The sequence below is a fragment of the Tropicimonas marinistellae genome (assembly GCF_001509585.1).
Taxonomy (GTDB): domain Bacteria; phylum Pseudomonadota; class Alphaproteobacteria; order Rhodobacterales; family Rhodobacteraceae; genus Tropicimonas; species Tropicimonas marinistellae.
On sequence record NZ_LNCI01000006.1, the window covers coordinates 111,895 to 226,502 of the forward strand.

Annotated in this window: 106 protein-coding genes, 1 tRNA gene and 1 riboswitch (2 of these 108 only partly in view); of the genes, 47 read left to right on the plus strand and 60 right to left on the minus strand. The window is 62.0% G+C overall.

The genetic code is table 11. The features are described 5' to 3' along the window. On the minus strand, positions 1-241 hold the beginning of the coding sequence (locus ARC39_RS13850) for a LysE/ArgO family amino acid transporter (protein WP_068115664.1). 362 nt of this gene lie to the left of the window's left edge; 241 of the gene's 603 nt are visible here — the first part of the coding sequence; it begins with the start codon at positions 239-241; its stop codon lies off the left edge, out of view. Positions 242-724: 483 nt separating this feature from the next. Between ARC39_RS13850 and ARC39_RS13855 the strand changes: the two genes are divergently transcribed. Beyond that, positions 725-1,564, plus strand: a complete 840-nt coding sequence (locus ARC39_RS13855) for an SDR family NAD(P)-dependent oxidoreductase (protein ID WP_068115415.1) — start codon at positions 725-727, stop codon at positions 1,562-1,564. 48 nt (positions 1,565-1,612) lie between these two features. Here the strand turns inward: ARC39_RS13855 and ARC39_RS13860 are convergent, their stop codons facing one another. From ARC39_RS13860 to ARC39_RS13870, 3 genes are read right to left on the minus strand one after another with little or no spacing between them, the layout of a single operon-like run. After that, on the minus strand, positions 1,613-2,491 hold the full coding sequence (locus ARC39_RS13860; protein WP_068115417.1) for an NAD-dependent epimerase/dehydratase family protein: 879 nt from the start codon (positions 2,489-2,491) through the stop codon (positions 1,613-1,615). After that, positions 2,488-3,333 (minus strand): glycosyl transferase, encoded by an 846-nt coding sequence (locus ARC39_RS13865; RefSeq protein ID WP_068115419.1) that lies wholly within the window; start codon positions 3,331-3,333, stop codon positions 2,488-2,490. Before ARC39_RS13865 ends, ARC39_RS13860 begins: the two co-directional genes overlap by 4 nt. A gap of 6 nt (positions 3,334-3,339) precedes the next feature. Beyond that, the gene (locus tag ARC39_RS13870; protein WP_068115420.1) at positions 3,340-4,557 is read right to left on the minus strand and encodes an NAD-dependent epimerase/dehydratase family protein; all 1,218 of its coding nucleotides are present in this window, start codon (positions 4,555-4,557) and stop codon (positions 3,340-3,342) included. A 214-nt stretch (positions 4,558-4,771) separates the two neighbouring features. Here ARC39_RS13870 and ARC39_RS13875 point away from each other — a divergent pair, with 214 nt between their 5' ends. Continuing rightward, positions 4,772-5,281, plus strand: coding sequence for a hypothetical protein (locus ARC39_RS13875; RefSeq protein ID WP_068115422.1), 510 nt, complete (start codon positions 4,772-4,774; stop codon positions 5,279-5,281). A 153-nt stretch (positions 5,282-5,434) separates the two neighbouring features. On the opposite strand, the gene ARC39_RS13880 is transcribed toward ARC39_RS13875, so the two are convergent. The 4 genes from ARC39_RS13880 to ARC39_RS13895 all read right to left on the minus strand — a co-directional run bounded on the left by ARC39_RS13880 (position 5,435) and on the right by ARC39_RS13895 (position 9,511). After that, positions 5,435-6,730, minus strand: coding sequence for a TRAP transporter large permease (locus ARC39_RS13880; RefSeq protein WP_068115424.1), 1,296 nt, complete (start codon positions 6,728-6,730; stop codon positions 5,435-5,437). Continuing rightward, positions 6,727-7,287 (minus strand): TRAP transporter small permease, encoded by a 561-nt coding sequence (locus ARC39_RS13885; protein ID WP_068115426.1) that lies wholly within the window; start codon positions 7,285-7,287, stop codon positions 6,727-6,729. Before ARC39_RS13885 ends, ARC39_RS13880 begins: the two co-directional genes overlap by 4 nt. 32 nt (positions 7,288-7,319) lie before the next feature. Then, positions 7,320-8,330 (minus strand): TRAP transporter substrate-binding protein DctP, encoded by a 1,011-nt coding sequence (gene dctP, locus ARC39_RS13890; RefSeq protein ID WP_068115427.1) that lies wholly within the window; start codon positions 8,328-8,330, stop codon positions 7,320-7,322. Positions 8,331-8,443: 113 nt separating this feature from the next. Next, positions 8,444-9,511 (minus strand): Gfo/Idh/MocA family protein, encoded by a 1,068-nt coding sequence (locus ARC39_RS13895; RefSeq protein WP_068115665.1) that lies wholly within the window; start codon positions 9,509-9,511, stop codon positions 8,444-8,446. Between the two features lie 301 nt (positions 9,512-9,812). Here ARC39_RS13895 and ARC39_RS13900 point away from each other — a divergent pair, with 301 nt between their 5' ends. After that, the gene (locus tag ARC39_RS13900; RefSeq protein WP_068115666.1) at positions 9,813-10,466 is read left to right on the plus strand and encodes a GntR family transcriptional regulator; all 654 of its coding nucleotides are present in this window, start codon (positions 9,813-9,815) and stop codon (positions 10,464-10,466) included. Between the two features lie 59 nt (positions 10,467-10,525). Here ARC39_RS13900 and ARC39_RS13905 read toward each other — a convergent pair whose 3' ends face one another. Both ARC39_RS13905 and ARC39_RS13910 read right to left on the minus strand, forming a co-directional pair. Beyond that, the gene (locus tag ARC39_RS13905) at positions 10,526-15,223 is read right to left on the minus strand and encodes an Ig-like domain-containing protein (RefSeq protein ID WP_068115428.1); all 4,698 of its coding nucleotides are present in this window, start codon (positions 15,221-15,223) and stop codon (positions 10,526-10,528) included. Between the two features lie 664 nt (positions 15,224-15,887). Continuing rightward, a complete protein-coding gene (locus ARC39_RS13910) occupies positions 15,888-16,517 on the minus strand; it encodes an MliC family protein (RefSeq protein WP_236545264.1) in 630 nt (209 codons plus the stop codon). Between the two features lie 155 nt (positions 16,518-16,672). Between ARC39_RS13910 and ARC39_RS13915 the strand changes: the two genes are divergently transcribed. Both ARC39_RS13915 and ARC39_RS13920 read left to right on the plus strand, forming a co-directional pair. Beyond that, positions 16,673-16,969 (plus strand): antibiotic biosynthesis monooxygenase family protein, encoded by a 297-nt coding sequence (locus tag ARC39_RS13915; RefSeq protein ID WP_068115429.1) that lies wholly within the window; start codon positions 16,673-16,675, stop codon positions 16,967-16,969. 163 nt (positions 16,970-17,132) lie between these two features. Beyond that, positions 17,133-18,266 (plus strand): porin, encoded by a 1,134-nt coding sequence (locus ARC39_RS13920; RefSeq protein WP_068115430.1) that lies wholly within the window; start codon positions 17,133-17,135, stop codon positions 18,264-18,266. Between the two features lie 86 nt (positions 18,267-18,352). Here the strand turns inward: ARC39_RS13920 and ARC39_RS13925 are convergent, their stop codons facing one another. Next, complete coding sequence (locus tag ARC39_RS13925) at positions 18,353-19,501, minus strand: DUF6456 domain-containing protein (protein WP_068115431.1); 1,149 nt, start codon at positions 19,499-19,501, stop codon at positions 18,353-18,355. Between the two features lie 206 nt (positions 19,502-19,707). Here ARC39_RS13925 and ARC39_RS13930 point away from each other — a divergent pair, with 206 nt between their 5' ends. Then, entirely contained in the window at positions 19,708-20,001 is a 294-nt protein-coding gene (locus tag ARC39_RS13930) for a DUF6477 family protein (RefSeq protein ID WP_068115432.1), read from the plus strand. A 114-nt stretch (positions 20,002-20,115) separates the two neighbouring features. On the opposite strand, the gene ARC39_RS25335 is transcribed toward ARC39_RS13930, so the two are convergent. After that, positions 20,116-20,289, minus strand: coding sequence for a DUF1059 domain-containing protein (locus ARC39_RS25335; protein WP_161470973.1), 174 nt, complete (start codon positions 20,287-20,289; stop codon positions 20,116-20,118). A 250-nt stretch (positions 20,290-20,539) separates the two neighbouring features. Between ARC39_RS25335 and ARC39_RS13935 the strand changes: the two genes are divergently transcribed. Continuing rightward, positions 20,540-21,415: a hypothetical protein gene (locus ARC39_RS13935; RefSeq protein WP_149866434.1), complete on the plus strand. Its 876-nt coding sequence runs from the start codon at positions 20,540-20,542 to the stop codon at positions 21,413-21,415. On the opposite strand, the gene ARC39_RS13940 is transcribed toward ARC39_RS13935, so the two are convergent. Further along, on the minus strand, positions 21,412-22,191 hold the full coding sequence (locus tag ARC39_RS13940) for a heme-dependent oxidative N-demethylase family protein (protein ID WP_068115434.1): 780 nt from the start codon (positions 22,189-22,191) through the stop codon (positions 21,412-21,414). The two genes, ARC39_RS13935 and ARC39_RS13940, sit on opposite strands and share 4 nt — an antisense overlap. A gap of 236 nt (positions 22,192-22,427) precedes the next feature. Between ARC39_RS13940 and dddP the strand changes: the two genes are divergently transcribed. After that, a complete protein-coding gene (gene dddP / locus ARC39_RS13945) occupies positions 22,428-23,756 on the plus strand; it encodes a dimethylsulfonioproprionate lyase DddP (protein ID WP_068115435.1) in 1,329 nt (442 codons plus the stop codon). Between the two features lie 109 nt (positions 23,757-23,865). Here dddP and ARC39_RS13950 read toward each other — a convergent pair whose 3' ends face one another. Then, the gene (locus ARC39_RS13950) at positions 23,866-24,762 is read right to left on the minus strand and encodes an endonuclease/exonuclease/phosphatase family protein (protein WP_068115436.1); all 897 of its coding nucleotides are present in this window, start codon (positions 24,760-24,762) and stop codon (positions 23,866-23,868) included. A 117-nt stretch (positions 24,763-24,879) separates the two neighbouring features. On the opposite strand from ARC39_RS13950, the gene ARC39_RS13955 reads away from it, so the two are divergent. The 5 genes from ARC39_RS13955 (at position 24,880) to ARC39_RS13975 (ending at position 29,795) form a co-directional block, all read left to right on the plus strand. Beyond that, a complete protein-coding gene (locus ARC39_RS13955; RefSeq protein ID WP_068115437.1) occupies positions 24,880-26,085 on the plus strand; it encodes a bifunctional alpha/beta hydrolase/OsmC family protein in 1,206 nt (401 codons plus the stop codon). 187 nt (positions 26,086-26,272) lie between these two features. Beyond that, complete coding sequence (locus tag ARC39_RS13960; RefSeq protein ID WP_068115438.1) at positions 26,273-27,214, plus strand: nucleoside hydrolase; 942 nt, start codon at positions 26,273-26,275, stop codon at positions 27,212-27,214. Then, positions 27,211-27,726 carry a GrpB family protein gene (locus tag ARC39_RS13965; protein ID WP_068115439.1) on the plus strand — a complete coding sequence of 172 codons (516 nt, stop codon included), beginning with the start codon at positions 27,211-27,213 and terminating at the stop codon, positions 27,724-27,726. Before ARC39_RS13960 ends, ARC39_RS13965 begins: the two co-directional genes overlap by 4 nt. Then, complete coding sequence (locus ARC39_RS13970; RefSeq protein ID WP_068115440.1) at positions 27,723-28,184, plus strand: GNAT family N-acetyltransferase; 462 nt, start codon at positions 27,723-27,725, stop codon at positions 28,182-28,184. The genes ARC39_RS13965 and ARC39_RS13970 overlap by 4 nt, the downstream gene beginning before the upstream one ends. A 162-nt stretch (positions 28,185-28,346) precedes the next feature. Then, a complete protein-coding gene (locus tag ARC39_RS13975; protein ID WP_068115441.1) occupies positions 28,347-29,795 on the plus strand; it encodes a protein adenylyltransferase SelO in 1,449 nt (482 codons plus the stop codon). Here the strand turns inward: ARC39_RS13975 and ARC39_RS13980 are convergent. Then, positions 29,771-30,697 (minus strand): DMT family transporter, encoded by a 927-nt coding sequence (locus ARC39_RS13980; protein ID WP_068115442.1) that lies wholly within the window; start codon positions 30,695-30,697, stop codon positions 29,771-29,773. The two genes, ARC39_RS13975 and ARC39_RS13980, sit on opposite strands and share 25 nt — an antisense overlap. 35 nt (positions 30,698-30,732) lie before the next feature. On the opposite strand from ARC39_RS13980, the gene ARC39_RS13985 reads away from it, so the two are divergent. The 5 genes from ARC39_RS13985 (at position 30,733) to ARC39_RS14005 (ending at position 35,259) form a co-directional block, all read left to right on the plus strand. Beyond that, positions 30,733-31,350, plus strand: coding sequence for a GNAT family N-acetyltransferase (locus ARC39_RS13985; RefSeq protein WP_368085975.1), 618 nt, complete (start codon positions 30,733-30,735; stop codon positions 31,348-31,350). Positions 31,351-31,373: 23 nt separating this feature from the next. Continuing rightward, a complete protein-coding gene (locus tag ARC39_RS13990) occupies positions 31,374-32,720 on the plus strand; it encodes a DUF2927 domain-containing protein (RefSeq protein ID WP_068115444.1) in 1,347 nt (448 codons plus the stop codon). A 30-nt stretch (positions 32,721-32,750) separates the two neighbouring features. Next, positions 32,751-32,927, plus strand: a complete 177-nt coding sequence (locus ARC39_RS26005) for an acyltransferase (RefSeq protein WP_068115445.1) — start codon at positions 32,751-32,753, stop codon at positions 32,925-32,927. 185 nt (positions 32,928-33,112) lie between these two features. Next, entirely contained in the window at positions 33,113-34,294 is a 1,182-nt protein-coding gene (locus ARC39_RS14000) for a vWA domain-containing protein (protein ID WP_068115446.1), read from the plus strand. 89 nt (positions 34,295-34,383) lie between these two features. Next, a complete protein-coding gene (locus tag ARC39_RS14005) occupies positions 34,384-35,259 on the plus strand; it encodes a DMT family transporter (RefSeq protein WP_068115447.1) in 876 nt (291 codons plus the stop codon). Between the two features lie 9 nt (positions 35,260-35,268). Here the strand turns inward: ARC39_RS14005 and ARC39_RS14010 are convergent, their stop codons facing one another. Further along, positions 35,269-35,823, minus strand: a complete 555-nt coding sequence (locus ARC39_RS14010) for a hypothetical protein (protein WP_068115448.1) — start codon at positions 35,821-35,823, stop codon at positions 35,269-35,271. Positions 35,824-35,952: 129 nt separating this feature from the next. Here ARC39_RS14010 and ARC39_RS14015 point away from each other — a divergent pair, with 129 nt between their 5' ends. Together ARC39_RS14015 and ARC39_RS14020 are read left to right on the plus strand one after the other, a co-directional pair. Beyond that, positions 35,953-36,645 carry a M48 family metallopeptidase gene (locus tag ARC39_RS14015; protein ID WP_068115449.1) on the plus strand — a complete coding sequence of 231 codons (693 nt, stop codon included), beginning with the start codon at positions 35,953-35,955 and terminating at the stop codon, positions 36,643-36,645. Positions 36,646-36,774: 129 nt separating this feature from the next. Next, positions 36,775-37,905 carry an AI-2E family transporter gene (locus ARC39_RS14020; protein WP_068115450.1) on the plus strand — a complete coding sequence of 377 codons (1,131 nt, stop codon included), beginning with the start codon at positions 36,775-36,777 and terminating at the stop codon, positions 37,903-37,905. Here the strand turns inward: ARC39_RS14020 and ARC39_RS14025 are convergent. Next, complete coding sequence (locus ARC39_RS14025; protein ID WP_068115668.1) at positions 37,902-39,125, minus strand: DegT/DnrJ/EryC1/StrS family aminotransferase; 1,224 nt, start codon at positions 39,123-39,125, stop codon at positions 37,902-37,904. The genes ARC39_RS14020 and ARC39_RS14025 overlap by 4 nt on opposite strands. Before the next feature lie 144 nt (positions 39,126-39,269). Between ARC39_RS14025 and xth the strand changes: the two genes are divergently transcribed. From xth to ARC39_RS14040, 3 genes are all read left to right on the plus strand, one after another. Beyond that, a complete protein-coding gene (gene xth, locus ARC39_RS14030) occupies positions 39,270-40,052 on the plus strand; it encodes an exodeoxyribonuclease III (protein ID WP_068115451.1) in 783 nt (260 codons plus the stop codon). Between the two features lie 457 nt (positions 40,053-40,509). Beyond that, positions 40,510-40,586 (plus strand) — tRNA-Pro (locus ARC39_RS14035). A gap of 193 nt (positions 40,587-40,779) precedes the next feature. Then, positions 40,780-41,046, plus strand: coding sequence for a hypothetical protein (locus ARC39_RS14040; protein WP_068115452.1), 267 nt, complete (start codon positions 40,780-40,782; stop codon positions 41,044-41,046). A gap of 235 nt (positions 41,047-41,281) precedes the next feature. Here the strand turns inward: ARC39_RS14040 and maiA are convergent, their stop codons facing one another. Further along, positions 41,282-41,935, minus strand: a complete 654-nt coding sequence (maiA, locus tag ARC39_RS14045) for a maleylacetoacetate isomerase (protein WP_068115453.1) — start codon at positions 41,933-41,935, stop codon at positions 41,282-41,284. Between the two features lie 663 nt (positions 41,936-42,598). On the opposite strand from maiA, the gene ARC39_RS14050 reads away from it, so the two are divergent. After that, on the plus strand, positions 42,599-46,282 hold the full coding sequence (locus ARC39_RS14050) for a vitamin B12-dependent ribonucleotide reductase (protein WP_068115454.1): 3,684 nt from the start codon (positions 42,599-42,601) through the stop codon (positions 46,280-46,282). Positions 46,283-46,291: 9 nt separating this feature from the next. Then, positions 46,292-46,657: a hypothetical protein gene (locus ARC39_RS14055; protein WP_068115455.1), complete on the plus strand. Its 366-nt coding sequence runs from the start codon at positions 46,292-46,294 to the stop codon at positions 46,655-46,657. 344 nt (positions 46,658-47,001) lie between these two features. On the opposite strand, the gene ARC39_RS14060 is transcribed toward ARC39_RS14055, so the two are convergent. The 3 genes from ARC39_RS14060 to pdxH form a co-directional block, all read right to left on the minus strand. Continuing rightward, positions 47,002-47,511, minus strand: coding sequence for a DUF192 domain-containing protein (locus ARC39_RS14060; protein ID WP_078059265.1), 510 nt, complete (start codon positions 47,509-47,511; stop codon positions 47,002-47,004). After that, a complete protein-coding gene (locus tag ARC39_RS14065; RefSeq protein WP_236545266.1) occupies positions 47,481-48,020 on the minus strand; it encodes a cold-shock protein in 540 nt (179 codons plus the stop codon). Before ARC39_RS14065 ends, ARC39_RS14060 begins: the two co-directional genes overlap by 31 nt. A gap of 224 nt (positions 48,021-48,244) precedes the next feature. After that, positions 48,245-48,847, minus strand: coding sequence for a pyridoxamine 5'-phosphate oxidase (gene pdxH / locus ARC39_RS14070; RefSeq protein ID WP_068115456.1), 603 nt, complete (start codon positions 48,845-48,847; stop codon positions 48,245-48,247). A 134-nt stretch (positions 48,848-48,981) separates the two neighbouring features. Here pdxH and fabI point away from each other — a divergent pair, with 134 nt between their 5' ends. From fabI to trpE, 6 genes are all read left to right on the plus strand, one after another. Then, positions 48,982-49,800 carry an enoyl-ACP reductase FabI gene (gene fabI, locus ARC39_RS14075; RefSeq protein ID WP_068115457.1) on the plus strand — a complete coding sequence of 273 codons (819 nt, stop codon included), beginning with the start codon at positions 48,982-48,984 and terminating at the stop codon, positions 49,798-49,800. Between the two features lie 7 nt (positions 49,801-49,807). Further along, the gene (gpt, locus tag ARC39_RS14080) at positions 49,808-50,329 is read left to right on the plus strand and encodes a xanthine phosphoribosyltransferase (RefSeq protein ID WP_068115458.1); all 522 of its coding nucleotides are present in this window, start codon (positions 49,808-49,810) and stop codon (positions 50,327-50,329) included. An 83-nt stretch (positions 50,330-50,412) separates the two neighbouring features. Continuing rightward, the gene (locus ARC39_RS14085) at positions 50,413-52,431 is read left to right on the plus strand and encodes an amidohydrolase (RefSeq protein WP_236545267.1); all 2,019 of its coding nucleotides are present in this window, start codon (positions 50,413-50,415) and stop codon (positions 52,429-52,431) included. A gap of 887 nt (positions 52,432-53,318) precedes the next feature. After that, positions 53,319-54,509, plus strand: coding sequence for an aminotransferase (locus ARC39_RS14090; protein WP_068115459.1), 1,191 nt, complete (start codon positions 53,319-53,321; stop codon positions 54,507-54,509). 67 nt (positions 54,510-54,576) lie between these two features. Beyond that, entirely contained in the window at positions 54,577-56,427 is a 1,851-nt protein-coding gene (locus ARC39_RS14095; protein WP_068115460.1) for a peptidyl-prolyl cis-trans isomerase, read from the plus strand. 7 nt (positions 56,428-56,434) lie between these two features. Continuing rightward, positions 56,435-57,949 carry an anthranilate synthase component I gene (gene trpE / locus ARC39_RS14100; protein WP_068115461.1) on the plus strand — a complete coding sequence of 505 codons (1,515 nt, stop codon included), beginning with the start codon at positions 56,435-56,437 and terminating at the stop codon, positions 57,947-57,949. Positions 57,950-57,984: 35 nt separating this feature from the next. Here the strand turns inward: trpE and ARC39_RS14105 are convergent, their stop codons facing one another. From ARC39_RS14105 to ARC39_RS14130, 6 genes are all read right to left on the minus strand, one after another. Next, positions 57,985-58,431 (minus strand): GNAT family N-acetyltransferase, encoded by a 447-nt coding sequence (locus ARC39_RS14105; RefSeq protein ID WP_068115462.1) that lies wholly within the window; start codon positions 58,429-58,431, stop codon positions 57,985-57,987. A 63-nt stretch (positions 58,432-58,494) separates the two neighbouring features. Beyond that, a complete protein-coding gene (locus tag ARC39_RS14110; RefSeq protein ID WP_236545268.1) occupies positions 58,495-59,202 on the minus strand; it encodes an endonuclease/exonuclease/phosphatase family protein in 708 nt (235 codons plus the stop codon). Between the two features lie 36 nt (positions 59,203-59,238). Continuing rightward, positions 59,239-60,651 carry a cardiolipin synthase gene (gene cls / locus ARC39_RS14115; protein WP_068115463.1) on the minus strand — a complete coding sequence of 471 codons (1,413 nt, stop codon included), beginning with the start codon at positions 60,649-60,651 and terminating at the stop codon, positions 59,239-59,241. A 63-nt stretch (positions 60,652-60,714) separates the two neighbouring features. Beyond that, positions 60,715-61,353: a DUF2461 domain-containing protein gene (locus ARC39_RS14120; protein ID WP_068115464.1), complete on the minus strand. Its 639-nt coding sequence runs from the start codon at positions 61,351-61,353 to the stop codon at positions 60,715-60,717. Beyond that, the gene (locus tag ARC39_RS14125) at positions 61,353-61,706 is read right to left on the minus strand and encodes a TfoX/Sxy family protein (protein ID WP_068115465.1); all 354 of its coding nucleotides are present in this window, start codon (positions 61,704-61,706) and stop codon (positions 61,353-61,355) included. Before ARC39_RS14125 ends, ARC39_RS14120 begins: the two co-directional genes overlap by 1 nt. A gap of 73 nt (positions 61,707-61,779) precedes the next feature. Further along, complete coding sequence (locus ARC39_RS14130; RefSeq protein ID WP_068115466.1) at positions 61,780-64,404, minus strand: divergent polysaccharide deacetylase family protein; 2,625 nt, start codon at positions 64,402-64,404, stop codon at positions 61,780-61,782. 142 nt (positions 64,405-64,546) lie between these two features. Between ARC39_RS14130 and ARC39_RS14135 the strand changes: the two genes are divergently transcribed. The 7 genes from ARC39_RS14135 (at position 64,547) to lexA (ending at position 70,065) form a co-directional block, all read left to right on the plus strand. Further along, on the plus strand, positions 64,547-65,128 hold the full coding sequence (locus ARC39_RS14135; protein ID WP_068115467.1) for an anthranilate synthase component II: 582 nt from the start codon (positions 64,547-64,549) through the stop codon (positions 65,126-65,128). Continuing rightward, a complete protein-coding gene (gene trpD / locus ARC39_RS14140) occupies positions 65,125-66,144 on the plus strand; it encodes an anthranilate phosphoribosyltransferase (protein ID WP_068115468.1) in 1,020 nt (339 codons plus the stop codon). Before ARC39_RS14135 ends, trpD begins: the two co-directional genes overlap by 4 nt. Position 66,145: 1 nt before the next feature. Beyond that, positions 66,146-66,814 carry a uracil-DNA glycosylase gene (locus ARC39_RS14145; protein ID WP_068115469.1) on the plus strand — a complete coding sequence of 223 codons (669 nt, stop codon included), beginning with the start codon at positions 66,146-66,148 and terminating at the stop codon, positions 66,812-66,814. Then, positions 66,811-67,635 (plus strand): indole-3-glycerol phosphate synthase TrpC, encoded by an 825-nt coding sequence (gene trpC, locus ARC39_RS14150; protein ID WP_068115470.1) that lies wholly within the window; start codon positions 66,811-66,813, stop codon positions 67,633-67,635. The genes ARC39_RS14145 and trpC overlap by 4 nt, the downstream gene beginning before the upstream one ends. Beyond that, on the plus strand, positions 67,635-68,111 hold the full coding sequence (moaC, locus tag ARC39_RS14155) for a cyclic pyranopterin monophosphate synthase MoaC (protein WP_068115471.1): 477 nt from the start codon (positions 67,635-67,637) through the stop codon (positions 68,109-68,111). The genes trpC and moaC overlap by 1 nt, the downstream gene beginning before the upstream one ends. After that, the gene (locus tag ARC39_RS14160) at positions 68,108-69,280 is read left to right on the plus strand and encodes a molybdopterin molybdotransferase MoeA (protein ID WP_068115472.1); all 1,173 of its coding nucleotides are present in this window, start codon (positions 68,108-68,110) and stop codon (positions 69,278-69,280) included. The genes moaC and ARC39_RS14160 overlap by 4 nt, the downstream gene beginning before the upstream one ends. Before the next feature lie 92 nt (positions 69,281-69,372). Then, complete coding sequence (lexA, locus tag ARC39_RS14165) at positions 69,373-70,065, plus strand: transcriptional repressor LexA (RefSeq protein ID WP_068115473.1); 693 nt, start codon at positions 69,373-69,375, stop codon at positions 70,063-70,065. A 168-nt stretch (positions 70,066-70,233) separates the two neighbouring features. On the opposite strand, the gene ARC39_RS14170 is transcribed toward lexA, so the two are convergent. After that, entirely contained in the window at positions 70,234-72,324 is a 2,091-nt protein-coding gene (locus ARC39_RS14170; protein ID WP_236545269.1) for a ComEC/Rec2 family competence protein, read from the minus strand. 257 nt (positions 72,325-72,581) lie between these two features. Here ARC39_RS14170 and gltX (ARC39_RS14175) point away from each other — a divergent pair, with 257 nt between their 5' ends. Together gltX (ARC39_RS14175) and gltA are read left to right on the plus strand one after the other, a co-directional pair. Continuing rightward, entirely contained in the window at positions 72,582-73,997 is a 1,416-nt protein-coding gene (gltX, locus tag ARC39_RS14175) for a glutamate--tRNA ligase (protein WP_068115475.1), read from the plus strand. A gap of 87 nt (positions 73,998-74,084) precedes the next feature. Next, positions 74,085-75,377 carry a citrate synthase gene (gene gltA / locus ARC39_RS14180; protein WP_068115476.1) on the plus strand — a complete coding sequence of 431 codons (1,293 nt, stop codon included), beginning with the start codon at positions 74,085-74,087 and terminating at the stop codon, positions 75,375-75,377. Positions 75,378-75,482: 105 nt separating this feature from the next. On the opposite strand, the gene ARC39_RS14185 is transcribed toward gltA, so the two are convergent. From ARC39_RS14185 to uxaC, 8 genes are all read right to left on the minus strand, one after another. Beyond that, positions 75,483-76,916 carry a mannitol dehydrogenase family protein gene (locus ARC39_RS14185; protein WP_068115673.1) on the minus strand — a complete coding sequence of 478 codons (1,434 nt, stop codon included), beginning with the start codon at positions 76,914-76,916 and terminating at the stop codon, positions 75,483-75,485. Beyond that, positions 76,894-77,625 carry a 2-dehydro-3-deoxy-D-gluconate 5-dehydrogenase KduD gene (kduD, locus tag ARC39_RS14190; RefSeq protein WP_068115477.1) on the minus strand — a complete coding sequence of 244 codons (732 nt, stop codon included), beginning with the start codon at positions 77,623-77,625 and terminating at the stop codon, positions 76,894-76,896. Before kduD ends, ARC39_RS14185 begins: the two co-directional genes overlap by 23 nt. After that, entirely contained in the window at positions 77,622-78,446 is an 825-nt protein-coding gene (gene kduI, locus ARC39_RS14195) for a 5-dehydro-4-deoxy-D-glucuronate isomerase (RefSeq protein WP_068115478.1), read from the minus strand. Before kduI ends, kduD begins: the two co-directional genes overlap by 4 nt. 13 nt (positions 78,447-78,459) lie before the next feature. Beyond that, positions 78,460-78,771, minus strand: a complete 312-nt coding sequence (locus ARC39_RS14200; RefSeq protein WP_068115479.1) for a cupin domain-containing protein — start codon at positions 78,769-78,771, stop codon at positions 78,460-78,462. A 10-nt stretch (positions 78,772-78,781) separates the two neighbouring features. Further along, on the minus strand, positions 78,782-80,062 hold the full coding sequence (locus ARC39_RS14205; protein ID WP_068115480.1) for a TRAP transporter large permease: 1,281 nt from the start codon (positions 80,060-80,062) through the stop codon (positions 78,782-78,784). After that, the gene (locus ARC39_RS14210) at positions 80,062-80,616 is read right to left on the minus strand and encodes a TRAP transporter small permease (protein ID WP_236545270.1); all 555 of its coding nucleotides are present in this window, start codon (positions 80,614-80,616) and stop codon (positions 80,062-80,064) included. Before ARC39_RS14210 ends, ARC39_RS14205 begins: the two co-directional genes overlap by 1 nt. 77 nt (positions 80,617-80,693) lie before the next feature. Next, positions 80,694-81,668: a TRAP transporter substrate-binding protein gene (locus ARC39_RS14215; RefSeq protein ID WP_068115482.1), complete on the minus strand. Its 975-nt coding sequence runs from the start codon at positions 81,666-81,668 to the stop codon at positions 80,694-80,696. A gap of 29 nt (positions 81,669-81,697) precedes the next feature. Continuing rightward, positions 81,698-83,104 carry a glucuronate isomerase gene (gene uxaC, locus ARC39_RS14220; protein ID WP_068115674.1) on the minus strand — a complete coding sequence of 469 codons (1,407 nt, stop codon included), beginning with the start codon at positions 83,102-83,104 and terminating at the stop codon, positions 81,698-81,700. Positions 83,105-83,206: 102 nt separating this feature from the next. On the opposite strand from uxaC, the gene ARC39_RS14225 reads away from it, so the two are divergent. Then, complete coding sequence (locus ARC39_RS14225) at positions 83,207-83,908, plus strand: GntR family transcriptional regulator (RefSeq protein ID WP_068115483.1); 702 nt, start codon at positions 83,207-83,209, stop codon at positions 83,906-83,908. Positions 83,909-84,011: 103 nt separating this feature from the next. Beyond that, positions 84,012-84,959: an aldo/keto reductase gene (locus ARC39_RS14230; protein ID WP_236545271.1), complete on the plus strand. Its 948-nt coding sequence runs from the start codon at positions 84,012-84,014 to the stop codon at positions 84,957-84,959. Between the two features lie 49 nt (positions 84,960-85,008). On the opposite strand, the gene urtE is transcribed toward ARC39_RS14230, so the two are convergent. From urtE to gltX (ARC39_RS14325), 19 genes are all read right to left on the minus strand, one after another. Continuing rightward, positions 85,009-85,704, minus strand: coding sequence for an urea ABC transporter ATP-binding subunit UrtE (gene urtE, locus ARC39_RS14235; protein WP_068115485.1), 696 nt, complete (start codon positions 85,702-85,704; stop codon positions 85,009-85,011). Between the two features lie 4 nt (positions 85,705-85,708). Next, positions 85,709-86,449, minus strand: a complete 741-nt coding sequence (gene urtD / locus ARC39_RS14240; RefSeq protein WP_068115486.1) for an urea ABC transporter ATP-binding protein UrtD — start codon at positions 86,447-86,449, stop codon at positions 85,709-85,711. Then, the gene (gene urtC / locus ARC39_RS14245; protein WP_068115487.1) at positions 86,446-87,678 is read right to left on the minus strand and encodes an urea ABC transporter permease subunit UrtC; all 1,233 of its coding nucleotides are present in this window, start codon (positions 87,676-87,678) and stop codon (positions 86,446-86,448) included. The genes urtD and urtC overlap by 4 nt, the downstream gene beginning before the upstream one ends. Before the next feature lie 163 nt (positions 87,679-87,841). Continuing rightward, entirely contained in the window at positions 87,842-89,800 is a 1,959-nt protein-coding gene (gene urtB / locus ARC39_RS14250) for an urea ABC transporter permease subunit UrtB (RefSeq protein WP_068115488.1), read from the minus strand. A 74-nt stretch (positions 89,801-89,874) separates the two neighbouring features. After that, the gene (urtA, locus tag ARC39_RS14255; protein ID WP_068115489.1) at positions 89,875-91,149 is read right to left on the minus strand and encodes an urea ABC transporter substrate-binding protein; all 1,275 of its coding nucleotides are present in this window, start codon (positions 91,147-91,149) and stop codon (positions 89,875-89,877) included. Positions 91,150-91,542: 393 nt separating this feature from the next. Further along, positions 91,543-92,007, minus strand: coding sequence for a phage holin family protein (locus tag ARC39_RS14260; RefSeq protein ID WP_068115490.1), 465 nt, complete (start codon positions 92,005-92,007; stop codon positions 91,543-91,545). 12 nt (positions 92,008-92,019) lie between these two features. Further along, entirely contained in the window at positions 92,020-92,349 is a 330-nt protein-coding gene (locus tag ARC39_RS14265) for a hypothetical protein (RefSeq protein WP_068115491.1), read from the minus strand. Positions 92,350-92,353: 4 nt separating this feature from the next. Next, a complete protein-coding gene (locus tag ARC39_RS14270; RefSeq protein WP_068115492.1) occupies positions 92,354-93,625 on the minus strand; it encodes an AI-2E family transporter in 1,272 nt (423 codons plus the stop codon). Between the two features lie 275 nt (positions 93,626-93,900). Continuing rightward, positions 93,901-94,638, minus strand: a complete 738-nt coding sequence (locus tag ARC39_RS14275) for an ABC transporter permease (RefSeq protein ID WP_068115493.1) — start codon at positions 94,636-94,638, stop codon at positions 93,901-93,903. After that, positions 94,635-95,366 carry an ABC transporter ATP-binding protein gene (locus tag ARC39_RS14280; protein ID WP_068115675.1) on the minus strand — a complete coding sequence of 244 codons (732 nt, stop codon included), beginning with the start codon at positions 95,364-95,366 and terminating at the stop codon, positions 94,635-94,637. The genes ARC39_RS14275 and ARC39_RS14280 overlap by 4 nt, the downstream gene beginning before the upstream one ends. Beyond that, complete coding sequence (tenA, locus tag ARC39_RS14285; RefSeq protein WP_068115494.1) at positions 95,363-96,055, minus strand: thiaminase II; 693 nt, start codon at positions 96,053-96,055, stop codon at positions 95,363-95,365. Before tenA ends, ARC39_RS14280 begins: the two co-directional genes overlap by 4 nt. Further along, entirely contained in the window at positions 96,052-96,987 is a 936-nt protein-coding gene (locus ARC39_RS14290; RefSeq protein WP_068115495.1) for an ABC transporter substrate-binding protein, read from the minus strand. Before ARC39_RS14290 ends, tenA begins: the two co-directional genes overlap by 4 nt. 10 nt (positions 96,988-96,997) lie before the next feature. Then, on the minus strand, positions 96,998-97,831 hold the full coding sequence (gene thiD / locus ARC39_RS14295) for a bifunctional hydroxymethylpyrimidine kinase/phosphomethylpyrimidine kinase (protein ID WP_068115496.1): 834 nt from the start codon (positions 97,829-97,831) through the stop codon (positions 96,998-97,000). After that, on the minus strand, positions 97,828-98,457 hold the full coding sequence (gene thiE, locus ARC39_RS14300; RefSeq protein WP_438273267.1) for a thiamine phosphate synthase: 630 nt from the start codon (positions 98,455-98,457) through the stop codon (positions 97,828-97,830). The genes thiD and thiE overlap by 4 nt, the downstream gene beginning before the upstream one ends. A 5-nt stretch (positions 98,458-98,462) precedes the next feature. Further along, complete coding sequence (gene thiM / locus ARC39_RS14305; RefSeq protein ID WP_078059268.1) at positions 98,463-99,251, minus strand: hydroxyethylthiazole kinase; 789 nt, start codon at positions 99,249-99,251, stop codon at positions 98,463-98,465. Between the two features lie 47 nt (positions 99,252-99,298). Continuing rightward, positions 99,299-99,393: riboswitch (TPP riboswitch) on the minus strand. 154 nt (positions 99,394-99,547) lie between these two features. Further along, positions 99,548-100,201, minus strand: coding sequence for a 3-oxoacid CoA-transferase subunit B (locus tag ARC39_RS14310; RefSeq protein ID WP_068115499.1), 654 nt, complete (start codon positions 100,199-100,201; stop codon positions 99,548-99,550). A gap of 1 nt (position 100,202) precedes the next feature. Beyond that, complete coding sequence (locus ARC39_RS14315) at positions 100,203-100,856, minus strand: 3-oxoacid CoA-transferase subunit A (RefSeq protein WP_068115500.1); 654 nt, start codon at positions 100,854-100,856, stop codon at positions 100,203-100,205. A 526-nt stretch (positions 100,857-101,382) separates the two neighbouring features. Then, on the minus strand, positions 101,383-102,897 hold the full coding sequence (locus ARC39_RS14320; protein WP_068115501.1) for a malonate--CoA ligase: 1,515 nt from the start codon (positions 102,895-102,897) through the stop codon (positions 101,383-101,385). A 549-nt stretch (positions 102,898-103,446) separates the two neighbouring features. Beyond that, positions 103,447-104,781, minus strand: coding sequence for a glutamate--tRNA ligase (gltX, locus tag ARC39_RS14325; protein WP_068115502.1), 1,335 nt, complete (start codon positions 104,779-104,781; stop codon positions 103,447-103,449). Between the two features lie 80 nt (positions 104,782-104,861). Between gltX (ARC39_RS14325) and ARC39_RS14330 the strand changes: the two genes are divergently transcribed. Both ARC39_RS14330 and ARC39_RS14335 read left to right on the plus strand, forming a co-directional pair. After that, the gene (locus tag ARC39_RS14330; protein WP_068115503.1) at positions 104,862-105,266 is read left to right on the plus strand and encodes a metallopeptidase family protein; all 405 of its coding nucleotides are present in this window, start codon (positions 104,862-104,864) and stop codon (positions 105,264-105,266) included. 106 nt (positions 105,267-105,372) lie between these two features. Next, positions 105,373-106,290 (plus strand): MBL fold metallo-hydrolase, encoded by a 918-nt coding sequence (locus ARC39_RS14335; RefSeq protein WP_068115504.1) that lies wholly within the window; start codon positions 105,373-105,375, stop codon positions 106,288-106,290. A 19-nt stretch (positions 106,291-106,309) separates the two neighbouring features. On the opposite strand, the gene ARC39_RS14340 is transcribed toward ARC39_RS14335, so the two are convergent. Continuing rightward, positions 106,310-106,738: a DUF1801 domain-containing protein gene (locus tag ARC39_RS14340; RefSeq protein WP_068115505.1), complete on the minus strand. Its 429-nt coding sequence runs from the start codon at positions 106,736-106,738 to the stop codon at positions 106,310-106,312. Positions 106,739-106,874: 136 nt separating this feature from the next. On the opposite strand from ARC39_RS14340, the gene ARC39_RS14345 reads away from it, so the two are divergent. Further along, positions 106,875-107,822, plus strand: a complete 948-nt coding sequence (locus ARC39_RS14345) for a 1-phosphofructokinase family hexose kinase (RefSeq protein WP_068115506.1) — start codon at positions 106,875-106,877, stop codon at positions 107,820-107,822. Between the two features lie 4 nt (positions 107,823-107,826). Beyond that, positions 107,827-108,255, plus strand: a complete 429-nt coding sequence (gene arsC / locus ARC39_RS14350; RefSeq protein WP_068115507.1) for an arsenate reductase (glutaredoxin) — start codon at positions 107,827-107,829, stop codon at positions 108,253-108,255. Between the two features lie 45 nt (positions 108,256-108,300). Here arsC and ARC39_RS14355 read toward each other — a convergent pair whose 3' ends face one another. The 4 genes from ARC39_RS14355 to ARC39_RS14370 form a co-directional block, all read right to left on the minus strand. Next, positions 108,301-108,579, minus strand: coding sequence for a hypothetical protein (locus ARC39_RS14355; RefSeq protein ID WP_068115508.1), 279 nt, complete (start codon positions 108,577-108,579; stop codon positions 108,301-108,303). Between the two features lie 235 nt (positions 108,580-108,814). After that, positions 108,815-109,714 carry an HD domain-containing protein gene (locus ARC39_RS25340; RefSeq protein WP_078059270.1) on the minus strand — a complete coding sequence of 300 codons (900 nt, stop codon included), beginning with the start codon at positions 109,712-109,714 and terminating at the stop codon, positions 108,815-108,817. A gap of 37 nt (positions 109,715-109,751) precedes the next feature. Beyond that, positions 109,752-111,158, minus strand: coding sequence for a magnesium transporter (mgtE, locus tag ARC39_RS14365; protein WP_068115509.1), 1,407 nt, complete (start codon positions 111,156-111,158; stop codon positions 109,752-109,754). Positions 111,159-111,276: 118 nt separating this feature from the next. Further along, a complete protein-coding gene (locus ARC39_RS14370; protein ID WP_068115510.1) occupies positions 111,277-112,953 on the minus strand; it encodes an NAD+ synthase in 1,677 nt (558 codons plus the stop codon). Between the two features lie 169 nt (positions 112,954-113,122). Here ARC39_RS14370 and ARC39_RS14375 point away from each other — a divergent pair, with 169 nt between their 5' ends. Beyond that, positions 113,123-114,608: the 5' portion of an MORN repeat-containing protein gene (locus ARC39_RS14375; RefSeq protein ID WP_078059271.1), read on the plus strand. Its footprint extends 89 nt past the window's final position; only the first 1,486 of its 1,575 coding nucleotides appear in the window; it begins with the start codon at positions 113,123-113,125; its stop codon lies off the right edge, out of view.

Sequence of the window (114,608 nt, forward strand, 5' to 3'; positions counted from 1 at the left end):
CGAGGAACGCTGCCCCACCCCACCGCAGAACGGGCACGACGTTCGGCATGACACGCTCCAACGTCGCAAAGGCAAAGACTCCGGCCGTAATCAGCACGGCGTCGGACAGCGCGCAGATCAATACGACGGGGAAAACATGCTCCCGCTTCAATCCCTGTCGGAGAACAAAAGCGTTTTGCGCACCAATCGCAACGATCAGGCTGAGCGACAGGCCAAAGCCGTTAAGGAAAGCGTCTGTCACCACGTTACGTGTCTCCCAAAACCTCCTAGCCACTACCGCGTCGAGGCGAAGAAGACAAAATATTGTTTCTACTTCATGATTAGTAGTTCTAACGCCGGACGTTTCCCAACCAACTGGTCTCGCAACGGCCGCTCGAACGGGGTCTTTCAACCGTCCTTCAGGCGCGGATCAATGTCACGATTTCAACCGATTCGCCGCGGCCTCCCCGATCGAAACGTCGAATTCACGTCGCGGTCGGGCTGGCTGTGTCACCGACTGCACAGGGCAGATGTGTTGCAGTGGCGCACCATTTCCCGCCCGCCAACAGGCGACGGCAAGCGGCACGTGCTTGGCACGCACCAGTCGGCAGGAGATCTCCAACGGGCTCGTTAGCCAGCTCCGTGCGAACCGCATTCTACGCCCACCCAAGGCATGCCACTTCGCCCTTCCCGCCAACAGCCCACGGGGCTAGGCTGCGCTCGACACGTCCAGGGAGGCCTCAAGATGGTCGACAACGTTCTGAACTCCAACTCCGTCGCGGTCGTGACCGGGGGCGCTGCAGGTATCGGACTGGCTATCGCGAAGACGTTTGCCGCGCTCGGCATGGCAGTCGTCGTCGTGGACAACCGCCCCGAGCCGTTGAAGTCGGCCGAAGAGGCCCTCCGCTCAGCAGGCGCACGGGACGTGATGGCGCGCGTCGCGGATGTATCCGATCCGGTGGCCCTGCAATCGCTCGAAGAGACGGTCGCCGAGCGGTTCGGAGGGACAGACATTCTGGTGAACAACGCCGGCATTCAACCCGGCAGCACCATGTTCGGCACAACCGAAACCTGGCGGGCGGTTCTCGAGACAAACCTATGGGGCGTGATCAATGGCGCGCGAGCCTTTGCGCCGCGAATGATCGAACGGGGACGACCGGGAATGATCGTCAACACTGGCTCGAAACAGGGCATCACCACACCTCCGGGCGATCCGGCTTACAACGTGGCGAAAGCGGCAGTGAAGGCCTACACAGAAGCGCTGGCACATGAGTTGCGCAACACCGAAGGCGCACAGATTTCGGCACACCTCCTGATCCCTGGTTTTGTCTTCACGGAGTTGACGGCAGGCGGGCGTACCGAAAAACCTGCCGGGGCATGGACCCCTGAGCAGACCGCAGAATTCACGATGCAAAAACTCGCGGCTCGCGATTTTTACATCCTTTGCCCCGACAATGAGGTGTCGCGGGAACTGGACGAAAAGCGGATGGCCTGGGCGATTGGTGACATCATCGAAAACCGCCCGCCGCTCTCTCGTTGGCACCCGGAATACGCCGACGCCTTCGCTGTCTATCTGAAGGGCTGACCGGGCTGCCCCCATCACCTCCGCCGACTGGCGTTACGGGCGAGCGCGTCAGCCGAGCAAGGCCGGAACACTCGCTCGCAACAGCGCCATGCCACCGGGACGCCATCCGAGCGTTTCGAGGCGGCGGGTGTCCATCGCGCTGACACCGAGCGGATCCCCGCGCGGCGGCAGTGCATTGCCGGTTCCGGTATGGCGGGCGACCTCGGACAAAAGATCGTGTCGGTCAAGGATCAGATCGGACACGTTGAATATCCCGTGCGTCAGCACGCCGGGCGTAGCTGTGAGCAACAAACGCACGGCCGCCGCAAGATCCGCACCATGCACTTCGGTTGCCACCCTCGGCGCAACCGCTGCACCGGACTGGAAATCCGCGAACAGCCCTTGCCACTTGTGCGCCTGCCCCGATCCCGCCGGGCCGTAAACGCCCGTCGCGCGTAAGCTGGCGGTGTCGAAGCCCGGACCGGCCATCGCGGCAAGCGCCCGCTCGGCCTTCAGTTTCACGTCGCCATAGAGCGTGTCCGGACGTGGCTCTATCTCCTCCCGCAGCAATGTGCCAGGCGGATAGGCGCCGTAGACGGCACGCGACGACAGGAACAGGACGCGCTTCACCCCTGCAACCCGCGCCGCCTCGAATAGCCGTAAAGATCCGTCCAGATTTGCCCGAATGAACCCGTCGGCATCGTTCCCTTCGCCGCCACGGTACCGCCCCGGCTCGTGGAGAAAGGCCATATGAACGAGCGCATCCACCTCCGAAAGATCCGGCGCGTCGGCGGAGAGGTCGTACGGGCGAAACGCAACCGGACGACGAAAGAAGCCGGACGCAGGCGCGCGGCGGCCGAATACGGTCACCCGATCCCCGGCCGTCAGTGCCTCCTCGACGACAAACCGGCCCACGAGCCCCGTGCCACCGGTGACGGCAAGTCTCACGGCTGAGGTCCCGGCAGTGACGAGATATCCGGTATGGGTCCGTCACCTGCAAAGGCTTCCCACAGCGCAATCAGCGGCGCGAGTTGCTCGGCTTTCGGATGCGAGTCTTGCCAGGGTTTTTCATACTGGTAGTGCAGGATGTGGATCGACGGCCAGTTCCACAGCTCCGGCATGTTGAACCATACGTACTGCAGCATATTGTCGAAAACGGGCAGGCCATGCCAATCGGGAAAGTAATGCTGCAGGAAGGTCTGGTCCGTCCGGCGCCAGAAAGCGCCGGGCGTGTCGAGTTCGACCAGCATGGATTCAAAGGTCATCACATTCGGGCGCGCGGTAAAGACACCTGAGTTCAGACGATGAAAATCCGCGAGGCTCTCGTAGACATTCGGCGCGGAGGAAAACTCCGGATACTCGAAGAGCCGCTCGCAATTCTTGAGCATCAGCGCATCGGCATCGATGAAAACGACCGACTCGTACTCGGTGAGCTGCCACAACCGCAGCTTGGTGAAATTGTCGAGCGGCGTGTGAAACGTCGGTTTTTCGCCCTTGGTGAAGGGTGCGATCCCATGGATACGGTCCCGGGCGTGTGCCTCGTTGAACGCGTCCGAGGTGGGCAACAGATCCACGCGCACCAGCCGGGCGTCGAATGGCGCGAGTAGAGGTTCCAGTTCCGCCCGCGGAACACCGCCGGTGTGCAGCACCACGCAATCGGCATCGGTGCCGGTATGCCGGATCGAGCGCAGCAGCGCCTTTGCTCCGAGCGCGTAGTCCGCGTTTGTGACGAGAGTCACGAAGGCGTGCTGGCTCTTCGCGGGCCGGTTCGCCTGCAATCCGTGGGTCATGGCCGATCAGGAGACGGATTTCAGATGCACGGCCTCGGGATCGTGAACGACCCGCTTGGCAATATCCTTGGTCCAGGCGGAAACACAGGGCACATGCTTGCGGTCGACCCGGTGGGCATATTTCTCGGCAATATGCACGATCTCGTCCAGAAGGCCGGTTTCCAGCTTGATTGGATCGAGGCCGAGCGCGAGGAAGTTGTCGTTCTTCACCACCAATTCGTTCTCGGCGGCCTCCTTGCGGGGGTTCGGCAGGAAGGCGATCTCCGCGCCGGCCATCTTTGCAACCATCTCAGCAAGGTCGCGCACCCGGTGGGTTTCGGTCATCTGGTTGAAGATTTTAACCCGGTCGCCGGCCTCCGGCGCATCCCCCAGGGCCAGTTCGATGCAGCGCACCGTGTCCTGGATATGGATGAAAGCGCGGGTCTGTCCGCCCGTGCCGTGCACGGTCAGCGGATATTTGATCGCCGCCTGGATCAGGAAGCGGTTCAGCACGGTGCCGTAGTCACCATCATAGTCGAACCGGTTGATGAGTTGCTCGTGCCGGCTCGTCTGGTCGGTGTTCGTGCCCCAAACGATACCCTGGTGAAGATCGGTGATCCTTAGCCCGTCATTCTGTGCATAGAACTGGAACAGGATCTGATCGAGCGACTTGGTCATGTGATAGACCGAGCCGGGTTTGGTCGGATAGAGGATCTCCATCCCCTTTGCACCCTTCGGCGTGTCGATTGAGACGTCCAGATACCCCTCGGGGATCGGCGCGCCGATGGTGGAATAGCCGTAAACGCCCATGGTGCCCAGGTGGACGAGATGCGCGTCGATCTCGGTTTCCACCATCGCGGTCAGCAGGTTGTGGGTCGCGCTTACGTTGTTGTCGACTGTATAGACCTTGTGACGGTCGGACTTCATCGAATACGGCGCGGCGCGTTGTTCGGCGAAATGGATGATCGCATCGGGTTTCATCTCTTCCAGCCACAGGCGCAAGCGCTGGTATTCCTTCGCCAGATCGAGAAGGTGGAACTCGATCTCGTTGCCGGATACCTGTTTCCAGATCCGGCAGCGCTCCTGGATGGAATCCATCGGGGTCAGAGATTGCACCCCCAGCTCGGTATCGATCCAGCGGCGCGAAAGATTGTCGACGATGTGAACCTCGTGGCCAAGGTTGGACAGGTGCAACGATGTCGGCCAGCCGCAGAATCCGTCACCTCCAAGTACCGCAATACGCATCGTAATCTCCTCTCCGGCCGCGTGCCGTTTTGTATGTCCCGCCGTTAGCGCGCTCGCTTAAACCTGCATGGCAGGGATGTCGAATGAAACAAATGCGACAGATTCGGTTGGAATGCCGCGCGGCGGAATGGTGCCGCATTCGCCCTTTGTTCGCCTCCCGTTTCGGAAATCGGGACGCTAGGATGCACCGTACCATCGCAGGAAGGATCAACGAATGACGAATACGGACTCCCGCCTGCGCCGCGTTCTTGTCGATCTTGGGCTGGCGTTGCTCAATGCCACGCTGATCCTGGTCGCCGTGTGCCTGTTTTTTGCGTGGCGCACCGCAAGAACTGTCGACGGCATCGCCGAAACGCTGGTCTCCAACATCGAGATCGTCGAACCTCTCAGGAACGACGTGAATGCGCTGACCTCGGAAGTCACCGCCCTGCGCGAAGACCTCGCAACAATCACCTCACAGACCGGCAATCTGACATCTGAAAGCGCAGCCGCGCTTGAGGCCAAGATCGCCGCCTTCGATGCACGGATCGATGGGGTTCAGACCAAGGTTGAAACCGCGCGGCAACGCATTGGCACGGCACTTGCCGATCCGGACGCGCTGATTGAGCAGGCGATCCGCACCGCGACCGATCAGGCGGCTCGAAACATGGCGGACTTTGCAGGCTGCGCCCTGCCAACTCCGCCAACCCCGGGCAGCACGGTAGCCGCCCCGCCTCCGAACTGAGAGGCCGCGTCCGGTCAAACCGGCAAGGCGGGCTTCGTGACCATCAACCAGACGATCACAAGCACCGCAGCGAATGCCGGACATGCAACGGGACACGACTTGGCAGACAGGACACTGCCGAGCACTGTCACCGCGACGCAGCACGCCGTGATGCTATCCCTGATACCCGAACATACGCGGCAGCCAAAGAACGAGATCCGGCGCAAAAAGCATCAGCAGCAATGCCATGATGAGAACGAGCAGGAACGACCAGACCTCGCGGATGATCTCGCCCAGCGGTATGCCGGTGACCGCGTTGATCACGAAGAGCAGAATGCCATAGGGCGGCGTGATCAGGCCGATCATCGAATTGACGACCACCAGCACGCCGAAATGCACAAGGTCGATGCCGAGGTCGCGGCAGGTAGGGATGAAGAGCGGGACGATGACGAGAATGATGGTCGTCGCATCCAGTACGCATCCCAGCAGCAGGACCAGTACATTCACGGCAAGCAGGAAGTAGATCGGGTGTACATCAAGCCCGACCATCGCCTCGGACATCATGCCCGGGATGTTCTCGGAGACCACGATGAAGTTCAGGATCAGCGCGCCGCCGATGACTACGCCGACCGCGGCCGAGGAGCGGGCACTTTCGACAAAGATGCGGTACAGCCCGTGGAGCGAGAGCGCGCGATAGAAGAGACTGGCCAGAAGGAGCGCGTAGAACGCAGCGACCGCGGCGGCCTCGGTCGGCGTCGTCACGCCACCGTAGATGCCATAGAGCAGGATCACCGGCATCAAGAGTGCCGGAAACGCATTGGCCGTGTGCCGGGGCAATTCCCGCAGCGGCACCGGTTCTTCAAGCGCATATCCGCGCTTGGAGGACAGGTAGTAGTTCATCGCCATCAACACCATGCCCATCACCAAGCCGGGCAGGATACCGGCCAGGAACAGCGCGCCGATGGAGCTGTTGGACACCAGCGCATAGAGCACCATCGGGATGGATGGCGGGATGATCGGACCGATCGTGGCCGAGGCGGCGGTGATCGCGGCGGCGTAGCCGCGGCTGTAGCGCCCGTCCTTGGTCATCATCTCGATGATGATCTTGCCGATACCGGCGGCGTCGGCCACCGCGGAGCCGGACATGCCGGAAAAGATCAGCGAGGCAACGACGTTCACTTGTCCCAGGCCACCGCGAAACCGCCCGACTGCGGCAACACAGAAATTGAGCAGCCGTTCGGAAATGGTTCCGGCGTTCATTATGTTTGCGGCCACGATGAAGAGTGGCACCGCAAGCAAAACAAAACTCTTGTAGAGGCCCTGCAGGATCTTTTCTCCGGCAAGTGCCACGTCGAGACCACCGAGCCCGAGGTAGACCACCGAGGCAAGGATGATCGAGTAGCCAATCGGCGTTCCGATCCCGGCAAGCAGGAACAGTGTCACAAGGCAGGACGCAAACTCGAAGCTCATTCCTTGTCGTCTCCGCCGTGGTATTCCTGCTCTTCGGTCACATGGATTGGATAGGCGTGCTCTTCGTCATGCGGACCGTTGCGCAGAACGTCCACGAAACGCCATGCATACCGAACCGTGACGGCGACCATGAACACCGCGTAGACAGAGAAGATCGTGCGCATCGGGATCTTGGTGCCGGTGAAGGGGTTCTTCACCGTCGTCGTCTTCCGCATCTTCATCCAGTCGATGTAGTCCCAGGTCGGAAGGAAGGCATAGAGCATTCCGACCACGATCGATGCCGCCGAAATCAGCGCAAGTACACGGCGCACGCCCGAGGGAACCGCCAGATAGGCAATGTCGAACGTGACGTGATCGACGTCACGCACAACGAAGGCATTCCCAAGGAAAACGATCCAGACCCAGAGGATGAGACAGAGTTCAAGCGTCCATCCGAATGGTGCTTGGAGCACGTAGCGCGAGAAGATCTGTGCGAGGAAGGTCGCAAACATCGCTGCCAGCATTGCGGCAACGACAACTTCGGCGCCGCGGGTGAACCAATTCGAGATCGCTTTCATCCAGATTCCCCCGCGGCGCCACAGTATTCAGATCAATTGCCCAGAGCGTTGATCTTCTCGAGGACACCCTCGGGCCAGGAAGCAGCAAATTCGCTGCCGACATATTGATTCTGCACGTGCTCGCGGAACGCGGCAAGATCCGGCTCGTATATTTCCAGCCCCTGCTCTTTCAGGAACGCCACGAGTTCGTCTTCGAGTTGAAGCTGTTTTTGGCGACCAGATTCGGCGGCCGCATCGGCGGCTTCCTGCACCTTGGCTTGCTGTTCCGGTGTCAACCCGTCCCAAACCTGCTTGGAGAAGGCAATGTAGTTGAGGTCGACGAGGTGCGAGGTCAGGATGATCTGATTTGTGACTTCGTAGAACTTGGCATCCACAACCGTCGGGAGCGGGTTGTCCTGCCCGTCCACCGCGCCGGTAGAGAGCGCCGTGTACACTTCTGCGAAGGACATCGGGGTCGGCGCAGCGCCGAGGGCCTTACCAAGGAACTGCCACGCATCCGTGCCGGGCATCCGAAGGTTCACGCCGGCCAGGTCCGCGGGCGTCATAACCGTCAGTTCGTCCTTGCTCTGGCGCAGGTTCACGTGGCGCCGGCCAAGATACATGACCGACAGGAGCTTCACGCCAAGCTCATCCTCGACCGTCTTCTTGAACGGTTCCATCAGCGGATCACCGAACACGGCAACCTGGTGCGCGGCGTCCTGATGCACGTAGCCTGTGGCAAAGATCGAGAATTCGGGGAAGAACTGCGCAAGTTCCTGCGCCGAAGCAATCGACATCTCGAGGTTGCCCCGAGAAATGGCTTCCAGTTCGGTACCCTGAGCGAAGAGCGTGCCGTTGTAGCCGGGCTCATAGTCGGCGAAATCGGCAACCATCGGCGCGAAAACCTCTGCCATCGCGACCGAACGCTGGTCGGTCTCCGAACCGGCCGTTGCAAGGCGAAGCTTGATCTTGTCTTGCGCGAGAGCCCCTCCCACTGAACCGGTCAAAACACCGGCTGCAACGAGAGCTGTCACGGCAGCGCGCCGCGTGAATTTGATGAGCATGTGTAACCTCCCTGTTGGACGGCACCGGGTGGTACCGCCTTCGTCAAGTTGTATCGAGCCATTCCCAGAATTCAATACAACTATCAAAATGTCTGATATTTTTACGGCGATCATCAATCTTCCCTCGATTGCGATGTCCCCACGTCCGTCCACCGTCCGGTCTCGGCCGAGCGCTGTATCGCCTCGACGACACGGAGCGTACGGAGTCCTTCCAGACCGCTCACCAGTGGTTTCGCCCTTCCGCGAATCACCTCTGCAAAGTGGGCGATCTGGTTGATGAGTGGATCGGATGCATTCCTAAGAAGCGAGGTTGCGCTAATCGGTTGCCACCAGTCGCGCGCCCCCCGGTGTGTCCACATCCGCAGGTCAGGTAAGGACAAGGATCCCTGTGAACCGCCAATCAGATAGCAACTCTCGGATGTGGCCGGGTAGATCGGGTTTTCTTGCGATGTCATTTCCCAACTCCAAGGCGCAACGACGCTATCGGATACGGAAATCGTGCCGATTGCTCCCCCTTCGAACCGGAACAACGCCGCCGCGACATCCTCGTTTTCGTAGCCGCGAAGCGAAGGCGATGCCTGTGCCTGAACCGAAAGTATCTCCCCGCACAGGTGCCGCATCAGGTCGATGTCATGTACAAGGTTCACCGATATTGGGCCTGCGCCCCGCCGCTTTCGCCATGGAGCGACGTCGAAGTACCCGTCCGGCTTGTAAAACCAGCAACTCGCCTGAACTGCCCGCACCTCGCCGATCTCTCCGCTTTCAATGACTGCCCGCGCCCTCTGGATAAGCGGATTGTATCGACGGTGATGGCCAACAAGGAGAGGGATTCTCCTTTCCGCGGCGCGTCGAACCAGGGCGTCGCCCGCGTCGGCGGAATCCGCCAGCGGCTTTTCGATCAGCGCTGGTACGCCGGCTTCGACACATGCCAGCGCTTGTTCGACGTGCAGAGGCGTTGGCGTCGCGAGGATCACGCCGTCTGGAAGTTCGCCTTCAAGCAATTCGGCAAGCGTTTCGTAGTGACGAGTATCTTGGACTTGTGCGTATTGGCGCCCTTCGTCACTGGGATCGGCGACGCCAACAAGGCGAACACCGTCCGTCTTGAACATCGCATCCGCGTGGCGCTTACCGACAAGTCCGACACCGGCAATCGCGAGACGCACATCGCGCCCGTCTACCATCCCGCCACCCGCGGCACACCTGTTGCGCGCAACCACCGACACAAACCCACTGGATTGCCCGAGCATTGGCCAATCCGGATCCGCCGCTCTGTCTTCGTTCCCATGAAAACTAATCTCCCTTGCCCTCCAACGCCACGTTCCGGCGACGTTCGTTGCCCCGATGCGGTCCAACGCACCTCAGACGCATTCCGCACAAACATCATATATTTTTGCTTTTGTCGGTAGAACAGTCATTGTTGAGGAATGATGTCGCGATAGCTATATGGTCGACATAACCAAAAACATCCGACAAAGAATTGCCATGACCAGTCAGCAGAAAACCGTCGGATCGAACACTTACCAACGGATCAAGCGCGACATTATCTTCGGCAAACTGACGCCTGGTCAGAAGCTGAAACTGGAGCCACTGCGGCAAAGGTACTCGGCCAGTCTCTCGACGCTTCGCGAAACACTTAACCGCCTGTCGAGCGAGGGCTTCGTAGATGCTCCTGAGCAGCGCGGATTTTTCGTAACCCCCGTGTCCAAGGAGGATCTCATCGAGATCTCCAATTTGAGGATCCTCCTGGAATGCCATGCCCTCGAACTTTCTGTCGCCGCCGGCGACACGGACTGGGAGGGCAACCTCGTTGCTGCGCACCACAAGTTGCACCGGATGGAGCAACGCATGATGCAGGGCGATCGGTCCGATGTGGAAACCTGGAAGCGATACGATTGGGAATTCCATCTCGCGCTGATCCAGGCCTGCAACTCGAGGAATCTCCTGAGCCTCCATTCCTTGCTCTACGACAAATACCTGCGTTACCAGAACCTTCTTCTCACATATCGTGGCCAGATCGCCGCCGACGAGCATCAAGCGATGTTGGAGGCTGCACTTGCGCGCGATGCAGTGCTTACGCGTCGGATCCTCGAAACCCACATCACCAGTGGCCTCGAACACGCGTTGGAAGCGATGTAGAGCCGGCTGCGACGATCCCGCCGAGCGAAACCGGGCGGCCGCTCAGGCACTTTGACCCACTAGATCCCTGTCAGGTCATCCACGAACGTTATCTGCTCGAGCATGGTGACGCCCTTGATGTCGAGCCTCTCGCCATCGGGTCCAACCGTCAGGATCACGCGGTTGCTCAATTCCTGCACACTGGTGTACGTGGCACCATTGAGATCGATGACATCCTGCCCCGCGACATAATCGATGACGTTCACACGGTCGAAAACCCCGTTGGTGAGAAGGTCCGAACTGAGACGGAACGTATCTTCGCCGCTCCCACCTGTCGCCCTGTCGTTGTCGCCGCTTCCAGTGAAGACGAAAACGTCATTGCCGCCGCCGCCGAACATCTTGTCGTCGCCATCGCCATCGATCAGCAGGTCATTGCCGTTTCCGCCATAGAGCTTGTCATCGCCCGCGAGACCCGAAATCGCATAGTCTTGGCCGTCCGGAGCGGCGATGACATCGTTGCCCGGCGTGCCAGTCAGTTCAATGAGATCTGTGTCTGGCTCGTTGGTGATCGTGATCGAGACGGTGCCGGTATCCACGCCGCCGTTGCTGTCATCGACCACGTAGGTGAAGCTGTCGGTGCCGACGAAGCCCGCATTTGGCTCGTAGCTCCAACTGCCATCGGGTCCGACACTCGCAGTGCCGCTGGAGGCACCGGTATCGAGGTTGTACGTGAGTGCGTCGCCGTCCACATCGGAAGCGCTCACCTGACCGGTCAGCGTGGTATCCTGTGGTCCCGCCCCGCTATCGTCCGAAGCAACGGGCGCATCGTTGACCGGTTGCACGGTCACGTTGACGGTCACGGTGTCCTCGCCGCCTTTCCCATCGCTGGCCAATACGTCAAAGCTGTCGGAACCGTTGAAGTTCAGGTTCGGCATGTAGCTGTAGCTGCCATCACTCGCCACAACAACGGTGCCGTTCGACGGGTCGGACGCCTTGGTCAGCGTCACCGGATCGTCGTCGTCATCGGTGGCCGTGACCTGCCCCGTGATCTTCGTATCCTCGTCGCCGACCGGTGTATCCGGCACGGCGACCGGTGGTGTGTTGGCTTCGAGGATCGTGACCAAGACGGTGCCTATGTCCAACCCGTCATTCCCGTCGACCACTGTGAAGGTAAAGCTGTCGGTGCCGAAGAACCCGGCGGTGGGTTCGTAGCTCCAACTCCCGTCGGACGCGACGTTCGCCGTGCCGCTTGTCGCCCCGACATCGAGCGAATACGTCAGAGGATCGCCGTCAACATCCGTCGCCTGCAAGTCACCGGTGAGGGTCGTATCCTGCGGCCCCGTCCCGCTGTCGTCGGCAGCGACAGGTGCGTCGTTGACCGGCACGACAGTGACGTTGACCGTCACGACATCCACCCCGCCCTTGCCGTCACTTGCCCTCACATCGAAACTGTCGGAGCCATTGAAGTTCAGGTTCGGCACATAGCTGTAGCTGCCGTCGCCCTCCACTGTGACGCTGCCGTTCGAGGGGTCGGACTCCTTGCTGAGTGTGACCCCGTCGCCGTCAGCGTCCGTGGCAGTCACCTGCCCGGTGATCGTCGTATCCTCGTCGCCAACCGGCAGATCCGGCACGGCAACGGGCGGTGTATTATCGCTGCCGCCCCCGGTCGGGTCGTCGTAGGAGCCGAAGAGGATGCCGGAGTAGCTTCCGGTGCCGATGACCTCCACCAGATCGTTGTCGGGCCCGACAAAAATCTTGACCCGGTTGTTCAGCTCGTTGACCGAGTTGACGGACGCTCCGCCAAGATCGATTGCGTCGCCGCTCTGGTAGTCGACGAACTTGACCGCGTCCGTTGTGCCATTTTCCAGCAGTGCTTCGGTCAGCTTGAGGATGTCCGCGCCGGCACCGCCAGTGAACCGGTCCAGCCCGCCCCCCTGAACGAGGAAGAAATCCTCGCCTGCGCCGCCGAACACTTTGTCGTCGCCCGTGCCGTCCCGGAGGATGTCGTTGCCGGCGCCACCTTCGAGCCGGTCATCGCCCTCCTCGCCGTCCAGCAGGTCATCGTCGCCAAGACCCTTGAGCACGTCATTGTTTGCACGACCATAAAGCCCATCTCGCTGACCGTCCGCGCCGGTAAGCGTGTCCGCCGCCGGGGTGCCGATCTGCTCGACATAGTCGCTTGGCGGCTCGACCACCGTTTCGCCGATATAAGTCGTCTGGAGATATTCTTCGATCGCGTCGAATTCGCTCGTCGACAAGGCTCGGTTGAAGACGAGTGCCGCAGCCACCTTCATCGGTGTCTCGCCGCCGTCCAGGTTCTGACCGATGACAAGTCGCTCCATGACGGTGTTGAAAGACGCTGCGCCGGAGTCGATCTGCTCGCCGTTCACATAGTGCCGGTAGATTGACCCGTCGAACACCACGGCGTGCGAAACAAAGCCCCGCTCCTCGCCCGTCGCCGGGTCGTCCACCCCATCCACATCTGTCGCGAGGTCGCTGTTCCAGCCGTGGATGTTGAAGTCGTTCTCGTTCCCGTCGAGCGTCAGACCGAATGCCTGGTTGTCGCTATCGTTGCCGTAGACGAGGCCGGCGGCTTCGTCGTTAGTCACCGTTTCATAATCGACGACGAAGAACATGGTTCGCGGATCGTTGCCGAGTGCGAAACTGGTGAGAGAGTCGCTGCGCCCGATCGCATCTCCGACCCCGTCGAACACGATGGCCGGCTGCCCGGTTGGCGTCGCGTTCTCCACGAGTTGCGGGTCACCCTGTGCAGTCAGGTTATTGCCGTTCCCGGATTGGTCGAGCCATTCCGTAACGGTCGTGCCGTCCTCCCCAAGACCGATTTTGATGAAGGATTCCACCTGCATGACAAGGCCATCCGTCACCGGCAACCCGCTCACCTCCCCGACGCGGATCGGAATACTGTCGGATAGGACATCAGGCGCCTCGCCGTCCGAGATCGTCAGAACCGCGTTGAACAGCCCCACATCGGTGTAGGTATGCTGAACGACGATCTCGCCATCGGCATTCGGGCTTCCCTCCAGCGCAACGGAACCATCGCCGAAATCCCACGAATAGGTCAGGCTCTGCGGCGGATCGTCGACATCCGGATCATCAACCGTCGCAGTAAAGGTGACAACCAGTGACGGCTCTCCGAATGCAATGTCGGGCACGGCCGACAATATTTCCGGAGCGTCGTTTGGATCTCCCACCGTGATGTTGAACGGCGTTGCGAAAACCGTGTTGTCGCCATCGCTCACGGACAGTTGCGCCGAGTAATCCCCGGCTGCAGCATAGGTGTGGTCAACGGAGATCTCCCCCGTTGACGGGTCGACGGACGCATTGGTGATCGGCGCCGTTCCATCGCCGAAGTTCAGCGAATAGGTGACATTCGACAGTGGCGTGTCGGCGTCAGTGATCGTCGCAGAAAAAGTCACGTCGAGCGGCGCAGACGGGCCGAACCCGTCCGTTGGGTCGCCCTGGGCGTCTGTCACTTCGGCGGTGTCGATGGAGGGTGCGAAATCGCCCTGATAGACGATCCGCTGCACCTGACCGCCGGTTGCCGAGTAGTTGATGTAATAGAGCGCGCCGTCCGGCCCCTCGCCCAGGAAAACGATGAACGCCGCATCGGCAGAGATCTCGCTCGAAAACTCGTGCACCGCCTCGACTTCACGGCCGGTCTCGTCGAGTTCGAGGAACCGGATGTAGTTTTCCTCGTAGTTCCCGAAAAAGTAGACGCCATCGAACGCGTTCGGGAACATGTCCCCACGGTAGACGAAACCACCGGTCAGGGAGCTATGCCCGATGTCATAGATCGGCGCGGAGAAGTAATCGCCGTTCGCCGGGTCGGCGAGATCCTGATCCGGCTGCGGAAAATCATCCGGGTCGAAAACCGCGTTGCTGTTGTAAGATTTTACGCTGTCGACACCTTCCCAGAAATTCCAGCCATAGAAAGCGCCTGCCTGGTCGAGCGACGCAACGTGGACATCGTCGCGCGAGATGCCCCGGTTTCCGCCAACCTCGCCAATGTAGAGCAACTCGTTCTCTAGGTCCCAGTCAGCCCGGAACGCATTGCGCAAACCATAGGCCCAGATCGACGGATCGGGGGTCACGCCGGCACTCGGATACGGCCCGTCGATAACCCCGTCGACATAGGGGTTGGCGGGCCAGCCATCGGTGCCGTCGGGGATCGTGCCATCGCGGTTAACGCGGATGATCTTGCCGCTCGTGCTTTCCAGGTCGACCGAAACATCGTCGCTTCCGGCGCCCCCTTCCCCGTCGTTCGTCGTGTTAAACTTGTCCGACGTGGTCAGCCAGAGTTTCTCGTCCGGACCGAAATCAAGCCCGGCACCATAATGCGCGGGGCTCGAGATATCGTCGGTATCAATCCACACCAGTTCTTCGCTTCCGGTGTCTGCCCGACTGGTCAGCCCGCCGGCATTCTCCTGGTGCTCGAAGCGCCCAATGACCGCATGATTGGTGTCGGCAGAGCGCGAGTAAAAGAGGTAGATGTGATTATCGCCGGTTTCGCCGGTCGGATCGAAATCCGGCGGCACGGCGATCTCCAGCAGACCGCGCTCCTGCCCCGAATTCACAACGGAACTGATATCGAGATAGGTCTCGAACTGCCCCGTCTCGGGGTCAGCGATGAGGACCTTGCCTTCCTTTTCCACGACCAGCATCCGACCGTCGGAAAGGAACTCCAGCGCGATTGGCGCGATCAGCCCTGTTGATATGACACTCTCTGTGTTGAACTCATCAAGCGAGAAATCAGCCACTATTACCCCCCAAAAACACCTGCTGCCCGCAGGCTCCCCTCAGCCACCTCAAAACGTTTCTGTCAAATTGCAGCGAGGCTAACGGCGAAGCCAGCCGAAACACAACCTTTTCCTTAAGAAACTGTCCATTTCCGGGGATGGGGCAATCGGGCTCGGGCCCCCTCTGGCGGGATGCACCCCGCGCCGGAACAAGGATGGCCGACGACCAGTCCGAGCCATGAACCGGCGGTCATTAAGCCATGGCCGTGCCGGTACGATCCGGAAGGCCATGGTGTTTTGGGCCGGAGTTTGGGACCGAAGCAGTAAGACCAATGACGAATGTCAGAACTGGCCGAAACGGCAACGGCGCACGGTGTCGGCAACGTCGCGTTGGGGCCGTTCGAGCACCAACTCTCGCCTCCGGGAGGCACGCATGAGCGTATAGCGGCCGAGCACCTGGATACATCGACCACGCGCTTGGTCGACACATGCCTTCTCGCAACCAATCCGACTGGAGCCAGACGTCATGCGCCCATCAATGCGTGAATTGCACTCGTTGGGGGCGGGTATCGGAGCCCGAACGCGTGCCGGTATGTTACGTTGACCAACACCCTGGCCACTGATTGCGTTCTCGCGTGAGTAACTTGCCCGACAACTCCGCGGGCGCCGACCGCCATAGGAACGGTCAGCCGATTTCGTCCCTTTCGCAGGTGAGGCCGGCGCCGTTTGGCGGCGTGAACATTGCCTCATTCCCCTTGGACCAGAACTCGACAGCCTGACCGAACCAGTCCGAAGATGCGTATTTCGCGCCGGATGCCGCAGGAACCTGAGGCAGGACAACTGCGTTTTCCCGCCACCGAAGTACAACCATCGGCTCCGCCGTCGTAACGAAGCTTACGCTGAGGGCTGCGCCCAATCCGTCGCAGACGTAAGGAAACGGTCCGTCCGACGCCCCAGCTTCGCTTCTTGCATTGGCGTACCCGGTTCGGATCGCGTCAATCCGGAATGCGTATTCCACCGCGATACATCGCTCCAAGCCAAGATCGGACTTCCAGCACTCGTCCCGGCCCTTGATCCAGCCGCGCTGTTCAGCCTTCAGCAAGCTGATCCGTGACTCGTCCATGTTGGGCCCGTTCAACGCGAGCGCGTAGAGCCGTGCAAGCTCAACGTCCATTTCCGATAGAGCCGAAGATTCACACACCGCGACCTCCGCGCCGTGTTCGGCCTTTCCGCAGTCGAATGCGGGTTGGGCATTGGCAAGCGGCGCTGAAATGGCGAGCAAGCCAAACAGGCAGATCCGGGGCAAGTCGGACAAAGCATCCTCCGATATCATGCGAACTGAGCGAAGTATGTCGGATTCGCAACCGTTGGCCAATGTGCGGTTCACACGACTCTTTTCGTGCTATGATACCCGCGGGGCGGAAACCGCATACTCGGGCGCGAGAAGGCCATGGCTTGAAAGGAGCGTCCATGATCATGCGCATATTCCAGGTATCCACCCATCCCGGCAAAGAGGCCGAGTTCGCGGAGTTTTTCCACAAGACGGCAATCCCAATGATGCAGTCGACGCCCGGGCTTCTGCAGCTCCTACCGGGTACGCCTCATGGTGACCATCCGACCGAGTTTTCGATGGTGATGGTCTGGGACAGCCTCGAATCTCTCAAAGCATTTGTCGGCGAAGACTATACCGAGGCCCATATCGACCCGTCCGAACGGGATCTGGTTCGCTTCCGGAGAATTTCGCACTACGAGCTAGCGGACGCCTGATGACGGCTGTGTAGTAATCGCTCGTGGCTTTAACCGGGCGTCAGCGCCTAAACGCAGGGATCTTGCCCCGGTTTAGCAAAACCGTCGTCATTACGTGAACTAGTGGTATCGAACGCAGTAGGCGACCCACCGATGCAATCGCAATTGACCGAGGATATCTGCCATGCCCCACGTCGACTTCAACCGTACATCCGTTGTCGGAACAGTTTTCCTTCTGACCCTTGCAAGCCAAGGCGCACAGGCCCAGACGTATTCCGATGACGCAGGTGGATCAGTGACTTTCTATGGCCAGGTCAGTCCAACCTACCAGTCCTTCGACGATGGCTCCGAGAGCTTCGGCAACCTCGCCGACAATTCGCATTCCAACACCCGCGTCGGGTTGAACATTGACCAGAGGCTGCAGGGCAACACCGCGTTACGGTTCAATTTCGAAACCGCGCTCGGCGCGCCCGGTTCGTCCAGTTTCAGCCAGGAAACCGACCCGATCTGGAACTGGGAGAAGACTGACCTGCGAAAGCTCGAACTGATCTGGTCGGCCGACTGGGGCACCGTGTGGGTGGGCCAGGGCAGTCAGGCTACCGATGGGACCGACTCCATGGACCTCTCCGGGACAACGATCGCGTCCAGCCGAGCGGTCGGAGATTCCGCCGGCGGATACTTCTTCCGCCAGACGGACGGCGACATATCAGGCGTGAAGATAGGCGATGCTTTTGCGCACTATGACGGTACCCGCCGAATGCGCATTCGCTACGACTCACCCAAATTCGGCGGTCGCTCGGATGATACCGGGATCAACTTCGAAGCCTCGTATGGCTACGAAGCCCTGAAAGAAGACGACGACAACACATACTACGACGTGGCCGCTTATTATGCGGAGGTCTTCGATTCCGTCGAAGTCGCCGCCGCGGCTGGTTATCTATGGATCGAAGGCGATGACAGCACGACCGAGAACTGGAGCGCTTCGGTTTCCCTTCTTCACACCCCATCGGGTCTGAACGGTTCAATTGCCGGTGGCGGCAACCCAGATGGCGGGAGCTTCTTCTATGCCAAGGGCGGGTGGATTGCGGATCTCTTCAACGTTGGCGCGACGGCCTTCTCCATTGACTACGCCAACGGCACGGACAACGTCTCCGACGGCGCCGATGCAGAAATGTGGGGGATTCAAGCCGTCCAGAAATTCGACGACCAGAATCTCGAAGCCTATATCGCCTATGCCGACTACTCCTTCGCCGACAAGTCCGACGTAGAATACAAGGACGCGAACTCGGTTCTTGCCGGCGTTCGTTGGAAATTCTAGACGACCGGCTTGCTTCGCGAACACGAAGACCAGCGGACGGTAACGCTCCGCTGGCCTGTTCGTATATCTAGCGATACTCGCGGATCTCATCCGATCATGCCGCGCCCCGGACCGTAGGTTTCTTCGTAGTGTCGCGCGAGCCTTGCCAGACCGATCCGCAGCACGATCTTCCCGGAACGCGCCGACCACCCCAGGCGACGTTCCGTCGCTTCGAGCCCCTCGAGAAAGCAGCAGCAGCGCAGAACCATGTCGCCGAGCCCTGGCCCGAGTTCATGCAGGGCACGGGCAACACGATCCCGCGCGCCCTCCGGGCCCGACACCGGATCACCTGAACCGAACCCTCCGCGGGCACCGCCCGTCAGGAAGCGTTCCCAGTTTTGTGCTACCCGAGGCCCCATCTGGGCCAGTTCGAAGTCCTCACGAAGCCGTTCGGCCGCGGCGACCATATCGGCCTCCAGGAACGGCTTGCCATCTTTGTCTCGGCGGCGCGACAAGTGGATGACGGGGCTTTCGGCCATATTGTACCGCACGCGGCGCGGGCGCGCTTCCTCATCGCCGGCGTCGTCGAGCACAACCCTGTGGCCCCAATCGCGGTGCTGGTCTCCGAATGGCGTCGGTGCCTCGGCGAAGCCGCCACCGGTGTCCTCACTGAGGAACCGTTTCAGCGCCGAGCGACCGGCCGAAGTGATCGAGTAGCTGGCAACGCGGCCCGACGACCGACATGCGATCCATTCCTTCAGAGCGAAGGCTTGCGCAACCTGGCGATCAACGACTGCCGTTCGAGTGGTTTTTCCATCCGGCATTTCCCGGAGGACGGCCGCCTTGTCCATGTCGGGAGCCACGGCGAGCATGGCACCGCTTTCCGACAAGCGCCGCAGGATCCGGCGGGCCTCCCGAACGACTGTCGCCTCATCGCAGACAGGCGCACGGGCGTTGGAAGGAAGCGAGAAATGGGCAGTCATCGGGGCAGTCTCCTCAGGTCCAAGTCCGTTCACATAATCGGCCCTGAAATGAACTGCGCCCAAACTCGAGAGAACCTCATCCACCAGCGGGTCGTCCCGCCGCTGTTCGAAACGCCTTATCCTGCGAAGGATCGTCGAAGCATGGCACCCCTCGGCGCGTGCGACCTCGCGGATCGACACCCCCTGCTCGGTATGCCTTAGGTAGTGCATCGCGGCCTGTGGAACCCATCCGGGCACATCGCCCGTGAGATCTTCTTGTTCTTGGCGCTTCATGCAGCTCCCTTGACGTCTCCTGCTAACCAGCGTTCGCGTGTCCAATCCCTAGGGCCTTATTCGTTACGCACAGGTTAATTTCAGAACCTGTGGAAAGATTTGTTTAAAATTCACAATCAATTCTAAGGAGCGCGCGCGCTGATATCCACAGAACGCAACACCGCCACACATGTGCCACGCTTCCGTCACATTCACGGAGACATGCCATGACCGACTTCTGCCAGACTCTCGCATCCCTGCGTCGACCGCGCCTGTTGATCCGCGCCGCACGCCTTGGCGTGACTGGATACAACCGCAACCGGGACCTGAAGCGGATTACGAATGGCGAGCCCCCGCGTGAGAACGCCAAAGTCCTTCGGCGGCTAATGGCCATTGAGGCCGACCTCGAGCAAAGCCGCCAGGACGGCGAAGTTACTTATTCACCGGCGCGACATGTCGACATCCTGATTGCACTCATAGCGGAAGCGCAACTCTGGTTGCGTGTCGCGGCACCCACCTGATTCCGCGCGCGCGGTAATGCCCCCGGAGATCGCCACGTGGACACAACACCGGCGGCCTCCGGACACCCGGTGCGATTGCCGCGTTGGACAAACTCGCACCTGCGGCGACCTGCATTACTCCAGTCGAATTGCTTCCTTCACGCGCTCGGCCAGTTCCGCCGTCACGTCCACGCCATGCACTTCCCGTGCATGTTTCTCGGCAGCGCGCAGGATTTCCTCATCACTCTGCCCACGCGTCTCAAATCGGCAGCCAGGCATCACATCCCTGCATTTCATGACACGCGTCATCGACGAATCTCTCCGTGGCTTCCGTTGAACCCGCACGATACCACGAAACCGACGCATCACTTAACCCTACGTCATCATCGCTCTGCGACGCTTGGTGCAACCTTGCGTCAACGCAGTTTTTGACGCCTCGACAAAGATGCCGAAGGTGAGGATTAACCGCTTCCTCCTCGCGATTTCCCTTCCCTCGCCACGTTCCCACCGCAAAACACCTGCAGGTTTGATCGCAACCATTTCAAACCAAGGGTTCGCCGTGCCCCTACCTGACCGTATCACCGCCACGCTTCTGTTGGCGCGCCCGGCCGTCGCCGACGCGCCGGGATTGCGCGTTCATCTCAACGAGGTTCTTGGACCATCGGGGATGTATTTCGACCAATTTCCAGCACGACATGGAACAACATTGTCAGCAAGAGGACTCACGCTTGAGTTGCGCGAGCGCGACCTTCCGATGCCGCGCGCCCGGCTCGACCGCGCGCTCGCGTCGGGCCTGCCGGATATGCTTCACGAAGATTGGGCGGGGTTGGTCGCGCGCCATCGGGCAGCCATTTCGATGGAATTGCGGCGAGTCCCGATCACTGAGCGCCGTACGCGTGGACTGGACGCCGACGGAAATGAAGCGCCTCCGCCGAATGAAAGAGAGGCCGTCGACCTGATGCTGATGGCGGGCCATATCGCCGCCTCGTGGATAGCGCAAAGCACCCGTCCACTGGCTGTACACTGGGGACAGTCCGACCGGATCTTTCCGGCGGCGCGGTTCCGGGCCATGGAGGGAATGCTCTTTCCGTTACCGCTCTACCTGCACCCGTATCCGGTGGGCGAACAGCCCGAAGACCGGCAAATCCTGCCCGAGCTTGAGTTTGTCGGAGCTCCGCAGCTTATCGGCCACCGTCTCCGGACAGCCCCGGCCCGCGTTCGTTTCGACTGGATGATGAAGAGAGTTCTTGCCTTTGTCGCGCACGCACGCGCGAATGACTCGATCCTTGCCGAGGGTTCGGTCTTTGGTCTGGAGGACGGTGAGAGTATTTCCGTCCGGCGCACGCCCGACGGTGGCGTCGGGCTCGTATTGGAAGAACGAAATAACATGCCCGTCGCGCGCGGCGGCGAACGATACTTCCACCACGTCGCCTAGCGGTGTTTCGCTACCGCGCCGCGTTCCATCACGATGGTGTGGATTGAAAACACCACCGCATTGCTCTCCGGCAATCTGAACAGGCACTGACGTTCCGAACGAAGAAAGGTAGCGCTTTCAGCGTCAACGCGCTGCGAGTCTCTCTCTGAGCGCGGTTGAAACAGCGCGGGTTCGTGATACCAGAGCATGTTTGCACGCCACAGCGGCCTGTTGGGTTGAACCCCGTCCAATAACCGCTGGACGCGACGAGACAAAGCATCGTCATAGGCCGCAACTGGCCCATGTATCGCCGTCATTGGTCGGCCGAGTTTTTCCGCCAGCGTCCAGCTTGCAGGAAAGCACAACACGGCAGCCGCAAGCAGGTGTTCCTTTCCCCCGGAAGGTTTCAGCAGCAGGCAAAGGTCTTCTTGCACAAGACGCGCCAGTGTGAGTAACGGTGCAGATCGGTCCAGGTGGACCCGCCGCCCATCCGGGCAGCGCATGTACTCATCTTCTTTCCGGAAGTCCGTGCGTTCCAGGAGCTGCGCAACAACGAAGTCATAGAGTTCGAGCGCCGCGGGCATCGCATCCGCCGGCAATGCATGCACCAGGTCTGGAACGGAGTACAAGAGCCGCTCCCGCTCCGCCATCTGGCCCGGGTAGCTGTCCAGCACCCAGATCCAATCCTCCATATCGAGTGGCGAAATCCCCGGCAGCCGGCGGGTGCGCGGCTCGTCCCAGGGCGGCCGTGGAACCACCCGGTTGAGGATCGGTGTCGAAGTCGCAGCTTGGTCCATCGACCTATCCTCCCGGCGCGGGCATGCAGATACAAGCGCTTCCCTTGCGTCGTACCCGCAACAGATTGATTGGGACGCCGAAACATGCCGACCCAACTCGGCTGCCCCGGATCGCCGGGTCATCTGCCTCGTCTACGGGGGGTTCGAGAAACATCCTGATTGCGACCGGACAGGTCGCAAACGACACGGACAGACTAGCGAATTCGACCGGATCCTGTGCTGCAAGGAGCCGCAGGATGAACCTACATTCGAGAGATCGTCGAAAGATCGACCCAAGCCGGGGCGACTTTCTGCCCGATGGAACACCCAACGAAAACGACCGGGTCGAAATCGGCCCAACCCTGCTTGCATTGCGCGAATGGGATGCCGCCGGACTGATACAGCCGAACCTTGCCGCAATGCGAGAGTTCCGCTTGCAGCGGCTGACCGATCATATCGGGGCGCGCGACTATGGCGGATTGTTGATGTTCGACCCCCTCAACATCCGCTACGCGACAGACACAACCAACATGCAGCTCTGGAACGCCCACAACCCTTTCCGGGCCTGCCTGATCTGCGCCGACGGCTACATGGTTCTCTGGGAATACAAGAACGCACCATTTCTTGCCGACCATGCTCCGTTGGTTCGCGAAGTGCGCTCCGGCGCTTCAATGTTCTATTTCTCGGTTGGTGACCGCGGCCCCGAAGCGGCACAGGATTTCGCAGCACAAGTTGCGGACGTGCTGTCCAACCACGCCGGCGCAAACCGGCGCCTCGCCGTGGACAAGATCATGTTGCACGGGATGCGGGCGTTGGAGGCAACCGGCTTCGACGTATTCGACGGCGAGGAAGTCACCGAACATGCCCGCTCCGTGAAGGGACCCGACGAGATCCGCGCGATGCGTTGCGCGATCCACGCCTGTGAAGCCTCCATGGCGGTGATGGAGCGCGCTGCCTTGCCCGGCCGCACCGAAGACGAAATCTGGGCGGTGCTCCACGCCGAGAACATCAAGCGCGGCGGCGAGTGGATCGAGACCCGCCTGCTCAGCACCGGGCCACGTACAAACCCATGGTTTCAGGAATGCGGGCCGCGTGTGTTGCAGAACAACGAGATCCTCGCCTTCGATACCGACCTGATCGGCCCCTACGGCATCTGTACCGACATCTCGCGCACCTGGTGGATCGGCGATGCAAGCCCGCGGCAGGACATGGTGGACGCGATGCGGCATGCCCATGCGCATATCACCGAAAACATGGCCATGCTCAAACCCGGCGTGACCATCGCGGACCTCGTGCACGGTGGTCACAAGCTTGCTCCTGCCTATTGGGAACAGAAGTACTCCTGCAAGTTCCACGGCGTTGGTCTCTGCGACGAGTGGCCCCATGTGGACTACCCCGACAACTACCACGACGGCGCCTGGAACCATGAACTGAAGGCAGGCATGGTGCTATGCGTAGAGGCCTTGGTTGGAGAGGTTGGGGGCGATTTCTCGATCAAGCTAGAAGATCAGGTGCTCATTACCGAGAATGGCTTCGAAAAACTCTCCTCCTACCCGTACGACGCCCGATTGATGGGCACGGGTTGAGGTCGACAATATTGACCTCACGACGGGCAAGAGCGCCGCGATACAACATGCGCACGCGTGCCGCCCCCCACCGGGTCCGCGAAAAAGTGGCTGACCGCGACCCCGCGGATCAGAAGCGAACGACAAGACCACGGTGGTCAGAACCGAGTTTCGGCCTAAGCTCGCTGGCACCGCGTTTGCCTGCAGGAATCAAAACATGATCGATAGGCAATTGCGCTATCTGCTCCAACGGCAGTCCTTTCGGGTGGTTGAGCGGAAAGCTCATTCGAACTCTGCCTGCCCGTTCGGCACCCAGAGCCGTTGCAATCCGTCGAAGAGTGGATGACCACGGCACCATATTGAAGTCGCCGCCGACAATCGCGGGGCCGTCCAGACCTTGCATGACGGGCACAAGGTCATCGACCATGACACGCTGCCGTTCGGGCCAGGGCCAGTGCAGATGCACCGAGCCGACCCATAGCGGCCCTTCCGGCGCATCGACCCGCATGGCGGTGAAACCGTCTACGCAGAGTTTGCTGCCGTCGATGGTAGGCCAGCGCGAGGCGACGGCTGCGGTGCCCACGGGACCGTAATCGCAGTGATGGCTATACGGCAGAATATCCTTCAATTCCTGGAGGATCTTCGTGTGATCCACCGTCATCTCCTGCAGCGTCAGGATATCGGGTGCAATCTCGCGAATATCGGCGGTCAGCTCCGAAATGTCAGGATTTCGATAGCGCATGTTCTTCTGGTAGATTGTCGTATTCGGGGCCGCTGAGACGAATTCATAGCGCGTGTATCCCATTGCCGCCGGCGTCACTGCGACAGCAAGCAGGACCAGCCAGGCCGGAGAGGTCATGCCGGTTGCCCAGCCGATCAAGACCCAGAGTGCGCCAGCCCCTGCGATATGGCTGCGAAATACTGCGAGCGAGTCTCCTGCCGGGTGCAGCCCGCCCAGAAAGCTGCCGCACAGGGCGGCGAGACCGGTCGCTGCGACCAGCCAGAAGACAACACCCCACACCGACATTCACCCGCCTCCGATTACGATCCGTCACCATCGCGTGACGCATGTGACAAATCCCTTTCGTTCGATGTGCCTCAGCGCCACGCTCTGATCAAGCGTGCAGTCTTTCGGGGGACCAGAATGGAGAGAATTACCTTTACCGGCGCGCTTGGCGTGCCACTCGCCGCCCGGCTCGACAAGCCGGAGGGCCCGCACCTGGCAACCGCCATTTTCGCGCATTGCTTCTCCTGCTCGAAGGATATCGCTGCGGCCCGTCGAATTGCACAGCGCCTCGCCGGGATGGGCATTGCGGTTCTGCGCTTCGATTTCACCGGCCTCGGACACTCCGGCGGGGAGTTCGAGAACACCACGTTTTCGTCGAATGCCGCAGATCTGTCCGCCGCCGCCAGGTACCTGGACAACCGTGGCATGGAGCCGTCACTGCTTATCGGCCATTCGCTCGGTGGGGCAGCCGCTCTGAAGGCGGCGGGCGACATCGAGAGCCTGCGCGCGGTGGTGACCATTGGCGCACCGTTCGACCCGGAGCACGTCACCCACAACTTCGCCGATGCCCTACCAAGAATCGCGGCGGAAGGTTCAGCCGAAGTCGATCTCGGCGGACGTCCTTTTCGAATTGGCCAGGACTTCGTGCAAGATGTGATCGAATCCGATTTGACGTCGTCCATTTCGGGCCTGCGCAAAGCGCTTCTGGTGCTTCATGCGCCAAGGGATTCGGTCGTGGGCGTCGACAATGCCGCACGGATATTCCGGGCAGCCAAGCACCCCAAGAGCTTTGTCACGCTTGACGATGCGGACCACCTGATCAGCCGAGCGGAAGATGCCGAATACACTGCCGAAGTAATCGCCGCCTGGGCTGGAAGGTACCTCGATCTGCGTCCGCCGGCACCACCGCCAGGCGCGCCCGAGGGCGTGGTACGCGCGTCGGAAGCCGATCCTGACGGGTTCTTGCAAGACATCACGGGCGGGCCGCGCCACCACACGCTGGCCGATGAGCCATTGGCATATGGGGGCACCGACCGCGGCATGTCTCCCTATGGCTATCTTTCCGCCGCCCTGGCGTCTTGCACATCAATGACCATCCGGATGTACGCCCGCCGCAAGGCGTGGCCATTGCAGCACGTCGCCGTCGATGTGACCCATGCGAAGGTCCATGCGCAGGACAGCGACCTGACCGGTCCCAACAAGATCGACCGGTTCACGCGGTCCATCCGGCTGGACGGCCCCCTGAACGACGATCAACGCGCGCGACTACTGGACATTGCCGACCGCTGCCCGGTGCACAAGACACTCGAGGCCGGTGCCAAGGTGGAAACGACGCTCCTTTAGAAGCGGGATAGCTGTAAGGACAGAACGCCCCGCCCTCGTGATCGCCAGGGGGCAAATAAGGCTGGGCGGACGCGTCACAATTCTCGGTGTGGGCGTTTAGTGCCGATGGTGCAAGCGGCCGCCCGGACTCGTCTGGACATCCAGCCGCACCGGCGGCACTGTCGCGGCGGACGTTGGGAGGACGGGCATGCCGCCGCGCAAGATCATCATCGATACCGATCCCGGGCAGGACGACGCCGTGGCGATCCTGCTGGCACTGGCCAGCCCCGAGGAACTGGAGGTGTTGGCGATCACCACCGTCGCAGGGAACGTGCCGCTGGCACTTACCTCCCGAAACGCCCGCGTGGTCTGTGAACTTGCGGGACGGACGGACATCCCGGTGCACGAGGGCGCCACACAGCCGCTGAAGCGTGCGCTGGTGACGGCCGAGCATGTGCACGGCAAGACCGGGCTCGACGGCGCCGAGTTACCGGATCCGGAACTGGCCGTGGCGGCCCAACCCGCCGTGGAGGCCATCGTCCACCACATCCGCCGCGAACCGCCGGGCAGCGTCACACTCTGCCCGCTTGGCCCACTCACCAACATCGCTCTCGCTCTTCAACATGCGCCGGACATTGCGGAACGCCTTGCCGGAATCGTGTTGATGGGTGGCGCCTATTTCGAGGTGGGCAACATCACTCCGGCCGCCGAATTCAACATTTATGTCGATCCGGAAGCTGCTGAAATCGTGCTGAAATCCGGCGTTCCAGTCACGATCCTGCCGCTCGACGCGACCCATCAGGCGCTGATCACCAAGGAGCGTCTGGACGCCATAGCCGCAATTGGCACGCCCGTCACCGAAGCCGTCGCTGGTTGGATGGATTTCTACGAACGGTTCGATCTGGAGAAATACGGCAGTGCCGGTGGGCCGCTGCACGACCCCTGCGTCATTGCCTACCTGCTGCGTCCCGATCTGTTCGAGGGCAGGCACATCAATGTTGAAATCGAGACGGGCAGCGACCTGACACGTGGCATGACCGTTGCCGACTGGTGGCGCGTGACAGATCGCGCGCCGAACGCGACCTTTATCGGTACGGTGGAGGCAAATGGGTTCTTCGCATTGCTGACGGAAAGGCTGGCCCGCCTGTGACGATCGAACTCGCGCCATACAGCCTCGACTGGGCATGGCAAGCCGATCAGGAAGCGGATCGCTGGAGCGCGGCGCTCGGCGACGCATTGGTAACTGTCCACCACATCGGGTCGACCGCGGTTCCGAACCTGGCGGCGAAACCCATCATCGACCTGCTGCCGGAGATCGCAGTAGGCATCGATCCGGATAGACTGCGCGGCGCGGTCGAAGGCATGGGCTACGAATGGTTGGGCGAATATGGGCTGCCACGCCGCCGATACTGCCGCCGCGACGATCCAGCGACGGGTCGGCGCGTTATTCAGGCCCATTGCTGGGTTTCCGGCGACCCGGAAATTCTCCGCCACCTAGCCTTTCGGGATGCCCTGCGCGCCGATCCGCTTTTGATATCGGGTTATGAATCGCGCAAACGCCATTGCGCCTCACTCCACCCGAACGATACGGAAGCCTATTGCCGGTGCAAATCCACGTGGATCGACACGGTCGAGGCGAAGGCCCTGGAGACCAAAGCATGAAGACCAAGCTGCACATGGCCCGCAAGGATGACCTGCCGAAGCTCACCGGGATGGTCGAAGCCTTTCACGCCGAGCACGGGATCGTGCAGGACGAGGAAACCCGGCTGGCCGCCCTTCTTCCTCTGCTCGAAGGCAGCCCGTTGGGAGTGGTCTACATCATCGGGCCGCGCAATGCGCCGGTGGGGTATGTCGCTATCAGTTTCGGCTGGTCCATCGAGATGGGCGGGATCGACGGCTTTATTGACGAGATCTGGATCCGTCCGGCCGTACGCGACAAGGGCATGGGCGGCGAGGCGCTGTCGGCCCTGATCCCCGCGTTGCGCGATGCTGGCGTCAAGGGACTGCATCTGGAGGTAGATCGAGAAAGCCCTGCCGACGGTTTTTATGAGCGCCTGGGGTTCGAGCGGCGAGACCGATACTGCCTCATGACGGCTGATCTCCGGCGATCCAAGCCCTAGGTTGGGGCTAGAACACCCACAGGCGTTTCGCAGGAACCGAAACCAAGTTACCCGAATGGCTCGGCTTCCCTGTGCTCGCGGGGGAGCGATACCTCGGACTTGCATGTCCTCCACCTGACAACGCGGCGCCATCGCCCTATGTATCGAGGGAAGGAGACGCCCATGCCGCTCGAAATCCCTTTTGACAACAGCTATGCGCGCTTGCCGGAACGCTTCTTCGTTCGGCAGTCGCCGGTGCCGGTGAAGGCGCCGGAGTTGCTGCTCCTCAACCGCGGGTTGGCGGCGGAATTGGGGCTGGACGCCGACGCCCTGCAAACCCCGGACGCGGTGCAGATCCTGGCGGGCAACGCGGTCGCTGCGGGCTCCGATCCGCTCGCGCTGGCATATGCCGGGCACCAGTTCGGTGGTTTCTCCCCTGTGTTGGGCGATGGACGGGCACTGCTGCTGGGCGAAGTGGTGGACCGCCAGGGCAAACGCCGAGACATTCAGCTGAAAGGGTCCGGTCGGACCGCCTTTTCCCGCCCAGGCAGCGACGGTCGCGCACCACTTGGCCCGGTTCTCCGCGAGTTCATCGTGAGCGAAGCCATGGAAGCGCTCGGTATACCCACAACGAGGTCGCTGGCCGCGGTCGCGACGGGAGAGCGGGTGATCCGCGGTCAGGCCGAACCGGGCGGCGTGCTGACGCGGATAGCCGCGAGCCATATCCGCATTGGGACCTTTCAGTATTTCGCAGCACGTGGCGATACCGAGGCGCTGCAAATCCTGACCGACCATGTGATTGCGCGCCATTTTCCGGAGGCGTCCGGCACTCTGGACCTGCTTGACGCGGTGATCGCGCGGCAAGCGCAACTCGTGGCGCAGTGGATGGGCGTGGGGTTCATCCATGGGGTAATGAACACCGACAATACGTCCATCTCCGGCGAGACCATCGACTTCGGACCTTGCGCCTTCATCGACACCTTCGTCCCCAATACGGTCTATTCCTCTATCGACCACCATGGGCGCTATTCCTACCAAAACCAGCCCGACATTCTTGCCTGGAATCTTGCCCAGTTCGCGACGGCCCTGCTACCGCTCATGGGAGCGGATCGCGAAGCGGCGATTGCATCGGCGCAGGCAACCATGGAGCTGTATCCGGACCGGGTGCGCGGCGCGTGGTGCGACGTGTTCCGGCGCAAACTTGGGCTGACTCGAGACGAAGAGGGCGACGAGCGCCTGATCGGCGACCTGCTATCACGCATGGCGGCCGGTCAAGCGGATTTCACCAATACGTTCCGGGCGCTGGCAACGGGCAACGCGCGTGACCACTTCGTGCAGCCGGAGAGTTTCGATCAATGGGAAGAGAATTGGCGGTCCCGTTTGAGGCGCGAGCCTGAGCCGGGCGCAGAGGCCGTTGCGGAACGCCTCAGGGCCGCCAACCCGGCGATCATTCCGCGCAATCATCGCGTCGAACAAGCGCTCTCCGCGGCATCCGACGGCGATCTTGCTCCGACAACGCGGCTCATCGGCGCGCTGTCGCGTCCCTTCGAGGACCCACCCGCCGATCTGGAGGATCTGACCCATCCACCGACAGACGACGAAAGGGTCTACCGAACCTTCTGTGGCACCTGAGCGGCCGCCTCGGGCACACGCGGCGCACGGTTGATAAGGAAAAGTCCGAACGCAACGAGCGCCAGCGCGCCGATCATCGATGGCGAGAGGGGCTCATCGAGGAGCAACCACCCCATCGCGACACCGAAGACCGGGGAGAGGAAACTGAAGGCCGCAACCGACGCCGGCGGATACACCGAGAGCAGCCAGAGCCAGGCGGAAAAACCGAGTGCAACGACGAACACCGCCTGAAATCCAAGACCCCACCAGTGAATCGCTTGCGGCTCTCGTAGCAAGTCGCCGAAGAGCGGTGAGAGCGCGAGCAGGATCGGCGCGGAGATTCCCACCTGCCACATCAACTGCGTTTCCGGCGATACTTCCCGTACCATCGTTCCGCGGGCGCACAGCGCCATTCCGGCCCAGGCCATCGAGGCTCCGAGCGCACAGAGATCACCGGCCAGGTTCCCCTGCCCGGCCGCTCCGTCGCGACCAACAATCGCCGTGGCAACGCCGAAAAACGCGATGAGCAACCCGGCCAACCGACGCGTTGTCAGGCGCTCGCCGGGCAACAGGAAATGCGCTGCAATCCCGAACCAGACAGGCATGGAATAGAAGATCACGGTGGAGCGGATCACCGTGGTCAAGTCCAGCGCCAAGAAGAGCAGCAGGAACTCGAACGTGAAGGCGATGCCCATGCCGATCCCCCCTGCCCAGGTTGCACGCGCCAGAACCAGCCGCTCCCCGCGCATGCGGAGCATCAGCCACAGGACGGGCACTGCTCCAAGCGATCGCAAACCCGCCCAGAACACCGGCTGAAGCCCCTCGTTCACAACCTTGATGATCACCTGGTTCACACCCAGAAACGCCGAGAAACCGATCAGGGCAATCGCCCCGAAGGCATCGATCCGGTCCTTGCGTTGCATCCTGCCCACCTGTCCTCACGTCTGCTCCATGCCGCTTGTTCCACACCTGCCGCATTGTCAATCGCCCCGTCGGCAAAGCGACCCGCCTGCAACGCTCCTGCGGTTGTTGGGCGATTTTGCGTGCAATTCGTTTCCATGCCTCGCGTGGCTCGGATAGCTTTGGCGACAACAACAAGGTCGGGAGGCATCGAGTGCCCGAACGAGCAGATATCCGCATTCGCGCAGTGACACCCGCCGACGAGGCGGCGTGGCGGCGCCTGTGGTCGAGTTATCTGGACTTCTATGAAACGAGTGTCAGCGAAGAGGTTTTCGGTTCATCTTTCGCCCGCCTCCTTTTGGAGGAAGAGAATGAATTTCGCGGTCTGTTGGCCGAGATTGACGGTGAGCCGGTCGGGTTGGCTCATTTTCTTTTCCACCGACACATGTGGCGAACTGAAAACGTTTGCTACCTGCAGGACCTTTTCGCCGATCCGCAGGTGCGTGGGACCGGTGTCGGCCGAGCATTGATCGAGGCGGTATATGCGGCCGCGGACGAGGCAGGTTGCCCATCGGTCTACTGGTTGACGCAGGACTTCAATACCCAGGCCCGACAGCTCTACGACCGTATCGGCACGCTCACCCCCTTCATCCGCTACAACCGGAGGGTCGCGTGAAGTTACGAGCGCTCGCGGCTGCGATGCTGGCGATGGCCGTAGCGGCCTGTACCCCCGCGCCGTCGGCCGACATCGCGCAACGCCGGGCGGTCGCAGCGGTGCCATTGCCGCCGATGCGGGCCTTCGATGCGCCGCGGTCGCGGCCATCGGTGCGCACCAATACGCAACTTGCGGGTGACTTTCTCGATCTCACGTTCCGGCTTGAAAGCGGACGGGAGATCGATCGCCTGACGCGTTTTTCCGGAGAGATAACTGTCGGACTACGCGGCCCGGCGGACGCGACGCTTAAGCGAGATCTGGCGCGGCTGCTGACTCGATTGCAGCGCGAGGCAGGCCTGCCGATCCGTGCCGCCCGGCCCAACGAAACGCCCTCGATCATTGTCGAAGTGCTACCTCGTCAGAAGCTCCAGCGCGCCGTACCGCAGGCAGCCTGTTTCGTCGTCCCGCGCGTTAGCGGTTGGGATGAGTTCCGCCGTCAGCGACGGACGGGCGCAGTGGATTGGACAACGTTGGAGCGGCGCGAGCGTGCGTCCGTGTTCCTTCCAGGCGACGTTTCCCCGCAGGAAGCGCGCGATTGCCTGCATGAGGAGATCGCGCAGGCGCTCGGGCCGCTCAATGACCTGTACAGGCTACCGGACTCTGTCTTCAACGACGACAACTTCCACACGGTGCTGACCGGGTTCGACATGCTGATGCTGCGTGTCACCTACGATCCCGCGCTCTCAAACGGGATGAGCAAGCAGCAGGTGGCGGCTGCCTTGCCCGGTATTCTGGCGCGGCTCAACCCGGCGGGCCAGCGCTCCGGGCCGCCGCCAAGCCCGCCAACACCCCGCATATGGATCGACGCAATAGAGGACGCACTGTCACCGCGCGGCACGCCGGCGCAGCGCCGCGCCGCGGCCCGGCGCGCGGTCGATCTCGCGGACTCAGCCGGCTGGCGCGACACACGCATGGCGTTTGCGCTTTACGCGCTCGGCCGCCTCTCGCTCAATCGGGAGCCGGAGCTTGCGCTCAGCTCGTTCCTCGATGCTGCCGCGATTTATCGCAGCCTGCCGGACACACAGATCCAGGCCGCCCACGTGGCGATGCAACTCGCGGCCTTTTCACTCAGTGCCGGACAATCCGGCGCCACCATCGGGCTTATCGACGAGAGCCTGCCGGCCGTGCGGCAGGCAGAAAACGCGGCACTGCTTTCGACGCTCATGATGATGCGGGCCGAAGCGCTGGATTTGCAGGGCAAGACCTCCGCAGCGCGCGCCGAGCGAAACGAGGCACTCGGATGGGCACGCTACGGCTTTGGTGCAGATGACGTCGTCCGCGCGCGCGCAACGGAGATCGCCGCTCTTGCCCCCGGACCGTCCGACCGATAAGCCGCGCGGGAAAACTGCGGGAAGCTAAGAATGTTCGTGATACTCGGCGCAATAGGTGGCGCAATCTGGGGCGGATACCTCGCGCGGAAGCGGGGCGGCACTTGGGCCGATGTCGCGCAATATGCTGCCGGTTTCGCCATTGCCCTTTCGCTTCTTGGCTTCTTCGTTACGATTTTCATCGAACGCGTAATCACCGGCGTGTTCTAGACCAGCGAGCGGGGCGCTCCCGCCCTTCCCCACGCGCTAACGCGCTCGGGAAAAGCGTTGGGCCGGGCGCCCTTCGGGCGCAGCGTACCGCTGGACCGTGCGCTCCCAGGTGCGGGTCCAACCGTCGCGCTTGACCCCGGCGCTCTCCCGGCCAAAGCTGACCCAGCATTTTCGGAGCCCGGCGCATGTTCCTGCATTTCTTCCAGACCCTCCGCGACGGCGGCGTGCCAGTGAGCCTCCGCGAGTACCTCGCATTCCTTGAAGGCGTGGCAGCTGGGCTCGTAACCTACGACATCGATGGATTCTACTACCTTGCACGGACCGCCATGGTGAAGGATGAGCGCCATCTCGACCGGTTCGATCGGGCGTTCGCGGCGGCATTCGAGGGCCTCGAAAAGATCACCCTCGGGCAAATGCTGGAAGGCGTTGACTTGCCTGCGGACTGGCTTCGGAAGATGGCGGAAAAACACCTGACACCGGAGGAAATGGACGAGATCGAGGCCCTCGGAGGTTTCGACAAGCTCATGGAGACGCTCAAGCAACGTTTAGAGGAACAGGAAGGCCGGCATCAGGGCGGCAGCAAGTGGATCGGGACGGCGGGCACCTCCCCGTTCGGCGCCTATGGCTACAACCCCGAGGGCGTCCGGATCGGCCAAGACAAGGGCCGCCATGGGCGCGCCGTCAAAGTCTGGGACAAGCGGGAGTTTCGCAACCTTGACGATACGGTCGAACTGGGCACGCGCAATATCAAGGTCGCGCTCAAGCGCCTCCGCCAATGGGCCCGACACGGGGCGCAGGAGGAACTCGACCTAGACGAAACCATCCGCGCAACCGCAGATCACGGGTATCTCGATGTGAAGATGCGGCCCGAGCGGCACAATGCTGTCAAGGTATTGCTCTTCCTCGACGTGGGCGGCTCCATGGACCCGTTCATCCGCATTGTCGAAGAACTGTTCTCCGCCGCACGAGCCGAGTTCAAGCATCTCGAACACTTCTACTTTCACAATTGTCTCTACGAGGGTGTCTGGCGCGACAACGTCCGGCGCTGGAGTGAACAGACGCCGACCTGGGACGTGCTCAATACCTATGGCCCGGATTACAAGTGCATCTTCGTCGGCGATGCCGCGATGAGCCCGTACGAAATCCTCCATCCGGGAGGGGCCAACGAACACTGGAACGAGGAATCCGGCGAAACCTGGCTCCGCCGGTCGCGGGAGCAATGGCCGGATACGCTGTGGATCAATCCCACCCCGGAACGCCACTGGAAATACACGCAATCGATCGAGATGATCCGTCAGATCGTTGACGACCGCATGGTGCCGATGACGCTTGAGGGAATTGACCGCGGAATGCGCATTCTCACCTAACGAGGAACTCGCCTGCGGCAACCGGATTTGTTGCGGGCTCTGTCCGTGCATGTTAGCGCTATCGACGTCGCGCTCTTCCGGGTAACCTCATGACATTTCCTCGTGGCGTGCTGCTGTTTCTGGCAGCGACCTTCTTTGGCACTGCGATGTCCGCGTGCATTCGACAGGTCTCGGGAGATGTCCCGCTTGGACAGATTATCTTCTGGCGCTCGGCCACAGCGCTTCCGCCGATCATTGCGTACATGGCCCTGTGCGGCGACTTCCCGCGCGCGATGACAACCCGGCAGCCGAGACTGCATCTGACGCGCAACCTCTTCGGCGCGCTCTCCATGGCCTTGTCATTCGTGTCCCTCACCTACCTTCCGGTGGCCAATGCGCAGGCGCTGGCTTACCTCACGCCCGTTCTGACGCTTCCCATCGCCGCCGTGATTGCCGGCGAGCGGCCGGGGCGTCGGGTGATCAGCGCGCTGGCGCTTGGCGTGGTTGGCGTATCGGTGATGATCGGCGGCGCGATCCGGATGCCAGGAGACGGCGCGGCGATCGGCGTTGCTGCCGGCCTCGGCTTCGCGGCGACCATGGCGTTCGTGCGCGTGCATATCCGCGGTATGACCAGGAGCGAACGCCCGGCGACAATCGCTTTCTACTTCGGTCTGACCGGATCACTGATCGGATTGGCAAGCTGGCCATTCGGCTGGATAGCGCCTAATCCGACGACTATGGCGCTGCTTGTAACGTCAGGAATACTCGGTGCGTTCGCCCATATCTGCGCAACCGAGGCTGTGGCGCGAACAGCCGTGTCCACGATTGCGCCGTTGGAATACACGGGGCTCATCTGGGCGCTTGGTTTCGATATCTTGCTACTCGGAGATCCGCCAGCCCCGGCAAGCCTTGCCGGAGCGGCCGTCATCCTTTTGGCCGTGCTCGTCGTGGCGCGGTCCGGCGAGCAACCGGCCGGCAACAAATGAAAATGAGCGTCAGGTTCGGGAAAGCCGCATCATTCGCACCGAGGCCAAGGCCGGTATATTGTTGTCCGACGCCAGATCCTCGACGGCAAGCCAGTCGTCGTCTTCCACTTCCTCGACCATCTCGTCCTTTTGCCCCGGTTCAGGCGCGGGCAAGAATGCCAATGTGAATGCGGACGCCGCGATTGCCAGACTCACGATTGCCGCAGGCACGAGTGCCAGTGCCATGTGCATCTGGATCATTTCGACAGGTGGTTCGAATGCCGCCACAGCAACGCCGGCCATTGGCCCAAGCACAAATATCAAGGCCACAACGAGGCTGAACAGCACGGCGAACGCTTCCATGGGCGATACCGGATCGCGGAGCCAGTCCGGAGTTGTCTTTGGCAACAGGAAGTAGATGCAGAGCGAGCCACAGATAAGCCCGACGCTGATGTTGAGCCCGATTGGCCGGTTGTTCGCGAGACCGGTCAAAACCCCGGCGGCAATGGCAAGAAAATAAATAAATCCACAGGCGCCAAGCAGGTGCAGCCCGAGGCCGTGAACGAAGCAGATGTATTTACGCATGTCACAAGGACCCGTTTATACCGATTTTATTAACGTCTTTCTGAGGGCAGAATCTGGCGGAAACGTGCTGATGATGAGGAAACCTCGTGCCGGGTTGTCCATTGTGCCGAAGAAAACCATATAGTTTCCATGTTGAAGCTGATGCCCCTGCTCCTCGTGCTCCTCTACGGGCTGGCGATGTACCGTTTTTCCGCCTGGCGAACGGCACGAGAACTCGACGCGCGATCTTCCGAACTTGCGGACATGCGCCTCAGGCGCTTGACCGACCGGATGGCCGAGGCGCTCGACCTGGAACGGATCAGGGTCCATATCTACGAGGTCGCGCCGATCAACGGACTCGCTGCCCCGGACGGCCGGATCTTCATCACCCGCGGTTTTTACGACCAGTATCGGGCGGGCAACGTGACCGCCGAGGAACTTGCCAGCGTGATTGCGCATGAACTGGGACACGTTGCTTTGGGGCATTCGCGGCGGCGGATGATCGATTTCTCGGGGCAGAACGCGATCCGGATGGCGTTGGCGACCGTGCTCAACCGGTTTTTGCCGGGTCTCGGAGTGTGGATTGCGTCGATGCTGACGTCGCTTCTTGCCGCGCGGCTGAGCCGACAGGATGAATTCGAAGCCGACGCCTACGCGTCCGCACTTCTGGTCAAGGCCGGTATCGGCACCGAGGCGCAGAAGAGCTTGTTCGGAAAACTGGAGCATCTGACGGGTAACCTTGGGGCAGGTACACCTGCCTGGCTGTTAAGCCACCCGAAGACGGGACAGCGTATCGCCGCAATCGAGTCACGAGAAGCGCGTTGGTCAGCACCGAGAAAGTAGCCAAGCAACAAGGCGACGGTTCACTGTGCTGTTGGATTCGTTCCCAGCAGGATCAGGGAAGGTTGTCTTTGTTCTTCCGCGGACGCGATGGCGCGGATACAACCGGGGGAGGTTCGAGAGAAATCCACCATGTCCGACCCCCGCGCGACCCCACCGCTCATGAGCTCCGACACGTTTCGGTGGGCCGCTTTGGTTTTGGTCACCGCGCTTATCACGTTGCTCTTCTTTGGCATGATCCGGGGATTTCTTATCTCGCTGATCATGGCGGCGATTGTCGCTGAGATGTCGCGCCCGCTGTTTCGGCGTGTGTGCGATCTCGTCAAAGGGCGTCGAAACGTTGCCTCGGCCATAACGCTCACCCTGATCATCGTTCTGGTCATCGCCCCGGTATTTCTGATCGGCACCGTGGCCGCAGAACAGGCGCTCTCGCTTCCGCGAACGGTCGTGCGGGTATTTAACAACCTCGCCGAACAGAGCCAGACCTGGGATGTTCCGGACTGGCTGCCGTTCGACGAAGACATGGGTCACTTCGGACCCGAGGTAGTTTCGAAGATCAGCGACCTGGTCAGCGCCGTCGCCCGCTACATGGTCGGAACCATGTCCGCGGTGACCCGTGGCACCGCGCTCCTTTTCCTTGATACTTTCATCTTCATCTACGCCCTCTTCTTTTTCCTGAAGATGGAGGTGCCGGTCATGCAGCAGATCCTACGCTTCACCTCGCTTGCGCCGGACACACAGCACAAGCTGGCCGACCGGGCGATCTCTGTCAGCCGGGCGACGATCAAAGGCGTCCTTGTGATCGGCATCGTCCAGGGCCTGTTGGGCGGCATCGGCTTCTGGGTCGCTGGAATCGAAGGCGCGACATTCTGGGGCGTCGTTATGGGTATCGTGTCGATCATTCCCGGTGTCGGCCCAAGCCTCGTTCTGGCAATCGGCGTGCTTTACCTGTTTGCGGTGGGGAACATGGCTGCTGCTATCGGGCTTGCACTTTGGGCCGGACTGGTGGTCACCACCATCGACAATATCTTGCGACCGATCCTGGTCGGACGGGACACTCAGATGCACGACATCCTGATTCTCGTCTCAACGTTCGGCGGGCTGGGAATGTTCGGCGCAGTCGGTCTTGTGCTGGGGCCGGTCGTCGCGGGCCTCTTCGTCACGATATGGACCACACTCGCCGAAGCCGTCGTCGCGAACTCACCGGAACCGGAAGCCGAGACCGCTGTGGGTTCGGACAGCGATGCCGTAGAGTCCGCCTAGCTTGACGCTGAGCGGGCAGTTCGCGCCTGCCAGACGGCTGATGTCTCCGCTCGGATGATCCGCGCGATCAAAGCGCAATCATCGAGGCTGAAGGTCAACGGCAGGCGCATGTCAATAAGTCCGGCCAGGATGCGATCGGTCCTCGGCAGAACACGCGGCGTCGCGTAGCGCCAGTGGTCGTAGCGCGACGTAAAGGCAATTGGCGTTTCGTCCCCAAACCACTTCAACTCCACACCACGGGCAGAACAGCGGGCCACCACCTCTCGCACTGCCGCAGCGGACCAGTCGCGCAGAAGGAATTGGATGGATGAGCCAACAATTGACTCGACCTCTGGCCGCTCGATTACCGTCAGGCCGGGTGTATTGCGCAGCCCCTCCTCTACCGCCGCGTAGCGCGCGTTCCAGGCGGCAACGCGCTCCGGCAAGCTCACAAGTTGCGGCCGCAGGATCGCGGCGCGGAGATTGTCCATACGGGCAGACATGTTCGGCGTGTCGAGCGTCAGGCCGTTAAACACCTCCTGAGGAGGTGCAGCGCGGTGACGATCGTAGAGCATGTAGCTACCCGAGAGCAGAGTGGCACGCGCCATCGCTGGCGCGTTGTCGGAAACGATCAGCCCCCCCTCGCCGGAATTCATGTGTTTGTACGTTTGTGTCGAGTAGCAGCCGATCAGACCATGCCGCCCCGAGGAAATACGGTTCCAGGCCGCACCCATCGTGTGGGCGCAATCCTCCACGACCTGCACGCCGGCGGCATCGCAAATGGCCATGAGCCGGTCCATGTCGCAGATATGGCCCCTCATATGCGACAAAAGCAGTACGCGCGCTGCGGGCGTGGCGGCTATTTGGGTCGAGAGGTCGTCGAGATCGATCGTCAACGCTTCGGTCGTCTCCACCAGAACGGGCCGTGCGCCGACCGCGACGATCGCGCCCGGTACTGGCGCCAGCGTGAATGCGTTGGTCAGAACCGGATCGCCCGGCACAACGCCTGCGGCGCGCAAGGCAATTGACAATGCCTGACCACCTGAGGCGACCGCAAGGCAATATCGGGCACCGGTGAAAGCCGCGAATTCCTCTTCCAGCAAGGCCGTGTCACCAGCCTCTCCATCTGCCAGGTTGTAGCGATGCAGACGCCCGTGACGCATCACATCGAGTGCCGCCGTTATCCCGTCCTCCGGAATCGGCTCCTGCTGGGTGAAACTGCCCTCGAAACGGTCGCTCATGGACAGCAGCATTGGGCGAGCGCGCCGTTCGCGTCAATCGCTCCAGCCTGTGGCGCGTGGCTTTACCGCAACCCATGCCCGCTTGCCCTCGCGACGTGCTTGTCGGACAGTTAGGCAACCGAGGAGCTGCGCGAAGGAACCGCCATGAAGATCGCCACCTTTAATATCAATGGCATCAAGGCGCGCCACGCCGCGCTCTGCGACTGGCTGGACGAGGCGCAGCCGGACGTGGCGCTGCTACAGGAGATCAAATCCGTCGACGAAAACTTCCCGAGGGAAGTGTTCGAGGAACGCGGCTACAACGTCGAGACCCACGGACAAAAGAGTTTCAACGGGGTGGCAATCCTGTCAAAACTGCCACTTGAGGACGTACGCCGCGGCCTGCCCGGCGACGAGACGGACGAACAGGCGCGGTGGATCGAAGCCACTGTGGTTGGCGAACACGCGGCGGTTCGGCTCTGCGGGCTATACCTGCCCAACGGAAATCCTGCGCCAGGACCAAAGTTCGACTACAAGCTGGCATGGATGGATCGGCTCAAGACCCGTGCGGCGGAACTGCTGGCGCAGGAAGAACCGGCTCTGATGGCAGGTGACTACAACGTGATCCCGCAAGATGCAGATGCCGCGCGACCCGAGGTATGGCAGGACGACGCATTGGCACGCCCGGAAAGCCGCCGCGCATTTCGCGAGATCGTGAATCTCGGCTTTACCGAGGCATTCCGGGCACGAACTCTCGGTCCGGGCCATTACACCTTCTGGGATTATCAAGCTGCGGCCTGGGACCGAAACGACGGCATCCGTATCGACCACCTTCTGCTAACACCACAAGCGGCCGACCTGCTGACAGACTGTCGGATCGACAAGGATATCCGCAATCGTCCGAAACCCTCCGACCATGTTCCGATCTGGGTGGATCTCGCAGCGTGATCGACGCCGGGGACGCCGCGCCCTGATTCGTGCGGTCGGGGTAGGAACCGACCGGTTTTCGGTCTGGTTCTGCCTCTTGCCGTCAACCTAGCCTCAGCCAATCCAGCCGCGACGCCACAACGGGACTGAGCATTGAGTGTATCTCTGGAGAACAAGCATTCCGTGTGGGCGCACAATGATCGCACTAGCCGATGCCATGCACCGACGTCGAAACCGAAGCGCCATCCGGGAATCGCCGTAATTATCAATTGCAGTAAAGCACTTACCACCCACCAGCACACAGATATCATGCGCGCACGGCTCATAGGTGGCGTTCAAACTTCGGAAAGTCACGAAAACCGCTTTGCATTTTCACCCTCTACCGCTTAGAGGGCACCGAACGCCATGCATTCCGACCGGATCGGCGATGCGGTGGCGTTCTTGCAATCGATCGTTCGAGTGGAACGATTGCAATGATCGGGGCGTAGCGCAGCCTGGTAGCGCGACGGTTTTGGGTACCGTAGGTCGCAAGTTCGAATCTTGCCGTCCCGACCATCACTCGCCGATGAATGGGGCAGCGCGCTCTGATAGCGGCGCAATACGTTGCCCGGGCAGTATCGGTCGCCCTCCTCATTGAACCGAACGGTCAAACCGGAAACCGGCAACGCACCGTACGGTCAGGTAGGGTGTTGGAAAACCGCCAACCAGCATGATCGCCCGCGAGATCGAAAAGCGATAGGAGATCACGATGGCACTTGGCGAGTGGGGTTCCGACCCCGTGGTGCTTCCCGACGAGTCGGAACCGCAGTTCCAGTTTTTCGCGCGCGACGTGATGCTTGACGTGGAGCCCGGGGCGGGCGCCGTCGAGCTTCAATGGCGCAATGCGGCCAATGAGTGGGAAACATTCCAGCAGATCACCGACAAGGGCGCCTATCCCGTCATCGTGGCGAACGGACGGTCTCGGCGCATCGTTGCGACCGGCGACGCCACGTTTTGCGCGACCTGGAGCGCCTGAGAGGGGCTTCTACTGGCGAAAGTCTGGATCGCGCCGCAACGCCCAGTGGAGAAGCGCTTTGCAAGGCCGGTGGCAAACGCGTCACCGGCCTTTTCCATCCCTGTGCCGCTACTCAACCTTTGGGACTGTCCCACACAAAATCCATGGAACGCCTGCGTCGGTTTCTGGCGCTTAGAGAAGCCGCTGGTCGCGTCAAATGCCCCACGCTGCCCCAAGGCCGTGGACACCGCGCACATCACGCCGATGGGCGAACGCTATCCGGGTGAGCAGCGACAAAGGCCGGAATCGACGCACAGGCACTCTCGATGGCGCATATCCTGTTGAACGCGCCCAGTTCGATCCCCCAGCGACGTGCATTGTAGAGTTGCGGGATCAGGCAACAATCGGCCATCGATGGCGTATTGCCATGACAGAACGCACCTTCTTCGCCTTGTCGAAGCATTTCCTCGACGTTCGCCAGACCGCCGCCGATGAATCGCTGCATCCAGGCAATCGTTGCCTCCTGCCCACCACCAGTGAGTTCAGCGACGTGGCGAGCGACGCTCAGATTGCAGATCGGGTGTATCTCCATTGCAATCGAATACGACAGGCTGCGCACCCTGTGCCGTGCTGCCGGGTCAATTGGCAAAAGCCTTGCCCCGGGCACGGTCTCGTTCAGGTATTCGATGATCGCCAACGATTGCGTTAGGTCAATTCCATCCACCGTCAGCGTCGGAACCAAACCCTGCGGATTGCGCGCCACGTACTCTGGTTGCCGGTGTGACCCAGCGAGCAGATCCACGGTCACACCGTGCCATGGCAAATCCAGCAGATTAAGCGCGATCCGAACCCTGTAGCTCGCCGACGAGCGCCAGTAGTCGAAGAGTGTGTATTGGCAGGGGTCGTCCATCGTAGACCTTCCCGATTGGTATCAACAGGCATTGGGACCATGATGTGCGAGTTACCGCATGAGCGGTCAACACTGGGCAACAAATGCTGCAGTTGCAAAGATCACATCACCACTCTCGAGGCACCATACCACTACATGTTGTGTTGCCATTAGGCAGCGGCCCTGCTCAGTGGTCATCCACACTTGCTCAACGCTTAACGATTTCCGGCAACACCGTCGGACTACGGCGCATCGCGTGGATTTCTATATTTTGTTGGGTGATTGGCAGTCTCCACGAGCAATTGTGCGTTTCGCCATTAACGAAGTGAATCGCTGGTCGTGTCGTCGGTCCCGACCTCTCGATGCGGTCAAGCAAAAGTTTTACGCCACTGCGCAAATTTTTGCGTTGACGTCTCATGGCATCCTACGCCAATTTGTATGGGCGAACCGACAAAGCCACAACATATAGTGGCGAACCGGACGCAAGAGGGACCAAACTCCAATAGCCTGGGGCGGCACCGTGCCGCCCGGTATCATGTACACCCGCCAGGGCGTGCAGGGTCCTTTTTGCTCCGGCGGATCGCGCGAGACCGGCAGGCAGCGGGGAAGGCTGACTGTCATCTGGAAAAGAAGACGAGACGAACCGCCGGCAGGGGCGGTCAACGCGCACGGGGCACCACGACCATGAAGATCGACAGAAAGTTCACCACTGCCGGGGAAGACGCCTACGCGGGGCTGGCCTTCACCACGACCACATCGGAGATCCGGAATCCCGACGGGACCGTCGTGTTCAGCCTCGAAGGAATCGACGTGCCGGCAAGCTGGTCTCAGGTTGCCAGCGACGTGATCGCGCAGAAGTATTTCCGCAAGGCGGGCGTGGCTGCGCGCTTGCGCAAGGTGAAGGAAAAGGGCGTTCCGGAATTCCTCTGGCGTTCGGTCCCAGACGAGAAAGCACTCTCCACACTGCCTGAAGACGCGCGTTTTGGTGGCGAAACCTCTGCGCGCCAGGTCTTCGACCGGCTCGCCGGCGCTTGGGCGTACTGGGGCTGGAAAGGCGGGTATTTCACGGCCGAGGCCGATGCACGTGCCTACTACGACGAGATGCGTCACATGCTCGCCAGCCAGCGCGCTGCCCCCAACAGTCCGCAGTGGTTCAACACCGGTCTGCATTGGGCCTATGGCATCGACGGACCAAGCCAGGGCCACCACTATGTCGATCACAAGACCGGCAAGCTGACCAAGTCGAATTCCGCCTACGAACACCCCCAGCCGCACGCCTGTTTCATCCAGTCGGTCTCCGACGATCTGGTGAACGAAGGTGGCATCATGGATCTCTGGGTCCGTGAGGCGCGGCTCTTCAAATACGGCTCCGGCACTGGCACCAACTTCTCCTCGCTTCGCGCAGAAGGCGAAGCGCTGTCAGGTGGCGGCAAGTCTTCCGGCCTGATGGGTTTCCTCAAGATCGGCGACCGCGCCGCGGGCGCCATCAAGTCGGGCGGCACCACGCGCCGGGCGGCCAAGATGGTGATCTGCGACGCGGATCACCCGGATATCGAGGAGTTCATCAACTGGAAGGTGAAGGAAGAGCAGAAGGTCGCCTCAATCGTGGCCGGCTCCAAGATGCACGAGGCGAAGCTCAACGAGATCTTCGCCGCCATCGGGCAGTGGGACGGCGCCGTCGAAGCAGCGACCGACCCTAAGAAAAACGACGCTCTCAAGGGCGCAATCAGAGCGGCCAAGAAGGTCGCCATCCCCGAGACCTACATCAACCGCGTTCTCCAGTACGCGCGCCAGGGCTATGCCTCGATCGAGTTCCCGACCTACGACACGGATTGGGACAGCGAAGCCTACAGCACGGTCTCGGGGCAAAATTCCAACAATTCCGTCCGCGTGACCGACGCCTTCCTGAAGGCCGTTCGGGACGACGCCGACTGGGAGTTGCTCCGCCGCACCGACGGCAAGGTCGCCAAGACGATCAAGGCACGTGATCTGTGGGAACAGATTGGTCATGCCGCCTGGGCCTGTGCCGATCCCGGCATCCAGTTCCACGACACCGTCAATGCCTGGCATACCTGCCCTGAGGACGGCGAGATCCGCGGGTCAAACCCGTGCTCGGAGTACATGTTCCTCGACGATACGGCCTGCAACCTGGCCTCGATGAACCTGCTGACCTTCCTGAAGGACGGCAAGTTCCAGGCCGAGGATTACATGCACGCCACGCGCCTCTGGACGCTGACCCTGGAAATCTCGGTCACCATGGCGCAGTTCCCGTCGAAGGAAATCGCCCAGCTTTCCTATGACTTCCGCACGCTCGGCCTCGGCTACGCCAATATCGGCGGGCTGCTGATGAACATGGGGTATTCCTACGACTCCGCCGAGGGCCGCGCGCTCTGCGGCGCACTCACCGCCATCATGACCGGCGTTGCATATGCGACATCGGCCGAGATGGCCGGCGAGCTTGGCCCGTTCGACGGATACGAGCGCAATGCCGACCACATGCTGCGGGTCATCCGCAACCACCGCAACGCCGCGCATGGCAACAGCGACGGTTACGATTCGCTGGCGGTCAAACCGGTTCCGCTCGATCATGCATCAAACCCTGACAAGGGACTGAACGATCTGGCAACGCATGCCTGGGACGAGGCCCTGCGACTGGGCGAACGCAATGGCTTCCGCAATGCACAGGCAACCGTGATCGCTCCCACCGGCACCATTGGTCTGGTAATGGATTGCGATACCACCGGTATCGAGCCCGACTTCGCCCTGGTGAAATTCAAGAAGCTTGCAGGCGGCGGCTACTTCAAGATCATCAACCGGTCGGTCCCTGCTGCGTTGGAGAAGCTCGGCTACAGCTCGTCGCAGATTGAAGAAATCGTCTCCTATGCCGTTGGCCATGGCAGTCTGGGCAATGCGCCCGGCATCAACCATACGACGCTCGCCGGCAACGGGTTCTCTCAGACCGAGATCGACAAGATCGAAGCGGCCCTGCCCTCGGCTTTTGACATCCGCTTCGTCTTCAACCAATGGACGCTTGGCGCGGAGTTCTGCACCGATGTGCTCGGTATTCCCGCGGAGAAGCTGGCCGATCCGACCTACGACATGTTGACCGACCTTGGTTTCTCCAAGGCGCAGGTGGATGCAGCAAACGATCACGTCTGCGGGACGATGACCCTGGAAGGTGCGCCGCATCTGAAGGAAGAGCACTATGCCATCTTCGACTGCGCCAACCCCTGCGGGAAGAAAGGCAAACGCTTCCTCTCGGTTGACAGCCACATCCGCATGATGGCGGCGGCGCAGAGCTTTATCTCGGGCGCCATCTCCAAGACGATCAACATGCCCAACGACGCCACTATCGAGGATTGTCAGAAGGCCTACGAACTCTCCTGGTCCCTCGGCACCAAGGCCAACGCGCTGTATCGCGACGGGTCCAAGCTTTCCCAGCCGCTCGCCGCGGCCCTCGTCGAAGACGACGAGGAGGCGCAGGAGACGCTCGAAACAGGCACGCCTCAGCAAAAGGCCGAGGTGTTGGCGGAGAAAATCATCGAGAAGGTGGTGGTCAAGGAGATCGTCCGCAGCCATCGCGAGAAGATGCCGGAGCGCCGAAAGGGATACACCCAAAAGGCCAACGTCGGCGGTCACAAGGTCTACCTTCGCACTGGCGAATACACCGACGGTTCGCTTGGCGAGATCTTCATCGACATGCACAAGGAAGGCGCGGGCTTCCGGGCGATGATGAACAACTTCGCCATCGCGGTCTCGGTTGGCCTGCAATATGGCGTGCCGCTGGAGGAATTCGTCGACGCGTTCACCTTCACCAAGTTCGAGCCGGCAGGGATCGTTCAGGGCAACGATTCGATCAAGAACGCCACCTCGATCCTCGACTACATCTTCCGCGAACTGGCGGTGTCCTATCTAGATCGGACCGACCTTGCGCACGTGAAGCCCGCCGGGCACACGTTCGACGACCTTGGCAAGGGCGACCAGAACGAGGGTGTCAGCAATATCGCCGAGTTGAGCGACAACGCCGCCAGCAAGTCCCTGGCAGTGCTCAAGCAGATTTCCTCCACTGGATACCTCCGCAAGCGGTTGCCGCAGGAGTTGGTCGTACTCAACGGCGGCGCGGAGGGCATGGCAGGCGGCACCGCGCTCGACACGGCGATGGACCCGCTGGCCACACTGCAGACGCTGGTGCCAGAGGCCGGCACGGCCACCGCTGTCGGCGCAGTCACATCCATGGACGACCGCACGAAGGCGCGGATGCAGGGCTACGAGGGCGAAGCCTGTGGCGAATGCGGAAACTACACGCTGGTGCGCAACGGCACCTGCATGAAATGCAACACCTGTGGCGCCACGAGTGGGTGCAGCTGAGGAGGGACCATGCAGACGGGGATAGAGAAACGCGTGACCGGCACCGTGACCGACCGCCTCGTGCGGCGCCACCCCAGCCCCATGTCGCTCGTTTTTCGTCCCGCCGGAGAGCACGCGCTGGCGCATGGCTGGCCCGTGTTGCGGCCCGGGGCTCCCGCTCCGACACTGGCTCACACGGAGACATGGCGCGAGAGGTTCGTGTTCGTCTCCGATGACGAGACAGTCGAGGTGGCGGCCAGCGGATTCAATCCGGTGCTTGGGCTGCACTTCATGGCGCCTTGGGCTCTCGTTTTCGGGCGCCCGCCTGCAGGAGGTGATGCAAAGGACCATGGAGCAGACACTGGAGGGGCACCTCCGGATCGGCTCCGACACTAGTACGGGTTTCGCGCCGCTTGCCCTTCCCTAGGTGGTGGCGCGGTATCGGGGGCGGGTGCGCTCGCCCCGAGGGCGGATCAGGCCGCAGGCAGAAAACCGGGCGGTATAAACAATCGAGCCTGATAAGCCAAACTGGGGCGTCCTTGCGGCGCCCCATTTTCTTTCAACAGAACCTTTGCGCCACGGCCCCGGTCGCGACACCCGGCCTGTTGGCGACTTGTGCCGAAATCCGATGCCGATGTGGGGCTGGGAATCATCTCTTTGCAGCGTGCGAAGATCGCGGGTGACAGAGGCGTCTGCCGATAGCGTCGGTCAGCCGATTGGTCCGAAACAGGATCGACGGCCTAGTCGGCGCAGGGCCAGGCCGCCGCCGCTCCGACCGTCGAATGCCTCATCTGGGTTCCCGGTGCGATTCCCATGGCCTCGGCCAGTCCCCCGTTGATCTCCAGAACGAACATCACACCCTCGCCGCCGGGGATTGGGGTCAGGTCTTGCGGTACCGCATCGGAATGCACGTGCGTCACCACGCCTTTGGAATCGGCGAAAATCAGATCAAGGGGAATCAGCGTGTTCTTCATCCAGAAGTTCACAGCCTGCGGCTTCTCATAGACAAAGAGCATGCCAGCGGATTGCGGCAGGGACTCCCGGAACATGAGGCCGCTCGCACGTTCCGCGACATCGTCGGCCACTTCGATCGTGAACCGCGCACTCCCCCACTCGCCGCGCAGATCGATCCGGTCTTCCGTACAGGCCGATTCGGCGAGAGCCAATGTTGCGGATGTACATGCTGCGATCAGCGCAGCCGGTGCGACGCACCACGACTTCAATCGTCGCGCCGGATAGCCCGTTCCCATGCCGCCACCTCGATTGCCATGCGGCCACGCCGCCCCTCGACGACTCGCAAACCGACGGCTTCGCCGGGCTGTAGGTCCGCCAGACCGGACCGCCGCAAGACCTCGATATGCACGAAGATGTCTTCAGGCCGGCCGAATATGTTGGCGAAACCAAATCCTTTGCCCTTGTCGAACCACTTCACCCGTGCCGGTTCGAGCGGCAGCGCCGCGATCTCCTCTGGCGAAATCGCAGCCGCATCTTCCAGCGGCGGGCCGGAATCTTCGTCCGGCGGGGTGATCACCACCACTTCGACCGCCTGCATCCCGCGCGCCGTCTGCTGTACGACAATTTCTATGAGCGCCCCGTCCGCAACAGAGGATTGACCGAAATTCCTCAGCACGTTGGCGTGCAAAAGAATATCCGGACCGCCCTCCTCGGCGACCACGAACCCAAACCCCTTGGTGGGGTCGAACCACTTAACACGGCCCTTCACCGGCCATGCACTTCCTGTGTCGTCTTTCGCGGTCACCAGCGGGCCACCTTTGCACTCTCCCATGGACGGGCGCTTCGATCATTTCCAGTGCAAGAATGAAAGCGCTTACGAATAATCAACGGGCACCCACGGAATGCAATTAATAACGAGGTTTGATGCTTATGGCATCCACTTGATCGTTTCAAGCTTTGGCCCCCATTTCAACGCAAATGCCACGAAATTGCCCAAGTTCCTCGGGGATCGTTGTTTTTTGACAAAGGTTAGGGCGACAGACGCTGAACCTCCCACCCGTTGTTGCCAGTTCGATGCCAGCGGAAGCGGTCGTGCAGCCGAAACGCGCCGTCGGCCCAGAATTCGATCTCCGTCGGATCCAGCCGGTAGCCGCCCCAGAAGGGCGGTCGCGGCGGATTCGTTCCGTGCTGTGCAGTCACGCGAGCGACCTCAGCCATGAGCGACGCGCGCGACGCCAGCGGCTGGCTTTGGTGGGAAGCCCAGGCCCCCAAACGCGATTTCAAAGAGCGGGACTGGTAATAGGCATCGGCCTGCGGGCCTTCCTCGCGCACCACCGTGCCACGCACGCGGATCTGGCGCCGTAAACTCTTCCAATGCATCACGAAGGCCGCGGTGCCGGTCCGGTCGAGTTCCTGGGCCTTTGTGCTTCCATAGTTCGTATAGAAGACGAAAGCTGCGGCCTCGATATCCTTGAGCAGCACCATGCGAACGTTCGGCATCCCGTCGGCGTCGACGGTAGCGAGCGCAATGGCATTCGGATCGTTGATTTCACTGGCTTCCGCTTCCGCTAGCCAGGCGCGCGCCAGCGCGAAGGGGTCGTCCCCGGCAAAGATGCCGCTACGGTCACTCATCGGTCGAACTCCATGCTCCTCTTCAGCCGAGCTACAGTTGGAAAGCAAAAAATTCCAGCATTTCCGACGGTCTTGCCCTGCCCCTGCCGCTTGCCGTAAACGGTCCTGAGAAATTCGGTGCGGCGGAGGGACATATGACGACGGGTCTGATGGCAGGCAAGCGCGGCCTGATAATGGGTCTTGCAAACGACAAGTCCATCGCCTGGGGGATTGCAAAGGCCTGCGCCGACGCAGGCGCGGAACTTGCGCTTACCTATCAGGGCGACGCCTTCCGCAAGCGCGTTGTTCCTCTGGCCGAGCAGCTTGGGGTCACGCAACTGGCGGATTGCGACGTGACAGACGAGGCGTCGATGGACGCGCTCTTCGCACAGCTCTCCGATGCATGGGGAAGCCTCGATTTTGTGGTTCATGCGATTGGGTTTTCTGACAAGAACGAGTTGCGCGGCCGCTACGTTGACACCTCTCGTGGCAATTTTTCCATGTCTATGGATATCTCGGTCTATTCCTTCACGGCGCTCTGCCAGCGGGCCGAGAAACTGATGACCAGCGGTGGGTCCTGCCTCACGCTGACCTATTTCGGCGCGGAAAAGGTGATGCCGCACTATAATGTCATGGGCGTTGCCAAGGCGGCTCTCGAAGCCTCCGTGCGCTATCTCGCAGAAGACCTCGGCAAGCAGAACATCCGCGTGAACGCGATCTCCGCCGGCCCGATCAAAACGCTGGCAGCCTCCGGCATCGGCGATTTTCGCTACATCCTGAAGTGGAACGAACTGAACTCGCCCCTGCGGCGCAACGTGACGATCGACGATGTGGGCAATTCGGCGCTCTACCTGCTGTCGGATCTCGGTGCCGGCGTAACTGGCGAAGTGCATCATGTCGATGCAGGCTATCATTTAGTCGGCATGAAGGCGGTCGATGCGCCGGATATCGACGTTGTGACCGGAAAGAAGTGAACCAGATATGAGCGAACGCCCCCGTTCCGACCGCCTGCCCCACGAAAAGGGCTTTCACATCAGCTGGGATCAGATCCATCGCGATAGCCGGGCTCTTGCCTGGCGCCTCGATGGACATGGGCCGCTTGAAGGCGGCGGATGGAAGGCCGTGGTGGCCATCACGCGCGGTGGGATGGCCCCGGCAATGATCGTGGCCCGCGAGTTGGACATCCGCATCGTCGATACGATTTCGGTCAAGTCCTACAACCACCAGACACAGATGGATGCCGTGGTGTTGAAGGCACCGAACGCCGAGATGATGGGTGATGGCGAGGGAATTCTGGTCGTCGATGACCTCGTGGACTCCGGCAAGACGCTCGAACTCGTGCGGCGGCTCTATCCGAAAGCACATTTCGCAACCGTCTACGCCAAGCCCAAGGGACGGCCGATGGTTGATACCTTCATCACCGAAGTCAGCCAGGATACGTGGATCTTCTTTCCCTGGGACATGGCGCTGCAATACGTGGAGCCCTACCGCGGCACGGATTGATCTGCGCCCCCGCGCAGTGAGGGCGCGTTGACCGAATCGCGTTTCGCAACTTTACTCGTTGCGACGCAACCCGGGAGGCACCGATGATCTGTCCAGCCAAGTCGCCCGCGCGATTCCCCGACCATTCTGCCGTGATAGCCGCACGTCCCGTTGCGTGCCTGAAAACCACCATGCTGGGCGCGGTCTCTCTCGCATCTGCATTCGCCTTCGGCACTGCCACAGCGCAACAGGTCGCCGACACGATCTACGAAGGCGGCCCGATCCTCACCATGGACGACAGCCAGCCCCGCGCAGAGGCGCTGGCGGTGAAGGACGGCAAGATCATGGCTATCGGACCGCTTGCCGAGGTGTTGGCTTTTCAAGGCGACGGTACCGAGCTTTTCGATCTCGACGGTCGTGCACTCCTGCCCGGGTTCGTCGACGCGCACGGGCACGTGATGCTCATCGGCCTTCAGGCATTGGCCGCGAACCTCCTTCCGGCTCCCGATGGAACGGTCAATTCCATTCCCGAGTTACAGCGCGTCCTCACTGACTACGCGGCCGCCAACGACGGGCGAGTGAACGCCATCAACGCGATCATCGGCTTCGGCTATGACGATTCCCAGTTGGCAGAACTGCGCCACCCGACCCGCTCGGACCTCGACGCGGTTTCCAACGAGATCCCCGTCTACATCATCCACCAGTCAGGCCACCTCGCGGTGGCGAACAGCAAGGCGCTGGAACTGGCCGGTTTCGACGCCCAGAGCCCCGACCCTGCCGGCGGCGTCATCCGCCGCGAAGCGGGCTCGCAGGAGCCAAACGGCGTGCTGGAGGAGACACCGCACTTCCAGGCATTGATGAAGGTGTTGCAAAACCTGGATGCCAAGGGCGCCATGACCATGTTCCGCGCAGGCACCGAGCTTGCCGCCTCCTACGGCTATACAACCGCACAGGAGGGTCGAGCGACCACGGGCCAGGCGAAGCTGATGGCGGCCGCTGCCTCCGGCGGAGAACTTAAGATCGACGTCGTGGCCTACCCCGATGTTCTGGTGGATCGCGATTACATCGCCCAGACCCACAGCCGCACCTATGCGGACCGGTTTCGCGTCGGTGGGGCGAAACTGACCATCGACGGCTCGCCGCAAGGGTTCACTGCCTGGCGTGACCGGCCCTATTACAACCCGCCTGAGAATTTCCGTGCCGACTACTCCGGGTACCCGGCCGCGAGCGCAGACCAGGTCTTCGACGCCGTGGACTGGGCATTCTCAAACGACATCCAGATCCTGACGCACTCCAATGGCGAGGCTGCGAGCGACGTCTTGCTCGCAGCCATCGGCGACGCCGCTGCGCAGCACGGCAACGACAACCGGCGTGCCGTGCTGATACATGGCCAATTCCTGCGCGAGGATCAGGTCGACACGATGAAGGGCCTGAAGGTCTTTCCATCGCTTTTTCCGATGCACACGTTCTATTGGGGCGACTGGCATCGGGAGCGCACGGTCGGGCCCGTCAACGGCGACAACATCTCTCCCACCGGCTGGGTCCGGGCGCGTGGAATGCGCTTTTCCACCCATCATGACGCGCCGGTGGCCTTCCCCAACTCCATGCGCGTCCTCGACGCGACCGTGACGCGCCGGTCACGCTCGGGAGACATCATCGGCCCTGAACATCGCGTGGACGTTGAAACGGCTCTGAAGGCGATGACCATCTGGCCCGCCTGGCAGCATTTCGAGGAGGCCGACAAGGGCTCGCTTGAGGTCGGGAAATTCGCTGACCTGGTTATCCTGTCCGAAGACCCGACCGCGGTCGACCCCGAGTTGATCGACCAGATCGAAGTCGTCCATACAATCAAGGAAGACGAGGTGATCTACAACCGCGAGCAAACCCGCGACGGACGCCTGTATTGGCGACCTGCGCCGGGTGGGGTCGACACGGTTGGTGAGGTCTTCCGAAGCGCCGCCCTTGCAACGGAAATCCCAGCAGGGCTTACCGGTGCGCGCCGGTTGATCGCGGAACGGACGGCAGCACTATCGCCACATGGCGCCACCTGCGTCTCGGGCTACGTTTTCCACGCACTGAGTCAAACCTACGCCGAGGCCGCTGCGACGCTTGATCGCCAGTGAACGCAACCTGATGTTGGGCGTTCGGGCGCTCCAGATGAGGCTGAAACTGGTATCCGCGCAGACCGGTGTCGCCGCACCTTGCCAGCATCGGGCACCAGCCCGGAGATCCAACATTGCAGTTTTGTCTTTACGTTAGAGACGAATTCCTCTTCTCAACTGGCGCTCCAGGAACGCCCCGGCATTGCGGGATCCCCCCAACGATTCCCGTTTCGACGGTGTTGGAAGCCGGGTCGGGGTACACGTCTGAGCGTGCGCGAAGCACTGCGAAATCGACAAACTGACGCCAGAGATCCGAGAATGGGTGCAAAAGATTACCGACACCATTTTCCGCCCTTTCCAGTGAGGCGACGACGGGGCCGGACTCCGGGGCCGCCGCCGTACCGGGGAATAGCAGGCGATCTTCGCCAACAGGATCTCGCTCGGCTTTCCAAACCGCAATGCTCACATCCATGCACAGGCAAAGAGCCATCTCCATCCGCCCTGAAACCCTCGGCAACCGGAGATCCACCGTGTCAAGCGTGGAGCGCTGACAGATCTCGTACGCAACACCACCGCTTGGCGCGCCGGCCCTCACAATCCGATTGGCAGCCGCTTGCGCCACCGGAGCGATACCCGCGGCAACTCGGCCGGCATTCACAAGCCATACCGCGATGGTCAGTCCCAGTCCTCTTGATCTCCCGGTCCGCCCCCTCGCCCTTGTCACATGAGTATTCTTAATTCGGTCATTGGTATCACCATTTATACCCTGAGAATAAACATCTTGTCCTCTTCCCCTTTACACGTGCCGGGTTGGCGATTCTTTCCGGGCCCAGGTCGCTCGATGCATTTTCCTTGCGAAGCGTGTAGGCGCTGCTAGAGCGAAACCGAGTGCCGATGGAGATCGCGTCATGCCCCTTCCCTTGAACCCCGCCATGGCCGCAACGGCAGTTTCCCCAGTGCCGGAAGCAGCCCGATGGATCGAGGGGCACGCCCATTCCGCCGACTTCCCACTGATCAACGTTAGCCAGGCCGCTCCGACTGCCCCGCCCCCTGAGCCGCTGCGCATTGCGATGGCGGAGACCCTCCTGTCCGAGGCTGCCTCGCATCTGTACGGCCCAGATCTCGGTCTTCACGATCTCAGGGAAGAACTCGCTGCAAAAACGTCAGCCATGTATGGCGGGACCGTGGAAGCAAGTCAGGTGGCGATCATGTCGGGATGCAACCAGGCCTTCGCGGCAGCCGTGGCCACACTCGCTGGACCAGGAGATGAAGTTCTTCTCCCAACGCCTTGGTACTTCAATCATAAAATGTGGCTCGACATGTCGTCGATAGGGGCAATTCCATTGCCGACAGACGATGAACTATTGCCCGATCCGCTCGCCGCGAAGGCGCGGATCACCGACCGTACCCGCGCCATTGTACTCGTGACGCCGAACAACCCCGGCGGTGTTGAGTACCCGCCGGAGCGAATAGCCGCGTTTCGCGACCTCGCGAGAGCGCATGGGTTGGCCTTGATCGTCGACGAAACCTATCGCGATTTCCGCGTCGGCTCAGATGCGCCGCATAACCTGTTTGCCGATCCGGATTGGGCGGATACGGTGATCCATCTCTACAGTTTTTCGAAAGCGTACCGGCTGACGGGTCACCGCGTGGGCGCGCTCGCAAGCTCCCGAGCGCGGCTCGTTCACGTGGAGAAATTCATCGATTCCGTCACGATTTGCGCCAGCCAGATAGGGCAGCGAGGCGCACTCTGGGGGCTTCGGCATCTGGATGATTGGATTGCGTCTGAACGCTGCGAGATCCTTGGTCGGCGAGCGGCGATCCTTGAGCATTTCCCAAGACTAGAAGCGCGGGGTTGGCAGCTGCGCGGCTGCGGCGCCTTCTTTGCCTATGTCGAACATCCGTTCGACCTGCCCGCCGACGCGCTCGCCCGGAGACTTGTCGCGGAGGCCGGAGTACTCTGCCTGCCAGGCACGATGTTCGAACCGGACGGATCACCATCTGGCGCGCAGCACCTCAGACTGGCCTATGCCAATATCGACAGTACGCAGATTGCCGATCTGATCGACCGGCTGGAAAGCGTCGAGATCACACCCTGAGCGCTTGCCTCCCTGCCCCGGGACGCATAGACAAACGCGACACGACGCGCAGCATTGAGGTGCCCCCATGAGCAAAGGCAAGAAGGCCGGAAACATTCTCGTCTATGCCCTGATGGCGGCGCTCATCGCCGGCCTCGGCGGGTTCGGGATCTCCAACTTTTCCGGCGGCGGCACAACCGTTGCCACGGTGGGCGACCGGGAAATCACCGCGCAGGAATACTATCGTGGGCTGACCCAGGCAATTCAGGCACAGGAAGCCGCAGGAGCGACCGACACAAGCTTCCCCGCCCTCGAGGCACAAGGCATCCCGGCGCAAGTGCGGGCGCAGCTCGCTGGCACGGCAGCACTCGACAACGAGGCCGCGCGGCTGGGAATCTCGGTCGGGGATACAACCGTTGCCGAGGAAATCAGGGCATCATCCGCATTTGCGGGCACGGACGGTTCTTTCGATCGCGACGCCTACGAGTTCATGCTGGACCGCAACGGTTGGAGTGTTGCCGATTACGAACGCACCGTACGCGAGGAAACGTCTCGCCAGATCCTGCAGGGAGCTGTCGCCGCCGGGGTAGCCGCACCGCAAGAAACCGTGGACCTTCTGATGTCCTGGTTCGGTGAACGCCGCAGTTTCCGGTGGGCGCGCTACTCTGCGGACCGCTTCATCACCGATCTCACGATACCGAGCGAAGAAGATCTCGCGTCGTACTACAGCGAGAATGAAGCTGCCTTCACCCTGCCAGAAAGCAAGCGCCTCACGTATGTCCTGCTGACACCCGACATGATGGCCGACAGCGCCGAAATAGAAGAAGCAGACCTTCGCGCCCTCTACACCGAGCGGATGGACCAGTATTCGATACCCGAACGTCGGCTGGTGGAGCGCCTGGTTTTCGGCACTGCCGAGGAAGCGAGCGCGGCACGTGAAGCGATCGAGGCCGGTGACAGCGATTTTGCCGGAGAGGTGGAGAAACGGGGGCTTGAACTGAGCGACGTGGATCTCGGCGATGTGACTCGCGACGACCTTGGCCAGGCTGCCGACGCGGTCTTCGGCCTCGAAGAGCCGGGCATCGTCGGTCCCTACCCCACTGATCTTGGCCCGGCGCTGTTCCGCATGAACGGGATTCTTGCCGCTCAGGAGACCCCATTCGAGGAGGCTGCTCCGGAGCTGCGCGCCGAGCTTGGGCGGGATGTCGCGCGCAGACAAATTGAGGATCTCCTCAGCGACTACGACGACAGGCTCGCGGGCGGCGCGACCTTGGAAGACCTCGCCCAAGAGACGGAAATGGAACTGGGCACGCTGGATTACTACTCAAACGTGGATGCCGACGTCGCGGGGTACGAGGCATTTCGCGCAGAAGCCGAGGCCGTCACCGAGAAGGACTTTCCACAGATCCAGTCGCTGGATGACGGCGGGATTTTCGCCTTGCGATTGGATGAGGTCCTGCCGCCGAGGCTGCAGGAGTTGGAGGAGGTGCGCGACGCTGTTCAAGCGGGTTGGGAAAACGCGCAAGCTGTAGAGCAGGCCAGCGAGGCGGCGCGATCCGCGCAGGCACAACTCGAAGTTGGCGGCACCCTCGGCAGCGACGGGCCGACACTGCAGACGGTGGAGCACACAACACGCGCCAGTATTGCAACCGCGGGCGTGCCCGTTGCGCTCTCGGAGAAGATCTTCACGATGGAAGCCGGTGAGACAGCCATTGTCGAAGCGCCCGACGCCGCGTTGCTGGTAATATTGGACAATGTGGAACCGGTCGACACCACCGATCCGCAAATGGCGCTCATCGAGGAACAGATCCGCGCCCAGGCATCTCAGGGTATCGCCTCCGATCTGTTTCTCTACTACGCGCAGGCGCTGACGGCGACGGCGGGCATTACCTTCAACGATGCGGCATTGAACGCCGTGCATTCGCAACTCATCCGCTGATCACCTGATGGCACAGCTCTTTCCCGTCTTCGAAGATTTTTCGCGCGGCTACGACAACGGCAGTAATCAGGTTGTCTACACGCGCCTCGCTGCGGATCTGGACACGCCGGTCAGCCTGATGCTGAAGCTCGCTGGCGCACGGACCGACAGTTTCGTACTGGAGTCGGTAACCGGCGGGGAAGTACGCGGCCGCTATTCCATCATCGGCCTGAAGCCGGACCTGATCTGGAAGTGCAACGGCACGTCGGCACGGATAAACCGCCAGTCCCGCTTTGACCCGGACGCCTTCGTGGACGAAGAAGGCGACCCGCTGTCGTCGCTGCGCCGTCTTATCGCCGAAAGCCGGATTTCGCTGCCCGACGATCTGCCCTCCGCCGCTGCCGGGCTGTTCGGCTATCTCGGATACGACATGATCCGGCTGGTGGAACACTTGCCGAACGTCAACCCTGACCCGCTCGGACTACCGGACGCGGTCATGATGCGCCCCTCGGTTGTGGCGGTCCTGGACGGCGTGAAGGGCGAGGTCATTATCGTTTCGCCTGCTTTCACGGGCGGCGGGCTTTCGGCCAAGGCCGCCTACGCCCAGGCCGCCGAACGCGTGATGGATGCGGTAAGGGAACTGGAGGGCGGCGTGCGGGGCGAAAGCCGCGATCTGGCCGAGGAAGCCGTTGTTGGCGAACCCGTCTCGAACTTCACGAAGCCCGCCTACATGCAGGCCGTCGAGAACGCCAAGGAGTACATCCGCGCCGGTGACATCTTCCAGGTCGTCCCCTCGCAGCGGTGGACCGTCGATTTTCCACTACCGCCCTTCGCGCTCTACCGAAGCCTGCGGCGGACGAATCCATCTCCCTTTATGTTCTTCTTCAACTTCGGTGGTTTCCAGGTAATCGGCGCCAGCCCGGAGATCCTCGTGCGCCTGCGCGATGGCGAAGTCACGATCCGCCCTATCGCCGGTACCCGGCCACGCGGTGCCAACGAGGAGGAAGACCGCGCGCTGGAAGCCGATCTGCTCGGCGATGAGAAGGAGATGGCCGAACACCTGATGCTGCTCGACCTGGGGCGCAATGACGTGGGCCGGGTGGCAAGGATCGGTACCGTGAAGCCCACCGAGGAGTTTGTTATCGAGCGCTACAGCCACGTCATGCATATCGTCTCCAACGTGGTGGGCGAGCTGAAGGATGGCGAGGATGCGCTCTCCGCGCTGCTCGCGGGCCTGCCCGCAGGGACGGTCTCCGGCGCGCCAAAGGTGCGGGCGATGGAGATCATCGACGAGTTGGAGCCGGAGAAACGCGGCGTTTATGGCGGCGGTGTCGGATATTTCTCCGCAGACGGCGACATGGACATGTGCATCGCGCTGCGAACCGCAGTTCTGAAGAACGAGAACCTCTACATCCAAGCTGGTGGCGGTGTCGTTTACGACAGCGATCCGGAAGCCGAATGGCTAGAGACGGTAAACAAATCCCGCGCCATCCGAGCGGCCGCACAGGACGCGGGCCGCTTCGTGCGACAGGGGAACCGCTAAGGCGTTCCGCTGCCTCGACGACGGAACCTGCGTTTTCAGACGAGCGACTTTTCCATAAACACCCGGTAGCCTTCGCGCCCGGTCTCCGTCCAGCCGCTGTTGAAGTAGAAGCGCAGAGTAGGCGTCATGTCTCGGTGCGAGGCGAGTGTCATCCGCGTGAACCCTGCACGGCGCGCATAGTCCTCGGCCACGGCCATCAGAGCCCGGCCGACGCCACGACCACCACAATCGGGGTGCACCGCCAGGTTTGCCACCTGCGCCGCATCTGTCCCAATGTGCATGACGAGACCGCCGAGGATACGCCCGGTGTCGTCCGCCTCGGCGACCCAGACAGGATGGGTTTCGATCTCGTCGGCAACGCCGGAATCCACATCCGGCAAACCGTCCAGACGCTCGATCCAGGGCCCATAGGCTGCGCGAATGACATCGGTAAATGCCGGCGCGTCGGCGGCGCGTGCAGCGCGGATAAGTGGAGGTTCCATTCTAGAAACGTGGGAAGTATCGCCCGAAAATGCAATGATCTTCGAGACCGTCCTGCGGACGGGTCAATTGGCCGTTTCGGCCGCCGAAATGCCCACATCGCTCCAGATGGGCAGATGATCGGAAGCGCGGCTGGCCAATTGCCCCTGCTCCACCCCGGCGTCGCGCAGTTCAACGTCCTGCCCGAGAGCAAACCGGTCGAGCCCGGCGACAGGACGCGCGGCATGGAAGGAATTTCCAGGGCTGATGATCTGGAAGTCGGGCTCCAGGGGTTCCATGCCCCGGTCCATCGACCATTCGTTGAAGTCACCCATTACCACGGTTCGGCCCGCCGCCTCGCCGAGGTGGTCGCGGATCGTCTGCAACTGCAGGCGACGGTGAAAGCGCACAAGTCCCAGATGCGCCCCGACCACGTTGATCGCGGACTGCTCGAATGTGACTTCCACCCGCACGGCACCGCGCGGCTCAAGGCCCGGCAGATCAACGCGCTCCACTTCGGTGATCTCCAGTCCCCGACGTACAAGCACGGCGTTTCCGTGCCAGCCGAGGCTGACATCGTTCTCTGCCAGCGGCGCGATCTGGAAATCCGTCTCAGTGCCGATCAGGTTCCGACACAGAGCCGAAGGCCGCGCACCTAGTCGCTTGTCCACCTCCTGCAGAGCAACGATATCGGCATCCAGTGCATTGACCACGTCCAGAATCCGTTCGGGATCTCGGCGAAAATCCACCCCGACCGCCTTCTGGATATTGTAGCTGGCCAATCTCAGGCGCACGCGCCGATCTCCTGTTTTAGTATCCGGCTTCGCCGCTCACAGAACCGGTGCCATCAGCCGCGCGAATGGCGCGCCGAGGCGCCGTCGGAACGGTTGTTCGTCCAGTGTCTCCTCCAAAACATAGGCACGGGCGAAATCTGCTTCCAGCATCGCGGCGACATTGGCGGTCGCGCGCTCGGAGAAGACAACCACGGTTGCCTCGAAATTCAGCCGACAGGAGCGATTGTCCATATTCGTTGTGCCGATCGATGCCAGGCGATCATCGACCAGCAGCACCTTTTGATGCATGAACCCTTCGGTATAGCGCCAAACTTGCACACCGGCCTGCCGCACCTCGTCAAAATAGGCGAATGCGGCCAGCCATGGCATTCTGTGGTCAATTGCATCTGGAACGAGAATGCGCACGTCCACGCCACGCAAGGCAGCAAGTTTCAACGCGGTGAGAATATCCACATCCGGCACGAAATAGGGCGAGGCGATCCAGAGCCGCCGGGTCGCCCGGGTGATGCAGGCGCAGAAATAGAGGCTGCCGGTTTCCATCAAGTCGCCGGGCCCGGTGGCCACAACGACCGCATCCATTCCGTCGGGCGCGCGGTCCGCTTGCCAATTCAGTACCTGCAGCGGCTGGCGTTGCGTGGCCCAGTGCCAATCTTCGGAAAAGACGAGCTGAAGTTGCGAGACGACCGGGCCGCGCAACCGGCAATGCGTGTCCCGCCATGCACCGAACCTTGCATCCAGCCCAAGGTATTCGTCTCCAACGTTCAGACCGCCAGTGAATCCGATCTGCCCGTCGACCACGACAGTCTTGCGGTGGTTGCGGAAGTTGATCTGGAAACGGTGCCGTGGCCCACGGATTGCATGGGCGTTGACCACTTCTATACCGGCCGCGCGCAGATCCTCCAGGTATGAGGCCGGCAGACGCGCGCTGCCGACGGAATCGTAGAGCAACCGGACGGCGACCCCGCGCGCAGCCGCTGCCTTCAGGCATGCGGCGAACCGGCGGCCGAGCCCGTCGTCATTGATGATGTAGAACTGCGCCAGCACGTAATTCTGCGCGGATTCGATTGCTGCAAAGATCGCTTCAAAGGTCTCTTGCCCGTCAATCAGCAGTTCCACGGAATTGCCCGAGACCACTGGCATTTCCGCAATGCCCTCGAAGGCCCCGAAGCCGAAGCGCCCGCCGTCGTGGCGCGCCCGGTTCTGCTCGCCCATGGCCGCGAGACCAGCGACGACCTCTGCAGAATCGCGCCGTGCGATTACGTATCCACGGAACCGAACGTGACCGAAGAAGAGAAAGGCCGGGACGGCGAGCCACGGGATGGTGATCAGAAAAAACACCCAGGCCAACGATCCCTGAGGCGTGCGTGCACGTGCGACGGCGCGATACGCGAAATAGACGGCCGTGATTTCCAATGCCACGTAAGCGGCAGCGTATAGCGTGATCCACATGGCCCCTCCCTGGGTCTCCGAGCGCCATATTGCGCTCACCAAAGGCATCGAGGCAAGTCGACGTCACACTCCCGAGAGCAACTCGAATAGCGGAGACAGCCGCGCGAAACCCGCTCGCGTGGCCTCCCGCATCCCGGGCCCCAAGCCGTCTTCCGGTTCCGCGTCAATCCAGCCGACCAGCCCCTTGTGGCGCAGCAATCCGGCGCTCGGGTGGTCCTTCGGCCAAGGCGCAGGCACGCGTTTCAGCTCTGGCTCTGACAGGCGAATGCCATCTATGCGTAACTCGGACAACACTGCTGCGAAGTGCTCACCGGCCGGTCCGGCGACGCTTTCCCGGAACTTGCCGAGCGCAGGCCTGGCAAAGACCATCGCGCCGCATCCGAGTGTGAAATATGTCGGCGACAGGCCCAACAACCAGGCCGCGACGGCGTCCTGCGCTCCATCCGGCACGAAGGACATATGCACATGCGTATTGTATGGCGTCGGATCCTTGGAGAACCGCAGATCACGGTGGATGCGGAAGATCTTGCTTCGGAACGGTTGGCCATAGGCTTCGGCCAAATCGCTTGCGATCATTTCCGCAACCGCAACGGAGGGGTCTTTCACACTGAGGTCATATCGTGCCTTGTTGGCGACAAACCATGACCGCTCGTTGTTTCGAGCCAAGTCGCGCAGAAACGACAGCGTTTCTTCGTTGAACATCACGTAGCCCCCTTGGGCGGTAGCGTACGCACATGGCGCAGCGCCAACGCTGCCCATTCGGCCAATACCTCGTCCGTCGCCGCCGTTTCGTCCAAATAGTAGAAGCCACCCATTCGACGCCCGCCGTGAATCATCGGTTCGGCACCTGGTAGCGCCGCGGCCGCCGCCGCATTGTCTTTCCCGACGCGAAACATGAACCGCCCGGACCCGGTCACCTTGTCGCGATGGGCGCCGCCGACCATGTTGCCGTCCAGCAGGATACAGACACCGCCGAACATCTTCTTTTCAGAGATACGCGGGTCATCTCCGATTGCGGCCCGCAGCCGCGCCGTCAGTGCGACATCCACCACCATGGCCCTACCTCTCCGGCTATTGCGCGCCTCGAAACCATACCGAACCGAACGCCGCAGCCAACCGGGCGCGCAGTCAGGGTGCGCGCAAGATGGCCGAAACAGGGGCCAAAGCGACATCCGACGCCTTGTCGGAGCCAGCCCAGGCAAAGAGCGCGGTCACGGTTTCAGGGCGTGCATGCCCGGCCATAATCACGGCCCCCTCCTGCCCGGCCTTGAACGCCCCCCGATCCAGATAGCGCTGGATCACGGAGTCGCGTTCGTTCTGGGAATCCAGGCTACGGAAAACCAGCGCCGCTGGCTGCCCGGCGCGTTCGGCAGCTGCCCGAACCGAGCCGAGGCCACGGTCCCAACCGATCAGCCCGTGACCGTCCGTGCCGGCAATGCGGACCACGTGCTCCACAAGAGTCCGGCGGCTGCCAAAACCATTGTCCGAGGGATCCATAATTGCCACGGCCTGTGGAACGGCCGACAATTCGGCCTCCAGCGTGACCTCCAGGTCACGGACTTGCGCATCTTGCGGCAGACCTGTGGCCAGGACCACCACCTCGAAGCCGTTGTCCCGATAGAAGGCAGCCGCCTCCCCGGCGTCGGGAAGGGTCGGATCGACGGCAAAGGTCACGGGGAATGGGAAGGTCGCGAGCACCTGCCGATCCAGCGACCGGCTGCCATCGTCAATCAGGATCACGGAGAACAATGGCCTGTCATCAGGGTTCGAGAAAGGCGCGGCATTGCGGCTCAGGGCGTTCATGCGCGGCGATTGGCCAGGCGCGACCGTTCCCGAAGGCAGGCCCTCGTCAGGGGCGTCAACCGCAACCGCGATGTCTTCCTCCTCCTGCGCTGTGCCGGTTCCGATCTGTGGCAGGCGTGAGTTCCCGCGCGACCGGTCGGTCAATGGCAAGACGCGAACACCCGGCCCGGTCGGTGCGCGGTCGCCTACCGCCGGGGGAGCATCGCCTGCCCGGGCGATGGTCACTTCCTTGCGCTCGGGCCGGTCCAGATCTTCCTCTGATTGGGGTGCAGTTTCGGCAGTGGTCGCGGGCAGCGTCGCTGCGTCTCCGGTTGCTTCAGCCTGGTCCATATCGCCACCGGCGGGCAGCCGTTCCGGTGCGACCTCGTCTGGCACCGTGACGGTGGCATCGGCCATGGCAAGCCGCTCACCGTCCGATTGTTCCACGGATTGTGCGGAGTCAGCGGCTCCATTGCTTTCGGCTGGCGCAGGCATCGTTGTCACGCCCTCCGCCACCTCCGTAGGCACCTCAGGAGCCACCTCGGCAACGTCACCGTCCGCCGGGACGGTCGTTTCGGCCGCATTTCCGGTTTGCGCACCAGCTTCCGCCGCAGGCGGCATTTCCTTGCTGTCCAAGGCGACTTCCGCCGTCTCGGTAGTCTTGGCAACATCCGGCGTCTCCACGACAACCGGTGTCTCGGCAACCTTTGGTACCCCCGCCGTTTCCGCAGATTCCGCCGGCATCGTCGATTCAGCGGTCTCCGTCGCACCGGGAACCGTTGGCGTTTCCACCGCTTCGGACAGGTCGCCGGCCTCCTCTTCGCTCACGTCCGGCATGACGGCGGCGGGTCTCTCAGCCTCGGCCGCACCGAGCGCTGTTACAGGCTGGCTCCCGGTGTCGCTCGTGGAAGCGACACGTTCCGTTTCCGGCGTCTCCGTGGCGCGCCTTTGGCGCAACGCCTCGATGATAGATGCCTCCAACGCCTCGGCTTTCGCCGTCACGGCCGGTTCGGGTGTCTCGGCCTGCTCAGGCGCACCCGGCGCAAGTGCTTCGGCAGACGACTCGTCCGACGCCAGCGTCTCGCTGGCAATCTCGGTGCCGCCAACCGTCTCGGACGCGACCGTACCCGCGGTTACAGGCGGCGGGTATCCCCGCGTTTGCGCGGCGTCCAGCGCCGTCGCAGCGGCCGGGTCCGACGGCGCCGGGAGGTTCGCCGCCGCGCGTGGGCCGCTCGCGTCGCCAGCCTCGCGGGCCACTTCGGGCGCGGGATCTCCAACTTGAGGCGAAGGCGGAGCGACAACTGCCATTCCCGGTGTTTCAGGGCGAACGGCTGCTGTCATGTCCGGCATCGCAACCGTATTCTCATTCGTTGCCTGATCACTCGCAGGATGGTTCGGCGAATCCTTCCCGGGGGCAGTGGCATCCGGGGCAGGCAGCGCAGCCTCGGTTTCCGGAGGCGGACGCCGGAATTCCGACCCAGCGGGAACGGAAACGGCAGAGGCAACCTCGGTCCGGCGGCGGGCTGGCGGCATGCCCGCGGCGTCGCCGGAGCGCGCCGGATCTGCCGCGCTTTCGATTGGCTCCGCCGGGGTACCGGCCTCCTCAGCACCTGCCGCATCGCGCACGGGAGGTTCAACGGCAGTCCCCGCTGTCGCATCCGCCGCTTCTTGCGCCTCGCCTTCGGTTCCACCTGCATCGGCGACCGCGTTCGGGGCAGAGGGTGCTTCGTCCACAGGATCCGTCGACGACGGCGCGGCATCGCCCGCTGCCACATCCGGTTCCTCTTCGGTCGCGTCGGCTGAACCCGGAGCCGAGTCGTCTGTCGGCGCACCGGATATCGCATCCTCATCTGCGCTGTCGGGCGCAATTGCAACCGGCTGTGGGGCGGGTGCCATGAGCGACACCGCCGACAAGACCAGAACCGAAATTATACTGCCCCAGAACAGACCCGACAGGATACCGCGACCCATGCCTAATCCCTCTTCCTTATCGTTGCGCTCTCGCCTCGGGCCTTTTGCCGCCCGGACGGTGACTTGACCGCGGCGGAAGCCTCTGAGCATGTATAGCCCGACAGAGTTCCCGGTTCACCCCTTATTGCTCGGACACGCAAAAATGCTCCTGCTGATCGACAATTACGACAGTTTTACCTACAACCTCGTACATTACCTTGGGGAATTGGGCGCCGACATCGAGGTTCGTCGCAACGACGCGCTGGACGTTCAGCAGGCGATGGCACTCCGGCCGGAGGCGATCCTGCTCTCGCCCGGCCCTTGCGACCCGTCCCAGGCCGGGATCTGCCTCGCGCTGACCGAAGCCGCTGCAGACACAAAAACACCTCTTCTAGGCGTCTGCCTCGGACACCAAACCATCGGCGAGGCGTTTGGCGGAAAGGTCGTGCGCTGCCACGAGATCGTGCACGGCAAGATGGGGCGCATACACCATGACGGCCGCGGGGTATTCGCCGGGATCGACGCGCCGTTCCTAGCAACGCGCTATCACTCTCTCGTGGTGGAGCGCGAGAGCTTGCCGGACTGCCTGGAGGTCTCCGCATGGCTTGACGATGGCACGATTATGGGCCTGCGCCACAAGGAGTTGCCTATCGAGGGCGTCCAGTTTCACCCGGAGAGCATCCGGTCCGAACACGGACACCAGATGCTGAAAAACTTCCTTGACCGCGTGAAGGTGCCGGCATGAGCGACGATCTCAAACCCCTCATCGGTGCGGCAGCGGACCGTCCGCTGACAGCAGCCGAAGCCGAAACAGCGTTCAACGTGCTGTTCGAGGGCGAGGCAACGCCAAGCCAGATCGGCGGTTTCCTCATGGCCCTGCGCACGCGTGGCGAAACAGTGGAAGAGATCGCCGCCGCGGCCAAGGTGATGCGCGCCAAATGCAATGCAGTGGCCGCGCCGGACGGCGCAATGGACATTGTCGGAACTGGTGGCGACGGAAAGGGCACGCTCAATATCTCCACCGCTACCGCCTTCGTTGTGGCCGGTGCGGGCGTGCCTGTGGCCAAGCACGGCAACCGCAACCTCTCTTCCAAATCTGGCTCTGCAGATGCGCTGACGCAGATGGGCATCGACGTGATGGTCGGGCCGGAGGTCGCCGAACGGGCGCTGGCAGAGATCGGCATCTGCTTCATGATGGCGCCTATGCACCACCCGGCGATGCGGCACGTAATGCCGACGCGGACCGAGCTTGGAACGCGCACGATCTTCAACATCCTCGGGCCGCTCACGAACCCCGCGGGCGTAAGGCGGCAGTTGACTGGAGCTTTTTCTCCGTCGCTTCTTCGCCCGATGGCGGAAACGCTTGCCGCACTTGGCAGCGAAGCCGCATGGCTCGTACACGGAAGCGACGGGACGGACGAGTTGTCCATAGCCGGTCCCTCGAAGGTCGCCGCGCTAAAGGACGGCGCGGTGACGGAGTTCGAAGTTTCTCCCGAGGACGCCGGGCTACCGGTGCATGCCTTCGAGGAAATCCTCGGCGGCACGCCGGAAGAAAACGGCCGCGCCTTTGCGGCCTTGCTGCGCGGTGCGTCGGGTGCCTACCGCGACGCGGTGCTTCTGAATGCCGCCGCGGCCCTCGTCGTGGCGGACAGAGCGGCCGATCTGAAAACCGGGGTGGAAATGGCGCGGCAGAGTATCGATAGCGGCCAGGCACTTGCCAAGGTGACGGTTCTGGCCGCGCTTACAACCGGCGCAGGCTGAGATGGAACTGACGACCGCCCATATTGGCGATTGGCGGAGTTTGCCCTTCTTCCAGGACGAATTGCCCCGCATCGCGACTGCGCTTGACGCAGAATCGCGCGCGGTATTGCCGGGGCCGACCCACGTTTTTTCCGCGATGGAGTTCGCGCAGCCGGACGATGTGCGTGTCGTCATTCTTGGACAAGACCCCTACCCGACCCCCGGCCACGCCCACGGGCTGGCTTTTTCAGTGGAACCGGACGTCCGTCCGCTGCCACGGTCGCTGAAGAACATCTTCCGGGAAATGCATGAAGATCTCGGTGCTGTCCCGCCCAACGGCGATCTGCGCTTCTGGGCCAGGCAGGGCGTGTTGCTGTTGAACGCGGTCCTGACAGTACCCGCGGGAGCCGCAAACGGGCACAAGGCACTTGGTTGGCAAAGCCTGACGGCGCAGGTACTCGAGCGGCTATCCGATATGCCGCGGGTATTTCTGCTCTGGGGCCGTCCAGCGCAGGCGGCGGCCGCAAAATCCCTCCACGGGCGCGACCACCTTCGGATTGAAACACCGCATCCCTCGCCGCTCTCCGCGCGCAGGGGGTTCTTCGGCTCACGGCCGTTTTCCCGCACGAACGCATGGCTGCAGGACCGCGGCCAGACGCCCATCAACTGGACCACCCCGGAGGCGGCATGAGCACCCCGACCATCCTTGAAAAGATCAAGGCCTACAAGCTGGACCACATCGCCGCCTGCAAGGAAGCGCGCTCGATCGGCGATGTCGAGGCTGCCGCGCGGACAGCCGGTCCGGTCCGCCCGTTTGCAAAAGCGTTGACGCGGGCCGTCCACAATGGCTACGGGCTGATCGCCGAGGTCAAGAAAGCAAGCCCATCCAAAGGCTTGATCAGGGAAGATTTCGACCCCGAGGCACTGGCCCGCGCCTACGAGGCGGGCGGCGCAACCTGCCTGAGCGTTCTCACTGACGGGCCATCGTTTCTAGGCGACGATGCCTATCTGAGCGCGGCGCGAGAAGCCGTATCTCTGCCGGTGCTGCGCAAGGATTTCATGTATGACACCTATCAAGTGGCGGAAGCGCGGGCGCTCGGCGCCGATTGCATTCTGATCATCATGGCGTCGGTCTCCGACGCGCAGGCGAAGGAATTGGAGTCGGCGGCGGCGATTTGGGGGATGGACGCCCTGCTCGAGGTGCACAATCGGGCGGAATTGGACCGTGCACTCGCGCTGTCGTCACCTCTCATCGGTATTAACAATCGCGACCTGAACACGTTCGAAACGACGCTCGACGTTACCAGGGGGCTGATCAAACATGTCCCAGCGGACAGGCTAATCGTCTCCGAATCCGGCCTGTCAGGGCCGAAGGAACTCGCGGAACTGGCAATGTATGGCGCCCGCTGTTTCCTGATAGGCGAAAGCCTGATGCGCCAGGATGACGTGACGACAGCGACCCGCCAGCTTCTCGCCAACCCGCTGACGGCCGCACACGGTGGAGGCATGTGATGTCGCTCACGCATTTCGACGGCGAGGGCCGCGCGCACATGGTCGATGTCTCTGACAAGGCAACCACCGCGCGGATTGCCGTAGCGGAGGGATGGGTGCGCATGGAACCGACAACGCTGGCGCTTGTACAACAGGGCAGCGCCAAAAAAGGCGATGTGCTCGGTGTGGCGCGGCTCGCCGGGATCATGGGTGCGAAGAAGACATCCGATCTGATCCCGCTGTGCCACCCGCTGCCGATCACCAAGGTCGCCGTTGAGCTTGAAGCGGACCCTGACCTGCCGGGCGTGCGCATTGCCGCCACGGTCAAGACGACCGGCCAGACCGGCGTCGAAATGGAGGCGCTGACGGCCGTCTCCACCGCTGCACTCACGGTTTATGACATGCTGAAAGCGGCTGACCGCGGCATGGAGATCGGTGGAATCCGGGTGATCCTCAAGGACGGCGGGAAATCCGGACGCTACGAGGCCGGCGCGTGATACCGGTTTCCGAGGCGCTGAACCACCTGTTCGATTTGGCCACTCCAGTCGAACGTGAGAGCGTGCCGCTCACCGACGCCGCCGGCCGTGTGTTGGCCGAGCCGGTTGTCGCGGCTCGAATGCAACCGCCCTTCTCGGCGTCGGCCATGGATGGCTACGCGGTGCGCTCAGCGGAGGCCCTGCCGGGTGCGCGGCTTCGCGTCATCGGTACGGCTCCGGCTGGCCGCGCGTTCACAGGATCGGTCGGCTCCGGCGAGACAGTGCGGATATTCACCGGCGCACCCGTGCCACACGGTGCGGACCTGGTCCTGATCCAGGAAAATACGCAGCGCGACGGCGAATGGATAACCGTTACCGAGGCTGCGAGCGGCGGGAACAACATCCGTCCGGCAGGTGGCGACTTCAAACCCGGAGATCGGATCGAAGAACCGCGTCGCCTCTCTCCGGCCGATCTGATGCTGGCCGCTGCGATGAACGTAGCGGACCTCGTGGTTTCACGCCGTCCGGTGGTGGCAGTTCTCGCCACCGGCGACGAACTCGTCATGCCGGGAGAAGCGCCGCGCGACGATCAAATCGTTGCTTGCAACGGCTTCGGCCTGAAGGCCCTGCTTGATGCCGCTGGCGCAGAGGCGCGATTGTTGCCGATTGCCCGAGACAACCCGCAAAGCCTGCGGACAGCGTTCGGCCTGAGCGATGGGGCCGACCTGATCGTGACCATAGGCGGCGCGTCCGTTGGAGACCATGATCTGGTGGGAGAGGTCGCGTCCGGGCTTGGCATGGCACCGTGCTTCCACAAAGTCGCGATGCGGCCCGGAAAACCGCTCATGGCCGGCCGCCTCAATGGGGCCGCGATGGTTGGCCTGCCCGGAAACCCTGTATCGGCCCTGGTTTGCGCCCATGTTTTCCTCTTGCCGATGCTTCGCGCCATGCAAGGCTTCCCTGCCACTCCGGCGCCGCGTGTTCCTGCGAGCCTCGGCAGCGATGTCGGCCCCAACGGGCCACGTGAACACTACATGCGCGCGGTACTGGAAAACGGCGTTGTGACCCCTTTTGACCGGCAGGACAGTGCCCTCCTGACCGTTCTTTCACGTGCAAATGCGCTTCTCGTGCGCCCCGTTGCGGACGGGCCACGCAGCGCCGGAGATCCCGTCGAGGTGCTGCCAATCTAGGCGCCACGGTTGACACAAAACGTGAACACTGGCAGAACATGCTGTAAACGCGGGGGATTGAGCACCCCGGGAACGACATGTGAGGCCACGCAATGCTGACCAAGAAGCAACTCGACCTGCTGGAGTTTATACACGCTCGGATGCAGCGTGACGGGGTGCCGCCCTCATTCGACGAGATGAAGGACGCCCTCGACCTGCGGTCGAAATCGGGCATTCACAGATTGATCACGGCTCTAGAGGAGCGCGGCTTCATCCGGCGGCTGGCACATCGGGCGCGGGCGATCGAAATCGTGAAGCTGCCCGATGCACTTCAGGCCAAGGGGTTCCAACCAGTTGTAATTGACGGCGACGCAGCCCCGAGCGGCACCCGAGCGCCTGCGAATGCACGGCCCATAGAGGTCCACGCCACCGAGCTACCAGTAATGGGTCGCATTGCCGCCGGTGTTCCCATCGAAGCGATCAGCGAAGTGAGCCACACGGTGGCCGTTCCGGGTCAGATGGTGGGCGCGGGTCACCACTTTGCGCTGGAGGTCCGCGGAGATTCCATGATCGAGGCCGGGATCAACGACGGCGACGTCGTTGTAATCCGCGAACAGAACACGGCCGATGACGGTGACATCGTGGTGGCACTTGTTGAGGATCAAGAAGCGACGCTAAAACGCCTCCGTCGCAAGGGCAGCACGATTGCGCTTGAGGCCGCCAACCCCGCATATGAGACCCGGCTGTTCCGCGATGACCAGGTCAAAGTCCAAGGGCGACTGGTTGGCCTGATCCGGAGCTACTGACCGCTCAGCGGTCCGGCCGGTTGTGAACCAACATCGATGCACCGCCTGCGTTGAGGCCCGTCCGCGCGCATGCACATACTAACAGTCAACGAAAAATGTGGCGCGCGTCCCTTGGGAGCGTTCGGACTTTGGCACGGTGGTCATGCAAGCGGGCATATGCGGCGAGAGTCATGGCGCCCACAACCTGTGTCCGGTGCGCTCAGCGACGGTTTCGAACTGTAGGCGGCCCTCAACAAGCCATCCCGCGACAGCGCCGGTTCGCCGCAGCGTCAGGGGGTCGAGGAAACGGCAGGGGCCATCGGGAAGCTCCTCGGGTACGAGGTTGGTGACAATCACACCCTCGCCGCAGTGCCCCGGCAATTTGGCGAGGCCCGTCTTACCCGTCACGTGAGTGATCGCGAAAGAACCGACGGTTATGCTCCTCAGGCCACTTTCGCCTGTGAACCCCTCGCGGTCCGCCGCTGTCGCCTGATCCATTCCGTCGCCATCGTTTTCCAGCCAAGAGAGTGCAGAGAAGCCATCGCCGCGTGGCCGGGACATCGCGCGCCCGGCCGGTGTCATGACCCCTACAAGGCCGCCCGTATCGGCGATCAGCACATCAGGTCGGTCGGATTGTGTCCAAAGGACCGCACCAGCCAACACCGCGACAAGGCCTCCCCAACGGAACGCCCCGCGCCAGAGAAGGAAAAAGAGGAATCCGAGGCTGATGAGTGGCAACACTTCCGGTCCTGGCGCGACCACGTGTGTTACTGCTCCGCCGAGGTTCGATACCGTCTCGGCGACCAGCAAAATCCACTCCAGTCCCCACCGCATTACCCAGAGCGCCGGCCCAGAGAGACCAAGCGGCCAGAGGACGGCAGCCACCACGGCTGCCGGCATGACAACTGCGCCCATCAGCGGTACGGAGGCCAGGTTTGCCAGGAGGCCGTAATCCGCGACGCGGTTGAAATGCGCTGCGGCAAAGGGAGCCGTGGCCGCTCCGGCGACCGCAGATGACACAACGACAGCTAGGGCCGGTGATAACCAACCGGGCAGTCGCCGCAGCCCATCCCGGTGCGCCTGCAGCCAGCCAAATGCGGCAACAAGCGCGGTGGTCGCAGCAAAGGACATCTGGAATCCGGGTCCGAAGAGCGCCTCCGGTGTAATGACCAACAACAGTGTTGCAGCAAGCGCCACCGAACGCAGGGAAATCGCCCGCCGTTCAAGGAGCACGGCGGTGAGCATCACGGAAACCATGATGAAGGCGCGTGTGGTGGAGACCGCCGATCCGGACAGGGCGAGATAGAAAGCGCCCACCGCCAAGGCACCGAGGGCGGCGGCCTTGCGGATGGGGAAGTGCAACGCGAGCCAGGGGACCAGCGCCATGCAAGCCCGCAGCGCGGAAAAAACAGCGCCTGTCAGCAACCCCATATGCAGACCGGAAATCGCCAGAAGATGTGCAAGATTGGCGTTGCGCAAGTTGTCGACAACGTCGCGCGGCATGGCGGACCGATCGCCGGTCAGGATCGCCGCAGCAAAGGCGCCGGCGTCGCCGGGAATGCGTGCTTGCACGCCGCGGCTGATTGCCATGCGCAGCCGAAAAACGGAAAGCCCGGCCCGGCCCTCCTCGGCCGACGCGAGTGCCAACACCGGTGTGCGGGTGTACCCTACCGCGCCCAAGCGCTTGAACCACGCCATTCGGCGGAAATCGAAACCGCCCGGCTCCACAGGTCCGCTGGGTGGAGATAGATGCCCGGTAAGGATCACTGTAAGTCCGGGCTCCGGCTCAACGAATCCCTGCTGACCATGCAGCGACACCCGCACGTGTTCCGGCGTCCGTTCCGGCCGAACGTCCGCGAGAACAACGCGGTCGAGTGTCAATCGCACCTTGTCGGACACGGAACGGTCTATATCGACGATACGTCCTTCGACCGGCCCATAGTACCGGAAGCCAAGTACCGGCGCAGCGACCGAGTGCGCGCGCGCGCCGGCCACCATTACTCCGCAAATAACTAACGCAAGTGCCCAGAAAACCGGTGCCACGGCTTCTCCTGCCAGTCTACCGACGACGATCACGAGAATGACCGCGACTGCGCAACCCGCATAAACAGCGGTCGTCGGCTCAAACGGCAGGCCGAACCAAAGGCCGATACCCGAACCAAGACAAACAGGCACCCAATGGATCAACCGCCCGCGTTGCGCAAGAAGTGCCGCGGCGAGGACCTGCCTGGTCCCCATTCCCGGAGTAGTGCCCGGCTGGACCGATGTCGTGGCTACCATTGAAGTCAGCCTTCGGTCATCTTGGTTGACAAAGCGTTAAACGTTCCCGGCTAAGGGACGCCCTCCAGCCGACGAGACACGCGGCGGGCGACGGATGGGCGACCGCGGATTCCTTCCGCGAGCGGCTTCCCAAGACTGGGGGGCTGAAATATACCCTCCGGGCAACATGGAAGTGGGGTGTTGCTCGGCACGCGCTCGATCCACCGGTCGAGCTCACCAGACCAATCCCCAAATCGTTATCGACGTCAGAGGTCACTATGCAGGACGCAGAGCAGATCGTCACCCGGATCGCTCCCTCCCCCACCGGTTTCATGCACATCGGAACGGCACGGACCGCGCTATTCAATTGGCTCTACGCCCGGGGGCGTGGCGGCAAGTTTTTGCTCCGGATTGAAGACACCGACCGCGAGCGCTCCACCCCCGAAGCGACAGACGCCATTCTGCGCGGAATGCGCTGGCTCGGGCTGGACTGGGACGACGAGGCGGTGAGCCAATTCGCACGTGCGGATCGGCACGTCGAGGTTGCCAATACGCTTCTGGAGCGGGGCGCGGCATACAAGTGTTTCGCTACGCAGGAGGAGATCGCCGCATTTCGCGAAGAGGCTCGCTCGGCCGGGCGCAGCACGAATTTCCGTTCGCCGTGGCGCGACGCGTCCCCGGACACGCACCCGGATGCACCCTACGTGGTGCGAATCAAGGCGCCGCGTGACGGAGAAACCGTGATTGAAGACGCTGTGCAGGGCACCGTGCGCTGGAAGAACGCGGATCTCGACGACATGGTGCTGCTGCGCTCGGACAGCACGCCGACCTATATGCTCGCCGTCGTGGTTGACGATCACGACATGGGCGTGACGCACGTGATCCGTGGCGACGATCACCTGGCGAATGCGGCGCGCCAATCGCTGATATACCACGCAATGGACTGGCCGCTTCCGGTTTACGCACATATCCCGCTGATCCTCGGTCCGGACGGCAAGAAACTCTCCAAACGACATGGAGCGACGGGCGTCGAGGAATACCAAAAGATGGGCTACCCCGCGGCAGGTATGCGCAACTACCTCGCCCGGCTGGGATGGAGCCATGGCGACGACGAATTCTTCACCGACGCCCAGGCGCGCGAGTGGTTCGACCTGGACGGGATCAACAAGGCCGCTGCCCGCTTCGATTTCAAGAAGCTGCAGAATCTCTCAGGGCAGCATGTTGCAGCTGCAGAAGATTCCGCTCTCCTGACGGAATTGCGCGCGTATTTGGCGGCGATTCAGGAACCTGACCTAACGGAAGCCCAAGCTGATGGCGTGCTCCGCGCCATGCCGTTCTTGAAGGAGCGCGCGAAGACATTCGGCGAACTTGTTGATAAAGCACACTTCGTTCTGACGACACGCCCGATCGTGCCTGACGCCAAGTCTGAGAAAAACCTCGATTCAGTATCCCGTGGTATACTGACAGAATTGACGCCGCACCTGCAAAATGCTAGCTGGTCCCGCGACGGTCTCGAAGAGGCCGTCAACGGATTTGCCGAGACCAAGGGACTGAAGCTCGGAAAGATCGCCCAGCCCCTCCGCGCCGCATTGGCGGGGCGCACAGCAACCCCGAGCGTCTTCGACATGATGCTCGTGATCGGCCGGGAGGAGACGCTTGGCCGCATTAACGATGCCGCGGGCCAGTCGGGGTAATAACCTACGGGCCCGCGCCTTAGAAATCCGATCCCGCACGTACGCCGCTCACGCGTGCGGCGGGCAAAGCCAGAAAGGGACGCCCAAATGACCGACAGAAAAGCGACGCTCACCTTCGACGACAAATCGCTCGAACTGCCGATGCACTCGCCCACCGCCGGACCGGACGTGATCGACATCCGCAAGCTCTACGCCCAGGGCGATGTTTTCACCCACGATCCGGGCTTTACCTCCACGTCCTCCTGCGAATCCACGATCACCTTCATTGACGGTGACAAGGGTGAGCTTCTGCATCGCGGCTATCCGATCGACCAGCTTGCGGAAAAGTCCCACTATCTGGAGGTCTGCTACCTTCTCCTCTACGGCGAGTTGCCGACCGCCGCGCAGATGGAGGACTTCGAATTCCGGGTCACCCATCACACCATGCTGCACGAGCAGCTGACCTATTTCTACCGTGGGTTCCGTCGCGACGCGCACCCCATGGCGATTATCGTCGGCGTCATGGGCGCGATGTCGGCGTTCTATCACGATTCCACCGACATTTCGGACCCCTGGCAGCGCGAGGTCGCCTCGATCCGCATGATCGCCAAGATGCCGACCATCGTCGCCTGGGCGTTCAAGTATTCCAGTGGGATGCCCTTCATCTACCCGCGCAACGATCTCGACTACGCGTCAAACTTCCTGCGCATGTGCTTTGCGGTCCCGGCAGAAGAATACGAGGTCGACCCGATCCTCAGCCGCGCCATGGACCGGATCTTCACCCTTCACGCTGACCACGAGCAGAACGCGTCGACCTCGACGGTGCGCCTTGCCTCTTCGTCGGGCGCCAACCCATTTGCGTGTATCGCTGCCGGTGCCGCCTGCCTTTGGGGGCCGGCCCACGGCGGCGCCAACCAAGCGTGTCTGGAGATGCTTCGCGAGATCGGCACCGTGGACAAGATCCCGGAATATATCGCTCGCGCCAAAGACAAGAACGACCCGTTCCGCCTCATGGGCTTCGGACACCGCGTTTACAAGAACATCGACCCGCGGGCGACGGTGTTGAAGAAGTCGGCCGACGAGGTTCTGGACCTGCTTGGCGTCCACAACAACCCGACGCTTCAGGTCGCAAAGGAACTGGAAAAGCAGGCACTCGAGGATCCCTACTTCGTCGAGAAGAAGCTCTTCCCGAACGTGGACTTCTACTCGGGCATCATCCTTGAGGCGATGGGCTTCCCGACGTCGATGTTCACACCAATCTTCGCGCTCTCCCGCACCGTGGGCTGGATTTCCCAGTGGCACGAACAGCTTTCCGATCCGGCGCACAAGATCGGGCGTCCGCGGCAGCTCTACACCGGGCATCCGTTCCGTGACTACGTGGAAGTCGAAAAGCGCGGCTAGTCCCACCGTCACTCGCAGACCAAACGAAAAGAGCCGGGCACATCGCCCGGCTCTACTCTTTTTTGGGGTGTCCTCCGAACCGGTTTCATCAACCGGCGGAGAACATCACAGCTCGGAAACCGATGCCCGTGCGCCCTTTTCGATCAGCCCGGTGAAAACGGGGCGCAGCAAGGGTTCAATGCGCTTCGCGAGATCCGCTGGAAACACCTCCCGCACGGAAAGGAGACGCGAGACCTTGTCAGCCCCCCTCACATCGTCCGACAGTTTTCGCAGCCGGTCGGCTAACGGATCCTGCACATCGATGGGATCGCCGTTTTCGTCGGTTCCCCCGACGTAGCGCATCCATGCAGCGAGCGCGAGGAGCAGCCCCGGCGACTCGCGTCCGGCATCCAGATTCTCCCGTAACGTCCCCAAGATACGCTGCGGCAGCTTCTGGCTCCCGTCCATAGCGATCTGCCACGTCAGGTGGCGGATTGCCGGATTGCGGAACCGCTCCAACAACTGATCGGCGTATGCGTTCAGGTCTACACCGGCGGGCGGCGCCAACGCCGGTATGATCTCCCGCTGCCAGAGACGAGCCGCGAAGGCCGCGAAAACCGTATCGCCGGTCGTGTCGGCAATCGTTTCGTGACCGGCAAGGTAGCCGAGATACGCCAGTGACGAATGCGCGCCGTTCAACATGCGCAGTTTCATGTGTTCGTACGGTGTCACATCGTCTACAAGCTGCACGCCGACGGCGCCGAAGTCTGGCCGCTCTCCGCCGACGAAGTCATCCTCGATCACCCACTGCTGGAAGGGCTCATGCATGACTGGGGCGGCGTCGTAGTAACCAGCGGCTTTCTCCAGCTGTTCGACATCCTCTGGTTTGGTCGCAGGAACAATCCGGTCAACCATCGTCGAGGGGAACCTGCCCTCGGCCGCGATCCAGTCCGCCAACTCCGGATCGATCAGCCGCGCCAGCTCCAGAACGACTCCGCGCACGACCTTGCCGTTGTTCGGAAGGTTGTCGCAGGAGAGCACCGTGAACGGCGCCCGTCCGGCATTGCGCCGCAATTGGAGTGCCCGCACGATATAGCCGGGAGCCGATTTCGGCAGTTCTCCTGCCAGATCATAGACGATATCGGGATGGTTCGGATCGAGTTCGCCGGTCGCCGGGTTGTGACAATAGCCCTTCTCCGTCACGGTCAGCGAGACGATGTGCACCGCAGGGTCCGACATCGCGGAAAGGAGCGCTTCCGGATCCTCCGGCGCAACGAGCATGTCGCGCACATTCTCGATGATCTCAAACCGCTCGCCTTCGGGCGCCAGTTCGACCGCAGTATAGGCATAATCCTGCGGCTTCAGCGCGTTTCGGACAGAGGGCGAGCGCAATGAAACACCAAGTATGTCCCAGGCACCACCGCCGGCACGGGCAGCTTCGGCAATCCATGGCGCGCCATGGGCCCGAAAGAAGGCCCCAAGCCCGAGATGGACGATCCCGATGCCCGGGCTCATATTCCCCGGCCGCGTAAGGCGTTCAGCGTGCAAGCCATCCTCCATCGACATTATAGACCGCGCCATTGACGTAATCCGAAGCGGGCGCCGCCAGGAAGACGGCCGCGCCGGCGATGTCTTCCGGCGAACCCCAGCGGCCGGCGGGGATCCGACCAAGGATCTCGGCACTGCGCGCTGCATCGGCCCGGAGCGCGGCGGTGTTGTCGGTCGCAATGTAACCCGGAGCGATGGCGTTGACGTTGATTCCGCGGGCGGCCCACTCGTTCGCCATCAGCTTGGTGATCCCTGCGACACCGCTTTTGGAGGCGGTGTAGGACGGCACACGGATCCCGCCCTGGAAACTCAGCATCGAGGCGATATTGATGATCTTGCCCGGGCGGTCCGCGGCGAGCGCCGCCTTGGCGAAAGCCTGGCAATTCATGAAGACCGCCTTGAGGTTGATCGTCATCACGTCATCCCAATCGGCTTCGGAGAAGTCGACGGTATCCTCGCGGCGAATAATCCCGGCGTTGTTCACGAGGATGTCGATCTGGCGTTCGGCAAAGATCGGCGTCAGCGCCTTCGGATCGGAAATGAGATCGACCTTGACCTCCTCGCCGTTCCCGAGCTTGCTCAACGTTTCCTCGGCCGGCGAGATGCCGGCACAGATCACATGGGCCCCGGCCTCGCCAAGCCCCACGGCTATGCCCTGTCCGATACCGGTGTTGGCGCCGGTTACCAGTGCCGTCTTTCCTTCGAGCGAAAAAGAGATCACTTCAGGTCCTCCACGGGGATCATGTCCATATCGGTGAACGCCATGTTGTCGCCGGCCATGGCCCAGCAGAACGTGTAGGAGCCGGTGCCTGCGCCGGCGTGAATCGACCACGGCGGAGAGACCACGATTTCCTCGTTGGCCATGACGATATGGCGGGTTTCCTGCGGTTGCCCCATGAAATGGAACACCCGCTGACCGTCGGCGACGTCGAAATAGAGATAGGCTTCCATGCGGCGGTCATGGGTATGCGCGGGCATTGTGTTCCAGACCGAGCCGCCGTGAAGCTGGGTGTAGCCCATGACGAGCTGGCAGGACTTCACGCCGTCGGAGTGGATACACTGGTAGATCGTGCGGTCGTTCGAGGTCTCCGGCGCGCCGAGCTTCACCTCGTTGGCATCGGCCGGCTTGATCAGAGTGGTCGGATAGGTCTGATGCGCCGACGTGGAAACGATGTAGAAACGCCCCTGCCCGCCGAACGTCACCGTGCCGGCCCCCATGCCGATATACAGCATGTCGCCTCTGGCCAGTTCATAGGTCTCGCCGCCGGCCGTGATCGTGCCGGCTTCGCCAATGTTAAGAATGCCGGCTTCGCGTCGGGCCAGCCAGGTGTCGGTACCGCACTCGGCCACTTCGTCCAGCGTCAGTTCGCCACCGGCGGGTACGGCGCCGCCAACGATCATTCGGTCGTAGTGCGTGTAGGTGAGGCGGATCTCACCGGCCGCGAACATGGTCGGTACATGGAATTTTTCGCGAAGTTCGGCGGTGTCGTAGCCCTTCGCGGCTTCGGGGTCGGTGGCATAGAGCGTGGTAACGGATACCATCAATCGGGTCCTCTCAGAGAAAATCGTCTCGGCGTGGGGTGAAGGTGTCGATGAGTTGGCCCGCTTCGAGGCAGACGCACCCGTGTTCGGCTTCGGACGGAATCACGAAGCTATCGCCCGGACCGACTTCGAAGCTTTCGCCGTCGAGGCTGAAGCGGAAGCGGCCGGCGTGCACGTAGGTCGATTGCACATGCGGATGGCTGTGCAGCGCGCCCTCGCCACCGGCCTCGAAGGTGAAAGCGACGACCATGAGTTCGGGCGCTTCGGACAGAACTTGCCGGGTGACGCCGTCCCCTGCGGGAACGGCGGGAAAGGTACGGAGCATGAAAGCCTCCCTAGCGGAACAGGGCCGGCAGCCAGAGCGACAACGCCGGAATGAAGGTCACCAGAAGCAGCGTGAAGACGGCTGCGGCGTAGAACGGTCCGATGGAACGCATGACCTGCCAGATCGAGATCTTTCCGACGGCACAGCCGACGAAGAGCACTGTGCCGACTGGCGGTGTGCAAAGGCCGATGCCGAGGTTCAGGATCAGGATGATACCGAAGTGTACAGGATCAACTCCGAAGGCCATGGCAACCGGGAGGAAGATCGGCGTGGTGATCACGATCAGCGGCGACATGTCCATGAAGGTGCCGAGTACCAGCAGAGTGACGTTGATCAGGAGCAGGACGACGATCGGATTATCCGAGATGCCCTGCATGAATTGCACCAGTTCGGCTGGAATCTTGAGATATGCGAGCAACCAGCCGAAACCGGCGGCACACCCAATAACCAGCAGCACCATCGCCGTGGTGCGAACCGCACCAAGAGTTGCGCCGACAAAGGCCTCCCAGGTGAGGGTTCGGTAGGCGATGAACGTGGCGAAGAGCGCATAGACCACCGCGATGCAGGAGGATTCGGAGGCGGTGAAGATACCCGAGCGAACACCGCCGAAGATGATCGCAACGAGGATCAGGCCCGGCAACGCATTGATGAACAGCCGTCCGACCATGGCCCAGCCGTGAAAGGGCTCCGTCGGGTAGTCGCGCCGGCGCGCCATGAACCAGGCAGCCATCATCAGCGAACAGGCAAGAATGAACCCTGGAATGATCCCCGCGGTGAACAGGTCCGCGATGGAGAGCTTTCCGCCCGCCGAGATCGAATAGATGATCAGGTTGTGAGACGGCGGCAGCATGAGCGAGATCATCGACGAGGTGACCGTCACCGCGACGGCGTAGTCCACGTCATAGCCGCGTTTTTCCATCTGGCCGATCATGATGCCGCCGATGGCCGACGTGTCTGCCGCGGCGGAACCGGAGATGCCGCCGAACATGACCGAGGTCAGGATGTTCACCTGCCCCAGCCCGCCCTTGAAATGGCCGACCATGGAGCCCGCGAGCGCGACGAGCCTGCGGGCGATGTCGCCGCGCACCATGAGCTCACCTGCGTAGATGAAGAACGGGATCGCCATCAAAGCAAAGACTGAAACGCCCGAGTTGAGCCGCTGGAATATCACCACCGGCGGCAGGTCCAGGTAGACCACCGTCGCAAAGCTGGCCACGCCGAGACAAAACGCGATCGGGGTGCCGATGAAAAGCAGGAAGACAAACGTTCCGAAGAGGATCCAGTATTCCATCAGCGGTTCTCCTCGATCCGGTTGGCGGGCACGAGGCCGTTGAGTTCATCTTCGTCGATGCTCTCGCCGAACCGCGCCGTAGGCATGCCCGCGGCACGTCGCGCAAGACGCTCCAGCGAGAAGATGACCAGAAGGAAGCCGCCGGCGACGAGCGGAAAGAAATCGAATGCGCCCGATATACCGAGCGACGGGATTGTGTTGTCTTTCGTCTTGTCGAGTAGCTGGTAGCCGTACCACATCATTCCGGTGCCGAAGGCGACCACGACCGTGTCGGAAATCGAGTAGAGCCAGAGCTTTACCCGCATCGGAAGCACCAGAAGCAAGACGTCGAAGGAGAGGTGATAGCCTTCCCGAACGCCGACGGCGGCCCCCAGGAAAATGAACCAGCCCATGACCATCACCGAACCTGGTTCGGTCCAGATGATGCTGTCGTTCAGCACGTATCGCCAGAAGACCTGGGCAGCGATCATCGCTGTCATGATGACGAGCCCGGTTCCGGAAAGGTAGAGCGCGATGCGCCCGATGACTCCCGTGACCCTTGCCACGGATCTCATTGTCTCCTGCACGACGGCCTCCGGAGAAAGGAGTCGCGGCGGCCCTGCGAGCCGCCGCGACCTGGTTTCAGATCAGATCATTCGACGGCCTGAATACGAGCCACCAGATCCTTCAGCGTCTCGTCGGTCACGTATTTCTCGTAGACCGGCGCCATTGCTTCGATGAAGGGGGTCTTGTCGATCTCTGTGATGATCTCGTTGCCAGCGGCCCGGACCTTCTCTTCCGAGGCGGCCTCGCGCTCAGCCCAGAGTTGACGCTGCACTTCGGTGGAGGCCTTGGCGGCTTCCATTACAAGCGCCTGGTCTTCCTCGGAGAGACTTTCCCAGGATTTCTTCGACATCACAAGCACTTCGGGCACCATCAGGTGCTGGTCGAGCGTGTAGTAGCCGGCAACTTCGAAGTGGCCCGACGATTCATAGGACGGCCAGTTGTTCTCTGCCCCGTCGATAACGCCGGTCTGGATCGAGCTGTAAACCTCGCCATAGGGCATCGGCGTGGCGTTGGCGCCGAGGGCACCGACCATGTCGACGAAGAGGTCCGACTGCATGACGCGGAACTTCATGCCGGCCAGATCTTCCAGCGAGGTGATCGGCTTCTGGCTGTTGTAGAAGCTGCGCGAACCGGCATCGTAGGAGGTCAGCGCGACCAGGTCGTGATCGGAGAAGGCGCCAAGGATTTCCGCGCCAATTTCGCCGTCCATGACCTTATGCATGTGGTCCACGGAGCGGAAGATATAGGGCAGCGAAGGGATCTGGCTCTCTGGGATGATATTGTTGAACGGGCCGAAGGAGACGCGGTTCAGGTCGATGACGCCGAACTGGGTCTGTTCGATCGTGTCCTTTTCCTCGCCGAGCTGGGCGGAATGGAACATCTCGATGCAGATCCGGCCATCCGTCTTCTCTTCGAGCATCGCGCCCATTGCCTTAACGCCTTCGACAGTCGGATAGCCGTCTGGGTGCGTGTCGGACGCTTTGAGGGTGAGTTCGCAGGCGGCGGCTGCGGTGGCCATTGCGGCCGAGGCCAGCAGCGCAGCGGTGACTTTCATGAGCATGATCTGGGTTCCTCCCTATGGGTTGCTCGTCACAGTCGATAGGCTTGTTTAACAAGCCGGTACGCGAGGTCTTGAGCGACCTCGAATGCCTCATCCTCGGCCAGCCGCCCGGTGCGGACGAGCGTTGCGAGGAAGGCGCAGTCCACCCGCCGCGCCACGTCGTGCCGGGCAGGGATGGAACAGAAGGCGCGGGTGTCGTCGTTGAAACCCACTGTGTTGTAGAAGCCGGCGGTTTCGGTCGTCATCTCGCGGAACCGGCGCATGCCCTCGGCGCTGTCGTGGAACCACCACGCAGGTCCGAGTTTCAGCGCCGGGTAAACTCCTGCGAGAGGCGCAAGCTCGCGGGCATAGGTTGTCTCGTCCAGCGTGAACAGGATTACCGAAAGCCGCGGATCGGTTCCGACCGCATCCAGCAGCGGCTTGAGCGCGGCAACGTAATCGGTGCGTCCGGGAATGTCGAAACCCTTGTCGCGACCGAACATTTCCATCATCGGCGCAGAGTGGTTCCGCCGGGCACCCGGATGTATTTGCAGCACGAGCCCGTCCTCCAGGCTCATTCGCGCCATTTCCGTCAGCATGTGGCCGCGGAATGCATCCGCCTCTTCTGCCGTGCACTCACCCCTCAGCGCCTTTTCGAACAGCGCCACCGCCTCGGATTGGGGAAGATTCTCGGTCCGCGCCGTGGCGTGACCATGATCCGAGGAGGTGGCGCCGAACTCCTTGAAGTACTGCCGCCGGTTGCGGTGCGCATCAAGGTAGCCGTTCCAAGTGGTCGCGTCGGTGCCCGCCAGCTCGCCGAACCGCGCAACGTTCTCCGCAAACCCTTCAAAATCCGGATCCACCACTGGGTCCGGACGATATGCCGTAACCACCTTGCCCTTCCAGCCGCTCTCGCGGATCATGCGGTGCCAGCGCAGGTCATCCAGCGGGCTTTCGGTCGTGGCGATCACCTCGATCCCGAAGCGCTCGAACAAGGCCCGCGGCAGGAATTCCGGCTTCGCGAGGCAATCGGAGATATGATCGTAGAATTTGTCGGCTGTCTCGGGCGAGAACCGCTCGCTGAGTCCAAAGACGTTCTCGAAGGAGTGGTCGAGCCACATTCGGGAGGGGGTGCCACGAAACAGGTAGTAGTTTTCGGCAAACCGCCGCCAGATCTTTCGCCCGTCAACTTCGATACGACTTCCGTCGGCATGCGGCACGCCGAGGTCGTCCAATGACACACCCTGCGAGAAGAGCATCCGGAACACATAATGATCTGGCGTTACAAAGAGTTGCGCGGGATCGGGGAAGGGAAGGTTCTCTGCGTACCACCGCGGATCGGTGTGGCCATGAGGGCTGACAATGGGCAGATCTTTGACCGTTTCGTAGAGCGCGCGCGCGAGCCCCCGCGCAGCCTGCTCAACCGGAAACAACCGATTGTCGTCCAATTGCCCCATAACGTCACCGCCCCCTTCGGATTCGACAGGCATCACTGCGGCATTGCCTTCTGGCAAACTGATATGCTAGAATAACTTTCAAGTCAACAGGGTGGAAAGTCCATGTCCGGCAGTCCTAGCCTCGCGTCGCTGGAGCCTATTCCGCGACCGTCCGTGGCCGATCAGGTCTTTGAAAAGCTGCACAAACAGATTGTCTGGCTGGAATTGCCGCCGGAATCGCGGCTTTCGGAAGTGGACGTTGCACGCGCTCTGGATGTGTCTCGGCAACCGGTTCGCGATGCCTTCTACCGCCTGTCCAAACTTGGGTTCCTCGTGATCCGTCCGCAGCGTGCGACGACCGTCAGCCAGATTTCCGTCAGCAAAGTGCGCGAGGCCAGCTTCGTCCGCACGGCGCTGGAAATCCATGTAATGCGCGCCGCCTGCGACGGGCTCAGCGATACCGATTTCGATACGCTGGCGGAGATACTGGAACGGCAAAAGGATGCCGTCGACGGCGGTGCCCGCGCCGGCTTCCATGAACTCGACGACGAGTTCCACCAGACGATCTGCGATTGCATCGGGCATCCGTTTGCGTGGCAGATGATCCGTGACAGCAAGGCGCACATGGACCGTGTCCGCTTGCTGTCCCTGTCGTTCGGCTCCCAAAGGGCCCTGGATGACCACCTCCGGATATTCGACGCCCTGAAAGCGCGAGACAAGGACCTTGCCGGCGCGCTGATCGAACAGCACCTTGGCCGTATTCACGAGCAACTCGGGCGCATTCGCTCCGAACATCCGCAGTATTTCGCCGAGGACGACATCTGAACATGTCGCGGCCGGAGACCCGGACAGGTTTCAACCGCCTAAGGACAGTGGACACGTGGCCGAAAGTCGCAATCAGACTGTGAGAGAAATTGGCCGTTCTGGCGTGAGGTGCTCCGCGGTCGGCCTTGGCACCTGGGCCATCGGCGGGTGGCGTTGGGGAGGAACGGACGAGGCAGCGGCCGAAGCGGCCATCCAAGCTTCCATCGACGAAGGCATCACCCTCATCGACACCGCGCCCGCCTACGGCCTGGGCCGGTCGGAAGAGATCGTCGGGCGCGCGATCGCGGGACGGCGAGATTCTGTCGTCATATCCACGAAATGCGGCATCGTCTGGCATACCGACAAAGGAGTCTGGAAGGGACGCCAAGACGGCGCCGACCTTCACCAGTACCTGGGGCCGGAGTCCATTGCCTACGAGGTCGAGCAAAGCTTGCGACGGCTCGGCACGGACCGGATCGACCACTACATCACACATTGGCCGGATGCGACGACCCCCGTCGAGGAGACAATGGACGCTTTGCTTCGGCTGAAGGAGCAGGGAAAGATCCGGTCCATCGGTGCCTCAAACCTGTCCCCGCCCCTTTTGCGAGCCTATCTGGACTCCGGCCAGATCGACGCGGTGCAGGAAAAATACAACATGATCGAACGCGGTCTGGAGGATGCTCTGCTACCGCTGTGCCGTGACAACGGCGTTTCGGTCCTCAGCTATTCCTCACTCGCCCTAGGGCTACTGACCGGCAAGATCGGACCGGACCGGACGTTTGCCGGCGACGATCTGAGGATCGACAACCCGCTCTTCACGCCGGCTGCCCGGCAGAAAGCCGCAGACTTCGCCGCCGACATTCATCCGGTTGCAGAAGCCCATGGCGCCAGTATCGCGCAGATTGTCATTGCCTGGACCTTGACCCGTCCGGGCATCACGTTTGCGCTCTGCGGCGCGAGAAACCCCTCCCAAGCCCGGGACAATGCCGGCGCCGGGCGGCTCCGCCTTTCGGAGGCAGATATCGCCGCTGTCAATTCGGCCCTCGAGCGCCACTTCCAGGAAATCTAGACGCCGCAGGCGTCGCGCCAAGCCACCGCCATTCGGCAAGTGCTCGCTGTCACACCGACACCGCTTGTTTCAGTGTCTCCTTGGCCAATTCCGACCGCCGCCCGGCCATGGAGACCTCACCCCGTTTCATTACCACGAAGCGGTCAGCAAGCCCGTAGGCGAATTCGAAGTACTGCTCGACCAACACAATCGCCATATTGCCCTGATCGCGCAGATATTCGATCACCCGGCCGATCTGCTGAATGATGTTGGGTTGGATACCCTCCGTCGGCTCGTCGAGCAGCAGCAGTTTCGGCTTGGTGAGCATCGCGCGGGCAATTGCGAGCTGCTGTTGCTGCCCGCCGGAAAGATCGCCGCCCCGACGGCCCAGAAACTCGCGAAGGATCGGAAACAACTCGAAAATCTCGTCTGGTACCATGTGTTCGGCGGCAGGCAGGCAGGCATAGGCCGTCTCGAGGTTCTCCTGCACCGTCAGCAAAGGAAAGATCATCCGGCCCTGCGGCACGTATCCGACGCCCTTCTGCGCAAGCACATGCGCAGGAAGGCGCCCCAAGGCTTCGCCATCCAGCTCTACGGCGCCGCCGGTGCGCGGATGACTGCCTGCGATCGCCTTGAGCAAGCTCGTCTTGCCGACACCGTTGGTGCCCATCACACAGGTCACCTCGCCCGCCGCAGCTTCCATCGAAATCCCATGCAGGATCTGGCTTCCGCCGTAGTGCAAAGTCAGGTCTTCGATCTTCAGCATCCCATCAACGCCCCAGATAGACGTCGATGACGTCTTGGTTTTTTGTCACGTGGTCGAGACTTCCCTCGGCAAGAACAGACCCCTCGTGCAGCACCGTCACCTTGCAATCGAGTCGACGGACGAACTCCATGTCATGCTCCACCACGACCACGGCGCGTGTCTTGGCGGCCTGTTTCAACAAATCCGTCGTATGCTCCCGCTCCGCCAGGGTCATGCCTGCGGCGGGCTCGTCCACCAACAACAGCTTGGGTTCCTGCGCCAGCAGCATGCCGATTTCCAGCCATTGCTTTTGCCCATGGCTAAGTTCCCCGGACTTCCGGTCAAGCGCGTCGGACAATCCGATTTCAGCGGCCAATTCCTCGATACGGCCCCGGTCCTCCGCTTGCGGTCGGAACGACAGCACCCGCCAGGGGCTACGGTCCTTCTTCAGCGCCATCATCAGGTTGTCGTAGACGCTCTGATCCTCGAACACGGTTGGGCGCTGGAATTTCCGGCCGATGCCCGCCTGGGCAATCTGGCTTTCAGACATCCGCAGGAGCGACTGGCTCAGCGCGCCCCAGACCACCCTGCCCTCGTCGGGGCGCGTCTTGCCAGTGACAATATCCATGAAAGTGGTCTTGCCGGCACCGTTCGGACCGATGATCGCACGCAGTTCCGCCTCGCCGATGGAAAAGCTGAGGTTATTGATCGCCTTGAAGCCGTCGAAACTGACGGAGACGCCGGAGACTTCCAGAAGCTGGCTCATTCTTCGGCTTCCTTCTCCTGGAAACTACCGGAATCCGGGCCAAGATCGGCGCCGTGACGTTCCGGCGAGCGACGCCCGGTCACGAGGTCGAACAACCCGCCGATTCCTTTTGGCGCGAAGAGCGTGACGAGGACGAACGACAGGCCCAACAACACCTGCCACCAATCTACCCAGTGTATCGTGTAGAAACCCAACGGAAGGTTCGGCACCTGCCCACCGGTGAACATCGTGGAGAGGAGCGAGACGATCGCGGCGCCAATCACCGCCCCATAGAGCCTCCCGCGCCCACCAATGGCCACCCAGACCGCGAGGTAGATTGACGCGATTGGCGCGATCTCGGCCGGATTGATGATACCGGCCTGCGGGTAGTAGAGGGCGCCGGCGATTCCGGCGATGACCGCGGTGAAGGTGAAGACGAAGAGCTTGTAGCCTTCCACGGAATAGCCGAGAAACCGCACCCGCGCCTCGTCGTCGCGGATGCCGCGGATGACGGAGCCAAACTTTCCGGAGACGACCCAGGCGCAGAGCAGGTATCCCGCCCCGAGGGCAAAGGCCGATGCCCAGAAGAACCACAGCGACACATCCGCTTGCGGCACGCCGGTGAGACCGGGGATGTTCTGCAGCCCCGACAGGCCGTTGTTGCCGCGCAGCCCGGAATCGTTCTGAAAGAGGTAGAGGGCCAGCGCAAGCGTCATCGCCTGGGTGAGAATTGACAAATAGACGCCGGTGACGCGGCTGCGAAACGCCAGCCAGCCAAAGGCCAGCGCCAGCGCTCCGGGCACAAGAACCACAAGGGCAAGTTGCATCCACAGGCTGTCCGCAAAGGCCCAGACGGGCGGGAACTCCGAAGAGCCCACGACACCGAAGATCTGGGTGCCGATAGCATCCACGATTTCCTGATCGGTGGGCGGAATGGCAGCATTCGACATCGACGCGGCAACGATGCTCTCGGTGCGCGCATACATCAGCCACATCCCGATCATGTAACCACCAAGGCCAAAGAACGCCATGTGGCCGAGACTGAGGATTCCCGTGTAGCCCCAGACCAGATCCATCGCCAGCGCGACAAGACAGAGGCACAGGGTCTTTCCAAGCGTTTTGACGAAGGACGTGGAGAGTGCGCCGGAACCGGCAGCCTCGCTCGCCATGGTCACGGCAAGGGTGAAGAGCGCGAGCACAGCGATGAAGATCAGCACCGAAGGATTACGGGCGAAAAAAGAGCGGCTCATGGGTGGCTCCCGTTCGGCAGATAGAGACTGGCGTCACCGCCCGTGTTCGTTTCGATCCATGGCGCGACCGAAGACATTCCACCGGACCGGTGGGGGCCAGCCCCCACACCCCCGGGATATTTTCCGACAGAAGAAGAGGCTTTCCGAAACAAGCGATCCATGGTCAATCTCCCGCCGCGCGGCCCTTGAGGGCGATGATGCCCCTGGGACGGAACTGGATGAAGATGATGATGAAGATGATCATGTAGGTCTGCGCGGCGAGCGTGTTGGACGGGTTCATCCACTCGATCCCCTTTTGCAGGAATCCGATCATCGTGGCGCCCAGAAGCGTGCCCCAGATGTTGCCGACGCCGCCGACAACCACCGTCATGAAACTCTGCACGATATAATCCGAGCCAAGTTCGGACGTGACCTTGGCGTAAAGACCGATGGCGACGCCCGCGATACCGGCGATACCGGAACCCAGGCCGAAGGTCAGCATGTTGATCCGGTCGGGGTTGATCCCCATCGAGGCGGCCATCGCCGGGTTCTGTGTCACCGCCCGCACCTCCAACCCGAGGCGGGTGCGGCGCATGATGAAGAGAAAAACACCGAGAAAGATCAGGGCGAGCACGAAGATCGCGATGCGGATGTAGCTGATCGAGACCACGTCATTGAACACGAGCGCTCCATCCAGCCAGGATGGCGATGTGAGCGGGCGCGCCTGTGTCCCGAAGATGTTCTTCGCAAGTTGCTGGAGCGCGATAGAGATACCAAAGGTCGCAAGCAGCGTCTCCAGCGGACGATTGTAGAGCCAGCGGATTACCAGGCGCTCCATCGCCACGCCGGCGGCGAAGGTCACGGCGAAGGCGAGCGGCAATGCGACGAGGATCGACACGGTGTAGTCCGGGATCACCTGCTGTACGACATAGCCGGTGTAGGCGCCCATCATGATGAATTCACCGTGGGCCATATTGATGACGCCCATCACGCCGAACGTGATGGCGAGCCCGATTGCCGCAAGGAAGTAGATGGAGGCGAGCGACAAGGCGTCCAGAGTCAGATCGGCTGCCTGATTGAGCCCGACGCGCGTGTTGATCGAGGTAAGCGTCGCACGCGCGGCGTCGGTGACCGCGATCGACGCCTCGGCGTAACGATCGTAGAAACTGTGCGTGTCGAGCGCCGCCTGAACCTCGGCCTCGGTCGCCGTCGGCGGGACCACGCCAGCCTCCGCAAGGTTGGCATAGGCGCGTTCGCGGGCGCCATCGGTGTTCAGCTGTGCAAGCGGGACACCGCCGACTCTACCGTCGACGATATTGGCTTCAAGCGCCGCACGCTTGTCGGCAGTGCTGATCCGGCGTGGCGCGAGATCCTTCGTGACCAGGAGATCGTAGGCAGCTTCCTTCGAGAATTCTTCCTGCCCCGGCTTGAGCGTATTCGCGACGTTTACTCCGTCGGGGATGTCGCCGGCGACAGCTTCTCGCGTTGTGGCAAGCAGGGGGTTCAGGGCGGCGCGCGCATCCACGCCGGTATCCCCCGCGAACGCATTGATCGCTTCAATGCGTTTCGTTTCGTCATCGGAAAAGGAAATCGTCAGGAGTTGCACAAGGCGTTCCTTGCGAGCGCGAATCTCCGCGTCCGGTTCCTCTTCGATTGCGCCCGCCAGGGCTTCCAAATGTTCGGGCGCCGGATCGCGCTGGATCGCGTCGAGTGCCTCGACACGCTTGCGCCGGTCCGGCGATAAGAGCTGGAACTGTACCAGCGCCGCCCCGATAAGGCTCCGCACGCCCGAATTCGGCTTGAGTTGCTTGAGATCGGACTTCTCTGCCTCGCCAACCGATCCACCACCGGCGATGTCGATCAATTGGTAGGCGGAGCCGTCGAGCTTCTCGGCGAAGAAGAACAGCCCGTCCTCCTTGCGTTGCCACAACTCCTTGGCCTGCCATTTTTCAAGAACGGTCTGCGCCTCGGGAAGTCCGCTGTCGCGTAGCGCGGCGATGGCCGGCTCGATCGTCTTGCGCGATGCCTTCTCGATCAGTGCGCGGTGTTCCTGCATGAGCGTCTGGAGCGGGCTGTCTTGTGCCGCCGCCATACCGACGCAAAGCATCAGGGCAGCCAGCGCTGCCAGTAGGTATTTCGTCATTTCTGCCCCGGGGCCCTGAAGGTTGGGAGGGCGCGAACGCCCTCCCCGGCTGATTGGTCCGTCAGATCGTCAGATCAGTAGTTGGACTTCATCTGCACGCAGGTCTCGGTCTCGGTGTTGTACATGCCGCAGCCAAGCTCAGCCCAGTCGGACTTGAGCACCGCCGATTCCGGCAGGAAGTCTGTCCAGGCATCGCCAGGAACCGGATCGGTTTCGGAGATGATGTCGAACTGGCCGTCCTCCAGGATCTCGCCGATCAGCACCGGTTTGGTCAGGTGATGGTTCGGCAACATGGTGGCGGTGGACCCTGTCAGGTTCGGGTATTCCTGACCGATCATGGCGGCGGAAACCGCATCCACGTCCGTGGTTCCGGCCGCCTCGACCGCGTTCACCCACATGTTGAAACCGATGAAGTGTGCTTCCATGGGGTCGTTGGTGACGCGTTCATCGCCCATCTTTGCCTTCCAGGCTTCGATAAAGGCTGCGTTGGCGTCGGATTCGGCGGACTGGAAGTAGTTCCAGGCGGCGAGGTGGCCGACGAGGTTGGAGGTATCGAGACCAGACAGTTCCTCTTCCCCAACCGAAAACGCCACAACGGGAATGTCATCGGCGGAGACGCCCTGGGCTGCCAATTCCTTGTAGAATCCGATGTTGGCGTCACCGTTGATGGTGGAGATCACGCCAACCTTCTTGCCGTCAGCGCCGAGTGCGACGACGTCGGAGACGATCTTCGACCAGTCGGAGTGACCGAAGGGCGTGTAGTTAACGAAGATGTCCTCTTCGGCGATACCCTTGTCCATCAGATAGGCTTCGAGGATGTTGTTGGTAGTCCGCGGATAGACATAGTCGGTGCCGAGCAGCGCGAACTTCTCGACGCCAAGTTCGTCCAGGAAGTAGTCGGTAGCCGGGATCGCCTGCTGGTTCGGCGCGGCGCCCGTGTAGAAGACGTTCTTGGAGCTTTCCTCGCCCTCGTACTGGACAGGATAGAACAGCAGACCGTTCAGTTCCTCGATCACCGGCAGCACCGATTTCCGGGAAACGGAGGTCCAGCAGCCGAACATCACGTCCACTTCCTCGACGGTCAGCAGTTCGCGCGCCTTTTCGGCGAAGAGCGGCCAGTCGGAAGCCGGATCAACGACCACGGCTTCGAGCTGCTTGCCGAGCACGCCGCCCTTTGCGTTCTGCTCCTCGATCAGCATCAGCATGGTGTCTTTCAGCGTCGTCTCGGAAATCGCCATCGTTCCGGACAGCGAGTGCAGAACGCCAACCTTGATCGTGTCGTCCTGTGCCATCGCAGTGGTCGCGAAGGCCAGAGCGCCAACCAGCGCAGAGGTCATACGGAGTTTCATGATGTTATTTTCCCTGTCGTTGGGCATTGGCGCCGACCCCCTGACATCGCGTGCCACAGCCGCGGGCGGCATGATGACGCGTATCGTTAGGTCCGGCTGCAACACCGGTGCTTGTCGATTTGAACGCGGAAAGGAGGTTCCCGCGAACGCCGGGGATGCAGGAATGCGGTGCGCTCCCCCGGCGCAGGGAATAAGAGTGAACCAACCCAATTTGCGCAATTGTTAGGCACATGCAACGAGAGCCTTCTGCGGCGTCGACCACGAACGCCCACATTGGGACCGCATTTCGCAGGCATTTGACCAATTATTGTGCAGATGTCGGTTGAATTCTCCAAAGGGCGCTGAAAGACGCGACCTTCCAGGGGCAATTGAAACCTGACGAAATAGACAGGTCTACTTCTTGAGATTCTTCATCAGAAGCTCCAGAAGCGGCCCGAGAATACCCAGGCCCGCAGTACCAAGCGGGTTGCGGGCGATCCGGTGCACACTCTCGACGAGTTCACGTGCCTCCTCGGTGGTTTTGTCGAATTCTGCCTCCAGATCCTCGACGGCCATGTCGCGAACTTCCGCGAGGGGCGCAATCTCGCGATCCACCGAACTCCGGGCGACGATCGCGATGAGCACACCGGCCAGCGCCAGATTGACAAGCGCAATGACAAGCGAGGACATGGCTGGCCCCAGTACTGGCAAAAGCGCATAGACCGCCGCAACATTCAGCAGAACGAGACCGATCCCTGCGAAAATCGCTGCGACGACCGTGAGCGTCGTTCGCCGCTGCACGAGCGCGAGGCGTCGCTGAGCCATCAGCCGTTCCGACCGTAGAATGACCGACAGGTTGCGTCCGATGCGACTGTTCATTTGCGCTCCTTCCTATCGCGCCCGACCAAGGGCGTAGCCCAACAAAAAGGCCCCGAAGACGGTCAGTATCGGTTTGTGTTCGTGGAGATCTTTCACTTCCTCCGAGAACTTCGCGAGCAGCCCTTCCAACTCTGAACTGTCGATCTGTGAAAGTGCCCAGTCGATGGAAGTTCCGTCGTCCGGTGCCGTTTCGGCATTCTTGGAATCCTCGTCCGGCTCCGGGCGCTCGTCGGCGGACGTGGCCTCATCTTCCTCCATAGAGGCCGGCACGGCTTCCCGTGCTTCGGTCAAGATGCGTCGAAGTTTTTGCAGTTCTGCTTCGTATTCCGCCTTGGTCGTCATGTCGTCATCCGTCTTTGGACGCGGTCACCTCTGCGGACCGCTCGGCTGAGGGCCAGCCACCATCGCCGCCTTCATCGGGCGTGATCAAATGCCCGTCGCCGGACATTAGCATGGCAAGCCAGCGCGTTTCGGGAATATTCGCCAGAACAACGATCATGCACGTGGTGATCGGAACGCTCAGAAGCGCGCCGATCACACCCCAGACCGACCCCCAAAACGTCAGGCCGAGTATGATCACCAGCGGCGAGATGTTCAGCGAACGTCCCGCGATTGCCGGCTCTAGCACATTACCGATGAAGAACTGCACGGCCCCGCATCCGAACACGATGATCAGAAACGGGGCCAATGTGTCGAACTGGACCAGCGAGACGAGTGCCGGAAATACCACCCCGAGAATTGATCCGACCGAGGGAATGTAATTGAGCGCGAAGGCAAGCAGCGCCCAGGTTTCTGCAAACTGCAGCCCCATGGGTTTCATCACGGCATAGCTGAACAAACCGGTAAGAAGGCTAGCGAACGTCTTTACCTTGACGTAGGTCTGCAGCCCCTCGGAGATCGAGTGCAGAAGCCGCCGGAGCCGACGCCCGCGCCGCTCATCATGTGCGGCTATCGTAATCTTGCGGCTCATCGGGCCGCGTTCGACGAGCATGAAGGGCACATAGAGGCCGACGAGGAAGAAGAATGTCAAAACGCTGCCCGCAGGACCAAGCGCGCGTACGGCCAGCTGTGGCATGTTGGCGTTCTCGACGGCCTCACGCACCGCGGCGGCGTTACGGTCGCCCAGGGTCGCGGCAACGCCGGCGGCAAGGTCCTCCACCCGGTCCCTGTAAGTTGGCAGCGCGGCGGCGACCTCGTTGGTCTGGTTGACGAGGATGAGGAAGACGACGGCGAGACCGGCGACCACCATCGCAATCCCGATGAGATTTGCCGCCCAATGCGGTACGCCTACCCCGAAGACTCGCCAGCGGGCCACATGGTCGATCACCGCGATGAGAAGCACAAACAGCAGAACCGCGAAGGTGAGCGGGATGAGGTAGGCGGCGCCATAAACCAGCCCGGCGACGGAAAGCGTCAGGATCAGCAACACGTCACGCCAGAATGGCAAGGTACCAAGTTGCTGCGGGAGGGACGTGTCGTCCCTTGTGGTATCCGGTGCCATCTCCTGCCGGACGCGATCGGGCTGGTCGGCGCTTCCCGCGCCCTGATAAGGGGTCGTGTTGTTCACCATGACATCCTTGAGCAGAAGCCGGTGTGCCTGGGACGGCACGCGCCCCACGGGCGGTTCCGCCTGTTTTGCGCTAGCACGGGAGGGGGAAACACCGCAAGCCGACCCGACGTACAAGGACGGCGGCGCGCCTCGGGTACAAGGTCGAATTCACTGCGGCTTTTCGATTGCGAGAAAATACGCGGACCCGGCGATATTACCTCGCACTGGTGTCGGCAATTGATCGGCCCGTTGTTGGGGTCAGACGTGGATGAACGTATCCCTGCAACGCCGATCAGACCTATGGATACCTGCGTGAAAGCGCGGCACCGGCGTCGACCCGCCTCTCAATCGGTCCGCGCCACGAGGCGGTCACAGGCCCAGCCCACCGCTCTGTGCAGCAGAAGCGTAAGCAGCGCCAGAACCAGCAGCGTCGCGAACATCAGGTCGATTTTCACACGGCCGTTTGCCAGCAGCATCAGGTATCCAAGCCCGCCCGCCGCGCCTACCCATTCGCCGATCACCGCGCCAATGGGCGCATAGACCGCGGCCAGCCGTAGACCGGACGCCAGGGACGGAATGGCGGCCGGTACGCGGATCCGCCACAGCAACCGCGCCGGCGAGGCCCCCATTGTGCGGCCGAGATCCAGCCATCCGGGCGGCGTGCGCATCAGCCCATCGAAGAAGGACGATGCAACCGGAAAGTAGATGATGAGCACCGCCATGACGATCTTCGACCAGATGCCATACCCCATCCAAAGGGTGAGAATTGGTGCAAGTGCGAAAACCGGCAGCGACTGCGTGACGATCAGCGCCGGCCGCACGATATACCGCGCCATCGGCGACACGGCGAGGAGGATCGCAGTGAGGATGCCGAGCCCGGCGCCAAGGAAGAGCCCGGCAAGCACCTCCGTGAGGGTGATGCCGGCATGCCAGGCAATGAGCCCGCGATTGCTCCAGAGCGCCTCCAGTACGCGCACGGGCCCCGGAAGGATAAAAGGCGGCAGGCCGCCAAGGCTGACCAGCGCCTGCCATAGCGCCAGCGGAACCGCCAGCGCCAGAACCACGCGAAGCGCGCCGCTCATGCCGCCGATTGCGCCCGCAGCGCGGCGAGCAACCGCCCCTGGAACGCCAGAGTATCGGGATCGTCCGCTCCACGGATCGCGGATACGGCGGGAGGGACAGCCTCCACCATTCCGCGCTCATCCATCAGAAACACCCGATCGCCGAGCCGCGCCGCCTCGCCCGGATCGTGGGTAACCAGCAGCACCGTGCGGCCGGTCAGCGTCTCGGCGGCCAGTTCCTGCATATCCGCCCGCCTGCGTGCGTCGAGCGCGGAAAAAGGTTCATCGAGCAGAACGACGGGGCGGTCTTCCATCAAAGTCCGTGCCAGCGCCACTCGCTGACGCTGTCCGCCTGAAAGCTGGGACGGACGCTTGTGTACATGCGGGCCCAGACCGAGACGCGCAATCAGGTCCTTGGCCGCTGCCGTATCGGCAGGTGCGCCGCGAAGGCGCGCGCCGAGCGTGACATTTCCAAGCACGTCGAGCCACGGCAGAAGCAGGTCTGTCTGCGCCATATAGGCAACGCGCCCCGGTATGGGCTGCCCATCCCCAGCCCGAATCTGCCCTTGGAAATCGACCCCGGTCTCCAACCCGGCGATCAGGCGCAGGATCGTGGTCTTGCCACACCCGGAAGGCCCCAGAAGACAGGACCAAGTTCCGGCATCGATCTCCAGTTGCACCGGCGGGAAGAGTTGATGCGCACCGAAATGCGCCGTGCCGGTCAGGCAGATGGACGGGGCCGGCGTCATGCGCGGTCCCATCCCATCTGCCAGAAACCGACTTCCAGTCGTGTTGCCGTCACAAACCGTTCGATCAGGCGCGGCCAGCGCGGCGCGGCATCGAAATCCGCGCCGATGCGCCGCTCCAATGCGATGTCAATCATCGAACCTACCTGCCGGCAGGTCTCCTGGTAGTCTTCGCCCGCGTAGGTATCGATCCATTCCCGGTAGGGCGTATCGGGCGCCGCTACGCCGGACAGCAGCAATCCGATCTCGCCATATCCAAGAACACAGGGAGCCAACGCCGCCATCAGATCCGCGAAGTCACCGGCACTCCCGGCGTCAAGCACATAGCGCGTGTAGGCGAGATTGGCCGGGCTCTCGGCGGCTTGGTAGAGCATATCTTCAGATATCCCCTCCCGCGCGCAGACCGAGATGTGGAGTGCCATCTCTTCGCGCACCAGCGCATCCACCGTCGCGGTCGCAACCCGCATCTCCTCTAGCGTCTCCGCCTTGACCACGGCCAGGGCCCAGGCGCGGGCGAAGTGGACGAGGAAGACGTAGTCCTGCACCAGATAGTGCAGGAAGGATTCGCGCGGAAGGCTGCCATCGCCCAGCCCCGTCACGAAAGGATGGGCCACATAGGCGGCCCACTCCTGCCCGGCGGCACGGCGCCATAGCCCGAAAGCCCGGCCGTACTCTCCCGTATCCACGTTCATTGCGCGCCGAGGTCGACGGCAAGGTCCGAGACGTCACGCATGCCCTCGATCAACCCGGCCTCCGACAGAAACGCCTCGTAGCCGGCATAGCGGCCGACATCGAGTGCCGCCGGGCGCAACGCGAAGCGGGGCCAGATTTCCGGCCAGGCCAGGGCATTCAACTCGTCCTGGAGCTCCGGCGCATAACCAGAAAACACTTCCCAACCTTCGTCGGGATGATTGGTGATGAAGTTCACTGCCTTTTCCGTCGCCCGCAGGAAGCGGCTCAGCTTGTCGGCATCCATCAACTCGGGATTTGCGACGTAGATCAACTCGTCATAGGTCGGGATGCCGTGCTCCTCCACGAAAAAGCACCGCCCGGGCTGGCCTTCGATCGCCATCTGGTTCGGCTCGAAACCACGCACCGCCCCCATCGCTGCATCGACTTGCCCCGAGAGCACCGACGGCGCCAGCGAGAAGTTCACGTTGATCAGTTCAACGTCCTCCAGCGCAAGCCCCGCGCTGCCGAGAATCGTAGTCAGCATCGCCTCTTCGACACCGGCCACCGAAAAGCCGATCTTGCGACCCTTGAGATCGGCGATTTCCTTGATCGGCCCGTCGTCGGCCACCATCAGGCAGTTCAGCGGAGTGGCGATCAGCGTCCCGACCCGCTTCAGCGGAAGCCCCTCGGCAACCTGCATATGTAGCTGCGGCTGGTAGGAAATCGCCAGATCGACCTTTCCGGCTGCCGCGAGCTTCGGCGGGACCGATGGATCCGCTGGGGGGATAATCTCCACCTCGAGATCCTCATCCGAGAAATATCCCATTTCCTGGGCCACGATAATCGGACCGTGATCGGGATTGATGAACCAGTCCAGTACCAGTGACAGCTTGTCGGCCGCGGAGGCCGGTGCCGCAGCCATTAACGAGAGTGTGAAGATGAGCGAACGCATGTCCTGTCTCCTAGTTCCTTTGAGCGCGTTTGGTGTCTCCGGCCTCTGGCCAGAGTGCATGGAAATGATGAGTCGGGCCATGACCGTGTCCGATATCGAGCCCATCTGCAGCGGCAATCGCCCCTGTCAGCCATTGCTTAACCGTGCGAACGGCATTGGCGATCGGTTGCCCCTTGGCCAGTTCGGCGGCGAGAGCGGAGGATAGGGTACAACCCGTGCCGTGTGTGTTTCGCGTCTCCACCCGTTGCCCGTCGATCCAGATCGTCGCGTGTTCCGTGACCAGCAGATCGGGGCTCTGCCTGCTCTCCAGGTGCCCGCCCTTGAGCAACACGGCCTTCGGCCCGAGCGCCAGAAGCGCCTGGGCCTGCGCCTCCATCCCAGCCCGGTTGTCAGCCGTATCATCTTCAAGAAGCGCGGCTGCCTCAGGCAAGTTGGGCGTCAGGACATGTGCGCGGGGCAACAGCCTCTCGCGGAGGGCCGCCACCGCATCTGCGGGCAGCAACGGATGCCCGCCTTTGGCGACCATGACCGGGTCAAGCACGACCGGTCCCGAGAAACGTTCCAATGCGCCGGCAACTGCACCGGCAATCCCGGCATTCGCAATCATGCCGATCTTGATCGAGTCGACCCGTATGTCGTCGAGGACGGCTCGGATCTGCGCCGCAACGAATTCCGGCGGCACCACGTGCACACCGGAGACACCCGTCGTGTTCTGTGCCGTCAGCGCCGTGACTGCCGCCATGCCATACACGCCGCGCGCGGAGAATGCCTTGAGATCGGCCTGGATACCGGCACCGCCGGATGGGTCGGACCCGGCGATCGAGAGGGTAGTCGCGGCACTCATGATCGGGCATCCTCGACCGCTCGCACGAGGCCACGTGCGGCGGCTGTCGGATCGGGTCGACCACATACGGCGGAAACGACGGCGAGCCCTTTCGCGCCCGTCCCGAGGACGTCAACAGCATGCGCGGCCGTTAGCCCGCCGATGGCGACGGCAGGCCGCGCACATTGCGCGACGATCCGCGCCAAACCCGCGATGCCCACCGGTACCGCATGGTCTGGCTTCGTCGCCGTGCCAAAAACCGGACCGGCCCCGATGTAGTCGACAATGTCCACATCAACCACACGTGCCTGGTCTTCGGTCTCAACCGAAAGTCCAAGGATCATATCCGGCCCGATCCGGGCGCGCGCCTCACTGGCCGGAATATCCCCCTGCCCCACATGCACCGCGTCGGCGCCAAGCGCCACGGCGGCATCTACATCGTCGTTCACCACCAGGCTCGCGCCACTGCCCGCAAGGGTCTCCTGCAGCGCCCGGCCGACCGCTACACGCTCTGCGGTGCTCGCCATCTTGTGACGCAATTGCACTGTGCGCATCCCGCCCGCGACCGCCGCCCGCGCCGTCTCGACCATACCGAGCGGTTGGCATAGCACGGGGTCGAGCACCAGGTAGGCCGAGAGATCCAGCATTTGCCTCATGCTGCCTCCACGCGGTCGTCGCCAATGGCCGTCGCATCCACCGCCGCCAATGCGTCGAGAAATGCGGGTGCAAAGCTGCCTGGTCCGTTCGCTGCGGTCGCGGCCCGCTCTCCGGCAGCAGCGAAATGCGCCAACGCCCCGATGGTCGCCTCGAATGGGTCCGCAACGGCCGCAGCATACGCACCGGTAAGACAGGTCAACGCGCAGCCGGTTGCCGTGACCTGGGGCATCAACGCCGATCCGCCTCGCACATGTGCGCCGCGCACACCGTCGGTCACGAAATCGACCTCGCCGGTCACGGCAACAATCGACCCCGCGCGGGTGGCCAAATCGCACGCCGCCGCCTCCGCGGCCGCGACGCTATCCCCGGCATCCACGCCCTTGCCGGCGCTCTCCTGACCGGCGATTGCCAGGATCTCGGATGCATTGCCGCGAACGATGGTCGGGCGCATCTGCATGAGTTTGGAGGTCGCCTCGCGCCGCAATCCCGTGGCGAAACAAGCTACCGGATCCAGGACCCAGGGCGTGTCCGTCTTGCCCGCAACCGCGGCGGCTTCCACCATTCCAGCGACCCATCGCGGGCTCAGCGTGCCGATATTGATTGTCAGGGCGGCGGCAATGGCGGCGAATTCGCCGGATTCCTCGACGTCATGAACCATGGCCGGCGCCGCGCCCGCGGCGAGCAGCACATTGGCTGCGAAATTCATCGCAACGTAATTTGTGATGCACTGAACCAGCGGCGCTGCAGCACGCATGCTCTCGAGGGATTGGGAAGGATTGGTCAATGTCTGCCTCCGTCAGCGGAGGTCTGGCGGGTATCGGAAGGTCTCGGCCCGTCCTGTCCCCGACTCCCTCCGCCAGCATCATCTGGTTCAGGTTCAAAGGGTGCTTCTCAGACCGCGATCGCGGACGCCCCTGTCGATGGAGCGGGACATAATCAGGTTGTTCGGAGATTGTCACGCTTTTTTCGACGCCACTGAAAAGCGGTGTCAGCCACGCCTCTTCTGTCCGGAAATATCCTCGCCGAAGGCACGATCCCTCACCGAGGGATCGTTCGCGTGGCGACGCGGATCAGGAAATCTCACGCCAGCGCCATCGCCGGCACGTCGCCCTCTACGATAAGGTCGGCGGTGGTCGCCTCGCGGACCTGGGCGACCGAGGCGTCCGGACCCAACTCACGAAGGACGAGTCCCGCCTCCGTCGGTTCGATCACCGCCAGTTCGGATACGATCAGGCTCACGCGGCGCCGCGCGGTAAGTGGCAGCGTGCATTCCGGCACAATCTTCGGACGCCCCTTCGCGGTGTGCACCATCGCGACTATCACCCGCTTGGCGCCGGCGACGAGATCCATCGCACCGCCCATGCCCGGCACCATCTTGCCCGGAACCATCCAGTTTGCGAGATAGCCACGTTCGTCCACCTGCAAACCGCCCAGAACCGTCATGTCCAGGTGCCCGCCACGGATCAGGCCGAACGACATCGCCGAGTCGATCGAAGCCGCGCCCGGCACGGCGGTAACGAAGCCTCCGCCGGCATCGGTCAGATCTGCATCCTCCATCCCCTCCGGCGGCCGCGCACCAAGCCCGATCACGCCATTCTCGGCCTGGAAGAAGATATCCACATCCTCTGGCAGGTAGTTCGCCACCATGCTTGGCAGACCGATCCCAAGATTCACCAGCATGTCGGTTTTCACTTCGAGCGCGACCCGGCGCGCGATGATTTCCTTGGCGTCCATCTCAGTGTCCCCGCTCCAGAAGGTAATCGACAAGCACCCCCGGCGTCTTGACCGCATCAGGCGGAATCGCCCCAACCGGCAGTATCGTTTGCGGCTCCGCGATAACCGTGTCGGCGGCAAGTGCCATGATCGGATTGAAGTTATGCGCGGTCAGCGAGTATTCGAGGTTGCCTTTGTAGTCGGCCGCTTTCGCAGCGATCAACGCGAAATCAGCCTTGATCGGCTTTTCCAGGAGGTAGTCCTTGCCGTCGATTTCGATCACCCGTTTCCCTTCCTGCACCAGGGTCCCAACACCCGTCGCGGTGAGCACGCCCCCCAGTCCAACGCCTGCTGCCCGAATGCGCTCGACCAACGTGCCTTGCGGCACCAGTTCGACATCTATCTCTCCAGCGATCATCTTGGCCTGAGTTTCCGGATTCAGCCCTATGTGGCTGACGATCGCGCGCGCGACGAGGCCCGCAGTTACCAGCTTGCCAATTCCGGTACCGGGCATTGCAGTGTCGTTCGCGACAATCGTGAAGCCACCGACACCCCGCGCCACCAACCCGTCGATCAGGCGATGAGGGGACCCAACACCCATAAAACCGCCGATATGCAGCACGGCCCCTTCAGGGATCAGCGCAGCCGCGTCCTCAACCTTCGTTGCGGTCTTCATCCACCGTTCCTCCCGTGCCGACCCTTTCCCAGCAATCACGCGACGAATAACGGCGCGATGCAACGAAAGAATGTCACACGTGACGTCCTGCATGCGCTGCAATCATTGCCTGCTGCGACGATTATTAATCCCGGAGCGGCCCGGGTCGCCGTTCAAAACGCAATTGCCTGAGTTTCACGCAACGACAATCCCGCCAAGCCGCACAAAAGAAACCAAGCGTCAGCTTTAAGAGGGGATCGTGACACTACACATGATCGCAGTAGCCGCACGGTTGCAACTGATGTCTTAGAGAATGCGGAAAGGGAATTGGATCGCCTGTGCACATCCTGTACGCCGAAACGCCGGATTCGATCAGGGTCGCCGCGCGCGCCGACGTCGGCATATTTCCCTATCGCATTACCCCGAACGGGTGACAAAGGAGTGTATGCGCGCGCTCGTCCAGTATCTCTAGACGATTTGGGAGCGGCACTCCTCCGCTGCGCCGAGCATGGCAACACGCACCCGTCAATGGCCGCACGCAAAGACGCTAGGCCTGGAACACCCCTTCGTAGGTTTGCCGAAGCAGTTTCTTCTGCACTTTCCCCATCGAGTTGCGCGGGAGCTCCGGCACGATCACGTAGTGCCTCGGCTGCTTGAACCGGGCCAGTTTGCCGCCGATCTCCGCCTCGATTTCCAGCACGTCGAGTTTTGCTCCGGGTTCCGGTACCAGGACGGCAACAACGCTCTCTCCCAGATCGGGGTGTGGCGCCCCGATTACCGCGCTTTCCAGAACGCCGGGTTGCTCATCGAGTGCCTGTTCCACATCCACTGGATACACATTGAAGCCGCCGGAAATAATCAGATCCTTGCTACGGCCGACAATCGTCACGTAGCCGTCGTCTGACTGCACGCCCAGGTCGCCGGTTATGAAGAACCCGTCCGCTCGCAGTTCCTCCGCCGTCTTGTCCGGCATCCGCCAGTATCCCTGGAACACATTAGGCCCGCGAACCTCAATCATCCCTACCTTGCCCGCCTTTACCGGAACGCCGGTGTCCGGGTCCGCGATCTTCAGATCCACACCGGGAAGAGGCAGTCCGACCGTGCCCGCGCGCCTGTCCCCGTCGTAGGGGTTGGAGGTGTTCATATTGGTTTCGGTCATACCGTAACGTTCCAGTATTCGGTGACCGGTACGCGCCTCGAACGCCTTGTGGGTCTCCGGCAGCAGCGGTGCAGATCCCGACACGAACAACCGCATCCCTTCGCAACGTTCCCGGGTGAACGTCGGGCTGTCGAGCAAGCGTGTGTAGAACGTCGGCACCCCCATCATCGCCGTAGCGGTCGGTAACGCATCCAGAACCGCATCGAGATCGAACCGCGGCAGGTAGATCATCGCACCGCCCGAAAGCAGCATGATGTTGGTGGCCACGAAAAGCCCGTGGGTGTGAAAAATCGGCAAGGCGTGGATCAGCACGTCCTCTGCAGAGAAACGCCAGTAGTCTTTAAGGACGACGGTATTGGACAGCAGGTTGCCCTGGCTCAACATCGCGCCCTTGGACAGCCCGGTCGTTCCGGATGTGTAGAGCAGTGCCGCAAGATCGTCCTCGCTCCGGTCCGCCGGTTCGAAGTGCTCTGGCTGATCATCCGCCATATCAGCGAAACTACCGCTGCCGTCAGCTTCGAGCGTCTCGTAGCGAACACCGAGCTGGTCGCAGTCGCCATGCAACTCCTCGCGCGAATCTGCTCTTCCTATTACCAGCTGCGCCCCCGAATTGGAGATGAAGTAGCTTACCTCGTGCGGTGTGTAGCCAGTATTGAGCGGAAGAAAGACGACGCCCGACATGACGCAGGCAGCATAGACGGCCAACGCCTCGGGCGACTTGTCCACCTGCGCCGCCAACCGATCCCCCGGTCGCAACCCTGCATCATGCAGCGCGTGGGCAAAGCGCGATGCCATCCTCAGAAACGCCTTGTGGGTCAGCGCCGAGTCTTCCGGGAGAATTAGGAATGGCGCGTCGTTGTCCAGATTCGGAGCGAACAGAGCTTCATACATGGGGTTTGGCATGTGCGGGCCCTCGGCAAATACAGCTTCGGCACACCTACCCCCCCGCTGCGGCAAAGGGCAAGCGGGCGTTCGCACCACTCGCCGGGTCTGATCGCCGCGCCAAGCGCCTGTAACAGGAATACGGGCGTCTGTTCATCGTCGCACAAGATGCCGCTACGTCATCTCTCCACTGCGCAGGCAAGCGCGGATCTTGGGCTTCACCCGCTCGCTCGCTGGTTCCGGAAGCCCGTGTGAATAACTTTCGTCGACCGATTTCCTTGGAGTTGGCGATTTCCGACTTGTCGTGAGCGAAACACACCGCGACATTTTCCCCGGGAACAATCTGCCGCAGATATCCTCTGTAATCGCCTGAAATAACTACAATTTTTACCCGACCGCGTTTTCGTCCGGCCACATTGGTCTACATCGGCGTTCACCAAGCAGAGGAAGCGCACGCGAAATCAGCGCGCAGGGCTGTGGATAAGTTTGTGGAGTCTCAAACGTCCGCAAGGCAAACGACGCGCCGCGCTGCGGCATGTTGCAAAACTGCCGCAACGGGTGGCATTCGGCTTAATCCTGGGTCAGATGCAGACGCGGCAACGCCCGCATCAAGGGCAAGAAATCTGCCATTTCCGGACCACGCTGCCGGCCGGTCAGCGCCTTGCGCAGCGGCATGAAGAGCCCCTTCCCCTTACGCCCGGTCGCGTTCTTCACCTCAGCGGTCCACTTTGCCCAGGTGGTTTCGTCGAATGGCAATGCCGGCAACATCGCCATCGCCGTCCGGACGAATTCCGCATCGTCCTCCGCCACCAAGGGCTCTGCCCCTTCCGCAAGAACCTGCCACCAATCGGCCAGTTCGCTCCTCGTACCGATGTTGTCTCGAATGACGGTCCAGAAACGCTCTGCCACCTCCACGGGTACGCCGATTGAAGCAATCTGGTCGGCGACCGCGTCGAACGGGAGACCGTGCAAGTATCGCGCCGTCAGTGGCCACAGATCATCGGCGTCGAACTTCGTCGGCGCAGCCCCGAAATGTGTCAGCTCGAACCCGTCGATCAGTTCCTGGTGGGACGAGCGCAACTCCACCGGATCGGACGAGCCGAGACGTGCCATGAGCGAAAGGAGCGCCAACGGCTCGACTCCCCGTGCACGCAGGTCGCGCAGCGCAAGCGTGCCAAGGCGCTTGGACAGTGCCTCGCCCTGCGGGCCGGTCAACAGCGAATGGTGGGCAAAGCTCGGAACCGATCCGCCGAGCGCCTCGATGATCTGAATCTGGGTGGCGGTGTTCGTTACGTGATCGGAGCCGCGCACGACATCGGTAATCCCCATCTCCGTATCGTCCACCACCGAAGCCAGGGTGTAGAGCACCTGCCCGTCGCCCCGGATCAGCACAGGGTCGGAAACGGAGGCTGCGTCAATCGACGTATCTCCCAGAATTCCGTCGGTCCACTCGATCCGGGCGTGGTTCAACAGGAAACGCCAGTGGCCGGATCGTTCGGCACGGAATGCCGCCTTCTCTTCCTTCGACAATGCCAGCGCCGCCCGGTCATAGACAGGCGGTTTTCCCATGTTCAGTTGCTTCTTGCGTTTCAGGTCCAGCTCGGTCGGCGTCTCGAAGCACTCGTAGAACCGGTCCTTTTCGCGCAGCGCATCGGCGGCCGCCGCATAGCGGTCCAGTCGCGAGGATTGCGTTTCGACGCGGTCCCAGGTCAGCCCCAGCCATTCCAGATCTTCCTTGATGGCATCGGCATACTCGGGCTTCGAACGCTCCGGATCGGTATCGTCCAGCCGCAGGATGAACGTACCGCCGGCCTTGCGCGCGATCAGCCAGTTGAACAGTGCAGTGCGCAGATTGCCCACATGCAGGTATCCGGTGGGCGACGGGGCGAAACGTGTGACGGTCATTCGTGCTCTCCTGTTCCGCGCCCTCTTCCACAGGGAAGCGATCTTGTCCATACCATAGGCAACGAAGTCGAGGAACACGCATGGACTGGACTGCCGCGACGGCTCCGAGCCTTTACGACATTGCGCTGCTTGCCGAAGAAACCCGGAAAGCCCTGCCGCAGCCCTTTGACTACCCGGCACGGTCGGTGGTGATTCAGGTCGAGGAACTCGCCGACCAGGAAATGCTCGCCGAATTGGAGATCGACGATCCTTACGAGTTGACCGGCCTCTACGACGGCATTCCACTGACCGAACGCTCCGTGATGGACCAACCCGAACAGCCCGATATTATCTGGCTTTTCCGACGTGCTATTCTGGAAGAATGGGCCGAACGCGGTGACGTCACGCTCGCGGAATTGGTCAACAACGTGGTCATTCACGAATTCGCCCACCATTTCGGATGGTCCGACAAGGATATCGCACGTATTGATCAATGGTGGGAGTGAATTGGTTCAACGTCACCTCGCACGAGGTCACGAAAACTTTTGAACCGGCACGGCGGCAAGTCCGTACTCTTGGGTACATTGTCGAAAACCCAAAGAGGAACGTGCCATGCCCCTTTCCCTGACCCGTCGCCAAGCACTGGCGGCAACCGCCGCCGCGCCACTCGTCGCTGCGCCGCTGCCTGCCTTGGCGCAGGATGCACCCATGACGGGCCCGACGAGCAAGGCGAGAACGTTCAAGGTGGGCGACATGACCGTGACCACGCTGCTGGCCGGCACCGCGGCGCGGGATGAGCCGCAGACGATTTTTGGCCTGAACGTGGACCCGGATGAATTCGCCGCCGTCAGCGAAGCGAACTTCATCGGCACGGACATGGCGCAATTTTATTTCACGCCGACCGTCGTTCGCACGGGTGGCAACACTATCCTGTTTGACACGGGGTTGAATCCCGACGCCATCACCGCCGCGCTGGCGGAAGCCGGGCTTTCGCCCGACGATATCACCCATGTCGTTTTGACCCATATGCACGGCGACCACATCGGTGGCCTAATGACGGAAAGCACGCCGACGTTCTCCAATGCGGCGTATGTGACAGGTCAGGCCGAATTCGACCATTGGGCTGCCGCCGGCAACGAGGGTTTCGACGCAAAGGTGAAGCCTTTGGCGGAAAAGATGAGCTTTCTAGGCGATGGCGACGCTGTGGCGTCGGGCGTCACCGCGATGGCAGCGTTCGGCCACACGCCGGGGCACATGACCTACATGCTCGAAAGCGGCGGCGCGCAACTGCTGTTGGCCGCTGATCTTGCCAATCACTACGTCTGGTCACTGGCCTATCCCGACTGGGAAGTGCGTTTCGACATGGACAAGGCGGCTGCCGCGGCCAGTCGGCGCAAGATTCTCGGCATGCTGGCAGCCGACAGGGTTCCGGTCGTCGGCTACCACCTGCCCTTCCCGGCCGCCGGCTTTGTGGAGACCCGCGACGATGGCTTCCGTTTCGTGCCGGTGAGCTATCAGATGATGGGCTGACAATTGCACCGTCCGGCCCTTACGAGGGCTGGACGGGCCACTTCTTGCCAAGGTCCGCAAGTCCCGCGAGGATCAACTCCTCCAGCACGCCGGTGTCGATATCCGCGAGCTTGTTGATGTACAGGCACGACCGGCCCTTGCGATGCTTCCCGAGGCGAGCCAGCAGCGGCTCAAAATCGGCGTAACCGGGCATGATGTAGATCACGAGATTCGCTTTCCGCGGCGCGAACCCCGTTGCAAGGGACGATCCGGTCCGGCCGCTCTCATACCGGTAGTCGTAGCGACCGAACCCGATGATCGACGGTCCCCACATCACAGGACGAAACCCCGTAACGCGCTGGAACAATGAGAGCAATTCCGTCGCATCGGCACGTCGGCTCGCGGGTTCGACCGCGGCGACATAGGCCTCGGCAGACACGTCCGTTGGCACGGTTTTGACATCCGCCATATTGCCCTCGCACAATCCAATGTGCTTAGAGAATAGCCGAATTGCGCCCCGCGCGGAATTCCAGCGCCAATTTCGGTTGCATCAACGCGCTGAATGCGCAGTGTTGGCGCAAACAAGCCTGAAGGGAGAGGCACCCGTGTCGGAAATCCTCACGATCACCCTGAACCCTGCCCTCGACATGAACACCGAGACCGACAAGGTCGACCCGGATGTCAAGCTGCGCTGCACCGAACCGCAGGTCGACCCCGGCGGAGGGGGTATCAACGTTGCGCGCGCCATCAAGCACATGGGCGGCGAGGCCACGGCGATCGTCGCGATCGGAGGCCACAACGGAAACCGCCTCCTGGAACTCCTCATGGAAGAAGGCATCCCCACGATGCCGATTCCCGCACCTGGCGAAACCCGCGCAAGCGTGGTGGTGAACTGCAAGGACACCGGGCTGCAATACCGTTTCATGCTGCCCGGGCCGCCCTGGCAGGAGGAGCATGTGAAGAAGGCGATCCAGACGACCCGGGCGCATGCGCCGAAGGGCGGTCTGATCATTCTGTCGGGAAGCCAGCCGCCCGGTGTACCGCTGGAGTTTGAAGAGGCGCTGTCGGCCGCGATCACGGACGCCGGCGCGCGCCTCGTCGTCGACACCTCCGGCCCTGCCCTGCGGAAAATCGTCGAAGACCACAAGTCGCCGCCGTTCCTGCTTCGCGCGGACGACGAGGAAGCCGAGGGGCTGGCCGGTCGCAAGCTCGATGCGCCGGCCGACACGGCCGCGTTCTCAAAAAGCCTCATCGACAAGGGCGTCGCCCAGAACATCATTTTCGCCCGCGGGTCCGAAGGGTCTGTTCTGACAACCCCGGAAGGCTCGTGGCTCGCCACTGCTGCCAAAGTCGAGGTCGTCTCCAAGGTCGGAGCGGGCGATAGTTACGTGGGGGGCTTCACACTGAGCCTGGCGCGTGGAAACTCCATTCAAGAGGCCGCCCGTTGGGGCGCTGCAGCGGCATCCGCCGCCGTGACCACCGAAGCGACGCAGCTATGTCGCGGCGAGGATGTCGAGCGCTTGCTGCCACAATGCGAGTTGATCGAACTCTGACGCCATGAACGTCACGATCTATCACAATCCGGCCTGCAGCAAGTCGCGCGATGTGCTGCGCGTCATCGAATCTGCGGGCTACCGCCCGCAGATCGTCGAGTATGTGGAAACGGGCTGGGAACGTGACCAGCTCGATCGGTTGCTGAAAGCGGCGGGACTGACACCCAAGGAAGCGCTGCGCCGCGGAAAGGGGCCGGCCCGAGACCTCGGCCTGCTGGAAGCGGATGTCAGCGACGCGGAGATCTTCGAAGCCATGCTCGAGCGGCCGAACCTCGTCGAACGCCCGATCGTGGAAACCGACCGGGGCACCCGGCTTTGCCGGCCGGTGGGCGTCGTTCTCGACCTTCTGGACGCGTGGCCGGATGCCCCCTTCGCGAAACTCAACGGCAAGATACTGATCGACGCGCAGGGCCTGCCGGTTCCCGGCGCCTGATCCTACGATCTACGTCTCCAGTCGTCATCGAGCGCCAGCTTGCGTTCAACCGTCGCCGGGATGGACATACACCTCATTGACGACGCGGCGAGTTGTCGGATCGACTGTCAGCAAGACCTCGCTTCCATCGGGATCATATGCTGCCAAGCGCCCCGTTTCCGCATCCGTGACGCGCACTTCGCGGTATCCCGCGTTAAGCAGTTTCGCATTCATTCCGTCATAGAAGATCGATGGCATCGAATAGTCGAGATCGTTCGCCGAGGCACCTTGCGCCGCGACAATGACGATCACCATCAAGCCATAAGAATTTCTGCGGATATTCATTGTGTCCTCCCCCAAAAAGCACTTTTGGCACCACGGCAAGGCGCAACAAAAAACGTGTGAGGCGCACGAAACACGCCCCTTCATTCCGCACCAAACACGCGGCAATCGAGTTATTTCGGAGACCGCTGACACCCTTCAGCGGACTTACGTAGGGTAACATAACAGGGCCTGAGTCGGCTAGAGATCTCGCGGCATGACAGCCACGCAACTCACCGGCAGACGGCGATCCGGACCCCTAGTCGGTATCGTCGTTGTAGACGCGGATGTAGCGACCACCGACCTCGATCCCAACGAATTCCTGCACGAAGGCGCGACACAGACGCTGGCCGAAGGCAACCACAGCATCACTGTCATCGGTGCGGATTCGGGCGAGCAGGATCTTCCGCAGCTTACCGTCGAAGGTCGCATGTGCCTCGTGAATCGCTGCGGACGGAAAAAAGATCGCCGCCTCCTGCGCCAGCTTCTGAATGTCAGCTCCCGTCAGCCACCGAAGCTGGGTGTTCGGCAGGTAAACGAGATGCACTTTCTGACCGATCTCCACATCGAGGTGCCGCAATGCCTCCTGCCGACCCTCCACGTTCATCGGCGCGTCGTTGCGGATGGCACGTTCTGCCTCCTCCGCCGTCTCGTCAAAGAGCGCCTCCAGGGACGCACTCGCACCGCGCCCGGCATCGATGAGCGCCCGACAGGACTCGAGATATCCGAGCTTGCGCTCGATGTCCCATCCGGCAGGTGCGGAGACGGCAACGGCCCGCAGGTTGGATATGACGTCCGCCGTCTTGACGATCCGCGAATCCGCCGGCTTGTGCGCCTGCGCCGATATACGCCGCGCTCTACGCTCCGGCTTGGACAGAGACATGTCGTCGGTGTTTTCAACCACCATTCGCGCGACCCGTGCCCCAAACAACTCGGCAAGCGTTGCCTCGCTCACGTCCGCATCTTCGATCGTGTCGTGCAGCAATGCCGCGATCATGATTTCCACATCGGCCGGCTCTCCCGCCCTCGCGACCAGATCCATGACTTCGATCAGATGATTGATGTATGGCTCCTGCGCTGCTCCCTTGCGCCTCTGGTTACGGTGCGCCTCGGCGGCAAAGGCAAGGGCGCGCGACAGGGAGAGTAGCTCGTTGGACATGGACAACCTGTGTCGGGAGTGGGTGGCAATACCGCGCTCAGAGGTAGAAGACAGACGCGACCGTGAAGAAGATGAGAACGCCAAAGACGTCGTTGGAAGTTGTGATGAAGATACCCGTCGCAACCGCGGGGTCCAGATTCAGTGTCTTGAGCACCAATGGGATCAGCGCACCAAAGGTCCCCGCGATCATCGTGACAAGGGTCATTGATATCAGGCATGTAACGACGAGATGTGCCGTGTCCTGAATGTCGACAAATAGCGACGCCAAGAGGATGAGAAAGGACACGACAATCCCGACAATGGCGCCATTGACCGCCGAAGCGAGCATTTCGCGCCCCAAGCGCGGCAGAATGTCACCATTCCATCGTGCACCCCGGCCCAGAGCCTGGATCGACATGGTCGACGCCTGAATACCGACATTGCCGGCCGTTGCCATCACGACGGGAATGAAGCTGGCGAGGATCGCGGCTTCGATCAGCGCATCTTCGTAGGTTCCGATCACCATGGCGGCAACCGACGCCCCCACAAGACCGGCGAGTATCCAGGGCAGGCGTCGACGGACAATTTGCAGCGGCGTGTCGAATTCCGTCGCTTCCGGAGAGACACCGCCCATGAGTAGCATGTCTTCCTCGGCCTCTTCGGACGCGATCTGGTGCAGCTCTTGCGGCGTGATCCCTCCCAGCAGCCGGCCGGACGAATCGACCACGGCGATATTGTGGATGCGCATTTCCTTTGCCAGCTTCAGCACATCCTCCTGGTCGGTCTCGGCATTCACGACAACGGGGTCGGTACGCACAATCGCGGCAATTGGCGTGTCATCGGGGTTCATCAACAAGTCGCGACGCCGCACCACGCCCTTCAGTGTCTGGCGGTCATCTACGACGTACACCCTCTCCAAACGTTCGATCTCGTCTGCATTCGCCCGGATGTTGGCGATCACTTCTCCCACCGTACCGCTTTGCCGTGCCGTCAATAGACCACGGCGCATGTGGGCGGCGGCATGATCTTCGTGCACCGCCAGCGCATCGCGCAGCACATCGGCAAAGGGATGACCCTCCAGCAGGTCCGCAGCGTAGTCGTCCGGCAATTCGTCCAGCAAGGGGAACGCCTCGTCGGCGTCCATGTTCTCGATGAGTTTTCGGAAGGTGCTCTTCGTCTCTTCCTGCGCAAGCACCGCGTGCAGCCGCGGGTCGAGTTCAGCCAACACGCCGATGCCGAGTTCGTCGGGCATCCAGTGCAGGAGCTTTCGCGCGTATTTCGTCCGCATACCAACGAAGAGCGCAAGTGTGTCCGCCGGCGGCCAGCGGCGGATCGCCGCCAGCACTCTCCGCATCTCGTCCTGCTTTATGAGTCGCTCGATCTGCTTGACGGTGGCCTTGTTGGCCAGCCGAGCAGCGTCGGTGCCAGAATTATCCCATTGGCGCAGTGCATTTGTGCCGGTCACAGTCGCGTCGCCTCTTCAGTTCGTCAGTGCGGATTCCGGCGAATTCCGAATGTCCCGGCCATTCGCGTCGACATGTCCTAGCGACGTCAAATGACCTCGGCGTGACGATACCCGCGCGTCACGCGCCGCGATTGCTGTAGCCAGTAGGGTCGCGCCAGCGGTTTACGATTGGATAGCGGCGGTCGAGCCAGAACGCACGCATTGTCAACCGCGCGCCCGGCGCGGACTGGAATCGCTTGTACTCGCTGATGTAGAGCAAGTGCTCCACCCGGCGGACGTCAGCGATGTCGAAACCCTCGGCAAGTATTTCACCAATGCTCGCCTCCTCGTCGACCAGCATCTCCAGGATCCGGTCCAATACCGGGTAGGGCGGCAGACTATCCTCGTCCTTCTGATCTTCGCGCAACTCCGCAGACGGCGGTTTTTCGATCACGCGGGGAGGAATGACAGTGCCGGCCGGCCCTTTCATCCAGTCGCGATGGTTTGCGTTGCGCCAGCGGCAGGTCTCGAACACGCGCATCTTGTAGAGATCCTTGATCGGATTGTAGCCGCCCGACATGTCGCCGTAGATCGTGGCGTAGCCGACCGCGACCTCGGACTTGTTCCCAGTCGTCAGCAGCATCTCTCCGAACTTGTTGCTGAGCGCCATGAGCAGCAACCCGCGCAGGCGCGACTGGACATTCTCTTCGGTCACATCTGGCTGTGTGCCCGCGAAGAGCGGTGCGAGTGCGTCGGTCACGGCCGCGCGCGGGCCCGAGATGGGCACGGTATCCAGTCGACAGCCAAGAGCCCTCGCGACCCCCTCGGCATCCTCCAGCGACTCCGGCGCGGTATATTCCGATGGCAGCATGACGCAGCGAACATTCTCGGGTCCGATGGCATCCGAGGCGATCGCAGCCACGAGCGCAGAATCAACACCACCAGACAACCCAAGGAGGACATTTGAAAATCCAGATTTTCGGAGATAGTCGCGCAGGCTTTCCACCATCACGCGATAATCCTGCTCCCAATCGTCGGGCAGATGCGCCATTTCTCCCGGCTCGGCATGCCAGCCATTCTCGTCCTCGACGAAATCCACATGCGCGATCGCCTCTTCGAACACCGGCAATTGCAGTGCCAGTTCACCGTGAGGATTGAGCACGAACGACCCGCCGTCGAACACCTGGTCGTCCTGCCCGCCAACCATGTTGAGATAGACCAGCGGGAGCCCGGTCTCGACCACCCGGCTGACCATATGGGTCATGCGAATACCGCGCTTGCCTCGAAAATAGGGCGACCCGTTGGGAACCAGGAGCATCTCCGCCCCGGTCTCTGCGAGCGTCTCGCATACGTCGCCGTGCCAGGCGTCCTCGCAGATCGGCGTGCCAATGCGGAGCGGTCCCAGCCGGTAGGGGCCGGTCACATCCCCGGAAGCGAAATATCGCTTCTCATCGAAGACATTGAAGTTCGGCAAATGGTGCTTGACGACCTGCGCGAGGACCTTCCCGTCCTTGAGAATGACATAGATGTTGAAAAGCTCTGCACCCTCGAACCAAGGCAGACCGATCCCGAGTGCTGGTCCGTCGGCGCAATCTGCCGCCAGTTCCTCCATGACATGCTGGCAATCGCCGACGAAGGCCGGTTTCATCACCAGATCCTGCGGCTGATACCCTGGCAGAAACATCTCCGGCAACGCCACCATGTCGGCACCGGCCGCTTTCGCCTGCGCCCAGGCATCCCGCGCCTTCGCAGCGTTGCCGCGCAGGTCGCCCACCGTCGGGTTCAACTGGGCCAGCGTCAGTCGGAATCGGGTCATTGGTGCGCTCCTCGTGTCGGCCCCCGCCGGGGACCCCGGCCCTCTTAGCAGATGCACCGGCGCATGGAAGCCGATGGTAGCAAAAGGCGTTGCCCAAGAACGGGGTGCAAACTAGTGTTGCGCACCGAACGAACAATTCCGCACCCCGGCCCCGCCGAGAAGAGCATTCATGACCCGACAGGCGAATTCGACATTCCTGACCGCATTGCTGGCGGCCACCCTTTTCACCGCATTTCCCGTCACGGCCCAGCTGTCCGACGTTGAAACGAAGCAATACGACAACGGCGGCGTATACGAAGGCACATTCAAGGACGGGCTTCAGCATGGCACGGGCACCTACCGGTTGCCCAACGGCTACGAGTATTCCGGCGATTGGGTCGATGGCGAAATCCTCGGACAGGGAATCGCGCGGTTCCCGGACGGGTCCGTGTACGAGGGCAGCTTTGCCAAGGGCAAACCGCACGGTCAGGGCAAGATCACCTTCGCTGACGGCGGCACCTACGAGGGCGAATGGGTCGAGAACGAAATGACGGGAAAGGGCGTGGCGAACTACGCGAACGGCGTGCGCTACGAAGGGGATTTCGTGAACGCCCTGCATGACGGGATTGGCACGATGACGGCGCCCACGGGCTACACCTACGAAGGCGAATGGGTTGCCGGCGTCAAGGAAGGCGCCGGCAAGATCACCTACCCCAATGGCGCGATCTACGAGGGCAACCTCAGCCGCGGGCTGCGTTCCGGTCAGGGCAAACTGACAATGGTGGACGGCCTCGTCTACGAAGGGTCATGGAAAGACGGCCAAATCAACGGGTTCGGCACCCTGACGCAATCCAACGGCGACGTTTACGAAGGGCTGCTCGTCAACGGCCAGCGCGAGGGAACCGGAAAGGTCACCTACGCGAACGGCGACATCTACGAAGGCGAGTTCCACGAAGACCGACGCCACGGCGAGGGCACATTCACCGGCACCGATGGCTATGTCTATGTGGGCGCTTGGTCCAACGGCAAGATCGAGGGGGAAGGCACGGTCGTCTACCCCGACGGGTCGGTCTACGAAGGCGCTTTCCGCGACGATCAGCCGAACGGTAAAGGCAAGATCACCTATCCCGACGGCAATACCTACGAAGGCGATTGGGTCGATAGTGTCATCGAGGGCCAGGGGGTTGCCCGCTACGCCGATGGGCAAGTCTACGAAGGTGCGTTCAAGGATGCCCGCTACGACGGGTATGGCGTCATGACCTACCCGGATGGCTACGTCTATGAAGGCGGCTGGGTCGCCGGCACCCGCCACGGTCAGGGAAAGGCGACCTACACGGACGGCAGTATCTACGAGGGCGAGTTCCGGGACGGACAGCGCACAGGTACAGGCACCCTCACGGCGCCGAGCGGTTTCGTCTACACCGGCGAGTGGCGCAACGGCGAGATGCAGGGCGAGGGTCTCGCGACCTATGTCAACGGAGACACCTACGAGGGCATGTTCGTTGCCGGCATGCCGCAGGGCGAAGGGCTCATGCGGTATTCCACCGGAGAGGTTCGTGCGGGCGAGTGGGAAAAGGGCGACCTTGTGAAATCCGACCCCGAAGCAGCCGCGCGGGCCGCAACTGATCAAGAGACTCAACCGGACACTGCGTCTGAATCCGCCCCTGACACCTCCG

Bases quoted from the DNA above. Each gene is read 5' to 3' on its own strand.
- ARC39_RS13855 (WP_068115415.1), top strand. From the start codon at position 725: ATGGTCGACAACGTTCTGAACTCCAACTCCGTCGCGGTCGTGACCGGG.
- ARC39_RS13865 (WP_068115419.1), bottom strand. From the start codon at position 3,333: ATGACCCACGGATTGCAGGCGAACCGGCCCGCGAAGAGCCAGCACGCC.
- ARC39_RS13870 (WP_068115420.1), bottom strand. From the start codon at position 4,557: ATGCGTATTGCGGTACTTGGAGGTGACGGATTCTGCGGCTGGCCGACA.
- ARC39_RS13875 (WP_068115422.1), top strand. From the start codon at position 4,772: ATGACGAATACGGACTCCCGCCTGCGCCGCGTTCTTGTCGATCTTGGG.
- ARC39_RS13880 (WP_068115424.1), bottom strand. From the start codon at position 6,730: ATGAGCTTCGAGTTTGCGTCCTGCCTTGTGACACTGTTCCTGCTTGCC.
- ARC39_RS13885 (WP_068115426.1), bottom strand. From the start codon at position 7,287: ATGAAAGCGATCTCGAATTGGTTCACCCGCGGCGCCGAAGTTGTCGTT.
- dctP (WP_068115427.1), bottom strand. From the start codon at position 8,330: ATGCTCATCAAATTCACGCGGCGCGCTGCCGTGACAGCTCTCGTTGCA.
- ARC39_RS13895 (WP_068115665.1), bottom strand. From the start codon at position 9,511: ATGGTAGACGGGCGCGATGTGCGTCTCGCGATTGCCGGTGTCGGACTT.
- ARC39_RS13900 (WP_068115666.1), top strand. From the start codon at position 9,813: ATGACCAGTCAGCAGAAAACCGTCGGATCGAACACTTACCAACGGATC.
- ARC39_RS13915 (WP_068115429.1), top strand. From the start codon at position 16,673: ATGATCATGCGCATATTCCAGGTATCCACCCATCCCGGCAAAGAGGCC.
- ARC39_RS13920 (WP_068115430.1), top strand. From the start codon at position 17,133: ATGCCCCACGTCGACTTCAACCGTACATCCGTTGTCGGAACAGTTTTC.
- ARC39_RS13925 (WP_068115431.1), bottom strand. From the start codon at position 19,501: ATGAAGCGCCAAGAACAAGAAGATCTCACGGGCGATGTGCCCGGATGG.
- ARC39_RS13930 (WP_068115432.1), top strand. From the start codon at position 19,708: ATGACCGACTTCTGCCAGACTCTCGCATCCCTGCGTCGACCGCGCCTG.
- ARC39_RS25335 (WP_161470973.1), bottom strand. From the start codon at position 20,289: ATGACGCGTGTCATGAAATGCAGGGATGTGATGCCTGGCTGCCGATTT.
- ARC39_RS13940 (WP_068115434.1), bottom strand. From the start codon at position 22,191: ATGGACCAAGCTGCGACTTCGACACCGATCCTCAACCGGGTGGTTCCA.
- dddP (WP_068115435.1), top strand. From the start codon at position 22,428: ATGAACCTACATTCGAGAGATCGTCGAAAGATCGACCCAAGCCGGGGC.
- ARC39_RS13950 (WP_068115436.1), bottom strand. From the start codon at position 24,762: ATGTCGGTGTGGGGTGTTGTCTTCTGGCTGGTCGCAGCGACCGGTCTC.
- ARC39_RS13955 (WP_068115437.1), top strand. From the start codon at position 24,880: ATGGAGAGAATTACCTTTACCGGCGCGCTTGGCGTGCCACTCGCCGCC.
- ARC39_RS13960 (WP_068115438.1), top strand. From the start codon at position 26,273: ATGCCGCCGCGCAAGATCATCATCGATACCGATCCCGGGCAGGACGAC.
- ARC39_RS13970 (WP_068115440.1), top strand. From the start codon at position 27,723: ATGAAGACCAAGCTGCACATGGCCCGCAAGGATGACCTGCCGAAGCTC.
- ARC39_RS13975 (WP_068115441.1), top strand. From the start codon at position 28,347: ATGCCGCTCGAAATCCCTTTTGACAACAGCTATGCGCGCTTGCCGGAA.
- ARC39_RS13980 (WP_068115442.1), bottom strand. From the start codon at position 30,697: ATGCAACGCAAGGACCGGATCGATGCCTTCGGGGCGATTGCCCTGATC.
- ARC39_RS13990 (WP_068115444.1), top strand. From the start codon at position 31,374: ATGCTGGCGATGGCCGTAGCGGCCTGTACCCCCGCGCCGTCGGCCGAC.
- ARC39_RS26005 (WP_068115445.1), top strand. From the start codon at position 32,751: ATGTTCGTGATACTCGGCGCAATAGGTGGCGCAATCTGGGGCGGATAC.
- ARC39_RS14000 (WP_068115446.1), top strand. From the start codon at position 33,113: ATGTTCCTGCATTTCTTCCAGACCCTCCGCGACGGCGGCGTGCCAGTG.
- ARC39_RS14005 (WP_068115447.1), top strand. From the start codon at position 34,384: ATGACATTTCCTCGTGGCGTGCTGCTGTTTCTGGCAGCGACCTTCTTT.
- ARC39_RS14010 (WP_068115448.1), bottom strand. From the start codon at position 35,823: ATGCGTAAATACATCTGCTTCGTTCACGGCCTCGGGCTGCACCTGCTT.
- ARC39_RS14015 (WP_068115449.1), top strand. From the start codon at position 35,953: ATGTTGAAGCTGATGCCCCTGCTCCTCGTGCTCCTCTACGGGCTGGCG.
- ARC39_RS14020 (WP_068115450.1), top strand. From the start codon at position 36,775: ATGTCCGACCCCCGCGCGACCCCACCGCTCATGAGCTCCGACACGTTT.
- ARC39_RS14025 (WP_068115668.1), bottom strand. From the start codon at position 39,125: ATGAGCGACCGTTTCGAGGGCAGTTTCACCCAGCAGGAGCCGATTCCG.
- xth (WP_068115451.1), top strand. From the start codon at position 39,270: ATGAAGATCGCCACCTTTAATATCAATGGCATCAAGGCGCGCCACGCC.
- ARC39_RS14040 (WP_068115452.1), top strand. From the start codon at position 40,780: ATGGCACTTGGCGAGTGGGGTTCCGACCCCGTGGTGCTTCCCGACGAG.
- maiA (WP_068115453.1), bottom strand. From the start codon at position 41,935: ATGGACGACCCCTGCCAATACACACTCTTCGACTACTGGCGCTCGTCG.
- ARC39_RS14050 (WP_068115454.1), top strand. From the start codon at position 42,599: ATGAAGATCGACAGAAAGTTCACCACTGCCGGGGAAGACGCCTACGCG.
- ARC39_RS14055 (WP_068115455.1), top strand. From the start codon at position 46,292: ATGCAGACGGGGATAGAGAAACGCGTGACCGGCACCGTGACCGACCGC.
- ARC39_RS14060 (WP_078059265.1), bottom strand. From the start codon at position 47,511: ATGGGAACGGGCTATCCGGCGCGACGATTGAAGTCGTGGTGCGTCGCA.
- pdxH (WP_068115456.1), bottom strand. From the start codon at position 48,847: ATGAGTGACCGTAGCGGCATCTTTGCCGGGGACGACCCCTTCGCGCTG.
- fabI (WP_068115457.1), top strand. From the start codon at position 48,982: ATGACGACGGGTCTGATGGCAGGCAAGCGCGGCCTGATAATGGGTCTT.
- gpt (WP_068115458.1), top strand. From the start codon at position 49,808: ATGAGCGAACGCCCCCGTTCCGACCGCCTGCCCCACGAAAAGGGCTTT.
- ARC39_RS14085 (WP_236545267.1), top strand. From the start codon at position 50,413: ATGATCTGTCCAGCCAAGTCGCCCGCGCGATTCCCCGACCATTCTGCC.
- ARC39_RS14090 (WP_068115459.1), top strand. From the start codon at position 53,319: ATGCCCCTTCCCTTGAACCCCGCCATGGCCGCAACGGCAGTTTCCCCA.
- ARC39_RS14095 (WP_068115460.1), top strand. From the start codon at position 54,577: ATGAGCAAAGGCAAGAAGGCCGGAAACATTCTCGTCTATGCCCTGATG.
- trpE (WP_068115461.1), top strand. From the start codon at position 56,435: ATGGCACAGCTCTTTCCCGTCTTCGAAGATTTTTCGCGCGGCTACGAC.
- ARC39_RS14105 (WP_068115462.1), bottom strand. From the start codon at position 58,431: ATGGAACCTCCACTTATCCGCGCTGCACGCGCCGCCGACGCGCCGGCA.
- cls (WP_068115463.1), bottom strand. From the start codon at position 60,651: ATGTGGATCACGCTATACGCTGCCGCTTACGTGGCATTGGAAATCACG.
- ARC39_RS14120 (WP_068115464.1), bottom strand. From the start codon at position 61,353: ATGTTCAACGAAGAAACGCTGTCGTTTCTGCGCGACTTGGCTCGAAAC.
- ARC39_RS14125 (WP_068115465.1), bottom strand. From the start codon at position 61,706: ATGGTGGTGGATGTCGCACTGACGGCGCGGCTGCGGGCCGCAATCGGA.
- ARC39_RS14130 (WP_068115466.1), bottom strand. From the start codon at position 64,404: ATGGGTCGCGGTATCCTGTCGGGTCTGTTCTGGGGCAGTATAATTTCG.
- ARC39_RS14135 (WP_068115467.1), top strand. From the start codon at position 64,547: ATGCTCCTGCTGATCGACAATTACGACAGTTTTACCTACAACCTCGTA.
- trpD (WP_068115468.1), top strand. From the start codon at position 65,125: ATGAGCGACGATCTCAAACCCCTCATCGGTGCGGCAGCGGACCGTCCG.
- ARC39_RS14145 (WP_068115469.1), top strand. From the start codon at position 66,146: ATGGAACTGACGACCGCCCATATTGGCGATTGGCGGAGTTTGCCCTTC.
- trpC (WP_068115470.1), top strand. From the start codon at position 66,811: ATGAGCACCCCGACCATCCTTGAAAAGATCAAGGCCTACAAGCTGGAC.
- moaC (WP_068115471.1), top strand. From the start codon at position 67,635: ATGTCGCTCACGCATTTCGACGGCGAGGGCCGCGCGCACATGGTCGAT.
- lexA (WP_068115473.1), top strand. From the start codon at position 69,373: ATGCTGACCAAGAAGCAACTCGACCTGCTGGAGTTTATACACGCTCGG.
- ARC39_RS14170 (WP_236545269.1), bottom strand. From the start codon at position 72,324: ATGGTAGCCACGACATCGGTCCAGCCGGGCACTACTCCGGGAATGGGG.
- gltX (WP_068115475.1), top strand. From the start codon at position 72,582: ATGCAGGACGCAGAGCAGATCGTCACCCGGATCGCTCCCTCCCCCACC.
- gltA (WP_068115476.1), top strand. From the start codon at position 74,085: ATGACCGACAGAAAAGCGACGCTCACCTTCGACGACAAATCGCTCGAA.
- ARC39_RS14185 (WP_068115673.1), bottom strand. From the start codon at position 76,916: ATGGAGGATGGCTTGCACGCTGAACGCCTTACGCGGCCGGGGAATATG.
- kduI (WP_068115478.1), bottom strand. From the start codon at position 78,446: ATGGTATCCGTTACCACGCTCTATGCCACCGACCCCGAAGCCGCGAAG.
- ARC39_RS14200 (WP_068115479.1), bottom strand. From the start codon at position 78,771: ATGCTCCGTACCTTTCCCGCCGTTCCCGCAGGGGACGGCGTCACCCGG.
- ARC39_RS14205 (WP_068115480.1), bottom strand. From the start codon at position 80,062: ATGGAATACTGGATCCTCTTCGGAACGTTTGTCTTCCTGCTTTTCATC.
- ARC39_RS14210 (WP_236545270.1), bottom strand. From the start codon at position 80,616: ATGAGATCCGTGGCAAGGGTCACGGGAGTCATCGGGCGCATCGCGCTC.
- ARC39_RS14215 (WP_068115482.1), bottom strand. From the start codon at position 81,668: ATGCTCATGAAAGTCACCGCTGCGCTGCTGGCCTCGGCCGCAATGGCC.
- uxaC (WP_068115674.1), bottom strand. From the start codon at position 83,104: ATGGGGCAATTGGACGACAATCGGTTGTTTCCGGTTGAGCAGGCTGCG.
- ARC39_RS14225 (WP_068115483.1), top strand. From the start codon at position 83,207: ATGTCCGGCAGTCCTAGCCTCGCGTCGCTGGAGCCTATTCCGCGACCG.
- urtE (WP_068115485.1), bottom strand. From the start codon at position 85,704: ATGCTGAAGATCGAAGACCTGACTTTGCACTACGGCGGAAGCCAGATC.
- urtD (WP_068115486.1), bottom strand. From the start codon at position 86,449: ATGAGCCAGCTTCTGGAAGTCTCCGGCGTCTCCGTCAGTTTCGACGGC.
- urtC (WP_068115487.1), bottom strand. From the start codon at position 87,678: ATGAGCCGCTCTTTTTTCGCCCGTAATCCTTCGGTGCTGATCTTCATC.
- urtB (WP_068115488.1), bottom strand. From the start codon at position 89,800: ATGACGAAATACCTACTGGCAGCGCTGGCTGCCCTGATGCTTTGCGTC.
- urtA (WP_068115489.1), bottom strand. From the start codon at position 91,149: ATGAAACTCCGTATGACCTCTGCGCTGGTTGGCGCTCTGGCCTTCGCG.
- ARC39_RS14260 (WP_068115490.1), bottom strand. From the start codon at position 92,007: ATGAACAGTCGCATCGGACGCAACCTGTCGGTCATTCTACGGTCGGAA.
- ARC39_RS14265 (WP_068115491.1), bottom strand. From the start codon at position 92,349: ATGACGACCAAGGCGGAATACGAAGCAGAACTGCAAAAACTTCGACGC.
- ARC39_RS14275 (WP_068115493.1), bottom strand. From the start codon at position 94,638: ATGAGCGGCGCGCTTCGCGTGGTTCTGGCGCTGGCGGTTCCGCTGGCG.
- ARC39_RS14280 (WP_068115675.1), bottom strand. From the start codon at position 95,366: ATGACGCCGGCCCCGTCCATCTGCCTGACCGGCACGGCGCATTTCGGT.
- tenA (WP_068115494.1), bottom strand. From the start codon at position 96,055: ATGAACGTGGATACGGGAGAGTACGGCCGGGCTTTCGGGCTATGGCGC.
- ARC39_RS14290 (WP_068115495.1), bottom strand. From the start codon at position 96,987: ATGCGTTCGCTCATCTTCACACTCTCGTTAATGGCTGCGGCACCGGCC.
- thiD (WP_068115496.1), bottom strand. From the start codon at position 97,831: ATGAGTGCCGCGACTACCCTCTCGATCGCCGGGTCCGACCCATCCGGC.
- thiE (WP_438273267.1), bottom strand. From the start codon at position 98,457: ATGCTGGATCTCTCGGCCTACCTGGTGCTCGACCCCGTGCTATGCCAA.
- ARC39_RS14310 (WP_068115499.1), bottom strand. From the start codon at position 100,201: ATGGACGCCAAGGAAATCATCGCGCGCCGGGTCGCGCTCGAAGTGAAA.
- ARC39_RS14315 (WP_068115500.1), bottom strand. From the start codon at position 100,856: ATGAAGACCGCAACGAAGGTTGAGGACGCGGCTGCGCTGATCCCTGAA.
- ARC39_RS14320 (WP_068115501.1), bottom strand. From the start codon at position 102,897: ATGCCAAACCCCATGTATGAAGCTCTGTTCGCTCCGAATCTGGACAAC.
- gltX (WP_068115502.1), bottom strand. From the start codon at position 104,781: ATGACCGTCACACGTTTCGCCCCGTCGCCCACCGGATACCTGCATGTG.
- ARC39_RS14330 (WP_068115503.1), top strand. From the start codon at position 104,862: ATGGACTGGACTGCCGCGACGGCTCCGAGCCTTTACGACATTGCGCTG.
- ARC39_RS14335 (WP_068115504.1), top strand. From the start codon at position 105,373: ATGCCCCTTTCCCTGACCCGTCGCCAAGCACTGGCGGCAACCGCCGCC.
- ARC39_RS14340 (WP_068115505.1), bottom strand. From the start codon at position 106,738: ATGGCGGATGTCAAAACCGTGCCAACGGACGTGTCTGCCGAGGCCTAT.
- arsC (WP_068115507.1), top strand. From the start codon at position 107,827: ATGAACGTCACGATCTATCACAATCCGGCCTGCAGCAAGTCGCGCGAT.
- ARC39_RS14355 (WP_068115508.1), bottom strand. From the start codon at position 108,579: ATGAATATCCGCAGAAATTCTTATGGCTTGATGGTGATCGTCATTGTC.
- ARC39_RS25340 (WP_078059270.1), bottom strand. From the start codon at position 109,714: ATGTCCAACGAGCTACTCTCCCTGTCGCGCGCCCTTGCCTTTGCCGCC.
- ARC39_RS14370 (WP_068115510.1), bottom strand. From the start codon at position 112,953: ATGACCCGATTCCGACTGACGCTGGCCCAGTTGAACCCGACGGTGGGC.